87 protein-coding genes and 1 pseudogene (1 of these 88 cut by a window edge) are annotated in these 108,409 nt (G+C 42.0%); 69 read left to right on the top strand and 19 right to left on the bottom strand.

The genetic code is table 11. The features are described 5' to 3' along the window. The 4 genes from MHH60_RS13350 to MHH60_RS13365 all read left to right on the top strand — a co-directional run. On the top strand, positions 1–910 hold the 3' portion of the coding sequence (locus MHH60_RS13350; protein ID WP_076134392.1) for an LCP family protein. It extends 110 nt beyond the left edge of the window; the window shows 910 of its 1,020 coding nt (coding positions 111–1,020); the start codon falls outside the window, past its left edge; the stop codon is at positions 908–910. 179 nt (positions 911–1,089) lie between these two features. Beyond that, positions 1,090–2,265, top strand: a complete 1,176-nt coding sequence (locus MHH60_RS13355) for an MFS transporter (protein WP_076134393.1) — start codon at positions 1,090–1,092, stop codon at positions 2,263–2,265. 252 nt (positions 2,266–2,517) lie between these two features. Next, positions 2,518–5,688, top strand: coding sequence for a GNAT family N-acetyltransferase (locus tag MHH60_RS13360; protein WP_076134394.1), 3,171 nt, complete (start codon positions 2,518–2,520; stop codon positions 5,686–5,688). Next, positions 5,675–6,550, top strand: a complete 876-nt coding sequence (locus MHH60_RS13365; protein ID WP_076134395.1) for an amidohydrolase family protein — start codon at positions 5,675–5,677, stop codon at positions 6,548–6,550. Before MHH60_RS13360 ends, MHH60_RS13365 begins: the two co-directional genes overlap by 14 nt. 137 nt (positions 6,551–6,687) lie before the next feature. On the opposite strand, the gene MHH60_RS13370 is transcribed toward MHH60_RS13365, so the two are convergent. Beyond that, positions 6,688–7,077, bottom strand: coding sequence for a hypothetical protein (locus tag MHH60_RS13370; RefSeq protein WP_076134396.1), 390 nt, complete (start codon positions 7,075–7,077; stop codon positions 6,688–6,690). A 274-nt stretch (positions 7,078–7,351) separates the two neighbouring features. Here MHH60_RS13370 and MHH60_RS13375 point away from each other — a divergent pair, with 274 nt between their 5' ends. Further along, a complete protein-coding gene (locus MHH60_RS13375; protein ID WP_076134397.1) occupies positions 7,352–7,741 on the top strand; it encodes a BlaI/MecI/CopY family transcriptional regulator in 390 nt (129 codons plus the stop codon). Beyond that, positions 7,741–9,567: a M56 family metallopeptidase gene (locus MHH60_RS13380; RefSeq protein WP_076134398.1), complete on the top strand. Its 1,827-nt coding sequence runs from the start codon at positions 7,741–7,743 to the stop codon at positions 9,565–9,567. Before MHH60_RS13375 ends, MHH60_RS13380 begins: the two co-directional genes overlap by 1 nt. A gap of 622 nt (positions 9,568–10,189) precedes the next feature. Here MHH60_RS13380 and MHH60_RS13385 read toward each other — a convergent pair. Further along, positions 10,190–10,816 (bottom strand): glycoside hydrolase domain-containing protein, encoded by a 627-nt coding sequence (locus MHH60_RS13385; protein ID WP_036688810.1) that lies wholly within the window; start codon positions 10,814–10,816, stop codon positions 10,190–10,192. A 151-nt stretch (positions 10,817–10,967) separates the two neighbouring features. On the opposite strand from MHH60_RS13385, the gene MHH60_RS13390 reads away from it, so the two are divergent. Continuing rightward, entirely contained in the window at positions 10,968–11,537 is a 570-nt protein-coding gene (locus tag MHH60_RS13390) for a hypothetical protein (RefSeq protein WP_076134399.1), read from the top strand. Positions 11,538–11,554: 17 nt separating this feature from the next. Here MHH60_RS13390 and MHH60_RS13395 read toward each other — a convergent pair whose 3' ends face one another. Beyond that, positions 11,555–12,109: a helix-turn-helix domain-containing protein gene (locus MHH60_RS13395; RefSeq protein ID WP_076134400.1), complete on the bottom strand. Its 555-nt coding sequence runs from the start codon at positions 12,107–12,109 to the stop codon at positions 11,555–11,557. A 114-nt stretch (positions 12,110–12,223) separates the two neighbouring features. On the opposite strand from MHH60_RS13395, the gene MHH60_RS13400 reads away from it, so the two are divergent. Continuing rightward, entirely contained in the window at positions 12,224–12,805 is a 582-nt protein-coding gene (locus MHH60_RS13400) for a LysE family transporter (RefSeq protein ID WP_076134401.1), read from the top strand. Positions 12,806–12,818: 13 nt separating this feature from the next. On the opposite strand, the gene MHH60_RS13405 is transcribed toward MHH60_RS13400, so the two are convergent. Beyond that, complete coding sequence (locus MHH60_RS13405) at positions 12,819–13,808, bottom strand: 3-oxoacyl-[acyl-carrier-protein] synthase III C-terminal domain-containing protein (protein WP_076134402.1); 990 nt, start codon at positions 13,806–13,808, stop codon at positions 12,819–12,821. 297 nt (positions 13,809–14,105) lie between these two features. Here MHH60_RS13405 and MHH60_RS13410 point away from each other — a divergent pair, with 297 nt between their 5' ends. Next, positions 14,106–14,909, top strand: coding sequence for a CAP domain-containing protein (locus tag MHH60_RS13410; RefSeq protein ID WP_256715084.1), 804 nt, complete (start codon positions 14,106–14,108; stop codon positions 14,907–14,909). A gap of 299 nt (positions 14,910–15,208) precedes the next feature. On the opposite strand, the gene MHH60_RS13415 is transcribed toward MHH60_RS13410, so the two are convergent. From MHH60_RS13415 to MHH60_RS13425, 3 genes are all read right to left on the bottom strand, one after another. Beyond that, complete coding sequence (locus MHH60_RS13415) at positions 15,209–16,315, bottom strand: GerAB/ArcD/ProY family transporter (protein ID WP_076134403.1); 1,107 nt, start codon at positions 16,313–16,315, stop codon at positions 15,209–15,211. Positions 16,316–16,583: 268 nt separating this feature from the next. Continuing rightward, a complete protein-coding gene (locus MHH60_RS13420) occupies positions 16,584–17,753 on the bottom strand; it encodes a Ger(x)C family spore germination protein (RefSeq protein WP_076134405.1) in 1,170 nt (389 codons plus the stop codon). A 5-nt stretch (positions 17,754–17,758) separates the two neighbouring features. Continuing rightward, positions 17,759–19,339, bottom strand: a complete 1,581-nt coding sequence (locus MHH60_RS13425) for a spore germination protein (protein WP_256715085.1) — start codon at positions 19,337–19,339, stop codon at positions 17,759–17,761. Positions 19,340–19,644: 305 nt separating this feature from the next. Between MHH60_RS13425 and MHH60_RS13430 the strand changes: the two genes are divergently transcribed. The 7 genes from MHH60_RS13430 (at position 19,645) to hcp (ending at position 27,488) form a co-directional block, all read left to right on the top strand. Continuing rightward, a complete protein-coding gene (locus MHH60_RS13430; protein ID WP_076134469.1) occupies positions 19,645–20,859 on the top strand; it encodes an MFS transporter in 1,215 nt (404 codons plus the stop codon). Positions 20,860–20,987: 128 nt separating this feature from the next. Next, positions 20,988–21,713, top strand: a complete 726-nt coding sequence (locus tag MHH60_RS13435; RefSeq protein ID WP_076134406.1) for a LytR/AlgR family response regulator transcription factor — start codon at positions 20,988–20,990, stop codon at positions 21,711–21,713. Next, positions 21,714–23,036: a sensor histidine kinase gene (locus MHH60_RS13440; RefSeq protein ID WP_076134407.1), complete on the top strand. Its 1,323-nt coding sequence runs from the start codon at positions 21,714–21,716 to the stop codon at positions 23,034–23,036. Between the two features lie 110 nt (positions 23,037–23,146). Beyond that, the gene (locus MHH60_RS13445) at positions 23,147–23,755 is read left to right on the top strand and encodes a CPBP family intramembrane glutamic endopeptidase (RefSeq protein WP_036688777.1); all 609 of its coding nucleotides are present in this window, start codon (positions 23,147–23,149) and stop codon (positions 23,753–23,755) included. Between the two features lie 200 nt (positions 23,756–23,955). Further along, positions 23,956–24,513, top strand: a complete 558-nt coding sequence (locus MHH60_RS13450) for a cysteine hydrolase family protein (protein WP_076134408.1) — start codon at positions 23,956–23,958, stop codon at positions 24,511–24,513. Between the two features lie 188 nt (positions 24,514–24,701). Next, positions 24,702–26,102 (top strand): MFS transporter, encoded by a 1,401-nt coding sequence (locus MHH60_RS13455; protein WP_143766666.1) that lies wholly within the window; start codon positions 24,702–24,704, stop codon positions 26,100–26,102. A gap of 93 nt (positions 26,103–26,195) precedes the next feature. Beyond that, a complete protein-coding gene (gene hcp, locus MHH60_RS13460; RefSeq protein ID WP_076134409.1) occupies positions 26,196–27,488 on the top strand; it encodes a hydroxylamine reductase in 1,293 nt (430 codons plus the stop codon). Positions 27,489–27,625: 137 nt separating this feature from the next. Here the strand turns inward: hcp and MHH60_RS13465 are convergent, their stop codons facing one another. Continuing rightward, positions 27,626–28,384, bottom strand: a complete 759-nt coding sequence (locus MHH60_RS13465) for an SDR family NAD(P)-dependent oxidoreductase (RefSeq protein ID WP_076134410.1) — start codon at positions 28,382–28,384, stop codon at positions 27,626–27,628. A gap of 135 nt (positions 28,385–28,519) precedes the next feature. On the opposite strand from MHH60_RS13465, the gene MHH60_RS13470 reads away from it, so the two are divergent. From MHH60_RS13470 to MHH60_RS13510, 9 genes are all read left to right on the top strand, one after another. Continuing rightward, positions 28,520–28,876, top strand: a complete 357-nt coding sequence (locus MHH60_RS13470) for a MerR family transcriptional regulator (protein ID WP_076134411.1) — start codon at positions 28,520–28,522, stop codon at positions 28,874–28,876. A 304-nt stretch (positions 28,877–29,180) separates the two neighbouring features. Beyond that, on the top strand, positions 29,181–31,112 hold the full coding sequence (locus tag MHH60_RS13475; RefSeq protein WP_076134412.1) for an AraC family transcriptional regulator: 1,932 nt from the start codon (positions 29,181–29,183) through the stop codon (positions 31,110–31,112). A 417-nt stretch (positions 31,113–31,529) separates the two neighbouring features. Beyond that, positions 31,530–32,102: a hypothetical protein gene (locus MHH60_RS13480; protein ID WP_076134413.1), complete on the top strand. Its 573-nt coding sequence runs from the start codon at positions 31,530–31,532 to the stop codon at positions 32,100–32,102. A gap of 68 nt (positions 32,103–32,170) precedes the next feature. Next, complete coding sequence (locus MHH60_RS13485; RefSeq protein WP_076134471.1) at positions 32,171–32,788, top strand: hypothetical protein; 618 nt, start codon at positions 32,171–32,173, stop codon at positions 32,786–32,788. A gap of 181 nt (positions 32,789–32,969) precedes the next feature. Next, positions 32,970–33,719, top strand: coding sequence for a hypothetical protein (locus tag MHH60_RS13490; protein ID WP_076134414.1), 750 nt, complete (start codon positions 32,970–32,972; stop codon positions 33,717–33,719). 65 nt (positions 33,720–33,784) lie between these two features. After that, entirely contained in the window at positions 33,785–34,093 is a 309-nt protein-coding gene (locus MHH60_RS13495) for a hypothetical protein (protein ID WP_232061405.1), read from the top strand. Between the two features lie 63 nt (positions 34,094–34,156). After that, on the top strand, positions 34,157–34,708 hold the full coding sequence (locus MHH60_RS13500) for a DUF4303 domain-containing protein (RefSeq protein WP_076134415.1): 552 nt from the start codon (positions 34,157–34,159) through the stop codon (positions 34,706–34,708). Between the two features lie 124 nt (positions 34,709–34,832). Continuing rightward, on the top strand, positions 34,833–36,227 hold the full coding sequence (locus tag MHH60_RS13505; protein ID WP_076134416.1) for a hypothetical protein: 1,395 nt from the start codon (positions 34,833–34,835) through the stop codon (positions 36,225–36,227). 34 nt (positions 36,228–36,261) lie between these two features. Continuing rightward, complete coding sequence (locus tag MHH60_RS13510) at positions 36,262–37,470, top strand: hypothetical protein (protein WP_076134417.1); 1,209 nt, start codon at positions 36,262–36,264, stop codon at positions 37,468–37,470. Between the two features lie 101 nt (positions 37,471–37,571). Here MHH60_RS13510 and MHH60_RS13515 read toward each other — a convergent pair whose 3' ends face one another. Then, positions 37,572–38,045 carry a hypothetical protein gene (locus tag MHH60_RS13515; RefSeq protein WP_076134418.1) on the bottom strand — a complete coding sequence of 158 codons (474 nt, stop codon included), beginning with the start codon at positions 38,043–38,045 and terminating at the stop codon, positions 37,572–37,574. 269 nt (positions 38,046–38,314) lie between these two features. Between MHH60_RS13515 and MHH60_RS13520 the strand changes: the two genes are divergently transcribed. From MHH60_RS13520 to MHH60_RS13530, 3 genes are all read left to right on the top strand, one after another. Continuing rightward, the gene (locus MHH60_RS13520) at positions 38,315–39,583 is read left to right on the top strand and encodes a hypothetical protein (protein WP_076134419.1); all 1,269 of its coding nucleotides are present in this window, start codon (positions 38,315–38,317) and stop codon (positions 39,581–39,583) included. 239 nt (positions 39,584–39,822) lie between these two features. After that, complete coding sequence (locus tag MHH60_RS13525; protein WP_081388925.1) at positions 39,823–40,428, top strand: YkoP family protein; 606 nt, start codon at positions 39,823–39,825, stop codon at positions 40,426–40,428. 78 nt (positions 40,429–40,506) lie between these two features. Beyond that, positions 40,507–41,157 carry a polysaccharide deacetylase family protein gene (locus MHH60_RS13530; RefSeq protein WP_232061404.1) on the top strand — a complete coding sequence of 217 codons (651 nt, stop codon included), beginning with the start codon at positions 40,507–40,509 and terminating at the stop codon, positions 41,155–41,157. Positions 41,158–41,177: 20 nt separating this feature from the next. On the opposite strand, the gene MHH60_RS13535 is transcribed toward MHH60_RS13530, so the two are convergent. Continuing rightward, positions 41,178–42,017 (bottom strand): AraC family transcriptional regulator, encoded by an 840-nt coding sequence (locus MHH60_RS13535; protein WP_076134421.1) that lies wholly within the window; start codon positions 42,015–42,017, stop codon positions 41,178–41,180. A gap of 235 nt (positions 42,018–42,252) precedes the next feature. Between MHH60_RS13535 and MHH60_RS13540 the strand changes: the two genes are divergently transcribed. The 3 genes from MHH60_RS13540 to MHH60_RS13550 all read left to right on the top strand — a co-directional run bounded on the left by MHH60_RS13540 (position 42,253) and on the right by MHH60_RS13550 (position 48,608). After that, entirely contained in the window at positions 42,253–43,161 is a 909-nt protein-coding gene (locus MHH60_RS13540; protein WP_341041266.1) for a chitosanase, read from the top strand. 87 nt (positions 43,162–43,248) lie between these two features. Then, complete coding sequence (locus MHH60_RS13545; RefSeq protein WP_076134422.1) at positions 43,249–45,837, top strand: metallophosphoesterase; 2,589 nt, start codon at positions 43,249–43,251, stop codon at positions 45,835–45,837. A 1,130-nt stretch (positions 45,838–46,967) separates the two neighbouring features. Further along, positions 46,968–48,608, top strand: coding sequence for an alkaline phosphatase (locus MHH60_RS13550; RefSeq protein WP_076134424.1), 1,641 nt, complete (start codon positions 46,968–46,970; stop codon positions 48,606–48,608). 132 nt (positions 48,609–48,740) lie between these two features. Here the strand turns inward: MHH60_RS13550 and MHH60_RS13555 are convergent, their stop codons facing one another. Then, on the bottom strand, positions 48,741–49,787 hold the full coding sequence (locus MHH60_RS13555) for a DUF418 domain-containing protein (RefSeq protein WP_076134425.1): 1,047 nt from the start codon (positions 49,785–49,787) through the stop codon (positions 48,741–48,743). A 184-nt stretch (positions 49,788–49,971) separates the two neighbouring features. Here MHH60_RS13555 and MHH60_RS13560 point away from each other — a divergent pair, with 184 nt between their 5' ends. From MHH60_RS13560 to MHH60_RS13575, 4 genes are all read left to right on the top strand, one after another. Continuing rightward, positions 49,972–51,120, top strand: coding sequence for a VanZ family protein (locus tag MHH60_RS13560; protein ID WP_076134426.1), 1,149 nt, complete (start codon positions 49,972–49,974; stop codon positions 51,118–51,120). A 155-nt stretch (positions 51,121–51,275) separates the two neighbouring features. Next, the gene (locus tag MHH60_RS13565; RefSeq protein ID WP_076134427.1) at positions 51,276–52,043 is read left to right on the top strand and encodes an ABC transporter ATP-binding protein; all 768 of its coding nucleotides are present in this window, start codon (positions 51,276–51,278) and stop codon (positions 52,041–52,043) included. Further along, positions 52,030–53,949 carry an ABC transporter permease gene (locus MHH60_RS13570; protein ID WP_076134428.1) on the top strand — a complete coding sequence of 640 codons (1,920 nt, stop codon included), beginning with the start codon at positions 52,030–52,032 and terminating at the stop codon, positions 53,947–53,949. Before MHH60_RS13565 ends, MHH60_RS13570 begins: the two co-directional genes overlap by 14 nt. Before the next feature lie 5 nt (positions 53,950–53,954). Then, the gene (locus MHH60_RS13575) at positions 53,955–54,308 is read left to right on the top strand and encodes a YxeA family protein (RefSeq protein ID WP_036688737.1); all 354 of its coding nucleotides are present in this window, start codon (positions 53,955–53,957) and stop codon (positions 54,306–54,308) included. Positions 54,309–54,390: 82 nt separating this feature from the next. Here the strand turns inward: MHH60_RS13575 and MHH60_RS13580 are convergent, their stop codons facing one another. Both MHH60_RS13580 and MHH60_RS13585 read right to left on the bottom strand, forming a co-directional pair. Next, positions 54,391–55,785, bottom strand: coding sequence for a sensor histidine kinase (locus tag MHH60_RS13580; RefSeq protein ID WP_076134429.1), 1,395 nt, complete (start codon positions 55,783–55,785; stop codon positions 54,391–54,393). A gap of 6 nt (positions 55,786–55,791) precedes the next feature. Beyond that, a complete protein-coding gene (locus MHH60_RS13585) occupies positions 55,792–56,493 on the bottom strand; it encodes a response regulator transcription factor (protein WP_036688733.1) in 702 nt (233 codons plus the stop codon). A gap of 194 nt (positions 56,494–56,687) precedes the next feature. Here MHH60_RS13585 and MHH60_RS13590 point away from each other — a divergent pair. From MHH60_RS13590 to MHH60_RS13645, 12 genes and pseudogenes are all read left to right on the top strand, one after another. Beyond that, positions 56,688–57,218 (top strand): annotated as a pseudogene (locus MHH60_RS13590) (MMPL family transporter); the annotation flags it as partial. 305 nt (positions 57,219–57,523) lie between these two features. Further along, on the top strand, positions 57,524–58,387 hold the full coding sequence (locus MHH60_RS13595; RefSeq protein ID WP_042129113.1) for a MurR/RpiR family transcriptional regulator: 864 nt from the start codon (positions 57,524–57,526) through the stop codon (positions 58,385–58,387). Positions 58,388–58,960: 573 nt separating this feature from the next. After that, positions 58,961–59,866 (top strand): N-acetylmuramic acid 6-phosphate etherase, encoded by a 906-nt coding sequence (murQ, locus tag MHH60_RS13600; protein ID WP_076134431.1) that lies wholly within the window; start codon positions 58,961–58,963, stop codon positions 59,864–59,866. 57 nt (positions 59,867–59,923) lie between these two features. After that, entirely contained in the window at positions 59,924–61,378 is a 1,455-nt protein-coding gene (locus MHH60_RS13605; RefSeq protein ID WP_076134432.1) for an ABC transporter substrate-binding protein, read from the top strand. Between the two features lie 104 nt (positions 61,379–61,482). Next, positions 61,483–62,385, top strand: a complete 903-nt coding sequence (locus tag MHH60_RS13610) for a carbohydrate ABC transporter permease (protein ID WP_060622964.1) — start codon at positions 61,483–61,485, stop codon at positions 62,383–62,385. Between the two features lie 18 nt (positions 62,386–62,403). Continuing rightward, the gene (locus MHH60_RS13615) at positions 62,404–63,264 is read left to right on the top strand and encodes a carbohydrate ABC transporter permease (RefSeq protein WP_076134433.1); all 861 of its coding nucleotides are present in this window, start codon (positions 62,404–62,406) and stop codon (positions 63,262–63,264) included. Then, positions 63,264–64,484: an anhydro-N-acetylmuramic acid kinase gene (locus MHH60_RS13620; RefSeq protein WP_076134434.1), complete on the top strand. Its 1,221-nt coding sequence runs from the start codon at positions 63,264–63,266 to the stop codon at positions 64,482–64,484. Before MHH60_RS13615 ends, MHH60_RS13620 begins: the two co-directional genes overlap by 1 nt. After that, a complete protein-coding gene (locus MHH60_RS13625) occupies positions 64,485–65,456 on the top strand; it encodes a GNAT family N-acetyltransferase (protein ID WP_076134435.1) in 972 nt (323 codons plus the stop codon). A gap of 2 nt (positions 65,457–65,458) precedes the next feature. Then, positions 65,459–66,166 carry a PIG-L deacetylase family protein gene (locus MHH60_RS13630; RefSeq protein WP_076106428.1) on the top strand — a complete coding sequence of 236 codons (708 nt, stop codon included), beginning with the start codon at positions 65,459–65,461 and terminating at the stop codon, positions 66,164–66,166. Between the two features lie 98 nt (positions 66,167–66,264). Beyond that, a complete protein-coding gene (locus tag MHH60_RS13635; protein WP_076134436.1) occupies positions 66,265–67,407 on the top strand; it encodes an exo-beta-N-acetylmuramidase NamZ family protein in 1,143 nt (380 codons plus the stop codon). Between the two features lie 17 nt (positions 67,408–67,424). Then, positions 67,425–68,987, top strand: coding sequence for a glycoside hydrolase family 3 protein (locus MHH60_RS13640; protein WP_076134437.1), 1,563 nt, complete (start codon positions 67,425–67,427; stop codon positions 68,985–68,987). A gap of 128 nt (positions 68,988–69,115) precedes the next feature. Then, positions 69,116–70,033: an N-acetylglucosamine kinase gene (locus tag MHH60_RS13645; protein ID WP_076134438.1), complete on the top strand. Its 918-nt coding sequence runs from the start codon at positions 69,116–69,118 to the stop codon at positions 70,031–70,033. A 96-nt stretch (positions 70,034–70,129) separates the two neighbouring features. Here the strand turns inward: MHH60_RS13645 and MHH60_RS13650 are convergent, their stop codons facing one another. Next, positions 70,130–71,338 (bottom strand): GNAT family N-acetyltransferase, encoded by a 1,209-nt coding sequence (locus tag MHH60_RS13650; RefSeq protein ID WP_076134439.1) that lies wholly within the window; start codon positions 71,336–71,338, stop codon positions 70,130–70,132. 209 nt (positions 71,339–71,547) lie between these two features. Here MHH60_RS13650 and MHH60_RS13655 point away from each other — a divergent pair, with 209 nt between their 5' ends. The 3 genes from MHH60_RS13655 (at position 71,548) to MHH60_RS13665 (ending at position 74,546) form a co-directional block, all read left to right on the top strand. Next, positions 71,548–71,850, top strand: a complete 303-nt coding sequence (locus tag MHH60_RS13655; protein WP_076134440.1) for a MurR/RpiR family transcriptional regulator — start codon at positions 71,548–71,550, stop codon at positions 71,848–71,850. 407 nt (positions 71,851–72,257) lie between these two features. After that, positions 72,258–73,346, top strand: coding sequence for a DUF1648 domain-containing protein (locus MHH60_RS13660; protein WP_076134441.1), 1,089 nt, complete (start codon positions 72,258–72,260; stop codon positions 73,344–73,346). Between the two features lie 210 nt (positions 73,347–73,556). Next, complete coding sequence (locus MHH60_RS13665) at positions 73,557–74,546, top strand: aldo/keto reductase family protein (protein ID WP_076134442.1); 990 nt, start codon at positions 73,557–73,559, stop codon at positions 74,544–74,546. Positions 74,547–74,554: 8 nt separating this feature from the next. On the opposite strand, the gene MHH60_RS13670 is transcribed toward MHH60_RS13665, so the two are convergent. After that, positions 74,555–75,454: a LysR family transcriptional regulator gene (locus tag MHH60_RS13670; RefSeq protein WP_076134443.1), complete on the bottom strand. Its 900-nt coding sequence runs from the start codon at positions 75,452–75,454 to the stop codon at positions 74,555–74,557. Positions 75,455–75,629: 175 nt separating this feature from the next. On the opposite strand from MHH60_RS13670, the gene MHH60_RS13675 reads away from it, so the two are divergent. Together MHH60_RS13675 and MHH60_RS13680 are read left to right on the top strand one after the other, a co-directional pair. After that, positions 75,630–76,463: a sugar phosphate isomerase/epimerase family protein gene (locus MHH60_RS13675; protein ID WP_076134444.1), complete on the top strand. Its 834-nt coding sequence runs from the start codon at positions 75,630–75,632 to the stop codon at positions 76,461–76,463. Positions 76,464–76,696: 233 nt separating this feature from the next. After that, positions 76,697–79,777, top strand: a complete 3,081-nt coding sequence (locus tag MHH60_RS13680) for an ATP-binding response regulator (RefSeq protein ID WP_341161138.1) — start codon at positions 76,697–76,699, stop codon at positions 79,775–79,777. Here the strand turns inward: MHH60_RS13680 and MHH60_RS13685 are convergent. Further along, complete coding sequence (locus tag MHH60_RS13685) at positions 79,764–80,309, bottom strand: CDP-alcohol phosphatidyltransferase family protein (protein ID WP_076134446.1); 546 nt, start codon at positions 80,307–80,309, stop codon at positions 79,764–79,766. The genes MHH60_RS13680 and MHH60_RS13685 overlap by 14 nt on opposite strands. A 166-nt stretch (positions 80,310–80,475) precedes the next feature. Here MHH60_RS13685 and MHH60_RS13690 point away from each other — a divergent pair, with 166 nt between their 5' ends. Then, the gene (locus tag MHH60_RS13690) at positions 80,476–81,609 is read left to right on the top strand and encodes an SGNH/GDSL hydrolase family protein (RefSeq protein WP_076134447.1); all 1,134 of its coding nucleotides are present in this window, start codon (positions 80,476–80,478) and stop codon (positions 81,607–81,609) included. A 67-nt stretch (positions 81,610–81,676) separates the two neighbouring features. Here MHH60_RS13690 and MHH60_RS13695 read toward each other — a convergent pair whose 3' ends face one another. The 3 genes from MHH60_RS13695 to MHH60_RS13705 all read right to left on the bottom strand — a co-directional run bounded on the left by MHH60_RS13695 (position 81,677) and on the right by MHH60_RS13705 (position 86,894). Further along, positions 81,677–83,362, bottom strand: a complete 1,686-nt coding sequence (locus tag MHH60_RS13695) for an ABC transporter substrate-binding protein (protein ID WP_076134448.1) — start codon at positions 83,360–83,362, stop codon at positions 81,677–81,679. Positions 83,363–83,467: 105 nt separating this feature from the next. Beyond that, positions 83,468–85,078 carry a response regulator transcription factor gene (locus tag MHH60_RS13700; protein WP_036688687.1) on the bottom strand — a complete coding sequence of 537 codons (1,611 nt, stop codon included), beginning with the start codon at positions 85,076–85,078 and terminating at the stop codon, positions 83,468–83,470. Positions 85,079–85,082: 4 nt separating this feature from the next. Further along, the gene (locus tag MHH60_RS13705; protein WP_076134449.1) at positions 85,083–86,894 is read right to left on the bottom strand and encodes a sensor histidine kinase; all 1,812 of its coding nucleotides are present in this window, start codon (positions 86,892–86,894) and stop codon (positions 85,083–85,085) included. Positions 86,895–87,038: 144 nt separating this feature from the next. Between MHH60_RS13705 and MHH60_RS13710 the strand changes: the two genes are divergently transcribed. The 16 genes from MHH60_RS13710 to MHH60_RS13785 all read left to right on the top strand — a co-directional run bounded on the left by MHH60_RS13710 (position 87,039) and on the right by MHH60_RS13785 (position 108,378). Continuing rightward, the gene (locus MHH60_RS13710; protein WP_036688682.1) at positions 87,039–87,995 is read left to right on the top strand and encodes an ABC transporter permease; all 957 of its coding nucleotides are present in this window, start codon (positions 87,039–87,041) and stop codon (positions 87,993–87,995) included. A gap of 15 nt (positions 87,996–88,010) precedes the next feature. Next, positions 88,011–88,883: a carbohydrate ABC transporter permease gene (locus tag MHH60_RS13715; protein ID WP_036688680.1), complete on the top strand. Its 873-nt coding sequence runs from the start codon at positions 88,011–88,013 to the stop codon at positions 88,881–88,883. Positions 88,884–89,200: 317 nt separating this feature from the next. Continuing rightward, positions 89,201–89,848 carry a FusB/FusC family EF-G-binding protein gene (locus tag MHH60_RS13720; RefSeq protein ID WP_076134450.1) on the top strand — a complete coding sequence of 216 codons (648 nt, stop codon included), beginning with the start codon at positions 89,201–89,203 and terminating at the stop codon, positions 89,846–89,848. Positions 89,849–90,097: 249 nt separating this feature from the next. Further along, positions 90,098–91,450, top strand: coding sequence for a sodium-dependent transporter (locus tag MHH60_RS13725; protein WP_036688675.1), 1,353 nt, complete (start codon positions 90,098–90,100; stop codon positions 91,448–91,450). A gap of 261 nt (positions 91,451–91,711) precedes the next feature. Next, positions 91,712–92,383, top strand: coding sequence for a GntR family transcriptional regulator (locus tag MHH60_RS13730; protein WP_052097124.1), 672 nt, complete (start codon positions 91,712–91,714; stop codon positions 92,381–92,383). A gap of 21 nt (positions 92,384–92,404) precedes the next feature. Further along, a complete protein-coding gene (locus tag MHH60_RS13735; RefSeq protein ID WP_036688672.1) occupies positions 92,405–93,565 on the top strand; it encodes an amidohydrolase in 1,161 nt (386 codons plus the stop codon). A 27-nt stretch (positions 93,566–93,592) separates the two neighbouring features. Then, positions 93,593–94,636 (top strand): methionine ABC transporter ATP-binding protein, encoded by a 1,044-nt coding sequence (locus MHH60_RS13740; RefSeq protein ID WP_076134451.1) that lies wholly within the window; start codon positions 93,593–93,595, stop codon positions 94,634–94,636. Further along, positions 94,611–95,270, top strand: a complete 660-nt coding sequence (locus MHH60_RS13745; RefSeq protein ID WP_036688669.1) for a methionine ABC transporter permease — start codon at positions 94,611–94,613, stop codon at positions 95,268–95,270. The genes MHH60_RS13740 and MHH60_RS13745 overlap by 26 nt, the downstream gene beginning before the upstream one ends. Before the next feature lie 30 nt (positions 95,271–95,300). Next, positions 95,301–96,320, top strand: a complete 1,020-nt coding sequence (locus MHH60_RS13750) for a uroporphyrinogen decarboxylase family protein (RefSeq protein ID WP_076134452.1) — start codon at positions 95,301–95,303, stop codon at positions 96,318–96,320. A gap of 11 nt (positions 96,321–96,331) precedes the next feature. Further along, on the top strand, positions 96,332–97,159 hold the full coding sequence (locus tag MHH60_RS13755; protein ID WP_076134453.1) for a MetQ/NlpA family ABC transporter substrate-binding protein: 828 nt from the start codon (positions 96,332–96,334) through the stop codon (positions 97,157–97,159). Then, a complete protein-coding gene (gene proC / locus MHH60_RS13760) occupies positions 97,144–97,983 on the top strand; it encodes a pyrroline-5-carboxylate reductase (protein WP_256719406.1) in 840 nt (279 codons plus the stop codon). The genes MHH60_RS13755 and proC overlap by 16 nt, the downstream gene beginning before the upstream one ends. A 2-nt stretch (positions 97,984–97,985) precedes the next feature. Then, a complete protein-coding gene (locus MHH60_RS13765; protein ID WP_076134454.1) occupies positions 97,986–98,750 on the top strand; it encodes a VOC family protein in 765 nt (254 codons plus the stop codon). A 377-nt stretch (positions 98,751–99,127) separates the two neighbouring features. Then, positions 99,128–99,772 (top strand): Type 1 glutamine amidotransferase-like domain-containing protein, encoded by a 645-nt coding sequence (locus MHH60_RS13770; RefSeq protein ID WP_076134455.1) that lies wholly within the window; start codon positions 99,128–99,130, stop codon positions 99,770–99,772. A 251-nt stretch (positions 99,773–100,023) separates the two neighbouring features. Further along, positions 100,024–101,172, top strand: a complete 1,149-nt coding sequence (locus MHH60_RS13775; RefSeq protein WP_076134456.1) for a DUF3626 domain-containing protein — start codon at positions 100,024–100,026, stop codon at positions 101,170–101,172. A gap of 243 nt (positions 101,173–101,415) precedes the next feature. Next, positions 101,416–105,258 carry an AAA domain-containing protein gene (locus MHH60_RS13780; protein WP_076134457.1) on the top strand — a complete coding sequence of 1,281 codons (3,843 nt, stop codon included), beginning with the start codon at positions 101,416–101,418 and terminating at the stop codon, positions 105,256–105,258. Between the two features lie 543 nt (positions 105,259–105,801). Further along, a complete protein-coding gene (locus MHH60_RS13785; RefSeq protein ID WP_076134458.1) occupies positions 105,802–108,378 on the top strand; it encodes a glycosyl hydrolase in 2,577 nt (858 codons plus the stop codon). Positions 108,379–108,409: the final 31 nt, after the last annotated feature.

Genomic DNA, 108,409 nt, shown 5'->3' on the forward strand with positions numbered 1-108,409 from the left:
AAAGACGGATGCTGCGATACAGCGTATGGCAGCTCCAGTCACCGTCCAACCCACTGCTGCTCCAGAGGAAAAAAAGGAGACCGTATCGGTTGAACCTATGATTTTTCTGCTTGCCGGGGTAGATAGCCGGGACGGTGGCGGTGGGGTAATGAATACCGATGTTCTGATGCTTGTCAGCTTCAATCCGGACACGAAGTCGACGAGTTTCTTATCTTTACCCAGGGATTTGTTGCTAAAACCTAAATCGTTACCTTCCCGTAAAGCCAATTATTATTATGCTTATCATTACATAAAAGACAAAACAGAGGCTATTCCGAATACAAAAGAGTTTTTCAGCAATTTGCTCGGTCTGCCGATTGATCACATGGTTGTGGTGAATTTTGATGTGTTGCAGGAGACCGTGGATTTGCTTGGCGGACTGACTATAGATGTCGATATGGATATGAAATATACCGATACGGCAGATGGTACACACATCGATTTAAAGAAAGGCTTGCAAAAGCTGGATGGCCAACAAGTTCTTGATTTTGTGCGGTACCGTAAATCGAATCAAGGAACGGCTGAATCCTCCGATTTCCAGCGCAATGATCGGCAGCAGCAAGTAATCAAGCAGATTCTGGATAAGCTAGGAAATTTCCAAGGCGTGTCCCAATGGGGAAATATATTGGATATCATTGGTGAAAATGTGAAGACGGATATTCCTCAAGCAGATCTGCAGCAGTGGTTATTCAACTTCCCTAAACTTAAACCAGAGCATATTAATTCCTTACATGTGGAATCTCTTTGGAAGAGTCCGTATGTCTATGTGAATAAAGAGGATCTAAAACAAGCACTTACTACTCTGAGTACGGAAGCAGGTGTCAGCTCCGAAAGCTCATTACACTTGGAGAATGTTGGGACGGTGGATTAACATCTATAACCCTGCTCTTAAGAGCAGGGTTTTTTATTTGTTTTACTATAAATCCCGCTAACCAGTAAAGTAATCCGCCAAGAGGTAGAGGCCTGGCTTCCATGCATAGTACCATAAACACAGCGATTATGACGAATCGTATATTGTTTCTGGTTTACTTGAGAGGAGAAGGGGATTTTATGAAATACAGACGGGGGATTATGTTTCTAATCGTACTTACAGGGATGATCTCAATAGCTGCTTTTAATCCGATTATTGGTCCGCTTGCGCGAAATTTGGGGCTGAGTGATTTTCAATCAGGATGTTTAGTATCGGTGGCGGGGTTATGTTGGCTGCTCGGAGGATATTTCTGGGAAAAACAAACGTTTATGAGCCGAAAGTGGCTGCTTGCTTCGATTATGTTCGTCTATATGGCGACACTCATCATTTTTGCACTATTGGCTGATTATGCAGTAAATGCACAGAGTAAAGAGAGTCTGTTTTGGAGTTTCTTTTTTCTTCGCGCAATCGCTGGCTTTTTCTTTGGAGGAATTCCGGCATTAGCACAAGCTTATGTTATGGGCTGGAGTACAAAAGAAACCCGTACACAAGGAATGGCATTATTTGGTGCGGCCAACGGTCTTGGTTTCGTAGTAGGACCCGCAATGAGTGGAGGAATGGCTTCACTGGGCCTGACCTCACCAATGTACGCGGCAGCTATTTTATTGTTCACCTTGGCTATATTGTTTCTGGTGTTTATTCCTAAAGAAAAGAATATTGAGATTGAGCGGCAGGCGATTTCACTTTCCCCCAATGATCGACGTATACGCCTCTATTTATGGATTGGACTTTTGCTTTCGTTTGCTCTGAATATCGTGCAGGTTACTATCGGATTTTTTGTGCAGGATAGCTTGGATTACAGTACTCAGCAAGCCACTCAGTTAATTGGAATGGGGCTGGCGATCTCGGGAATAATGGTAGTGCTCTCGCAAATTGTAATCAGTAAGTATCTCAAATGGCATCCTAAAAAAGTGCTGCTTGTAGGACTCTTATTTGTTGCCTTAGGCTTGCTGGGATTGTTATTGTTCATCAGATTTGCGTATGTAGACTTTACATTCTTGGGTATTGGCATCGGCTTTACACTGCTCGGCTACAGTGCGGGGGCTTCAATGGCGGTTCAAGACCATGAGCAAAGAAGCGTTGCTTCCTTTATTGCTGCCCTGCAAGGTGGCGGGTCATTCATAGGGCCAGTTATAGGTACGGCCTTATACACCGTTAATATGGCGCTTCCTTATTCTATCTGCGTACTGTTGATATGTATTGTAGGTCTCGCTAATATGAAGAAAAGAGCGGCGGATCGTGTGGAGAGTTGTTAAAGAAGAAAGGCTGCTCCTAATAGCAGCTTCAGGCTGTCGAGGGTGACTCGACAGCTTTTTTTGTAGCTTTCTGCTGGCAGTGAGTTTATGTAGAAAATAAGGAGAAAGAGTTTTTTACCTCGTATTGAGCTTCCAGTTAATAGTATAATAAGAACTCGTAGGAGTTATTTCAATATGTTGTAGAGAGGTTATCCAGAATAACTGTATACGAATACATACTCATATTTTTTTGAGGAATAAGGAGATGAAAGCATGACTGTAAAAACTACAGCGGAACAAATCCGCATTATCGAATACGATTCTTCTTATGCTGGGGCGGTCGCAGAAATGTGGAACCGCAGCAACGAAAGCTGGGGCGGAGGCACCAATCAGAGAACTGAGGACAGTGTGCGCCGTGAGATGGAGATCTCGTCCAATCTTAATGCCTTTCTTGCCGTTGATGGCAAAGAGGTAGTCGGCTTCTGCAGCTTCGCCCACTACCGTCAAGATGAAGGGGCTTTATATGTCCCGCTATTGAATGTACGCCCCGATTATCACGGATACAAGGTCGGCCGCAATCTGATTCTGAACGCTGTTCGCCAAACAATAGAAGCGGGCTGGCCACGTCTTGATCTGTTTACCTGGGCAGGTAATACGAAAGCCGTACCGATGTATAAGAAATGCGGATTTTTTTGGGAGAAAAATGAAGATTACGTCCATCTGATGAACTTCATTCCAACAGTACTGCAAACGGAAGCACTTGCTCCTTATTTTGAGGAACTGGATTGGTATGCAGACAGTACCCGTGAACTCCCAATCCAGCCAGATGGCCGCCAGGAGCGTGGCTTTGATTTCTTTGATTACACTTGGCAAAAGGGAGAACTCTCCTTGCGGGCGGAATTCGAGAAGACTGGCCGTGGTCTGACCGCTCTTGATACACCAGACTATGAAATCTCTACAGAGATTGATGATCATGATCTAGTGTTTGGTTCGACCTACAAGATCCGCTATCGCATCAAGAATCGTTCGACGTCTGAGCTGGCCATTGAGATCGAAGGCCAGAACGATAAAAATATCCGGTTTGCTCTATCTGCTGCGCGAACATTAGCACCAGGTGAAACGGTTATCGTGGAAGGTGATTTTGAGCTTGATTCGGTTAGGGAAGAGCAGAACGATAAGAAGACACACCCCGTTGTTATGAGTAAGTGGATCATCGGTGGCAAGCGTGCTGAATTCCGCATTGGCGTTGCTCCTAAATTCCCACTCAAAATGAAGATAGCGCTGCCACACCGGGAACTGTATCTGGGCCTTCCTTCGGAACTGTACCTTAATGTGGAGAATAATTTTGCTGCAGAAGCAGAATTTTCTTTTGATTTGCCCGAAGACGAATTCCTGATGTGGGCGGATCGTACTGTAAGCTTTACTGTTCCAGCTAAGAGTAAGGCTTCTATTCAAGTACCCTTTACCCTAAATTCATACGGTCTTTATTCACAGGCTATTGAGGCAACGGCCGTTCCGGTTGGAGAGAAGGCAGTCACCTTTATCAGCAAGCTATCCGTTCTAATGAAGGGAACGCATGGCCGCTTTGGTGGGGAAAACGGGGATCAGTGGGTGGCTGTGAATGGCGCCTACTCTATTCATCTTAATAATACAGACAATGGAATGTGGATTGAATATCCCGGCTCGAGCCATAATTTCTGGTTGACCCATCCGAAGTTAGGTAAGCCGTTCGCAGAAGAATTCTCTAAGAAACAGGCCAAAGAAGTAAAGATCTATTCTGAAGGGGAGAGTCAGGTTCTCGAAGCTCTTTACGAGTCGGAAGAATTTCCGGGTCTTGAGATAAAAAGAGTGGCTAAGCTATTTGCTAACGGAATCGCTGAGTTTTATAGCGAGGTCTGCAATACCAATAGTGACATCCTGGAAGAAGACATGTATCTGTTGACGAATTTCGGCTTTTTCGGTAAACAGCTCATCTTGCCATATCAGGGCCAATACGTGGACATGGGCGATGCGTACTCAGGCGATCCAAGTCTTTGGGACAGTGCACAAATTACGGAGAACTGGTTGTTCTGCAAGGAAGAGAACGTCACATGCGGAATCTGCTGGGATCCTTCGCTAAAATTGCTTCGTCCGGAATACCCGCTTGGGCTGGAGCATAAGCTTGGCCGAATCTCCGCTGGAGATGTCGTACGGACAAAAACTATGGTTTTTGCTCTTAACACCTTCCTTAAGTGGTCGGAATTCCGCGCCTTTGCCCTAAAACAGCAGAATTCGGTCATACCGGTGTTGGATGACCATCTTGAGCTAACGCTTGGCGGTGGAAATCCGTTTGCGGCAGGGGCACTTCATGCCGAGCTAATCGAACGAAAGATGACACCGCTTGATGGAAGCCTTGAATTGTATGTACAGGCTGATGGAGAAGCGGAGCGAAGTGTCGCAGAGATGGAGTTGCAAAGAGGACAAAACTTGCACTCCGCGGGTTTTGAGCTCTCTACTGAGGATACAGAATCACCAGAACACAACGAATCTGGCCGTAAGGTCCGGGTCGTCTATCGCGGTGAGGACCGCATTCAAGAGCGAACAGGCCTCTGGTTTCCACAATCGGAAACAAGCGTTGTTTGTGAGATAGAAGAAGGACCTGCGGGTCCCATTTACACAGTGAGCAACGGTGTTCTATCTATTGCAGCTGCTCCTGATTTCGGCAGCGTTGTGCATTCCTTGAAGCACCAAGGAGAAGAGTGGCTGGACAGCACCTTTCCGAAAGCTGAACCACGTTCCTGGTGGAATCCTTGGCATGGTGGACTCGGTGTGGGAATTTCTGGCATAGGCGGATTTAGCCGGTTGCAGGAGCCAAGAAGCGCAGCTTGGACGGAGCAGATGGATGATCACGGTAACGTCTGGAAGGGACTGAGACTGACCACTTCGATGGAGAAGCAGGAAGCAAACCGGGGGATCACGATCAATCAGCATTACCTCATGCTGCCCGGAGTTCCTGTGCTCTGTGTGTTGATTTCAGTAACCAATGAAAGCGGAATGACGCTGCCGCATTATTCGCTATCCGAGGATAGTTACTTTAAGCCTTCACCAATCTATTCGGAAGGCTGGATGGAGCTCCCAGAGGAAGGCAACTTCCCTATCGGGAGGGTCGAAGCCCATCTGGAATCCAAGGGACTTATCCGAATCGGTGCAACTTCGCGTAAAGACATGCTGCATGTGGTGCATAGTTATCCTAATCAGAGAGCTATGTCTTACGTGAACAATAAGGTATTCACATATGGTGTGAATCACCATCTACTACTTCTGAACGGAGAAACCGCTTGGACACAGCCGACCTTCATGATCATGGGAGAGCTCGCTCTGGATCCAGAGATAGTTCGTAATCTTATGAAGGTGACCTTTGCTAGTGCTTCTGACAAAAAGGAGACTATAAATGCCAATCATTGATATTCACATTCATCTGTCGGACATCGATAGCTTTCATCGGACAGCACTGGACCTCTCCAAAGTTGATTACACAGCTGCTGGGCTCAAAGCGGAGTTTGACAAGAACGACGTTGTTCTCGGCATTGGTATGGGGGTCACGGAGCAGACGAAGGGAGCCTTTCCTGACTCTGCCTCTCCCAATCCGATGGGACTCGACTTGGAAGCCAGTGTGCCGCCATTCTTAATGGAATGCGTGGGCATTAATCCGAATATGCTCGGAGGAAAGGATGCTTTGGATGAGCTGGACCGAATTGAGGCAAGGCTGCAAGCTCCTGAGGTAGCTGGTATTAAGCTCTATGCCGGGTACTATCATCATTACGTTTATGACAAAATCTACTCGCCGATCTATGAGCTGGCGGCCAAGTACGGCATGCCTGTGGTTATTCATACCGGTGATACGTATTCGATGAATGGATTGCTTAAGTATGCGCATCCGCTTACCGTGGACGAACTAGCGTTCCAACGGCGCGACGTGAACTTTATGATCTGCCATCTAGGCGATCCATGGGTGATGGATGCTGCTGAAGTGGTCGCCAAGAATCCGAACGTCTATGCCGATTTGTCTGGTCTCGTTGTTGGTGATCGGCCTCATTTTGAGCGGTTCATGAATGAACCCCTGTTTATGGATCATTTTCGCCGGGCGTTGGTGTACTCTGATCACTATGAAAAAATGTTGTTCGGTACCGATTGGCCACTCGCGCCTATTGATCTCTATGCGGAGTTCGTTCGCCGACTTGTGCCTGAGCAGCACCACGAGAAAGTATTTTATGAGAATGCCTTTGCATTATTTCCACGCATCCAGCAGAGAATTGCAGCGCTCTGAGCGGAGCGGGACAGTATATCTGAAGCGCAGGAAAATAATATAATTACGAACAAGCCATCCTTAGTTAGTATTAAAGGATGGCTTGTTTTTACATTTGTATGATAACCATGCCTATTTTTAGATTGAGTTTCCAAATTTTAATCTTCCTTTTTTTTACTTAACAGATCAGCTAGCTCAACCGAATTCTTATTTCTTAAATCCAGCATCTTTTCGCTATTGCTAGCTTTAATCAGGAAACCATCTTTCGTTGTAAAATCCATATAAAGGCTGAATCCGACCACCTTTGAATTAGCGTAAGTAACAGTCATTCGATAAGTTGGTTCACCTACATCTACAGACCCGCGTACTTTTTTTACAGTTCTTATAGCATTTTCGAAGATTTGAAGGCTTTCACGGTCAGTATAAGTGATTTCTGTTGTTTCGGATACAAGATGGACACTTACGATCTTCTGCGTGGGTCTGACTAATACAAATAATAAAATCAGTAAAATTATCAGTGAAAATGATAGAATACTAAATTTTTTCATAACTGACCTCCTTACTTAAGAATAATGCAGACCCATCACTTAGTTTCCAAAATAGTTATAAATTTCAACTGAGTGTGCGTTGGTTATTTCATTGTTGGAATCTTATAAAAGTTCCTAGGGTTCTATTTATATTTGCTACTGGACTGGTGAAACCTTTATTAAAATAATAAACGTCTAAGAAGGTATACATATTTTAGAAATAATGTGCTTGCTTTTTAATTACACGTTTGTATAATGAATGTATTACACGAATGTATAACAAGGAGAAATAGGGATGAATAACAAAATCAAACGCTTGCCAGATGCTGAACTGGAAATTATGCTGGTGATTTGGCGAGCCGAGAGTTGGGTTAGCTCCACTTATATTTTGAATCAACTGGGGGATAAACGTAACTGGGCGCTTGCAACTTTGATGACAGTGCTGTCACGGCTGGTTGAAAAGGGTTTTCTATCTTGCGAAAAAGAAGGGCGGAGCAACCGTTATCTCGCTGCAATTTCTGAGACAGATTATAAAGAGAGCGAAGGGAAGTCTACGCTTGAAAAGCTGTTTGGCAACTCTGTGCAGGATATGGTAATGTCCTTATACAACGGGAAGGCGATTGATAAAAGCGATCTTGCTGAGTTGCGGGAAATGCTCGATAGAGTAGATAAGGAGGAATCCTGATGATAACAGGTCTTTTTACAGATTTTTTGGTTATTTCTGTGACCCTAAGTTTAGTTATTATCGGCTTGATCACATTAACTCCCTTGTTAAGAAAACATTATTCGGCTAAGCTGAGCTATTGGATATGGTTGATCCTAACCTTGCGATTATTGTTGCCATTCAACTTCTCCTTTACCAATCCTCCTGTGGCGATTCAGCTACCCGAAGGCCAGGCCATAGCAACAGTCTTTCAAGGATCAGCGTCCCAGAATTTGCAGGCGGATGCGCCAGTAATCTCTCAGCCGGTCCAGACAGGGGATGTAATCCATATCCCTTCTATAATTAATATTTTAGCTTACATCTGGGTTATTGGAGCTGTGCTTTTTTTAGGGTATCATTTGCTGAGTTATTTCTTTTTCAGAAAACAGGTATTACGTTGGAGCAGCCCTCTTCAGAGTGAGGATATGTTCTCCAAGCTCAAACAAGTCGCTAAAGAAATGCATGTAACACCCGCCATTCCGGTTCTGATAAGCAGTAAAGTTCCGAATCCGATGCTAATGGGTTTTTACAAGCCAACACTATTCTTGCCGCATGATCAATATAGTGACGAAGAGCTGGAGTTTATCTTAAAACATGAGCTGGTCCATTACAAAAGGCATGACATCATATATAAGCTACTGCTACTGATTGTGCAGGCACTGCATTGGTTTAATCCATTGGTCTGGTTCATGGCACGCGAAGCTGTCCGCGAAATTGAAATTTATTGTGATGACACCGTTGTACGTAAGCAAAATGCAGCATATCGAAAGAAATACTGCGAAGCTATTTTATCGGTTATGCAAAGTAATGCTACTCGGCATGTAGCTTTATCAACGAATTTTGCAGGAGGAAAATACTCGATGAAGCAGCGATTCGGCAGTATTTTAAATATGAAAGAAAAACGAAACGGAGTAGGTGCATTTCTTGCGGTCTTAATGGTGGTTGGTGTAACAGCAGTGCTTGCAGCCTGTACCAACCTAACCGGCCAATTTACAGATATCGCGCTCAAACCAGGTACTATCTATTCCTACAGCTCTAGTGGCGAACAAGTTGTTGTGCATGACGCTGGGAATGCGTATTCCATGGACGAGGATGGTAATGTCTCTGTCTCCTATCGGAAAGGGGAGATCCAAGCGCAAACGCCTTTAAAACTTGATACGACTGGAACTGAAATGGGGATGGGTCGAGCGGATACCGGATTTTATATCTCCGAGGACAAGACTGCAATTGTATATGGATTTGCAGATGGTAAAGAATCCCCTCTACATGTATTAATCAGCGATGACATGGGAAAATCATGGAATAACTACAACATTGAAGGTGCAAAGGGTTATGATGCCAAGTTCATCGGGTTTACTGACAAGCAAAATGGTTGGATCGTCTCCGGAGGTTCTGCAGGTGTGGGACGTTCGCTAAATTATGTATACCAGACCTCTGACGGCGGGAAGACATGGATGGAGCTTGGAAATCCTAACGATTTATACACGGAAAGTTTAGCCGGGGCAGGGTTTTCTAACAAGGATATCGGATTCTTAGGGTTCAGATATTATGAAGATAATGGGCCTGTTATTTATTGGACCAAAGATCAGGGACAGTCATGGGAAAAGCTCGTGGTAGCCCTTCCGGAAACCTTTAACGAATATCAAAAAACGCCGCTTTCTCCTATTTTTAATGAAAAAGAAGGATTGTATCCTATTCTGCTCAGCAAAGAGGGCAATACTGTAGGTACCATCTATCTGTTGAGTAAGGACAACGGCCTGAAGTGGACGTATGATCCAGCATATGATCAAATGGGCGATTCAAAATAGGGGCAAGTGGAGCAGGGGGGATCTACAAAGATCTCGCCCCTTTTTTATGTGGAGAGCCGTCGAATTTAATATGTATCGGCTTTTAATTGTATTTTGTACAGCTATTTTGGCTCGAAAAACTCGCTCATGAAGATAGTTGTATTTTGTACACCTATTTTTTAGTTTTTTGCCGCTAAAGCTGATAACGGTGATTTTTAATTGTATAGAATACAGTTAAAGTGAGAACTTAGCCTTTTACAGACGAAATAAGTGTATAAAGTGCAGTTATCTCATAGGTTGCATAAAGTTACAGCGATAAAAATATAGGGGGAGAGCATAGGGGAAGCAAGCTGCTGTCAGTGCGGAATGGATGCTCTATCGTAATCCGGCTGGGCATTTGAAAATTCTATGGATTAATCCCCGAGGATTGCCCAAAGAAGACCTTAAAGTCGGATAGCTACGATTTATCATTATCTGCTTAAACTTCCGCTACAAACCAAAAACACCAGGCAGAGCTTTTCCAATAATCGGATAATCAATGCCTGGTTGTCTTTTTACTATTTTTTTAAATAATGAGACTTTATTTGAATCTATCATCATCTGCATTAGTATAACGCCTCGTCACCGATAAAAGAGGAATACATTACTTTTTCCAGCCTCCACCGCTATGTGAGGAGGACTCTACATAGTCTACGTTGATTTTGCCAGTGCTCGTTCCTACCTCAGTGTTGAAATTATATTGTCGCAGGTTCCAATCATCGAAGGTTCCCTGCCAGTCATTATCTACGATGAAGGTGTAACGTGTTGTAGCGGAATTAGTGCCTCGAATATGAGAGCAGACTGCTCGTGATCCGTAGATACCCATTTTATAGCCTTTGGAATTTTTAGTACTGCTGTCTAGCACTGATTTTATGCCTTGAAAATAAGGCACTATATTGTTTGTGATTTCGGTAGAAGTCATATCGCGGTCTATGGCAAAATAAATCGGAGTGCTGCTGGTTTGTCCCAAATCACTTGCTAAGCCTACAGCCGTTTCAGCATCTTTAACACCATTGGCTTTTGTAAAATGATCGAGTGATTTGCTGATTTGATAAAGGGATATGATATATAATCCCCCATCTGAAATTCGTGTAATCTCAGCTGAGGTGAGACCATCCTGGTAACCTTCAACGCGATTCAAATATCGGCAAACGAATGTGAATTTATTATTTTTAAGTGTAGTTAATCTTGCTGCTGTTACATTTGTAGCTGTATCACAACCTAAAGCCATTGTAATTGCCTTCTTTCAATTATTTTGTTTAAGGTTTGGCGCCAACCTCCTTATCAATATATGAGAAAACTTTCACAGATTCTTGGGGGAACAACGAAATGAGAGAAAAAGAGGCAGATTGAGAGGATGAATAGAAGGAGAGACTTCGATTTTGGAATTTACTATTATTGTTAACTTATTGGAAACTCTGGGATTAAATTACGTCTATACTTCGCAATTATTCGATGCTGTTCAGTTCGATTTTCAGAAGACGCCAAAAGGTCTAATCTATCTAACCGTAACAGATGTTTACGGAGAACCACCTATCAATAATAAATGGTATACGATGATTATTAAGGATGGAATGGTCATTCGCCACGCAAGTGTAGGATACCATCTTCGTTATGGTGACAATGTGAAAATAGCTGGCGATCAGCTCCTGCTTACCGATGGGAAAATATTACGATTGATAAAAGATGGAACAGGGAAGGTAACGGAGACGATTAATCTGAACACTCTAGGTGGTAATTCGGATAATTATTTAGTGGAGGGAATGGACGAGGATTTTCTGCTGATTCGGTCCAATCAGCAAGGTTTCCTCATAATGATAGATCGTAAAACAGGTGCCAAAACATTGTTGTACAAGGCACTTTTTGACGTAGAGCAGCAAAAATATGCCGAAACAAACGACCTTCCTTTTTTTGGAGACAATATCATAGTAAGATTTGATCCCAAGGTTTAAAAACCTTGGTTTTATTGCTAACTAGAATAGTATAAGATCATGCTTAAACGGGTCAATGATTGTCCTGGATTATAATATACATGGGGTTTGTCTGCGTTAAAAGTGATAGAATCACCAGATTTTAATAGATATTCATTATCATTAACACGCAAAGACAATTCACCATCAAATACAGTGATTAATTCTTCAGTTCCTTCCATATGCGGATTGGCATCAAGGTATGCACCTTCGTCTATCTCGACTGTATACCCCTCAAATCGTTTGCTTTCATCAAATGGGAAAGATGGATACACCCGATATTTTCCGTTGTCTTCAAGCAGTGGTTGAATTTCATTTCTTAATATTAATCTTGTGTCTGGTTTTGGGTAATCTATCAGCGCAGAAAATGAAATTTTTAATCCATTCGCGATCTTCCAAATGGTTGTAATGGTAGGTGCCGATTCGCCTCTTTCGATTTGACCAATCATCGTTTTGCTTACCCCTGTTAATTCTGCGACCTTTTCCAGGCTTAAATCTTTACTTCTTCTAATCTTTTTTACATTCTCCGCAATGATTTGATTTATCTCTTCCACGGTAATCCTCCCATCCCTATTTACTTTATAACGATCAAGATATACAATAAAACGCACGTAAGGACGTTATAACGTCCAATAAATACATTATAACATACAACGAGGTGTAATTCAGTGATTGTTTCTTTGTTTTTATATGCATTTGTGGCTAGCTTTACTCCGGGACCTAATAACATTATGGCAATGACTTTTGCAAACCAGTTTGGTTTACGAAAAACAATGAGATTCAGTTTAGGAGTGGGCACAGGTTTTTTCGTGATTATATTATTATGTTGCTATTTTAATATACTTCTGATTAATTTTATCCCTAAGATTGAATCTAGTATGGCTGTGATAGGTGGAGTTTACATGTTTTATTTAGCATTTAAAATTATTACAAGTAGACATCAAGAAAGTGATGGAAGTGGCGATAAACACAACAGCTTTATTGCGGGTATGCTTTTACAATTTATTAATCCAAAAGGGATATTATATGGAATCACAGTTACATCTACATTTATTCTTACCTCTCATTCTTCCTATTTTAGCTTATTGAGTTACTCTATAGTCTTAGCTTTCATCGGTTTTATGGGCACTTTTAGTTGGTGTTTATGTGGTTCTCTTTTCAAAAAAATGATATCTAAATATAGAAGTCAATTTAATATACTGATGGGATTGTTGTTAGTGTATTGTGGAGTTTCGATAGTGATAGGATGAATGAAGCCTCATGTCAATAACGCCATAACATTGAACCGGCTTGATAACCTGATCCCAATGTCCAAAATAATAAGTTATCGCCACGTTTGATCAAACCATGTTCAATAGCACAATATAAGGCCAGAAAGGGACTGCTTGTGCCTGTATAGCCATATTCGTCGGCTACATAAATAATTTTATGTTGATCCAGGTTCAGCTTAGCTTGAAGTAATTTAATATTAGCCAATGTGAATTGTGAAAAACAATAAACTTGTATATCCTCGAATGTTAGGTGATGTTTGTTCAATAAATCAATAATAGACGCTTCCGCAAATCGTACACTGTCTATACCGCTGAATTTCCCCCAGTGTAAGTAGCGGTGTTCAGCCCCGTCACGCAAAGACTTAGCTAATCCTTGAGCGGGGTATACAATTTCCTCTGTAAAACGGCTGTCCGAAAGATACCTTACGTCAATTAACCCACTCTCTGAATGATCTTTTTCTAAAATCAGGGCTACGGCGGCATCGCCAAAAATTGAATATGTTATTGGATGTGAAGGATCAGCCCATAAATTTAAAAAATCCGAACCGATAACCAACGCTCTATCTCTATCAGGATCATCATATAAAGTACGAGCAGCCTGTTCAACCGCAATAAACATTCCTATACAATTTCCATTTAAGTCATAGCAAAGCGTATCATCTTTACCTTTGATAGCTTTGTGAATAAGCAAGGAATTCGTTGGTGATAAATATTCCGGAGTTGAGCTGGAAAAAAGTATCAGATCTATATCTGCAGATTTTAATGAAGCAGCATCAATGGCTTGTTGAGCGGCATTAATCGCCATCGTCAACGAGTTCTCCTTTGTTCCTTCAATTACATGGCGTTTTTTTCTGCCTGTCTTTTTAAGAATCCGCTTAATATCTATGCCTTGCTTTTGAAAATGGTCAATAAAATATTGGTTGTTAATCACGCTTTCAGGACAATAAATGGAGACTTGTTTTATCGAGATACCTTCTAACATAGCATGATCACTCCTTGTAATAATTTTGAAATCACATTACATTAAGTAATCTAAAAGTATCTGTTTACCTAACAACGCCCGCTCATTTCTATAAGCTTGTTTGTCCAAAACTTATTTGATGTTATCGTTTATTATCTTAGCAAAGCATAACACTAATTAGTAAAAAATTCTATAAATTACTAAAAATGTAACAAAATCAACGTATCTAAAATATCTACTAAGATTAAGTCCACAGCAACCATGTTGCGAGTGGACTTTTTTACTTTTTATATTTTTGTATTAAGGATGAATAAATCAGTGGCACTTTACAGAAACTTTATTCGATTAAGTCACTACTTTGCCAAATCAGGAGGGGTTCTTATTAAACCATTTATCGTAATAGTAGCGCTATTACTCGTTACTGCTTGTTCGGGTAATAATTCGGACAACAACCAAATGACTACTCAACAAACGAAGGTTGACAATCATGCTCGTAAAACTACCTCAACGTCAACTTTAACGCAAGCATCTTCCATTTCCACGGAGAATGCAGGGAATTCAACAATTAAGACTAAACAAGTTCCAGGCGATGTAACGAAATGGCTGGGTGGGTTCATTCGGACCAATCCACCTACAGGAAGCACAACAGATCAAACAACGTATCCGCAGCAGTCGGCCAAACCACAATATTCTGCAAATCCGCAACATTCTGCTGTCCCACAGAAATCTGCAAATCCACAACCATCTACCAATACATCTCAATCGGTACAGCAAGTATTGGATCTGGTGAATAAAGAAAGAACGAATGCAGGCTTAAAGCCCCTTAGTTTAAATAGCGAACTTTCGAAAATGGCTTTGGCTAAAGCGCAGGATATGTATGACAATAATTATTTTGACCATCAGTCTCCTACGTATGGATCTCCGTTCGATATGATGAAAGCATTCGGGATCTCATATAACTCAGCAGGGGAAAACATCGCCAAAGGTCAGTCGAGCGCAGAAGAAGTAATGAACCAATGGATGAACAGTCCGGGTCATCGTGCCAACATCCTGAATAGCAGCTTCACAGAAATTGGAATAGGTTACTATAACAGCGAGTGGGTTCAAGAATTTATTGGTTAGCGGCGAGTAACTTAATAACCTTAACAGGGGTGTCCTAATAAGCTAAAAGTGGCTGTTGGGCATCCCTTCTTTGCTTAGTTTGATCCAATAACACTTGAACATACCAAACCCATAGGACACAGCTGATCTTAATCGTGGCATTGGTCCATATTTTGCATCCTCGCGGACTGTATAGCAGCTATTCCCGCAAAAAAAGCAATTATGTAGAGTAATACTTTTGCTGGCGGACTGGATTCAAGAAAAGAAGAAGCCGAAGTCTGCGAAATGAGATAGGGGATATTGAATCCGTTTAGAACGGGTTATTTTTTGTGTTGATTTATATGATAACGAATGAAAGTGACCAACAGAATCAGAAGAAACGGCAGAATGTAAGCTAGGTTAGTGATCAAGGGCCATGTAGTATTCACGATTTCCTCAAGCTCAGACTCCTGTGTGTAAGTCGTTACAGATAACAGCAGGCAGACAAAAGCAAGAGGGAAAACAATTAAGCGTTCATCGTTCAATCTCAGAAGCTCCTTTAGTACTTTAATAAGAATAAGCAGCAGGATAGAAGCCTTGAAATAGAAGCCGATAATGAGTGAAAAACCAATCACGGATTCGATTCTTTCAATGGTTTCCTGAAAATAAATGAGTCTCGCCAACTGATATAATGAATATTTCAAGCTGCCGGACAGTGGTCCCAGTACCATAATACTGCTAACGACAGAAGCAATTAATGTCAGGGCATTGATGATGAGTGCAAGATACATCTGTTTTCCCAGTTTAGAATTGTCTTCTTTACGCACGAACGGTAAAATCATCGAAAAAACGATAAGCTCGGAATAGGGAAAGCCATAGACTACATATGTTGCACTTAGGATAGGCCTAAATCCATCAGGCATGATGGGCAGTAGGTACTCGGGATGATACAGCCCTGCTACGAGTATCCAGACTAAGATGATAAATCCGAACATTAGTGACATTAGGACGGCTGCCATGCGGGCAATCACTTCGATTCCAGCTAGAGCTGTCATCGCAATCGTTATAAAAAACATGGTATTTACCGCGTAAGTGGGCGTTTCTTTCAACATCGTACTTTTGAAAAAGGTTCCGATCTCAATTACAATTCCTGCCACATTCCAAAACAGCACACAAGTGAAAGGAATTAGGAGGACAAGGGTCAGTCCGTTTCCAAGTACGGAGCGGCTTTGTTCCACAAGCGAAAGATCTGGCGCTCGTCGGTTCAAATATAGAATGCCGGAAAGCAGAAGCATTCCTATGGCCGAGGCGATTAAGAGGGATATCCAGGCTCCGTTGCCGGCAAAGTTAGTTAATGATGCAGGGACGATGACGATTGAGGAACCGGTCATAAAGAAGAGAAACAGCATGGACATTTGGATCGAGCTAACACGTTCTTGCTTATTCATACGTTCCTCCTCATTCTTTAAGCTTATGAAATGGTTGGGTTGATCCAATGGACGATGTGCTCAGCTGGAGCCGTAAGTAAATTGAAGATGGAGTCTAAATTGGGCCATGGCTTAGCTGCAATAAAGATAAATCCGAGATAAAGTACGGGTAGTAATAATACACCGTAAACTACTCGATCGCGGATGGAGGCTTGCCTAAACCTTGGGAGGTCATGGGCTAACATAGCGGAAGCTAATAACAGGACGCAGATAATTTTTCCCACCATAGCTACTTCTCCTTTGTTCCGAATATTGTACCTGAGTTCATTCCAGTGCTTAATACTTTGACATCAACGTTGATATCGAACTGAGTCTGGGCGAAGGTTTCCTTCCATTGTGGCTCTAGTTGTTTCCACAGCTGCGGATTTTTCCGGTAAATCTGATTGCCAATTCCGAGTGCATCGATCTTTTTTGTTTTCAAAAACTTGGTTGCATGCTTTACCTGTTGCTCAACCTGAGTTATGATACGCTGCTCAAAAAGCTTCATGTCCTTATTGTTTTTTAAATGTGAGCAACGTAATTCTCCGATCATCCCTTCAATAGCAATTTTCACACTGACGGACACAGAACCATTTTTTACGATTGGAGTAAGCGTACTGTTGAAGGTAAGCACTTCAAGTGTTTCTTTTTTTCGCAGCGGTGCTTCGGTCTCATCCGGGCAAGGAAATTCTAGTACTCCATAGATATATCTATCAGTCAGCATCATGAATGCTTCTGTATCCTTCTCCTTTAGAATGTCGATCATTTTCCCGTCATGAATTACAGCCAGCCCAGATATCAATGGTTTATGATCCAAACTGCTCTTATGCAGGTAGGGGATGATAGAAGTATTGGAGGGGCTACACATTTGTATAGCCAGCTCATAAAGAGGAATCTTGGAAGTTTTTGCGGCATATAGAGCACCGCTCGTCTCCATTCTCTTATACTGTTGACCAATGGTCTGCTCGATAAACGGGCTGATATCTAAAAATGGTCCCGCAGATTGCTCAGCGATGAGAGGAAGAACGGTACCACGCGGTTCTTGATCCCTGGAGAAGAAATCAAGTACCTCCCGGATGTTCGAGGTTCTGGCTAGTTGCTCCCCGATTAATATGACGCGCATATGATCCCATTTGGCTTTTCGACCAAATTTTGCCGGGATCTCCCTGATGGCTTCAAAAAAGGTTTCTCCACTAGTAACAATATTAATTCCCTTGGACGCTGGATTCCCTGCTTGTCCCATTTCTATTTTGGTGGAAGGATTATAGAAATGTGTCGTAATCACAAAATGATTGTCTTCGCTTTGGTCAATGGCGACTGCCTGCACATACCCATACTCGTCCAATTCTTTATTATCCCAGCATCCGCTAGTTAGAGTGAGTACAAGAAGGGAAATTAGTATAATAGTAAGCCGCTTCACTAGATCTACTTCCTTCCTGAAGTCTTTTTATATAGGTGTCGATTTCGTGGTGAATGAAGCAGCAGTCTTCTCGGAAGTAGAAAAATAGAATCACGTACTCTTTTAAGATCTAGCGGAGCTAACGAATCTAAATACGGTTCTCCTAAAGAGCGCAAGGTAGCCAGATGGAGATAAATTAGAATAAAACCGACCATGATGCCAAGTCCTCCGAACGTTGCCGCGAGAATCATTAAAGGAAACCGTAAAATCCGCAGTGCAATTGCCATATTGTATTGAGGTAGTGCAAATGAGGCAATGCCCGTCAAAGCGACGACAATGACCATGACCGGAGAGGCAATCTGCGATTGAATAGCTGCTTGTCCAATGACCAATGCCCCGACGATACTGACGGCCGATCCAATCGGTCTGGGTAAGCGTATGCCCGCCTCTCTCAATAGCTCAAAGAAAAACTCCATGATCAAAGCTTCAACCATCGCCGGAAAGGGGATTCCTTCGCGTGTGTTTAGAATGGCAAGCAGCAGAACCGTGGGAATTAGTTCGGAATGGAAGTTGGATAAGGCAATATAGGTACTGGGTAACAGCAGGGCGATGATGAAGGCCGCGACCCTAATCATTCTTATCAATGATGAAAAAATGGTCCGGTAGTAATAATCTTCGCTATTCGTAAAAAACTCCATGAAATTCCCGGGACAGATCAGAATGGAAGGACTTCCGTTAACCATAGCAATAATCTTCCCGTCTAGCAGAGCTGTTATAGCTGTATCCGGTCGTTCTGTATAGCGGACTTGTGGAAATGGTGAGTAGAGCGAATCACCGATCCACTCTTCGAGATAGGAGACGTCAAGTATTTCTTCCTGATCAATACTTGCTATACGTTGTTTGAATTGATTTAATGTTTCTGGTTTGACTACTCCATCCAGATAACCATAGGACAACGTTCTTTGAACCTGCTTACCAGAGGTAAAGAACTCGAACTTAAGATTGGTAGATTTCAGCAAACTACGAATAACACCCACATTACGCTCCAAGCTTTCTATAAAGCTGATGTGGGGACCTTGAACAGTAGGCTCTGAAATGGGCTCAGAGGTTTGGCGCTGTTCTACATCGAAGGCATAATAGGCAACGGCCTTTTGCCAACCTGTAAAGAAAAGAACAACTTTCCCATCAAGAATCCCCTTAATGGCTTGACCGATATTGTCCATTAATTCAAGCAGCGGTGATGAAACACCATTTTTTTCAAAATAGGAGATTACATCTTCAACGGTCACGTCTAAGGTAGGACCCAGCTCATGCGGAACTAAATTCTGCAAGACATCTTTAAAATAATTTGTAGGGTCAGACTTAGTAAGTGTATTGAAATAGACGGATGAGGCTTCATACTTAAGATCCGGGCCATAATGCCATGGAATAACCTTTAGGTCCGAACAATTCGCAAAACAATTATTAATAATCTGTAAGTTGTCTTCGAGAGACGCAGAGATAGCATGGGAAAAAAGATCCTTCATTGAAAGCTCATTTTCGGCTTCCAATTGAGGGTGCACCTTAGGATTAGACGGAGGTGTCTTGGCGTTAAAAAATTTCCGCATGCAATTCTCCTTAAATAAATGAGATGTTAAGTGATTTTTATCTTCTCCCTTATTTAGGAATTTATTCGGAAGAACAATTGGAACTGGCTCATGGAAGAGATGCGATGTTATAATGAACATAATTTTTTCAGGAGGTGCTCCTTGTGACCCATTCCATTCGTTTATGGTAATCAGTGGTGCAAGACAAGTGGACTCATTCATTTTTTTGAGATAAGGAAATGAGTTTATTTGTGATGCGCCTGTTTCAGTATGCCTATGCTCATGGAATGAGTTTATTTGAGTTTTTAATCAAAGGAGATGACCTTATGCAAATACAATGGAAAAAAGCCTTCGCCCTTATTTTTAGCGGACAGATTTTCTCGATTCTCACGAGTTCGATGGTTCAATTCGCGGTGATCTGGCACTTGACGGAATCGACAGGGTCAGCGGCAGTTTTGATGATTGCTGGGTTGGCAGCGTTTTTGCCGCAAGCGGTCTTGGGTCCTTTTGTAGGGGTCTGGCTGGACCGTTGGAATCGTAAAACAACGATGATTATTGCTGATAGCGCAATTGCGCTCTTCAGTCTGATATTAGGTATTTATTTTATGTGGGGGGAACCGGGACTTGGCTTTGTGTATATCATTCTGAGCTTGCGTTCGGCGGCATCAGCCTTTCATGCTCCAGCTTTTCAGGCGGCTGTTCCGTTGATTGCACCTGAAGAAGAATTGACAAGAGTCGCGGGCTGGCAGCAGATGGTGTTCTCTTTCTCGAATGTAATGGGTCCTGCACTTGGGATAGCGGTTTACTCGGCAACTTCGCTCGGGGCAGTATTACTACTCGATGTGGCCGGGGCTTTGATTGCGAATCTGATGCTGTTCATGGTGAAGATCCATCAGCCTAAAGTGCAGGCTACAACTGCTCCGTCTTTCGTTCAAGAATTCCGTTTGGGTTGGAACGCACTCATTCAAGCGAAACCCATTGTGTTGATTACGGGGGCTACTGCGGTGTTTAGTATCGCATTTATGCCCTTAGCGACACTATTTCCTTATATGACATTGTCTCATTTTGGCCGTGGAGGATACAGTGCCAGCCTGGTGGAAGCGGTGTTCAGCATCGGGATGATTTTAGGCGGTCTGCTATTGTCGATGTTCTCATCTAAATGGAGCGACATTAGCTATATGAGCGTAGGTCTGCTAGTCATCGGTCTTACCTGTGTGATCAGTGGTTTGATTGGGCCAAACGCATTTGTGATCTTTGCCATTCTCTCGTTCTTGATGGGCAGTGCGGCACCCTTCTTCAATGGTCCCTTCATGGCGATGATCCAACGTTCTTTTGAACCCGAGATGCTTGGGCGTGTCATTTCACTCGTGACCAGCATTATGATGTTGTCTTCACCAATTGGGCTGCTATTGGCAGGACCTGTGGTGGATCGATACGGTGTGCAGCTGTGGTTCCTCGGTTCAGGAATTGTGGTGATGCTGACCGCTCTGTTTATTTTCATCCAGTTTCGGCGGCTGGCGTCCGCGATTCCGATGAATTGATTAGGGTAAAAACTTTCCTATGAAAAGAGTTTATTGGCCGGTCCGAGAGGATCGGCTTTTTGGCGTTTCTTCATATTTTTCCAAATTATAATATGATAGAATTACGTTCACTTGGAGGGATACATAATATGAATCTTAACATTGCTATCTGTGACGATCAGAGGCAAGATGCCTCGCGGTTGGAAGAATTACTCAAGAAGCAGATGACTAGCCTGCAAGGGATGACCGCCTCTATTGAGATTTATGAATCAGGCCAAACCCTGCTTCAGACAATGACGTCTACCGCATACGATATAGTTTATCTGGATATGGAGATGCCCGAGTATAACGGTATAGAAGTCGCAGAGAAGATCCGGCTCAAAGATGCCAGGGTATTAATTATTTATGTCACCAGCCATACAAGTTATATGAGAAGAAGCTTTGCGGTTCATCCCTTTCGCTATTTACTGAAACCTATTGATGAACATGAACTGCAGACCGCCACAGTCAAAGCCATTCAGCAATGCTTGCAAAGAAACAATGTGCTGACATTCTCAATCCATCATATGAGCTATAATTTAAGGGTAGATGATATTATGTATATCACGGTAGAACGAGGCAAAAAGTTGGTCCTTTATACTGAACAAGAGACTTACTCGTATTATGGCAAACTGGGAGAGTTGGAAGGACAGCTGGGATCACATGATTTCTGTCGCGTACATACGGGATTCTTGGTAAATTGGCTGCATGTTCGTTCTTTAAGCAAGGAACTTATTCAGCTGAAGAACGGGGTGGAACTTCCAGTCAGCCGCAGTAAAAGCTCTGATTCTTTAAGGTCTTACCATGCCTTTATAGAAAAGAGGCTCTTAAGATAAATGTCTTTCATCCGGGAGATTAGTCCTTATTTTTTTGGTGTATTTATGCTCGTCCTTATCTATGTCCCGCAAGGGGTCACATTTTATATTTTTCTCAAAAAATTCCTGATCCTGAGCAGGAGCAAAAAGTCATTTATAGGCTGTCTTATTATCTTTTATATAATTAAATCGCTAACCGCTGCCAGCTTACCTCTAGTTGATTCGGTCATCCTTCACCTGCTTGTGTATAGTCTGATTACTATTTTTTATTTCCGCGGCAGTGTGCTACAAAAGCTGTTCTTTAGCAGTTTCTATACAGTGTTTACGGTGGTTATTGAGATGCTGGTATGGTTTGGGATTCAGCATATCCCACTCAATGGAGAGGGAATAGATACAGTTAATTTCTGGTGGTTAACTTTTGCTTTCCTATTAGTTGTTTTGCTAAGCATCATGTTATGTCTGCTATTGCTGCGGTTATTCAAAGTGGACACCACTACGTTATTGTCGAATCAGGATTGGGCTGTGTTGAATCTTGTTTCGGCGGGTTCTTTGCTTATTATTATTGTGAATCTGAGACATTCCAGTGATAAACCTTTTAATATTCCGCTTGATTGTGTATTCATCCTGCTTGGGATTCTTGTAATTAATGTGGCTGTAATGTTTATATATCAAAAGTTAATGAAACGGATGCAGATCGAATTCCATAATCATGTGCTTCAGCAGCAAGTGAAGGATTACACGAGTAAACTGAAAGATAATCAGGAAGCACAGCGTTTGCGGCATGATCTGAATCATGTGCTGATCCTTATTCATTCTCTGCTGGATGAAGGCGCTTTAGAAGAAGCCAAGCGATATATTGCAGAGGTTGCTTCGACACAGGAGGCGGGAGAAAAGTTTATTTCTTCTGGAAATATTGCTATTGATGCCATTTATAATGAGAAATTCGCAAAAGCTGAGCTACATCAAGTTACAATGCAATCTCATTTTCGCATCCCGCAGGACCTGTCACTTGCAGGCAAAGAGGTTGAAATTGCAATTATTTTAGGTAATGCATTAGATAATGCAATCGAAGGGGTTCAGAGATTACCAGAGTCAGAGCAGAATGTTATTGAGCTGGAAGTAATTTATACCGAAGGGTTATTGGTGATTTCTTTAAAGAATCCTGCATCTCTGCTTACGGAGGACAGGCAGGGCTCTTTTTTGTCCAGCAAGCGGAACTTTGGGCGTAGAGGGTTGGGAATCGAAAGCATTGAGTATGCGGTTCAACAGCTTCAAGGAAGCGTCAGTTTCAGATATGAGAATGGGCAGTTCATGATGTTGGCGGTATTACCACTGCCTGAGTAGCAATCCGGAACCGACTACTCCACCTAACCTGCAAGTTACGGTCTCTTCCCGCTGGTAAGCAGCGGTCCATGATATATTGAGGCTGTTCTTATTAAAGGGAGGGTATTCCGTTGACATTGTCATTGCTCATCAGTGCAGTCCTTCAGCTCATCTTATTCAGCATCATTCCCTATACATACTGGTTTTTTACAAGCAGAACAACATCATCCTTTGCCATGTGGATTGGCTGGAAGAAACCCCAATTGATTTCTAGGAAGCAGTTCATACTATGTTTTATACTTACGATGACTATATTCACCAGTCTGGGAATGCTTACAGCAATCTACATGCTGGATAGGAATACTTTGGCCAGCTCACAGTTTTATGGTACAGGTCTGAAGGGTTTGATTCCGGCATTGATTTATTCTTGGTTGCAGACTAGCTTGTCCGAAGAGATTCTGTTCCGCGGCTTCATTGGAAAACGGTTAAGTTCGAAATTCGGATTCGGAATTGGAAACTGTGCTCAAGCTTTATTATTTGGTGTCGTACATGCTGTGCTGTTATACAGTAGTGCCGGATTTTTGAATTCTGCTGTTGTAATGCTTCTTACGGGTCTTGTGGGTTGGAGTATCGGAATATTGAATGAGAAGTTATCCGGCGGTTCGATCATTCCAGGTTGGGTCCTGCACGGGCTGACTAATCTGATTTCCTCCATTTTTATGATGTATCAATGGATGTAGCGATCAAAGTTTTTAGAGAGTACATTTTAAAAATATGGTAAACTAAAAAAGTCTTAAATTATAAGATTAAAGTTTATATACCATTTTTATTGGGAGGTAGATATTATGAAAAACAATGTCAGCTTGCAAAATGATATGGGGATAACGTTTAACTGATCAAGCGTGTTAGCGTTCCCCACCATTCGAAAGGGGAAAATCATTTGAATCAGGTATTATTAATCATCGATGCACAACAAGAATTAATGGATGGAAACGAAAAGGAAAGTGCGGTATTCAATAAAGAGCAGCTTATCCGGAATATTAATAAAGTGATTGAACAAGCAAAAGAAGCCAATGTCGAAGTTGTGTTTGTTAGGGATCTTGATGTCGCTGAAGGAACAGGTGCAGGCTTTCAAGTGCACAATAAAATCAATAGGTCTGTAAATGCCAAAATCTTTGATAAGCTGGCAACGAATTCTTTTCACGGAACTGAACTGCTACAATATCTGAAAGATCAGCAGATTGAGCATGTGGTCATTATGGGATGTAAAACTCAACACTGCATCGATACTGCGGTTCGGACGGCTACGGTTAGCGGCATGGATGTTACATTGGTCGGAGATGGTCATTCTACAACGGACAATGATGTTTTAAGTGCAGAGCAAATTATCAAGCATCACAATAAAACATTACATGGGCACTACAATGTCGAACACTTTTCTATGGTTAGAAGTTCCGAAGAAGACTTGTTTCGCCCAACGCATGACTCTTATAGATAATAATTCAGAGGCGGCACTTAAATGTGCCGCTTTTTGCTGTATTGCATTACCTCTGATTTTCCTCACCTATTCTGAAAGACATATTCGCCTAAACCATTTCCATCCCATCTTTATGGGATTGTTCTTGCAAGGGATCTACTTATAATTGTTAGTAATTCTTAAACAATATGAGTAGGGACGGGATCAACATGATAGCAGCAAAAGATATAGAGTTTAAAAGCAGACACGGGCAGCGGCTGGGGATGATGGCGGCTATTTGTATGGGGGCGTTTATTTCCCATTTTACAGCTGGAATTGTGAATGTTTCGCTTCCTTTTATTGTGAATTATTTTCAGACAGAGCTTGGGAAGGGATTATGGATCACAACAGGGTATCTGCTAGTGATTACGGCACTTCTTCCTGTTATGGGGAAACTGGGCGACCGTTATGGTTTTCGCCGGATCCACAATCTTGGATTTGTGATTTTTACTGTGGGTTCTATCCTGGTCGCTTTTTCACCAAATCTGCCAATATTGCTAACGCTCAGAGTTGTACAGGGAGTAGGAGCTGCGATGTTCCAAGCAACTAATATTGCACTCATCACCATTCATATGCCGAAAGAGCAAAGAGGTCGTGCACTCGGAATTTTAAGTACAGCTGTCGCGCTGGGCGGGATGACGGGACCTATAGCGGGAGGTTTGATTGCAGAGTGGCTGAGCTGGAAATGGTTATTTTTAATCCATGTTCCTATGGCGATTGTGGCTACAATTATGGCATATCGGTACATCCCGAACCGTGTGCAAGAGCGCAAGCCGGGTGCTATCAGCTTCGTGGGGGCCAGCTTGTTTATGTCATTCATCACCTTGGTTCTTCTCGTAATAACAAATGGGAGCAAATGGGGCTGGGTGTCCGTGCGGACAATGACAAGTTTGGTGGGAGTTTTCTTGTTGTTGATTACTTTTCTATTCTGGGAACGGAAGCAAAAAAATCCTTTTCTACCTTTACAAGCATTGAAAATTCCAACTGTAGCGGGAGGCTTGATCGTTAGCTGTGCCTCTTTTATTTTATCTAATACATTGCTTGTCCTCATTCCATTTTATTTGATGGGAGCGTCGGCTCCGTTCTCGTCATCTACGACAGGATATATTATGGCGGCTTATCCCATTGCCTTGGCGTTTGCAGGTCCTCTCGCAGGCTACTGCTCCGACCGTTATGGCTCTCATCGTCTGATGCTTATGGGACTGAGCTGTATGGGAAGCGGGTTTATCTTGTTGCTGGTGTATTTAGACCATATACCGATTTATGGAATCGCGGCGATTCTATCTCTTATTGGCCTTGGTATGGGGCTCATTGCCTCTCCTAATAATAGCTTCATTATGCAGCAGACACCCCGGGAACACGTGGGTTCGATTGGCGGATTAATTGCTTTAACAAGAAATGCGGGGATGGTCTTTGGCTCAGCACTTGGACTTGGTGTGATGAGTGGAGAGACAGGACAAGGGAGTCAGTTGCAGGGGTTCAAATTGGTTTTTGAGATTAATATTTTCATTTGTTTAAGCGTTATTGTATTAATGGTTGTTATAAATAGAAGGACATTTAAATCTGCTTGATCTAAAAAAATGTGTGTGTAATCACAACTCAAGCTTTGGTGTTCTGTTACGTTGGAAGTAACGAATGATTATCTAGATATGGAGGATAACGATATGTTTTGTTACCAATGTGAACAGACACCAAATGGCGGATGCACCGTTGTAGGGGTATGTGGCAAAAATGAAACCATTGCGAGTTTGCAGGATACGATGATTTTTGCATTAAAAGGAATTGCAGCTTATGCGACACATGCCCGGCAGCTAGGATATAGCGATCCCGAGGTGGATCGTATCACCCACGAAGCTTTGTATATGACGTTGACCAATTCCAACTTTAATACGCAGGAACATTTGGAGATGGCGATGAAGGTCGGGGATGCTGCGGTTCGCATCATGGATGTACTGGATCGTGCGCATACGGACCGCTTTGGCATTCCGCAACCGATCACAGTCAGTCAGAACAAAATTGAAGGTCAATGTATTGTTGTAACCGGACATAATTTATATGCGCTGGAGGAATTACTGCAGCAGACAGAGGGGAAAGGCATCAACATTTATACCCACTCAGAAATGTTGCCTGCGCATGGATACCCTGCACTCAAAAAGTATAAGCATCTGAAAGGCAACATCGGCAAAGCATGGTATGATCAGCGTAGATTGTTCGAGCAGTTTCCCGGTGCAATTCTTGCTACCACAAACTGTGTAATGCCGATTAAAGGCACGTATGCAGACCGCTTTTTCTCATATGAAGTAGCGGGGCTGGAAGGTGTAGAGAAAATAACGGGCGACGATTTCTCCCCATTAATTAATCGTGCGTTGTCCCTGCCTGCGGCTGATGTAGAGTCAGATCTGGTAATTACGACCGGATATCATCATGAAACTGTAATCGGGTTAGCACCAGAGATCATTCAAGCTGTCAAAGACGGGCATATCCGCCGGTTTTTCGTCATTGCTGGCTGTGATGCGCCAGGTACTGGCGGGAATTACTACCGTGAGTTGGCGACTTCCCTACCGAACGATACTGTCATTTTAACTACTTCTTGTGGAAAGTTCCGCTTTAATGACGTAGATTATGGCACCGTTGGAGACACCGGTATTCCGCGTTACATTGACCTTGGGCAATGTAATAATTCCGGTTCTACAGTGAAGATTGCCATGGCTCTGGCTGAGGCATTTGAGTGTACGGTGAACGAGCTGCCTGTCAGCATCGTGCTGTCTTGGTTTGAGCAAAAAGCAGTAGCTATTTTGCTAGGCTTGTTCAGTCTCGGCATTCAGGACATTCGCATCGGACCAAAGCCACCCGAGTTCATTTCCCCAGGTGTACTGGATGTTCTGGTAGAGCTTTTTGGATTGAAGCTAATTACTACTGCTGAGGAAGATATGAACGCGATGTTGGCATTGTCGTAGAGTAAAAATCAAAGGTTGCCGCCCGGAAGGGTTTGGCAGCCTTTTTTTGATAGGGGATTTAGGTGATACATCATAGTCGAAGCATGGCGATCCGTAATGGATGGTCAGGCTTCTTAACTTGCCATTATGAGATGAACTTATCGCGTGCTCGCCACATAATTATAGAGGGTATCTCTCAACTCGAACTCGTACGTCAAACCATTAACAATCCCCACAACATGATCGTTGTCATACAGATCAAGCATGAATCCAGCCATTTCCTTCGCGGTATGATATTTCGGCACAGTCCCCTGATATTCGAATTCGGGGACATCGAAAGAAAGCTTCGCGAATTCTGTTTCTGTTGCGGCAGGTGCTAGCACTTTAGCCTGCATAAGTGCACCTTGACTCTTCAACTCATGAGAGAGTCCTTCAGTAAAGGCACTCACATAGAACTTAGTCGCACAGTACGTAATAGCATTTCCCACAATCGTATAGCCGCCACCGGATGAAACGTTGATTAATTGTGTTCCTTCAACATTGGAGTAATCACGAACGAATAGAGAGGAAAGGATCGTCAATGATTCAATGTTCAGATGCAACATTGCAGAAATTTTATCTAAATCTTGCTTGGCCACTGAAGCGAAATTTCCAAATCCCGCATTGTTGATCCAAGTTTCGATTTCGAACTCTTGTAGATCCTCATAAAGCTTATAAGCATTACTAGAAACGGATAAGTCAGTCACTCGAATAACGACATCTACATCGGGGTAGTTATGATTGATTTCAGATTTTAGCTCCTCCAGTTGCTCCCTTCTGCGTGCTGTAACAATTAAGTTTTTACCACGAGCCGCAAAGGCAAGAGAGGTTTCATAACCTATACCTGAACTGGCGCCTGTAACTACAGTATATTTCATGTGAATTCCTCCGTTTTTACAAGAATATTTAGTGTTTCAGCAACGATGTAATCATAAATCTTAGAGTTTACTCTAAGTCAAATGTTTTTTATAATTATGGGGACTCTTAAAATCAACATAGATTCGGGGGCTTGTATGTATACGATCAGCGATGTAGCTAAATTACTAGGGATTACCGCATATACACTGAGATATTATGAAAAGGAAAAGATTATTGCTCCGATACGGAATGCGAATGGAGAAAGAATATATGATGACTCCAATCTTGCTTGGCTGCGATTTGTGATGAGGTTGAAACAAACCCAAATGCCGATCTCACAAATTAGAGAATATGCGCAGTTATATTTAGAAGGAGAGCATACGGCCCAAGCCCGCTTGAACCTTCTTGAGAATCATAGTAACTCTATACAGAGCCAAATCAGAAACTTAACAGCCACAGAGAAGATGTTGAAAGACAAAATTGCAGCCTACAAAAATTCCCTTGCGAAATAGACCGGCATTCACTAAGCAGGCGACATAAAAGTATGCTAATGATTAAGATAATTGTGAGATCAAAAAAAGGACTTTCACGTTTCATTGAAAGACGCTAGTTCCGCACGTATGTTTGCGGAACTAGCGTCTTTTGCTTTTGGGCTAGACTCCGGCAAAATAGCCGTATGCCTCGCTATTCGCATCCTCGTCTCATTCGGCAACACCTTATTGACAGCGCTAGACGTATTCGTTATTGTGTTTAGAAACATGATTCAATTGAGAATGATTATCTCTTGAGAATTTAAAGGGAGTTTGCGAATCAGCTATGGATGTTCTGAAACTTATACAAATATGGAACCAGGTGATTATGAGTGTGCTGGATGTACGGCTAAAGCAGGCCGGAACCGAGAACGATTTGAATCAATACCGTTTGCCGGCAAGCGCATTTTTATTCGCTTTCCAAGGACAAGGCGAGTTGTGGGTTGATGATGAGGTGTGGCTGTGCGATCGTTTTCATGTACTGCACGCCGGCAAAGGCTCTCTGGTGACGGTTCGGAGCCGAGAAGCGCTGAATGTATATATCGTACTCTACAAAGCGTCTCTCCCCGCTTCGGCCTCGCGCGAATTTCATATGATGTTGGAGGAATCCGACCCGTTTCTGGAAAGCTGGGGGTTCCCGCCTGGCGAACCGCTGGCCATGCTCGAGCTGCTTCAAACGATACGCGACGGTTGGCTTAATTCTGACGACGGATTGACCCGGCTGTCGGCCAAGGGAGACTTTATCCACTTCGTTCACGCTGTCCTGAGGGAGCGTCTGTTCGGAGCCGGTGAGCCATCTTTATCGGAGCAAGTTATTCGGCATTTGTCCAGGAATTACCGCCAGCCGATCTCGTTTGAGGAGCTTGCTCGGCAATTGAATTACAGCCAACAATACATTTCGCGAAAATTTAAAGAACAGACGGGACTCAGTCCGCTGGACTACGTCATTCGTTTCCGAATGGAAGATGCGAAGACTCTGCTGGCCGGCACGATAGCAACGCAACAGGAAATAGCATCACATGTCGGTTATCCGGACCTCATTTATTTCAGCCGCATGTTCAAAAAGTATGCCGGCATGACGCCAGGCCAATATCGTAAACGATACGGTCAGTTCGTTTCAGATTATGCAAGGAATAGGTCACAATCGTCCGTTGTTCTAAGCCGGTCATTAAGCTATCCTTTTTATGTGAGTGATATTGATTATCAATTTCAACAGGATGGGGCGAATAAAATGACTAGAGCAACCAGAAGTTTTTATACAGTGATGCTGTTATGTTTGACCGTGACGTTAACAGCTTGTGGTGGGTCGGTGAACAACGGAGGCGCAACGAACAGCCAGGTTGCCGTCAGCACTTCTCCAACCATGATCACCCAAGAGCCAGAGGTTTTGACATCTTCGGAGATGAAGGTAGTCAAGACTGCTTTCGGCGATGTCGAGGTTCCTGCACACCCTCAGCGCGTAGCGGCAATTTCTTATCTCGGTACCGTACTCGCGCTGGAAGTCCAGCCGATCGCAGCCGAATCGTTCTTGATGTCGAGTCCTTATCTTGAGGGAATGCTGGACGTCGTGACGGATGTAGGGGACTCATTAGAGAAGCTGCTGGAGCTCAATCCGGATTTAATCATAACGCATAATCCACAGCCTGAGGTAGTCGATAAATATCAGATGATCGCACCTACGATATCTGTTCCTTACAATCAGTTTGCATCCATTCAGGAGGAAATGCTGTATTTCGGCGACTTGCTGGATAAACGCGAGGAAGCGGAGAAATGGAACGAACAATTCGAGAAGGACATTGCAGACATTCGGGAGAAAGTCCAACAAGCCGTTCCCGAAGGAGAGACGCTTTCGATTATGCAAGAGTACGATGGAAACGTGAGCCTTTTTGGTCCGAAGTCGGGACGAGGCGGCCGGCTAATGTATGAAATAATGGGGCTGAAGCCGCCAACGACGGTTCCAGAATTTATGCTGAAGGAATCCTACTATGAATTTTCGCTGGAGAAACTTTCGGAGTACATGGGGGATTATTTGATTCTGACGACAGAAGACAGCTTGGAATCGCTGCAGGCTGATCCGATCTGGGGGACGCTCGAGCCGATTCGCAACAATCGGGTATTTTTATGGACGGAGAACCAATCCTGGTACCGCGACCCAATCGCCGTGAAAAGACAAATCAACGAATTGACCGACTGGATCATCGAGGCAGCGAGTCGGTAACTGCCCAAAGTATGGATTGATCGAACAACGGTAAGTTAAAATCAGAACTTGCCGTTACAGCCAGCGCGCTGAACCGTACCATTAGGGACGACAGGGGATTTTTGAGCGGAAAGTTGGAGAGTGCTGTAATAAGGATGTGGAATAGTTCGACAGAGGGTGTCCTAAACGTCATGAAATGGCGGAGGGATACCCTCCTTTTTTTAAGAGCGGAGTGGGGAAGGGAATAGAGATTGTGCTGAACGGTCAAGGTTAGATCTCTTTCTATGCAAAAGTTATTACCAAAATCCAGGTGAAAAGTAGGTAGACTCAGGACAAGCGATCACTATAATGGAAATATGAGACATTCATAGAACCGATCAATAGGATATAAATAAGAATCCGACTGAGTAAAAAAAAGCGATTTGAGGAGGCCATTACGTGGGAAGATCATTCGCAAATTTGCATATCAAGTCGAACAACCTTGAGAAGACTGTCGAAGCATTAAGAGAGCTTAGCGAAGGGCATGCCAAAGTATTAGGCCAGTCAAATCATGAGGCTCCAGAGAGCAAAGTTGTCATGTACGTAAGCAAAAGCAACGAGAACTGGATCAGCGTGCTCCACGATTACTTTGTATGGGGTACGGTGAAGGAGGCCGGCAAAACGTTGACCCAGCTTATCGGAGAGCCAGTGATGACCGCCGGATATATGAATGAGGAAATATTCGAGTTGTCGTTGTTCGAGAATGGAGACATTCAGGCCGAAAAGATCTTTTGTGAGCAGTGGACGAGGGATGAATATGAACAACTCCGGGAAGAGCGTCTCAATGATGACTACCTGCGAAAAGCGTTGGATATCCGTAATGAGGATTTTGACGGCTTCATTGGCATAACGAGTCCGGGACAAGCCGTAGATAAGCTGTCAGAACTCGTAAGTATGTCTTTATGGAGTGATTGGGAGTGGATCCCGTACGAAGAAACTCTCAGAAAACGATTTGTGAAATATGAATTTTGAAAATACACGAGCAAATGGCTAAGGACAGCTGAGATGACATTTTAGTGCATGGCGGTGAGCGAAAAGAAATGGATAGATTAATGAACAGCGGATTTTATAAGCTTAGATTCTTCATCAGGCCGGAAGAGTTTGAAAGTGTTTTGAAGCTTTTTGAACATAAGCAAGCGCAATTTCATCTAACCAATTATGCCCAGACAGAGCATGATCTGAATCAGGTGTATGAGGCGTATCAGACCTTTTATCATTATTTTACGGCAGAACAAAAAAGGGATGGGGGTTCCCCTTTCCTTGTTTTTTCCATTTCTGTTACGTCTGATAATGAAAGCTCTGGATTTTTTGCGAGAAATGAGAGTGTCTATTTTCCATATTATGGACAATGGGCAGAGGATGAACTGCCGTGTATCTTGCTATCATTTCCTAAAGGCTTTCAAATAGATTTGGAAGATGAAAAAGGGAAGTATTATATTTATGAGGATATTAGGAACCATAAGCCGTTGACATATACGTTTTTCGATGAAATAACGGGTGCTATTAAAAAAATGACAAAGCCGCTTCGTTTCTCGGCGCATGATGCAGATGCTATGAAGGAGCAAAAGCCTTCTGTGCGTATAAGCCATGGTGCGATGCAAGATTTGAGCAAATCGTGGATTTTCAATAAATATGGGCTTGTGATGGGTGGAAAATAGTTCAGGGCAAATTACACCGAGGCATTGGCCAAGCTGGAGAATTCAAAAATTGGGGTTTGATATGTTGCACTCTCTAAAATTTCAGTATTATCTTGGATAAAAAAGCTGCTCAACCTGCAATATTTTAAAGAATTCTCTTATCTGGAAGAGTTGCATGTTGGGGGCAGCAGGAGGAGTATTTATGTACATCGTATCTCGGCCAAAACCGCTGTCTGATGACCAAAACCAAGTACTTGCGAAGGAAGACGGCACTGTTTATCCACCGGGCTACCTCCGGTTTTTGCGGCGATTCGGCGAAGGGACTTACAGAGGGTGGCTGAATGTTCAGTTTCCGGATGTGGAGGTGCTTAAACCTTTTGCAGAGTACGGATTATGGGAGCATGACGAGAATAGCCCCATTACTGAGCAACAGATCGGTGAGTGTATCGTTATAGGTACAACGGTTGACGGAGATTTTCTGGCAGTACATTCCCAGACAGCTGGGCTGCTCTGGCTACCTCGGCATGCGGAGCACGTGAAGGCGATTTTCCTGCAGGTACGGGAGCAGGAAGACGAGGGGATGTACGCTTTGGTGCTGGACGAAATATATCGTCAGGTGTATGGAATCAGTCAAGGGGAGAGTGTCTATTATGAACCGTGGACAGGCACTCGAAGCCATCGCTTTTTGCGCTTGCCACAAGGGAAGGACCAGCTTACACTACCCGAACTGGCCGAATTGTGCCAACATGAATTTCCGCCGGATTTGTCCATTGAGAATGCCTATGTTTGTTTCCTGTTCTACCGGCAGCTGGGAGGCTATGTACGATTGAATTATGCCTACCAGCAAGAGGTGGCGGTCTTCTATGAACAGGATACGGGGCAGGCGTTTGCCGTAATGGAGCGGTGGTTCTTGTCGAAAGGCTGCGAAGCGATTTCAGAAAATAACAGCTGATCTGGGTGCTCCGTAAGTCTGGGAGAGGGAGGTATGCATGAAACTATTTTTTACTTTGGATACACATGGAACGTGTGTGGGTCAATTTGTCAGAGTCAGTTGCTAAATATAATAAGCATGCAGATAAGGAAACCCAAAATCAACTACTGGACCTAGTGAAAAAATGGATGCTCGAAAACAATTGGCTAAATGGAAAGTTAAATCAAGCACGGAAACTACTTTCGCAAGACATGGAGCTTTATGAAGTCAGCCAGAAATTGCAGATACCATTGGAAGAGATTGAGTATATCCTTCTCCGTATGAATGACTATGAGCCAACTGATGTTCATCCTGATAACCTTGTAGTAGAAAAAGCACCGCCATATCATTTCTAGAAGACTGGAGCAAATAGAAGACATCCTGCCTGAGCAGATCCACTAACGGAAAGGAGGAAGCCGATGCAAGAAATGGAGAGGCTGGCGATAGAGATCGCCGATGCTGCTAGAACGTCTTTTCGCACTCTTTTTGAAAATGGCGAACGTTACTATTACTGTACTCTATACACTACTGGCGAGGGACATGCGCCAAGTATCTCCGCCTGGTCGTGGGAAGCTTTGGAGGTAGAAGCAGCCAGGCAAGGATTCGAAAGTGACACACCGGCATCGACTATTGCGGAACTTATCCAATGGTCTTATGCGGATTCGCCCTATTGTTGTTTCGGCGATGAGAACTTTGATAATGTTAAACAACGATTTACCGAGCGTTCTTTCATTGCGGATCTTGAGGGTGACGAAGGGAATCGCGAGTTTGATTTGAGGCTGAAGGCCATGGAGCTGGCGATGAAAATACTCGATGATGAAGGTATGTTTGCCTTGAATCAACTGCGAGAGTCAGTATGCGTCCTTGTCGAAGTCATGCCGCCGGATGAGATCAATACTGAAATTGCCCTCCGTTTGAATCGGGCGGAATCTCCAGCTATGCAAGTATGGTTGGCGGAAGCGGCGGAGTAGAAGCCTCCTCTTTCGGAAACCGTCTACTATATTCGGATTTAAAATGGTCGAGATTACGCAGGGGGTAAGCCTTGCGGTATGTGAGAAAATAATAGAAATTTTAAAATGAAGGGAAAAATAATTTATGAGCAATCTTTTCCGATTCATTCCTATTAGCCAACTAGCAGATAAATTTCCCGAAGGATCTTGGTGGGCGAAGTTTTACCAAGATTTTAGTGACGAGCAACTTGCCGCTTACTATGAAGGGGATTTGACGCTGCCTTCTCTTAATTTAGATTGGGAGCAACCTTTCCCGCAACAAAAAGAGGTAATCATCATTTTTATAGAAGGAAATTTTACTGTAGACAATCTTTATAATAAAGAAACGGATGGCGCCATAGGGCTTTTGGTGACCGGTAATATGAGTGCAAAAAATATAGCTGTAGGCGGTCAGGAAATTTATGTTTCGGGCAACCTGATGATTGAGGAAATATTATGCGGCTCCTACAATCATGGGGAAACGATTGTTAAAGGTGATCTCAGCGCTGCGGTTTTAGTTCAGGATGACGAGTACAGTTTCAATGTGGACGGACATAAATCGATCGCCTGCTTAGTAAATGTGTGGGAGGGGGACGGCGTATTTCAGGAGCTTCCTGTGGACATACATGAAGTGTTGATCGATGAAGTTTTTTTAGATATAGAAGAGGATGAGGAGGACTTTTCCTTTGGCACACTGGTGAACGTAATTAAAGAAGGCCGTTCTGCTCTTAAAAAAATAAATGAATCCCCCACTAGCAAGAAAGCTGTTCATTTATATTTCACCCATAACACGATCAATGAAGAAAATATATTGAAGTTGACGCAGTGTATTTTAATGCCAAATGATAAACCTTCTTTTAATTTTCGGGAGCAAGACGTTTTTTTTAAAGTTCAACTGGAGCATATTGATGCTGACGGGGATGAGCGGGATCTTAGCGTTTATATGAATGATAACCGGCATCACTATTATATTTGGCTGGAGCAAGATCATTCTGTCGGTTTGTTGAAAAGAACCATAGAGGAAGGGTCTGAGTGGGAGGACATTACAGAAGAGTCTCAGGAACAACTAGCAGAGATTAGCGATTGCTGGACGATGTTGTTGACCTGCGTTAATATGGCTGAGCTTTATTTACGAAACATTGAGGTACAGTATGTGGAAGACATTTTGCAACACAATGTAATTCAGGAATTATATTCGGAAGTGGAGGAGAATGGCGGGTTCTGGGACGGCTCCAAATGTTACAGCTTCCGTCAAACGCATACGGACGAGGACGGAGACCTTCTACATGGTCGGATTGAAATCAGGACTCCAGATGAAGCGTTTTATTTTTACACAGTGGACAATGGAACTTATGTTTCCCGGCATTATCAGCCGCCCGATCAATATGGCAAGCAGGACATGTCCTATTTGGATCTTAGGCGCTGGGAAGCATCAGAGCGGTATTTTACAAGATTCAAACAATTTATTACTGAGAAGATAGAGTCAGGTGTGAATAGTTAGATCTTGAAATGCATTAGAGGAAAGGATGATAGAAATGCCAAATGATAGCCAAGCTGGTCCTTCAGCTGGTTCTGTTAGAGAAGTTGGTAGTTATCCTATCAATCTGACAGGTCCACTTAGTCATACTCTTGTCCTTAAGCCCGGTGTGGGCAGTCTATCCATGGGTCCGTCGCAATTGGGGAAAAAGGTTGACCTTCATGTCGCGTCTGATGCGCCAATCGATTGGACCGTATTCGATGTCTTTGCCACACCGGCTGGCTCTCCCTGGCCGCGATTTCTGCATTATACAGGCAGTGATTCAGGCTTTTTTGACTGGGCACAGAAACGTCCCATAGAAGAGATGACATGGACTCCGATCCTGTCTGCAGACACGGTGGCGGATGCCAGTCAGTCCAATTTGCATGGCTTGCATGTCGAGTTGGAACCAGCCGGGAGGTCCCTCAGCCTAATACTTCCGAAGCAGCCTTTCCGCCTGAGTGTGTCCGGCGATCTATCGCGCTTCTCGGCCACAGGCGATATGCCATCTTCTCTTACACTTGCACCGCGCACCGGCCGACGTAAGAATGATCCCCCTTTTTTGCTGCCCGATATGGGGGAGCTGCACCAGGTAACGAGTTTGACGCTACATAACGCACCGCTGGGACAGCCTATCTCGCTAGAGTGTCTAAACCGGTACCCAAACCTTAAATCACTGAGTTTGTGGGGAAACTTCTGCGATTTGAATCTATTGGCTCATCATACCGAGTTAACGAATCTGGAGCTGCGCTTTATGCCTGATCTGGGGGACTTGCCGACCTTGAACGCGTGGCCGTTACTTGACAGATTTATCGCCTACAATGTCGAAGAAAGCGCTGGCAAGCGTCTAAAAAAGCAAATGAAAACTCGTGCTGAAACCCGTCCTTGGACCGACCATGCTTCAGTGAGCCAATTACGAAAGCCAGAGTGGTGGACGACCGAGTTTGGCCGTCCATTCTCCTCCTGGGCTAAACGTCTAGCCAAGCTGGCTAATGAAGCTTACAACGTTGCACAGGTAACCTTGTCCGAGGCCCGTAGCTTTGCTGAGGCCGAGACCGCCATTACCGCTTTCACCGTGCGCTTCAACAATCTTAAGGGCATCGAAACCACCGAACGAGAAGATCTTGGTGAAGCGGTATGGCAACTTAGCCAGTCTGACCACCTGATTGGCCAGCCTATCACAGAGGAGATGGCTCAACGCTGGTTCGATGCAGCGCGCGATTACTAAATGAATTGAAAGTCACACCTCTAGAATAGAAATCGGATTGACCAGAGGATTATCCAATGTCTATTCTAAGGGGTGCACTTCACTATACTGGCGGGGTTTTGTTATACGATCATCCCCATTTCTCGGAGTCTATCTTTAATTTTCTTTAAACGAGCTTCTTTTTCGCTGTCTTCAGTTAATACCTCTACAGATGTTTCGTTATACTTCTTAATGATCCTCTTTAAAGTTAATTCTTTCATTTCCTTTTTACTGTGGATGGGAACATGAGGGAAAGCTGTATAGTTTTCTATGGTCTTGGGATCTGCAGAAATTCGTTCGAGTAAACTAAGTAGAAGCACTAGTCTTTGCTGGCCCAACCTCGGAACTTGGTATAGTTTTTTCCATGTGGAATTTAATAGATGATCAAGGTCTGTATATCCCTTTGAGTATAAAGCATTTATGAGGCCTGTTAAATTTGGACCCCGTTCTTCTGCATGAGCTACAGCAACAATACAAGCAATATTCTTAGAATAAAGATGCGCCGGAAGTGGGAAAAAATGTATTAATGCCGCATTTCCGTCGATGATGTCAATCATGATGATATACCTCCATTAAAATATGTGTTCACTATACACGTTTAGAATTCTGATAAGGTTGTGAGTCAGCAGGGTGAATTTTCCTGACTTGTACAATCGATTGATACCCTCTGCCTTATTAAACCCCAGGCTACTGATCATTTTCTGAACACCAGCAAAACCCATTACATAAGCTCGTAGAATATATAGCAGATATGAGTTCGCTGCGCTTCATAATCATTGCTAAGTAATGATATGATATAGGCATCAATTTTGTGGGGTGCACTGATATGGATTTCCGAATCAAAGAACTAGTTAATGCTACACAGCAAACCTATGGATTGGACAACTACTACTTACATACAAATGAAATTTATCGCGAAGTTACGATGCTGGGAGAAACCGACTATTTGCTTAGTATGGAATGGTTTCCTTCTCACATTAAGGAATGGAAGGAAGATTATAATCCGGAAGGAACTGCAGTCATTACGCTTGACTTGCTATCCAATAACTATAAAAGTGTTATTTTTGTTGGAGGGAAATCTTATGCAAATCGAACACCATTCCAAAACATTGAATTAAACAGCGTTATTCAGTGGATGGAAGCTGAAGTAGGGCTTGAATATGGTAAACAATTCTATCTAGTGAAGGTAGAAAGAGGAGAATATCATTTTGCCGAATGTATAGACGGTATACCCATCTCTCTTGGCGGGCGAATGGAGTTACGCTTCGATACGGAGGGTAGAATTATTTTTTATAGTGTATATGGCCAGTTTCCTTCCAGCTCCCTTGTGCAAAAAGAGTATTATTCTCTCACGCTTCAAGCTGTAGAGCCACTGGCGAAAAATCAACTACAGCTTATAGAATATCCAGTGTACGAGATGAAGCATCTCTTGCCGATCTATGGGATAGAAGAAATCTACATTACAAATGATGGAACAACCACAATCCCATTTGAGATGATATCAGGTACGAGAGCACGACTGAATATTGATCAAGTAATGCAATGGGAGCACGCGGACACGAAACAGTTCGCAAGGACGGAGATTCGTCTGCAAGAGGTGGTTACAATCGAACAGGCAATAGCACGTGAGCCGCACCCAGATTCATTTTCAATCACAGACATAGAACAAGCCCAATGTATAACCGCAGTCGAAGTTGGTTTAAGCCAGCTCTATCCGGATGAGTCCGGACAATGGATATTGAAGACTTTACATCGGGAAAGAGGACATATTCAAGCGACATTGAGGATGAATGCGCCAAGTAATCGTATTTTTCAGCGTAAGCTTTTCCTGTTCATCGATACGAACAATTATAAGGTTATAAATTATATGGATAACAAGCTAATGCTCGATACGTTTGATGAATTCAAGAGCGAAGGGGAAATTGCTGTGAGCCATGACGAAGCTTATGATAAGCTCAAGGGATGGTTCGAATTAACACCCGTCTATGTGTATAATCCTGGGCAGACGAAGTATGTGCTGTGCGGGAAGCTGGATTGTAATTATGCCGTGAAGGCTACTAGCGGAGATGTGGTAGAGTTGGGTAGCTTGGAATGATAGTGAAACCAGATTGATTTAGTCAAAAAGATAACATCCGAAACTCATGTCCAAGAGACATGGGTTTTTCTTTATGTAGTTGGATGCCAAAAATTTAGACTTATGAAAATAATTGTATGGAAATTTGATTTACACGCAGAGAAACTTCGGTGTACAGCGTCAAATAAAAGTAGACGTTAAGAAAAAAGAAAGCTCCGATAGGTAAATTGTATAAATGTGAGACTATAACCGTTTTAAGGATGGTGAATGAGTTGGGTTTCAAAATACGTAAAACCACGGTGCAGTCCGTCTGGATGATGTGGGAAAAAGCTTTTGCGTTGCTTTCACATTTTCGCGGATCGCATAAGTCACGCTTTGGTATATGTACCGTGATGCTAAAAAAGCACCGGGGACAGCCTATTGTATGCCAAGACGCCACGGTCATCAATCAAGGAGAGTGGGTGGGAGAACTCCACCTCGACAATGAAAGAATCCTGAAGTTGATCCGGTCCGAAGGATCGGATCGTGCCGCACTGCAAACGGCTCGCATGCTGCGCAAATCAATGCAGCAAATCAACGAAGCCTTCGAATCGCAGTCCGAGTTCAGGCAGGTCAAGGCTTTATTGGGGATTACACTGCTCCATCGGGGATTAACACACGGTCTTGGTTTTGAACAACAAAACATAAAGTCCGGCGTTTTCGAACGCATCACCACCATCTATCTTCGATTGCTGCTGTCTGCCATGCATCCAGAAGGGAGACAACGAATCAATCGGCGAACAGAGCAACTGGTCCCGATGTTACTGATCCATTCACGCGCCTCACTGAAAAATCGATTCTCACCCGGACAGAACTACTCTGGATAGGACTTAAGCTTGTTATAAGGAGGTGTAATCATACTTACTTATCTGATAGTAGGAATACTATGTGCCGCTACTCTTTACATGTTTATTCCAAGTTTGATTACGCGAGTGAGCGGCTTAGGTGTCTTTCGTAAAGGAACGGTAGAAAAACAGGTGGCATTCACTTTTGACGATGGGCCACATCCAAAATATACACCGGAATTGCTGGATTTATTGAAGTTACATCAAGTGAAGGCTACTTTTTTCGTGCTTGGATCGCGAGCGGAGCAGTATCCAGATCTGATCAGAAGAATGGATCGGGAAGGCCATCAGATTGGCATCCATAATTACTGCCATACCTCTAATTGGCTGATGCTGCCCAGTACTATTAGGCGAGAACACCTGGAACGCTCCGCTGATATTATAGAGTCTATTGTCGGAATCAGACCCAATCATTACCGTCCACCCTGGGGATTAATTAATCTATTTGATTTCTTTCGGCACAAGCAGTATCGAATTGTTTTATGGTCGCTGAAGGCGAGTGACTGGAACGTCCGGGCCTGTCAAACCCGGATGCAGGCCATTCTATTAGGTGGAATCACCGATGGCTCCGTTGTTTTACTTCACGATAGTGGAGAGACTGCGGGCGCGGACCGGCATGCTCCTTATTTTATGCTGCAAGCTTTAGAAGAAGTGCTAAACCAACTGCAGACAAGAAACCTGCAATTTGTTCGGCTTGATGAAATGTCTTAACGTATTCCAGTGATTTGTTATTAAGACTTAAATTGTTTGCGGAAGCAGAGCGGCGAGATGCCCATTATTAATTTGAAGGTTCGTCCAAAGTGGGAGGTGTTATCGAACCCAACCATTCCTGCAATTTCTGTAACATTAAAAGAAGAGCCAACCAGCAAATCACGCGCTTTTTTAATGCGGATGTTATTGATATATTCAATGAAGCTGAACCCGGTGGATTCTTTAAAAGTGCGGCAAAGGTAGGAAGAGCTTATGTCGAATTGCCGTGAAATCTCACAGAGCTTAAGCGGTTCCATATAATGTTGATTTACATAATTAACGATATCCAGGACTTTCTTATGTGTACGATTGGATTCTACAAATGAAGCTACGCGGCTGTCAAATAGTTTGCGATTAAGATAGAGAAGCAGCTCCACCAATAAGATTTGTTGGTACTGTTCATATCCGCGGGCTTGCTTCTTCCCCTCCTGGATCATTTTCTGAAAAAGCTGTTCGATGAAATATTGATCCATCCCGGTCATCTTCAAAGCGCGGTAATCACTTTTGAACAATTCGAGCAGTTCCTCACATTGACTGCCGGTGCAGAAATGCTGCAGGAATTCTTTTTTAAACAGGAGTGTAACCCGTTCATACATATTGCAGCCGGAATTGACCAGTTTGTGCATTTCGTGAACATCCATAAATAACAGTGTTCCGCCCGCAACCTGGTAAGTTCTGTCCCCTATAAAATAATAAAAATCCCCGGATATTAAATACAGAATCTCATATGCATCATGATAGTGTCTTGAAGGCATGCTGGTGTATACCTGTTTCTTGCGGCTGATGTCAAAAAGAGTAGACTCATAAAATACCGGTTTCATTCAGCACCTCCTAAGAGGATTGTAGACTTAATCTAGGGTTTGTAGCAACATATGTATAAAAATTAATATTTACAAGAAAATACGTGCTGTTTGGACAAAGTTTTTGAGATAAGCTTGAATTGAATTACCAAGTGTTGGTAAAAGGAGGACTGTCATGCTCAGATAGGTTAGGGATAAGGTTCACTGCCACTAAAAGTTAAAGCGCTTAAACTATTCAATTAAAGGAGAGATTGCGGTGCTAAATTCAACGAAGAGTAAGGTTTTCAAGAAGATGAAATTTTCATTGATGATTCTGCTCAGTTTTTCAATGATTTTTTCTTATGCCAGTCTGTCCATTTCATCTCAACAGAAAAGTTATGCGGCAGGGAACCCTGATTCTAATTTCTCACCGGCTACACTTCAATTCTTGCGTGACAATACAGGTCTGGATGGTGAGCAGTGGAACAATATTATGATGCTTGTCAACAAACCGGAGCAGGACGATCTGAACTGGATCGATTTTTACGGATATTGTGAAGATATTGATGATGACCGCGGGTATACGATTGGAATATTCGGTGCGACTACAGGCGGCTCAAATGATACTGGTCCCGACGGTCCGGATCTGTTCAAGGCATATGACGCTGCCAAAGGCGCGAGTAATCCTTCGGTTAAAGGCGCATTGGCCCGGATCGGTGTTAAGGGTTCGATGAAAGGGAAGATCCTCGAAATCAATGAAAGCGAAGAGAGCTTCTGCAGAAAAATCGGCAATTTGCAAAATGATCCCGAGTGGAGAGAGGCTATGTGGAAAACGTTCTACAATATCTATATTAAATACAGTGTGGAGCAGGCCCGCAAACGCGGCTTTAACTCGGCATTAACTATTGGTTCCTTCGTGGATGCAGCGCTGAACCATGGAGCTACCGGCGGCTCCGAGACCCTTCAAGGACTTTTGGGTAAATCCGGAAGCAGCACAGATGAGAAGACTTTTATGACCAAATTTTATAAAGAACGGACCAAGATTGTGGATACTAATGAGTACAACTCTCCACCTAACGGCAAGAACCGTGTGAAGCAGTGGAGCAATTTGCTGAACATGGGAGAGACAGACCTAAAGGGTGCAGATTCGGCAATTCTTCAAGTCACCGACTGGGAACTCCAATAACAGTAGGTAAAGGTAGCAGAATCGCCGTTCTTCTCGGAGACGGCGGTTCGATGATAAGTGAGATTAAGGAAGAGGGAGATGGGCTAAATGGATAACAACCAATCTTATCTCAAAAATAGATTTTACAAGGTAATCAGTCTAATGGTTATAGGTTTGCTGCTTGCCATGGAGTTGACCGGTTTTGTCTCAGCAGGAAGGGAAGAAATTGAGGGAAACCTTGTAAGTGAAGCAACTGCAGTTCAGGAAACGATTGCCCAGTGGATTTTTAAAGACAAAGGCGAAAACGGTGTATTTCCAGCTACAGGCGGGGTATATCAGACGTCTTCATCCATTCGTGATGTAGGAACTAATACGGATGCGTACACCTATGAGTCAAGTGAGAACAGCGTACGTAACCAGGGCTGGCATGAAGGAACGGGCCTAAAATACTGGCTTGCCACGCTTTCGACCAAAGGCTTCGAAGGTATCTTCCTCTCTTCACAGCAAACCTCTTCAAGTACAGGGCCCAGGGATTTTAAGGTGCAATACAGTATAGATCAACAGGAATGGACAGATGTTACGGGCGGCAACCTTGTTCTAGCCCAGAACAATTTTAATTGTTCCAATAATTCCTGCAAATTAACTAACCTCGCTTTACCTGCCGGAACAAACAATCAAGATGTACTCTATATCCGCTGGGTGGTAAACTCTGCGAAAAGCGTAAGCGGGGGAACGGTGTCCAGCTCAGGCTCAAGCAGAATCAAAGATGTGATAATTAAAGGAACACGCAGCAGCGGCGAACCTGGGGACACTCCTACACTTGAGGTAAGCAAAGCTCCCGCTTCAGGGGCTGCAGATGTTTCCCTTAATGCAGAGATCACAGTGAAGTTTAACAAAGCCGTCAGCCTCGACAGTAGTTATCAAGTTGTAATCACAGAAAACAATCTTCCTCTTACCAACATTTCTGCTTCACTCCTCGGTCAAGACACAGTCAAAGTCAGCCACCCTAATTTCACTGCCGGCAAAACTTACAACGTGACCGTCCCTAAAGAGCTTGTTAAGGGGACTACGGATGGCCGGACACCTGAGAACGATATTACCTGGAGTTTTAAGACGAAGTCTCCGGATACCGGGATCAAAACACCAACGCTGCTGAATATGACTTTTAATGGAGATCCAAAGACAAGTATTGCCTTTGACTGGTATACAGCCGAAACCGTCAGAGGTACAGTAGTGCAAGTAGTGGAGGCCTCCAATGCGGGAGGAAGCGAGTTCCCGGAACAACTGGCAGCTTCTTATGAGGGCAGCGCAAGAGTTATTGAAACCTTAATGACATCAGGAGACAGAAGCTCCAAAAAGTATAAAAAGTTCGCCAGCCACAAGGTTATTGCAAGCGGTCTTAAGCCTGGAACCAAGTATATCTACCGGGCCGGTAACGGTGATGCGGACGGCTGGAGTGAGGCGGGTTCTTTTACCACGGACAAGGCGGATAATCAGGATTTCCATTTCCTCTATGTAACCGACACCCAAGGCTCAAGTAAATCGAATTTCGATCTTTGGCAGGATACTTTTAAGAGAGCTATTGAGAAAACGGTAGATCCCAAGTTTGTTCTTCTTACAGGGGATCTAACGGATGACGGTGATCTGGAGCAGCTATGGCAGTGGTTCTTAGGTGTGCCAAAAAAAGAATTTGCCAATGTGCCATTTGCACCGATTATCGGCAACCATGAGATAGAGGATTATCCGAATAACAACTTCTATAACCATTTTAATCTTCCAAAAGATGTCGGAACGGGTGCTCACGACGGTTCGGTATATGCTTTCGAATACGGTGATGCCCTGTTTATGCAAATCAATTCCCAGTACGAAGGGGAGGTCAAGCCGTATAAAGCGGATATTCAGTTCACGAAGCAATTGGAATGGATGCGGAATCAAGTGGCAAAGACCGACAAGAAGTGGAAATTCGTCTCGATGCATAAGGGAGCGTATTCTTCAGGGGATAATGCTTCGGCAGAAAGCGACCGGGTAGAATTTTACCGGAAATATCTAATTCCTGTATTTGATGAGCTGGGTGTGGATATGGTGTTTGAGGGACATGACCATATGTATATGAGGTCTTTTCAAATGCTGAACAACGTTCCGATTAAGAATGTTATTACCGATGAGCAAGGAAATGTGCTGAATCCCAAAGGGACCGTGTATCTGATGGGCAACTCGGCCGCTTCGAAATTTTATGCCATTAATCCAGATGCAGACACTTTTTTTGCAGCAAAAAACGATCAGCCCAATAAGAAAATGTTCGTAGATGTTTCCATTACAAGCGACGTGCTGAAATTCACATCCTACACAGCAGTTAAAGATAAACCTCTTGCCGTCTATGATGCTTACAGTATTAAACGGACTGACGTCAAACCCGGCATTGTCGAAAATCCAAGTGCAGTAAGACAGTCAGGGAACCGTGCAGTTCTTTCGTGGAAAGCGCCAGTAAATAGCTCTGAGCCTGTGCGAGGTTATCGGATTTACGAGAAAAATGATAAAGTCAGCACAAATTGGAGCGTGTATGTGCCGACGGTAAGCGGTCAGACGAGTTACAGCTATACATTAAATGGTGTAGATTCTAATAAAGTCTACAATTTCGTTATTAAAGCAGTGGGGATAAGAAATAACTCGCTTCCAGTAGAGGCAGAAATGAAATGAATGATAGAGGAGACGTTGACGGAGCTTGGGCATCCGTTAACGTCTTTTTTTCATAGTTGTTGAAGCTGTCCATTCTTCCTCCGGTAACTCCTCGGAAAGATAACTTCACTTTTTACCAGATCATGATTCTTGCGCATTGGCGTGACTTTTGTCCCTTCAAAGTATAACGGCAGACCTTCGGCCAGAATCGGCAAGAGGGTTTGGGATGGGGCCTACGAAACCTAGAATTGGGATGATAAATTTAAGTGCTATCCATGCATAGACACCAAGTAAGCCGTGAATCAAAAATACGCAGATCCATGAAAGTATAGCTGCAGCTAACATTGTACTACCTAAATACCCGAATGCATGAATTATTCTTTTCATATTCGCTCCTAACATATAAGAAAGTGCCTAATAGTTAGACGAATATAACTGGAAAATTACTTCGACTGCTAACATATCCATGGTTCGACTCGGTGAGTTGGATAATACCACTGTAGGGAAATCTGAAAAACAAACATTTGTGCAACTATATTTGTCTTGTACCGTTCTTTGAAGTTGTTAATAGACTATATCAATCTCAGAGAAGGAGTTGATTTAGTTGGCTAACAGTGATATACGTCTTACTCTTTGGTCGGGTACTAATTTTACCAATCGCCGGATTCGATTCAGACGTGGAGGAGTTGCGGTTCGTGATCTTGGAGCGTTTCGGTTTAACAACGTTCTCTCGAGTTTCCGTCTGAGAAATGTTGTGGAAAGCTCTCAAGTAACGCTTGTACTATTTTCGCGAATTAACTTTCAGGGATCGTTCCGTGTGTTCCGTGGCAGCCAAAACGTAGCGAACTTGAATAATTTTAACTTTAATAATGTCACATCTTCGTTGATATTGGTAGGCCGTATCCTTACAAGCTCCGAAATTTCCCAAATTCAAAGCACGGGTAGAGCACCTCGAGATGTCCTCGTAATAAGACAATAATAATGCAAGGGGGGCCCCCTAGGGCCCCCTTTTTTACAAATATCAGTAGCACAGTTCAAGACAAAATATGCATAGAATTTAATATAAAATAAGAGAATAGGTGCTGCTCCCGCAAACAATCCTCCTTTAAACTAGTTACGTACTTAACAAAATCTGCTAGAGGAGGATTCAAATGCGCAAAAAGGTTATCGGGAGAATTTGCAGTACAGTTATGGTTTGCAGTCTGCTTGCAGCAGGCAACGGAACGACCTACGCCGATGGAGTCAATAACTCTGATGCTGCTACCAACAAATCGGTCAAAAACGTAATCCTGTTTATTACGGATGGGATGAGCTTATCCGATGTGAACTTGGCCAGATGGTATCAGGGAGGTCAGGCGCTTGCGATGGATAAATATTTTAGCGGGCTGGTGAGAACTTATTCTACGGATTCACTGACCACAGATTCCGCTGCGGGAGCTACGGCTTATGCCACAGGACATAAGGTTAAGAGTGAGACGGTATCCATACTTCCAGACCGAATAACGATGCCTTTCGTAAGCGCAGTTAAACCAGAGGACATGAACAAACCTCTGCCTACCCTTATGGATGCAGCGAGAATGGCTGGGAAAAGTACAGGAACGGTATTCACTTGTGAATTAACGGATGCGACGCCGGCTACATTTTTAAGTCATGCATATACGCGTGACAATGCGCAGTCTATTGCAGAACAGATGGTGTATAGTGGTGTAGATGTTCTACTTGGGGGCGGTTCGGGGTATTTGGTACCCGGCAAAGAAGACATTAACCGCAAGGACGGAGAAGATTTAACCAAAATCCTGAAATCAAATGGATATGAATACGTAACGGATAAAGCAGGTTTAATGACTTCTAAAACCAATAAAATCTGGGGTCTATTCAACCCCGAAGCACTGGATGCTGATTTTGACCTGAACCCGCAAAAGCAGCCGAGCCTTGCTGAAATGACCAATGTAGCGATAGAGAAGTTGTCACAGAACGAGAATGGTTTTATTCTGATGGTCGAAGCAAGCCAGATTGACTGGTATGGTCATGATAACGATCCAGTGGGGATTATGAGTGAGACCTTAGCGTTTGATAAAGCCTTCAAAGCCGCTGTTGACTTTGCAGAAAAAGACGGGAATACAGCAGTCTTATCGGTTTCGGATCATGCTACCGGCGGGCTCAATATGACGAACTATGATTCTACCAAAGACCTAATCTCCGTGCTGAAGAAAGCGAAGCATACCAGTTATTACATTGAAGGCAGTATTAATGAGAGCAATTTCAAAAAGGTCCTTGCGGATAATTATGGACTTAGTGATCTAACCAAAGAAGAAGCGGATCAAGTCAGATTGGGAATGCAGGATAACCTTTCGCCGGTCATCGGTAAAATTTTGGGGGATAAAATAGGTGTAACCTTCTCTACGGATGATCACACATCGGAGGAAGTTGGATTGTTCGCCTACCATCCGGCTAATTTTAAACCGACCGATTTCATGAACAGCGGTGTAATCCAGAATACGGATGTGAATAAGTATATTCAAGAAGTGACCGGACTCAATCTGGCGCAGCTTCAGGATACACTGTACGTATCCAGTGATAAATTCAAGGCCAAAGGAGCTACGATTACCCTAGATAAGACCGATAAGAATAATCCGGTGGTTGTAGTGAAAAAAGCAGGCCAAGTTCTCAAGCTGCCTATAGATAAAAATATTGCCATACAGGATGGCAAAACAACGAAACTAAATGTGCTGACGGTAATGATTAAAGATAAAGTGTGGATTTCGCAGGATGCTTTAGACTTAATTCTCTAATTCTTAAAGTTCATGTTGTGATCTGTTGCGTAAAAGTTAAAGCGCTTAAACTTGAAAACCCCTTTTTAAAAGGGGTTTTTGGGTTGAGATAAGAAATTTCGACTTGAATTGAGATGAGGTAAGCGAAGCTTTTTATCGTTTTATTGCAGGCTTTGTTCCATAGGTCATCAAGCGCCAAACCTTTTCTAAAGGGCCCATGGAGAAAAACTTGAACCAGATGTTACTAAAAATGATTTGAATAAAATAAATCAGAACTGCGATGTAGAGAATATCTTTTGGTGAAACGACTTCTAGACCTATCATTGAAATGATTGCCGTCCCTATAATGCTTTGTGCCACATAATTTGTAAACGCCATTTGACCCACCCGTGATATGGGCTTCAGGAATTTCACCATTTGTTTATTTTCTAATAGTAGAAACAATGTTGTTAAGTAGAACAAAGTGGTTGGGAGAGATCCTAAGCCCGTAACTGAATCTACATTGCTGTTCCCATTTTGAGAAGCGTTCCAAATCCATAGTGAAAAACCAATGAACAACAGAAATGATACCATTTGAATCCATCGAATTGGTCTTGATAATTCTTGTATGTGTGTCAGCCAACCTGACTTTGCGGTTAAAAAACCAGCTAAAAACATAATAAAGATTTGTATAGCGTCATTAGAAAAAATATCAAGAATAGATGAGATTGCCCCTTGAGAAGGTAGGCATATTTTTACCACTAAGGAAATGATGTAAATGGATGTCATACCCACAAGCCACTTTTTAAGTGTAGAAACCGTTGTGTGATAAAAAGGGATCAGAAACAATCCGATAATGGCGTATGCGGGCAGAATGGTTCCCCAAAAGATAAATACATGAATGATTCCCAGCAGCAAAAGGATTAGTAAACGTCTAGCCATACGCCATCTGGGTTTATCTCCCCGGCTTTCGGCTCTTGAGGCGAAAATGTATAGACCTACACCAAATAGGAATGAAAAAATAGAAAAGAACTTTTTTTGTACGAAGATGATTATCAAGCTATGGATGATTCCATTAATGCCACTATAGTCTGGTAAGGGATCTCCTTCCATAATAACTTTAAAGGCTCCTACATTTATAAGCAGAATGCCGAAAAGAGCAAGTCCGCGAATGATGTCGAGTGAAATGATTCTTTCTTTTTGCGAGATGGAGGGATTCATGAATAGTGCTCCTTTGAAAATATAATTATTTGCCTAGGATTCAGTATAAGTTGCGAACCTTACATTAAATTGATGCCAACATTACAGGATCCTTAAATTTGATAAAATGTTCCAACTCCAGTTGAATTAGAATCATTTTTATGGTTAATATGAATACTAAATCATTTTGGGGTGTGAACTAGAAATGTCAGCATATACTCAACCGATCTTTGTGGCAGCGATCTTTTTTGTGGTTTTAGCATTTGCCCTTTTTATCCCATGGCTCATTTATACCTATAGAAAATATAATTACCTTCCCTTTTCTACCACGTTAATTTCGTTTTCGTTTATCTTTTACTTTTTAGCAGCGTTATTTTTAGTATTGTTGCCGTTGCCGGAAATACGTAACACTTGTTCGCTACAAAAACCGGGCACACAACATTATTCACTTATGCCATTTCAATTTATAGTGGGCACCTTTGGGAATAGTGGCATCGTGTTATCACAGCCAGCTACGTATAGACTGTTATTTAGCCAACCCTCATTCTATCAAGCATTTTTTAATTTCTTGCTATTATTACCTTTTGGTGTTTATCTGCGATACTTTTTTCAAGATAAAAAATATTGGAAGAAAGCTTTAGGCTTCACCTTCCTATTAACTTTATTTTATGAGATAACACAGGTAACCGGCATTTACGGGATTTATAATTGCCCTTATCGTATTTTTGATGTGGATGATTTATTGTTAAATACTTCTGGCGGAGTACTGGGGTTCTTTATTGCTCCAGCCGTGTTGGCGTTATTCCCATCAAAAAAGAAAATTAAGGAGAAAGCGGAAAGATTATTAGCTCTTGATGAAGTAAGAGGGATGTCTGTGTTACTGGCTGTTATTATTGATCTATTTATCAGCAACCTGGTAGTTAAAGTTGTGTTGAGTATGACCAATGTTAATACGGTTAGTGAATTTATTGCGAGCACCATTACACTTTCTGTAACCTTTTTTATTATTCCGATGATTTGGAATGGATCGACAATCGGTACGAAAATAATGCGTTATCGCTACGACAGTAAAATAAGTCGAGTGGAAACGAACAAGCGGTTATTTAAACGCTTTGGTGCCATTTACGCGATGTACTTCATTACAGTCATTGCGAAAACGTTGAATAATGTGGAACTATCAATGGATTCTCCATTTTATAAGGCATCTATATTCTTAACGTTAGGTGCAGCATTGACCTCTATCATTTTAACGATCGTGTTGTTCATTCATGTTATATTAGTCGTGTTTGGCAAACAAAAACGCCGCTTTTACTTTGATGAAGCTTCTGATTTATATACAACGAGAAAAAAATGAATGCTATTCATTAGCAAAGGGATACTCCGTAGTCTTAACTGGCTACAGGGTATCCTTTTTTTTGTAGATTTAAGCTTGTTGTAAGGTTGGCATGAATTTGCTGTAAGGTTCGGTGCCTATAGTATAAGTATCAGCAAATTTATGAGGTGAAATGAATGGAACCATTATTAAAAGTAGAAAACGTAAAAAAAGTGTACGGGAAGTTAAGTGCTGCTTACACAGCGTTGGAAAACGTGTCTTTTGACATTCATGCAGGTGAGTTTGTAGGGATTATGGGACCTTCCGGAGCGGGAAAATCAACCTTGCTAAATTTGTTAGCAACCATAGATTCTCCAACAGAAGGAAAGATATATATGAAGAACAAGAGTATTCATGATCTGAAGGAAGCAGCTTTGTCAGACTTCCGGCGTGAACATCTCGGGTTCATCTTTCAAGATTACAATTTACTCGATTCCTTGACGGTAAAGGAGAACATATTGCTTCCCCTGGCGATTGCCAAAATTCCAGCGAAGAAAATTAATCACCTCGTGACTCAGATCTCTAAAGTATTTGGGATTGAAGATTTACTGGGGAAATATCCTTACCAAATCTCTGGGGGTCAAAAGCAAAGAACCGCGGCGGCTAGAGCGCTCGTGACAGAGCCAGCACTGATTTTGGCTGATGAACCAACAGGTGCACTTGACTCCAAATCAGCAACAGATTTATTGGAAAGCTTAAGTACTTTAAATGAAAATAACAATTCGACCATTATGATGGTGACCCATGATGCCTTTGCCGCAAGCTTCTGCCGCCGGATTATTTTCATCAAGGATGGTTCATTTTCAACAGAAATCTATCGTCGTGATCAGACACGCAAAGCCTTCTTCCAAGAGATCTTAGATGTTCATGCGGCCATTGGGGGTGAGGTAGATGACGTTATTTAGTCTAGCAAGAAAAAATATAGCCCGAAACTTTTCGCAATATTTTTTATACATTGCATCGATGGTGTTTAGTATCATCATTTACTTTACTTTTGTGACCTTAAAATATAGTGATACGATAGCAGAACAGACGGCTTCATCCCAAAAACTGGGTTCCCTAATGAGTGGAGCGGCAGTCATTCTTATCTTTTTCGTGTTCATATTTATAGCTTATTCCAATTCTTTTTTTATGAAAAAACGTAAAAAAGAAGTCGCACTGTATGCGTTACTGGGGGTACGTAATCGTCAAATCGGTTTTATGCTCTTTTTTGAAAATTTATTATTAGGATTATTCTCATTAATAGTAGGGATTGTATTTGGCTTCCTTTGTTCAAAAGGATTTATGACGATTTTGATTCATTTAATGGGTTATGACGTTGTAGCACCCTTTACATTTTCAATGGCGGCAGCGATGAACACGGCTATCGTATTTCTGGTTATATTCTTAGTGACATCGTTTCAAGGCTACCGTTTGATCTATCAATTTAAGCTGATTGATTTATTTCATGCTTCCAAAAAGGGAGAAGTGGCGCCTAAACCATCTATGATAGTAGCTGTTCTTGGAGTGTTACTTATTGTCTTGGGCTATTGGCTTGCAATGCAGGACCTGTTCACTTCTAAGGTATGGGCAAAAATCGGATTTCTCATGACCGTATTAATTATTTTAACAACGGTAATTGTGGGTACATTTTTATTGTTCCACAGTGTGACTGGCTTTGTGTTAGCAATGATTAAGAAAAATGAAAAGTGGCTGTGGAAAGACCTTCATGTAATAACCATATCTCAGCTGCTCTATCGTATCCGTGGGAATGCACGTACATTAACTGTGATTGCTGTGTTGAGTGCTACAACAGTAACTGCCGGTGGAGCGGTCTATAGCCTGTATTACAATACGAATGACTCGGCAAAAACGATTAATCCGAATACCTTTATGTATCAATCCACAGATGCAGAAATGGATAAACAAGTAAGTGCTGTACTGCCAGCTACAAAATACGATGAAAATATCGAAGCGCTATCCATTACGTTTCATACGAAAGAATTAAACGCGCCATCCTCGTTCGATAGCTCTGATAAAAGAGGGTATACAGTTATCGATGAAAAAACATATAACAACTTAGCCAATGTACAGCATAAAGAAAAATTAAATGTAAAGGATGGCTACGCGGTTATTTTAGATATCGGATATGACAAAAGGTTCTCACCTATGTATACAGGAAAAACTATAACAACAGGCAACGGCCACGCACTCACATTCCAAAGCTTTAAAACACAAACCGTATTAAATGCAGGAACAGCAGGTATAACAGTTGTAATCTCGGATGAACAGTATAAAGGATTACGGAATGATGGAGAAGTGATACGCTATCGTGTTCTTGGGATAGAGGATGCCTCTGTGGATGTATCTGCAAAAATTGCAAACCATTTGCCTGAAGAAGCGCTATTTTCAAGTAGGCCTCAAGATTACCAAACAAGCTTGGAAAGTGTGGGTTCTCTACTGTTTATAGGAAGTTTCCTTGGTCTCGTATTTCTGGCTGCAACAGGCAGTATCATTTACTTTAAAGTTTTAACTGAGGCAGAAGAAGATAAAGCACAGTACAATATGCTGCATAAAATGGGTGTCAGTGCAAAAGAAATGCGGAAATCCATTGCGTCACAGGTATTCGTTATCTTTGTTGTACCGCTTATAGTAGGGTTATTGCATAGTGTAGTGGCTTTAAAAGCATTCTCTAGTCTACTGATGATAGATTTAGCAAAACCTGTGTTGCTCTGGATGATTGCTTATACCGTAATTTATGGGTTGTATTATTTCTTAACCGTGGCTTCATACAATCGTATTATCAAACTAAATAATAGAACAGAAGGATGATTGAGATGAAAAAATTTCTAATTACAATGGGTATTTTGTTTGTTATTGGGGTTGTAGGTGTCTTTGCTCTAGCAAAGATTGATTTCAATCGCATGAATGCCGAAAATTACTATTTACAAATTACAGAGGATGGGGAACCCCATGAATATAAACTGAGTGATGGTACAGTGATGACTTCCTATTCGTATACACTAGAGGCTACAAATGCTAAAGGTAATACAATTCCACTGGAATTTAATGCACAAAAAAATCTTCGTAAAGGCGCCTACTTAAAAATGTATGTAAAAAAAGGTGATCAAGTCTCCTCATATGATGAAGTAAAAGTAGAGGATATTCCGCTAAAAGCAATAAAAAACTAATAAATTGAAGAAGGGCTGTCTCCAATAATGGTAATGGAGCACAGCCCTTTTCTCTGCCTAATGAGTAAGTAAGGCATTTGTATTATAAAAGTATAGTAATGGTTGTTCCAATATTTTCAGCGCTCGTCAAATCGAGTTTCCCCTCATGAGCCCAAATAATGTCTCTTGCGATGGCCATTCCTAACCCAGTACCATGCTTGCTGGCTGTATTTGTACCCCGATAGTAGCGTTCGAAAATCTGTTCCAGATCTTTAGCCGAAATACCCTGGCCATTATCAGAAATCGAAATTTGGGTATGAGATTCGGGACTTGTATCCACTCGAATCTTCACCACGACATTTTCATCGTTATGCACCAGCGCGTTGTAGATCAAGTTAAGGATCGCTCGTTTTAGTAACTTCTTATCTACTTTATACATTGCTTTAGCCACATTCGCCTCAAACTCAATCTGCCGTTCACCAAAGGTCGGGTCATTTAAAAGTTCAATCGTCATTTCTCGTAGAAACTGAACGAGATTCACCTCTTCAAATTGCAGGGATAGCTGGTGATTACGCAAACGTGTCGTTAGATTGAGGTCATCTAACAGATCTTTCATATACATCGATTTACTTTTGATAATTGACGTGTATTCCTGTAATTCTTGGGCTGTTAAATCTGTGGCACTGTCGTTAATAAATTCTGCATAACCTTGAATAGAAGCAAGTGGTGTTTTCATGTCATGTGAAACATTGCTAATCCATTCCTCACGCATTTTATCGAGATGTTTACGTTCCTCTTCATGCCGATCGAGCTTTTCAGATAGCTCATTCATATTACGAAAAACATCTTCATAAACACCTTTGGGAGTAGGCATTTTCTTAAAACGTCGTTCCCTGAGCTGTTGAATACCCTCTATTAATGTATGAAGGGGTGCAGTTAACTTTTTCCCGAATATAAATCCAATGAGGATTACAATAAGCACATCAACGATTAAAAAAATGGAAAGAAATACATTAACATCTTTGAAAATTTTAGCGTAGTCATAGGTCATTACGTACCGGCCTATTTTAGGATTATTAACCCCTAAAAAGTAACTGAAATTTTGGGCTTCGCTGACAAAAACCGTCGTGCGTGCATCTAATTCTTTATATTTATACATTTGGACAATTTCAATAGGAGAATACTCTGTTTTCAATTCTTCAGGGGTATAAAAGGCTGCTACTTGCTCCCCTTGGTCATTCAAGAATTGTACCCAGGCGCTCATTTCTTGCAGTTTTTTGAGACCTTCTTCGTTCACAACAGGTTTGCCAGCCTGTAATTCTACGTATTGTGAAAAGGTTCGGCTAAAGGTTTCTGCAGATGCTTCTTCAGTGCCAAAGTTATTATTGTTTACCTTTATAAAGAATAAGGAAAGGAACAAAATCGCGTTTACAATACCAACGATCACAACAATAGTCATAACCGATCTTAAAAAGCGGAGTGTCAATTTCCATTTCAACTAGTCTCACTCCTTGGTATGTAATTTATAACCTAACCCTTTAACCGTCAAAATAAAGGAAGGATTTGAAGGGTCGGCCTCAATTTTTTCGCGTAAGCGCCGAATATGTACCATCACTGTATTATCGGAACCAAAAAAGTCCTCACCCCACACCTGTCCAAACAAGGTTTCTTTGCTTAGAATCTGATTGGGATGATGCATAAAACAGCTCATTAAACCGACTTCTTTGGCGGTTAGCACGAGGACCTCGCCATTCTTTTTTAATTCTGTCTCATTGGCACTAAGCTCAAAGGGGCCAGCTTGCAAACTTTTCGGAGCCTTTTTTTCTTCTGTAAAGCCAGCTCTTCTCAGTTGTGCCTTTACCCGATAAGCGACTTCTTTCGGACTGAACGGTTTAGTAATATAATCATCGCCACCTATCGCCAGTCCTAACAGCTTATTAATTTCCTCGTCTTTTGCAGACATAAATAAAATGGGTGCATTTGATGTTTCCCGAATTTTTCTGCATAAGTCATATCCTTCTCCATCTGGGAGCATAATATCTAGCAATATAAGCTCAGGATTATACTCCTGAAACTTGTCCCAACCCTCTGCAACGGTCCCGGCAGTTACAACGTCTGGAACACCTTCTTTATGTAAAACAGCCTTCATCAGACGCGCTAAATCATCTTCATCGTCTATGATTAATACCCATTTACGACTTGCCATTTATTTCCCTCCAAATCCGTCTTTATGTACATTATTACATTATAAAGGACTCTTTATTTCTTGCGCAAAAATTGCAAAAGAAAGGCTTGCATGAAGATGGGTATTACTTAGACGAACATAGCAAAGCAATATTTGGTGATTTATTAAAATTCATTCTAGATAGATCCAAATCAGGTAAGGAGTTTGGAATGCCGTTAGATGACAGCGACTTGCAAGGAGTGCAAGCAGCCTTAACAGGAACAACTGCAACCAATGCTGATTTGCAGAATATTTCACAGGATGACTTTGTACGTACAGCCGTGATTATGCTGGTCGGAATCATAATTGTGCTAATAGTCATTACGCGCTCTGTGTCCAGCTCTCTGTTTATTATTGCTTCCTTGTTGCTAGAGTACTTACTTCTCTTGCAGTGAAATCTTGAGCTGGATCGTTCCATTTTTCAGCTTCATTATGATTGCAGCCCTGGGCGTTGATTACAGCATATTCCTGATGATGCGGTATAACGAACTTGAAGGGGATGTTGGATCACCTGCGCAGCGTTGATTCCTTCGGGCGTAATGACACTTTTACAGGTAGCATTCGTAATAATCATTGCACTATGATTACTAAGTGTAGCGGCCATGCCGGTGTTCTTGACTGCATTAAAGCAGCTTGCTAGCCAATTAAATGGTTCAAGCAACGGTGCTACATCAAAGAATGTAGTTGACAAATTGAGTCATATTTAGGCGGCAGTAAAATTTAAAAATACATGCGTATTACGTATGCTGAGAACAATAGAAAGAATCTTTGGGGACCTTTGTGGTCCCTTGTTTCACCATATCAGAAAGTATATAATTATCGACTATACCTTACAACTTTATTACGCTATAATCAACGTAAAGTCATCATATGACCTAAGAGTAGGATGATTTTAATAGATTAATTAATATTAGCTTTTGATATGCCGAAACGTATTTTGTTATTGAAATAGGTTGTTTATATTGTTTATGATATTATTAAAGGTGTTAATTAAATCTAGAGTAGGTAGATTATGAGTCTAAATGACAACGTATTAATTAAAATTCGTGATATGCGAGAGAGTTTTACACCAGTTGAACGATTGGTCGGAGATTACATTTTAGAAAATACGGAAGAGATCCCTCATTTGTCGATAAAGGAATTGGCTCAATCGAGTAAGACAAGCGATGCATCTGTCCTTCGCTTCTGTAAGACGATGGGTTACAGCGGATACCGCAATTTTATTGTCAGTATATCGGCATCTTTGGGTTCTCGTGATGAGGATTCAAAGGCTCAATATACAGATATTCAGCCGGGTGATGATCTCTCGACAATTATATCAAATATTTCATTGAATAATTGCAAGTCCATTGAGGATACGCTTAGTGTTATTGATCGAAAAGAAATTACAAGAGCTGTAGAATTACTATGTCATAGTAAGCGAATTGTTTTTTTTGGAATAGGTGCTTCGGGACTCGTTTGTATGGACGGGGAACAGAAGTTCTCGCGAATTAATAAGATGTGTCATGCCTATACAGATGGTCATAGTCAGCTCACGGCAGCAACTTTACTTGAGAAAGATGATGTTGCCATTTTCATTTCTAACTCTGGAGCAACTAGTGATATTATTGATGCACTGGAAATTGCCCAAAAGAATAGAGCGAAATGTATTGCGATTACGAAGTACAATAAAAGTGAGCTTGCGGAGCGGGCGGATATTGTACTGAGCATATCCACACCTGAAATAACAATCCGCAGTGGGGCTATGGGCTCGCGTATTGCGATGCTTACGATCATCGACATATTATTTGCTGGTGTCGCAAGTGCAGAATATGAAGAAGTAAAAACCTACTTAACAAAAACGCATAATATATTAAAGAAAAAACTTAGAAATTAGGTTCTGATAGAATGAATGTGGAGGAAAGCATTGATCATGGATCAATGCTTTCTTTTTTTTGTATTTCATTCACTTATTCGTGTACTAAAATGTACTACTTATCAATCCATGTCAGATTATCTACATGATGAATACGTTAATCTAATGAATATAATAAGTAGTTTAATTCAATAATTAATAGCTTGGCACACAATTATGAGGAAGAAAATGAATGGAATCGAAGACGAAACATCATCCGGTTGAACACGGATGATGTAACTTTATGTTTCGTTTGGAGCGATAATCAGCAAATAATACATTTTTTTAAATCGCTTTAACCTTAGAGCCATAGCGATCAAAGCATTTGGTAAAAATTTAAATTGTATCTTGTAAGCGCTTTATAAATGTGGTATAACATAGTATGTAAGGGATGAAATAAAACATCAGAATTTAATTTCTTCATGAAATTATATTTCAAAATCTATTGACGAAGCGATGGTGTTGTATTAGTATAAGAACATAATAATTGTAAGTTAATATAACATGTTTTGTTAATTCTATGACAGATTAAGGCTGGGAAGAAGGAGGATGGCTATGAATGACTACCTTGCGGGATTGACAACAGAGGCTGTGAATCCAGACACATTAATGATTGATGAATGTACTACGGAAGAAATGATCCAGTTAATGAATCAACAAGATGCACTGGTCCCCAGAGCTATAGCTGAGGAGATTCCGCAGATTGCAAAGGCGGTAGATATTCTACATCATAGGTTGTCTAATGGTGGAAGAATGTTTTACATAGGAGCTGGCTCATCAGGAAGATTAGGTGTTCTGGATGCTTCCGAATGTCCCCCTACCTTTGGTACAGATCCTACCTTGGTGCAGGGCTATATTGCTGGTGGTGATATTGCTTTGCGTACTGCGGTTGAAGGCTGTGAAGACGATACGGATGAAGGGATCGCATTAATCGAAAGCATTGGTGTAACAAACAAAGATGTACTTATTGGGATTTCGGCAAGCGGTAGTGCAAACTACGTTATTGCAGCTTTAGCGAAAGCAAAGGAACTTGGAGCAGCCACTATCGGTGTTTGTAATAACAGAGGCTCAAAGTTCGAACCCATTGTAGATGTTTGTATAACACCTGTTGTAGGACCTGAGGTCATTAGCGGTTCGACTCGATTAAAGGCAGGAACTGCTCAGAAGTTGGTGCTTAATATGCTGACAACATGCACAATGGTCAAGTTAGGAAAAACGTACAACAACTTGATGGTTGATCTGAAGGCTAGTAATTTTAAGCTCGTAGATCGCTCGATTCGTATCATCATGAACACGACTGGTGTAGATACATCAACCGCCGCAGAAACACTTGAAAAAGCATCTATGAACTGTAAGCTGGCAATTATGATGATTAAATCGGGGTTAGATGCAAAAGAAGCAGAACAAGTACTTAACGCAAACGGAGGACGCTTGAAACAGGCAATCGCATCATTGGTTTAGGTGAGAAAAGTGGAATAACAGGATGGATGCTATTAATAATTGAGGAGGCTGTTTTCGATGAAAAAAAGATCACGTGGATTAACTCTGTTTTTGTCAGGAATCATGATGGTATCACTATTATCGGCTTGCGGAGGAAACGGAAATAACGCTCCAGCTTCTACAGATTCCGGTAACACAGGATCTAGTAACGGTGGTTCTGAGCCTAAAAAGGATACGATTACAGCACTTTTACCTCCGATATCAGCGAACTATCAAACACGTTTTGCTGATATGGAAAAAGAATTTAATACACTACATCCTAACTTGACTTTGAAAATCGAGCCAGCGAGCTGGGAAGATATGACACAAAAACTTGATACTCAAGTAAATGCAGGTTCTCCTCCAGATATTGCTTTTATCGGTGCTTCAGGAATTTCGAAATATGCAGCACTTAATGTACTAATCGACCTTAACGGTGCCCTTTCTGATGAAGCCAAGGCAGATTATGACGAAGTTCCATTGAAATATTTCCAACTAGGTGACGCTCAATACGGCCTACCAGCGTATATGGAAATCCACACTATCGGTGGTAATAAACAATTCCTTGAAGAAGCCGGAATTGATTGGAAAAGCATTCAACAAAACGGTTGGACTTATGAAGAGTTCCGTAATGCAATTTCTAAAGGCGTAGTGAAAAATGATAAAGGTGAAACTACTCGTTATGGTTTCGTGTTCGCAACATCTGGTGTAGCATCTAAAGACTATCTAGCTATTCTTGCTAAAACTGCTGGTTTACCAGATTACTTCGATAAAGATCTTAAATATACGTATACAAGCAAAAACTTCTTGGGGCTACTTACATCTATTCGCGAAATGATCAACGATGGTTCTATGCCTAAAGAGCTAAGCTCTATCGATGCAGGTAAACGGTGGAACATGTTCCTAACGGGTCAAACGATGATCACAGGTAAAGGTTTATCTGCATTTGAAAACTCTGCTCGTCTAAACAATGAGAAGATTAAAGCGAACGATGGTTCAGCTGTTGCAGATTCTATTGAAGTTGATTATATTTCACTTCCAGTCCCAACATTCAACGGTGCCGATTATGTCCCTACTTCAATCGTTGATGGTTATATCGCACTTCGTGGTAAAAAAGCTCCATCTGAAGAGCACATCAAAAATATTGCCCTAGCAACGAATTTCTTGTCTTCTGGTTCAATTGCTGCTAACTACAGTAATGAGCTGTTCTTATCACCAATTACTGAATCTGCACGTAATGCGGAAGTACTTGAAAAATTCCCTCGTAACGAAGATAACGTTGCTGCAGGTAAAGCTATGATGGCAAAAGCGCTTCCGGCTCGTACAGATATTCCTACTGATCTGGCTGCTGAAGCATTGAAAATTGAAACAGAAGTTATTATTCCTAAACTACAAGCCTTACTTGCAAATGAGATTGCTCCACAAGAAATGTATGATGCAGTTAAAGCAGCTGCAATTAAATCTTTCGGTAAAGATGGTATTGTAGTTGACTAGTCTGTCGTAGGCTGACATGTGAAAGCTGTGCGTAGCTAGAACGTACAGCTTTCCTTCTAAATTAGCTAGAGTTTGTACTGTTTTTAGAAGAGAGGTGCGACCCAATGAATCAAACGTTGACTAAAAGAAAAAAATTGAAACTCGAAAGTGACTCAGGTTGGGGATACGCGTTTATCGCAGTAGCACTTATTGCGTTTTCTTTATTTACCGCATATCCAGTCATCAATGCCTTTATTATCAGCTTACAAAAATATGGTCCATTAGGATCCACTTTTGTCGGCATGGATAACTTCGTTAACTCGTTTTCAGATGAACTTTTCTGGAAAGCGCTGAAAAACACGTTAGTATATACGCTATTAACTGTTCCGTTTAATATTCTTCTATCATTTTTAATTTCAATTTTGATTATTCCTTTCAAGAAAAAAACACAAACGATCTTTAAGGCACTATATTACTTGCCAGCCGTAGCATCTGGTGTAGCGCTTTCTGTTGTGTGGCTGTGGATCTTCGATCCGTTAAAATCAGGTATTGCCAATAAGCTCGTAAGTTTTTTAGGTATTGAAAATCAAAACTGGCTTGGTTCCAGCGCAACTGCAATGTTCTCACTTGTGTTAATGTCATGGTTATCAAGTCATGGTACAGCAATTATTATTTATATAGCCGCATTACTCGCTATTGATAACAGCTATTATGAAGCAGCTGAAATTGATGGCGCGTCTTTCCTGCAAAAGCTTTGGTTTATCGTTGTCCCTTTCCTTAAGCCAACAACGCTATTCCTACTTGTTACTGGTGTTATCGGTTCCTTCCAAGTATTCCAAAACGCTTATCTTATGACAGGCGGTGGACCAGACCATGCAACAACAATGGTAGGTTTGTTAATCTTTAACAATGCGTTCACATATTTTGAGTTTGGTGAGGCAGCGGCACAATCATTAGTTCTAGCAGCGATTATCGGATTTATCTCATTCCTTCAATTCAAGTTTATAGGTAAAGATGTAGAATACTAGGAAAAGGAGCAGAATACTATGGGTTTGTACAACAATAGCTTAAGAAGCAAAGGGTATCTGTTTATGCGTAATGGTGCAAACATTACGTTCCTTATCCTATTTGCCGCAGCTACCATATTCCCGATATACTTTATGGTCATCTCCTCGTTCGGTGATCCGGTAGAAGCTGGTGCAATGAGCTATTCTATCCTACCAACGAAGATTTCATTTGAATCTTATAAATTCTTCTTTAACTTCAGCCCACATACATGGGACTGGTTATTGAACTCCTTTATAGTGGCAGCGTGTATCACGGTATCTAACGTATTTTTTGCTACACTTGCTGGATATGCGTTTTCAAAAATGAAATTTAAAGGGAAAAACATTTTGTTCGCTATTTTGCTGGGATCTATGATGATTCCTGTTCAAGTTACTCAGGTTCCACTATATATTTTGATCGTAAATATTTTTGAATTACAAAATACGTACACAGCGTTGATTATGCCGAGCATAGTAACGGTATACAATATCTTCTTGGTTAAGCAGTTCATGTCCTCCATTCCAGGTGAAATTATTGAATCTGCTAAAATCGAAGGTTGTTCCCAGCCTAAAATCTTCTGGTATATCATTATGCCTCTGTCTAAAACAATTATGGCAGTACTAGCAATCCTAACGTTCATGGCGGCATGGAATGACTTTTTCTGGCCGTTCCTAGTAACGAATACGATGGATATGCAAACCATTCAGGTCGGCTTGAAAAACTTTCGCTTTGCGAATACAACTTACTTTGCACCGATGATGGCGGGGGCAACCATTTCAGCAGTTCCAATGTTTATTTTGTTCTTCAGTTTACAAAAATACTTCCTTGAAGGGGTAACAGTTGGAGCGGTGAAAGGTTAATGGACAAACAATCAAAAGTTGATGCAACATACTTAGTTGGCTTGATGTCAGGTACATCAGTAGATGGTATTGATGCAGCAGTAGTTAAGCTTTTCCCATCAGCCGAAAAAGAGCATGGAGTAGAGATTGAATTACTGGCTTTTGAAAACACACCTTTTGAGGTGCAAGTTAGAAACTCCATATTTGAGCTTTTTGATCCCGCTAGCGCTACGATTGATAAGGTTGGCGCAATGAATATGTGGCTTGGCGAATTATACGCCCAAGCCACATTATCCGTTATAGGGAAATGCGGCCTTTCGCCTTCGCAAATATTCGCAGTAGGATCGCATGGTCAAACAATCTATCATGCTCCGGATGAGAATGTTATGGGCGGTTATAATCTGCATTGTACCGTTCAGATTGGGGATGGTGCAGTTATCGCCAATCGCACAGGAATTCCTTGCGTATCAGACTTTCGAGTTGCTGACATGGCAATGGGTGGACAAGGAGCTCCGTTAGTACCATTTACCGAATACTTATTGTTTAACAATCCAAAGAAAACACTTCTGATGCAAAATATTGGCGGAATAGGCAATGTGACTGTTTTGCCTGTAAATGCCTCACCGGATGAGGTATTTGCTTTTGATACGGGTCCTGGAAATATGATTATCGATGGCCTTGTATCGCAATTATTTGCACCAATGACAATGGATGTTAATGGCGAAATTGGTGCGGGCGGTCAAGTGATTGATGAGCTAATGAAATGGATGCAGCAGGATAATTATTATACGATGCCGTTACCAAAATCGACAGGCAGAGAACGGTTTGGCCAACAATACGTGGCACAAATTATTGAAATGATGAAGGTTAATCACTGGAAAGCAGAAGATGTTGTTGCAACAGCTACGTACTTAACTGCCTGGAGCATCGTCGATAGCTATGAACGGTATATTGCACCGCAGCACCAGGCTGAGCAATTGTTAATTGGCGGCGGTGGAAGCTATAACAAGACGCTTTTGCGTGATTTACAGCACTTATTTGCACCGCATAACGTGCAGGTGCTGACGCAGGAGGATATCGGTGGTAATAGTGATGCTAAGGAAGCAATTGCTTTTGCTCTGCTAGCGTGTTACACGATGGAGCGCTTACCAAACAATATCCCGCTAGTAACTGGAGCTTCACAGCCAGTAGTAATGGGCAAAATTTCCTGGCCCTATATTGGACGTTCACAGGAGGCTTAAATGTTGCAAATCAGACCCTTTTCAATTGAAGATCACTCTGCAGTTGTAGAGCTTTGGAATCGTGAGGCTACAAAATATGATTATAAGCCATTTACAGAGCGAGAGTTTCAAGATACATTCATCGACCATCCTTATTTTGACGCTGACTGTATATGGGTAGGCTGTGACGAAAAAGGGATTGTTGGTTTTGCAGCTGGCTGCTGCGGTGACGATCTCCCTCTTGGAGATGTGGCCGGTTATATTACGAGTGTTATTATAGATACCCATGTGGCTTCTCTGGAGCTTTACGATGCTTTTCTATTGCGTTTAGAAAAAAGATTCCAAGAACTTGGGAAAAGACAAGCTGATGTATTGTTTTTCAACCCTGTTAAGCTGAAGTGGAGTATACCAAGTGCACCTCAGCATGAGCATAATAATGCCCCGGGCATCAGTAAGGACCAGCCATTATATGAAGCTTTAATGGCTAGAGGCTACGAAGATCGAGCGACGCAATGCGGCATGTATTTAAAACTCGGAAGCTTTATTGTTCCCGAAGATATTTTAGACAAGGAAACCAAAGCAAATAGCAAGGACTATAACATTGGGCGCTATGTCCCTGATTTACATACAGGGCTTGAAGCAACGCTTGCTGCCCTGCAAAATCCGCAGTGGAAGAAGGATATTGTTACTTATGTGAAGGTTGGCGCACCCCTTGTAGTAGCTGTGTACGGCAACGAGGTTGTGGGCTTTGCAGGTCCAATTATTTCGCAGCCTGATGGAAGAGCATTTTTTTGCGGTATCGGAGTGCACCCAGAGCATGAGGGTCATGGCCTTGGCAGTGTATTATTTTTCAGAATGGTTGAAGCTTTTCAAAATGTGGGCTGTCAATATATCTCTCTATTCACTGGAAATAATAATCCGGCTCTTCGAATCTATCAAAAAGCGGGCTTTACTATTGAAAAACAATTTTCTATATTGCGGAGGGAACTTTAAAGATGAGCGAAAAATTCACAGTATTAGCAATTGGAGCGCATGTTGGTGATGTGGAGCTAGCTTCTGGTGGTGTGCTCGCTAGTCATAGTTTAAAGGGAGATCGCATTGTGACACTAGCGTTAACTGCGGGTGAACGAGGGGTCCCGGCAGGACAGGATATGAAGGAATATCGTCAGCAAAAAGTGAAAGAGGCACAGGTTTTTGCGGATATGCTAGGCGGTGAAGCCATTGTATTCGATGATTATTGTGACGGAGAGTTGCCTGACAATCAAGAAATTCGTATGGAGGTTTGTGATGTAATTCGTCGCGTGAAGCCTAACATTATAATTACACACTGGAAAAACAGTATGCATAAGGACCATGCGCTAACGCATCATATCGTAAATGATGCCCGTTTCTTCGCAAGTCTATCATCCTTTGAACGAGCGCTCCCCGCGCACTTTGCAGCAAGATTATATTACTCCGAAAACTGGGAGGATGCGGTTGATTATGTCCCTTACGTATATGTGGATTTCGATCAAGCGGCATTTGATCTATGGATAGATGCTTTAAGTAAGCATTGGTTTGTGACGAATAGCAAATCTTTCAAATACATGGATTACTATAAAGCACTAGCAGTTGTTCGCGGCTGTGAAGCAAGAAAGACATATGCAGAAGCATTTATGGTGCCAGCTGAAACGGTGAAGGTAAGGCAGTCTAGTCTTTGGTAACTATTCAACTAGCTAAGAGGGAGTGTTTCTATGTATAGCAGGAAACATTCCCTTGTTCTATCCATTTATGCGAAAAAGCAGCTAGGAGGCAGCTTCATATGGTGTTAAATGGGATTGATTCTATAACGAATTATCGTTATTTGTTCGAAGGTAAGCGCGTAGGATTGATTACAGCGCCGACAGGTCTTACGAAGGATTTTGCATCAACGATTACTATATTACATGAAAATTTTAATCTTGCTGCGATGTTTTCACCAGAGCATGGCGTGCGCGGAGATTTGGATGCAGGGGCAGTAGTAGACACTTACATAGATCCTTTTACGAATGTTCCAGTCTATAGCTTGTACCGTAAAGACTCCAAGCGTTTAACAAAAGAAATGCTGAATGAAGTAGACATCATTGTATACGATATTCAAGATGTTGGTGTACGCTATTACACATTTATTTATACGATGCTGTATGCACTTGAAGATTGTGCAAATGCAGGTGTAGATTTTGTTGTTCTTGATCGTGTTAATCCGCTTAACGGGGTAACGGTAGAAGGGAATGTCTTGAAGCCCGGCTTCAAATCATTTGTTGGAAATTACGAGCTAGCCGTGCGATACGGCTTAACAGCAGGTGAGGTAGCAACGATGGCAAATGATCAAATGAATTGGAATGCATCGCTGCATGTCGTTCGTTTGGAAGGCTGGGAACGGAGCATGTCCTTCCCGGATACAGGATTAACTTGGGTTCATCCTTCACTTGGAATGCCACGATATGAAACAGCGTTATTATATACAGGAACATGTTTATTTGAAGGCACGAACTGCTCGGAAGGACGAGGCACAACGTTCCCATTTGAAATGATTGGTGCTCCGTTCATTCAAGCGCAGCAATTGGCAGATGAGATGAATGCAAAAGGTATCCCGGGTGTGCTTTTTCGTCCAGTTCATTTCAAGCCAACGTCATCTAAACATTGTGGCGAGCTATGCGGCGGGGTACAAATTTACATTACAGATCTCCAAGTGCTGAGGCCTTTAGAAGTTGGGGTAACCTTATTATTTACGATAAGAGATTTGTACGAGCAATTTTCCTTCCTGCCTCCTGTGAAGGAGGGCTCTCGTCCATTTATCGATTTGCTGGGGGGAGACAACATGTATCGTACGGAAAATATGCAAGCCAAGCAGCTGCTTGAACAGTTTGCAGCGGAAAGCAAGCAATTTGCAGAAATAACACAGCAGTATCATTTATATCGCTAGAGGAAGGTGAATAATTGATGAGAACAATAGAACATATGAGCTTACGCGAAAAGATTGGACAAATGTTCGTAACAGGCTTCCCTTCAACCGAGATCACTCCTGAGCTGAAGGAAGTTATTGAGCATTATAAAGTTGGCAATATTATTTTATTCTCACATAATATCGACAATAAATATCAATTAGGCGAGCTTGTTACTGAGCTGCAGCAATGGTACACGACACATACTGGTATCCCGGGTTTTATTACGATCGACCAAGAAGGCGGTCGAGTCACTCGTATGCCTAAAGACGCGACCAATGTTGCTGGAGCCATGGCAATTGCTTCTTCAGGACGACCTGAAAATGCGTATGCAGCAGGCAGAATGACTGCCAGAGAATTGAAAGCATTAGGTATTAATTTTAATCTAGCTCCAGTTATGGACGTTAACAATAATGCATTGAATCCAGTCATAAATGTTCGTTCCTATGGTGATTCTGTTGCAACAGTATCCCAGTATGGAATTCAAATGATGAAAGGATTGCTCGATGGAGGCGTCATGTCCTCACTTAAGCATTTTCCAGGTCATGGTGATACAAATGTCGATTCACATATTGGCTTGCCTACCATTGAAAAAACTCTTGAGGAATTAGAGCAGCTTGAGCTGCTGCCGTTTAAGGCCGCAATTGAGCAAGGCGCTCAAGCGATTATGAGTGCACATATTTTATTTCCGATAATTGAAAAATCCGGTGTGCCCGGAACTATGTCTCATACCATTATTACAGAGATATTAAAAGGAAAATTAGGATATAAAGGGTTAGTTGTATCGGATTGTTTAGAAATGGACGCGATCAAACGATACTATGGTACGGCAAAAGGAGCGTTAGGAGCTGTTAAAGCAGGTATTGATTTGGTATTCATTAGTCATACTCCTGAGACAGTGAAGGAAGCGATTCATTTGATCGAAGAAGCTGTAGCCACCGGTGATTTGGATGAAGCGCTAATTGATGCAGCTGTTACAAAAATTTTAGCTTATAAAGCACAATATGCGACGATTGAGGAGCTAGATTATGAACTAGTTGGCTGCGATGTACATCGCCGAGCAAATGAGCTAATGCGTACGGAAACGATCTGCCTCATTAAAGGTGAGCTCCAGTCCATTCATACCGGTGACGAGCAAGTGTTATTTATGGGTTCCTATTCATACCGCACCGATCTTGCGTCCAGCAGCTTGAATCAAGCTCTTAGCTTTCCGCAATATATGGGGGAGCATTTTAATACAGCTTATGAGATTATCGACATTGACCCGAGCGAGGAGCAAATCAACGCTGCGCTGCCAAAGGTACAAGGCTACAAGCATATTGTTATCGGCTTGTTCAATGCGCGTGAAAACAAAGGTCAGCTTGCGCTTGTTCAGAAGCTGCTGGCAGCAGGCTGCAAAGTAACGGCCATTACATTAGGTCGCCCGTATGATTTACCGTTAATCGAAGGCGAGTTCTGCGGAATTGCGGCATTTGAGTATACACTTGATGCATTCAAATCACTCCTTCCAATCCTAAATGGTGAGGTTGTACCCACCGCCAAGATTACGATACAGATGTAGACAAGCATAAAAGCCTTCGGCGTCCTTTCAAGGACGGCAAGCGTTTCTGCGAGAAAAATAAGGATAATATATCGCGTTAAACATATAAATTCTTATCTTTGAAAAAAGTACAACAAGGGGACATAGGTATGGCATTTATCGTTGGAATTGATGGGGGGGGCACGAAAACAGCTGTCACCATTACGCATGACCAGGAAGACGCTTTATTCACCTTTACTGTAGGGCCTATTAATTATAACGGTGGTGATACTGATGCTATTGCCGCCTCCTTTGAGGAAATTTTTAGTCAAACGAAGCTCTACTGCGGTAATTTACAAGAAGTTGCTCATATATGTATAGGTGCGGCAGGAATAAGTAATCCGCTGGTCATCAATTTTTTGGAGCAGCATGTGAGAAATAACGGTTATATCGGGCCATTAACGATTACTGGCGATCAAGAAACCGCATTATACGGGGCACAGAATGCAATGCAAGGCATCATTCTCATTGCTGGTACAGGATCGATTTGCTTTGGGGTCAATGATAAAGGAGAGCAGCATCGCACAGGAGGCTTTGGTCATCTGATTGATGACGAGGGAAGCGGTTATAGCATTGGGCGCGATCTATTATCCGTATTAGTTCAAGTGGAGGACGGAAGAATAACCGATACGGTCATCCCAGCGATGGTGTATGAGCAGCTTGGATTAAGCACTGTGAAAGAGATTATTGGCTTTGTTTATGATAAAAATACGACGAAAAAAGATATTGCGCAGCTCGCACCGATTATGACGATCGCATACGAGAAGGGCGATGCACATGCAATAGCGTTAGCGGAGAAATGTGCAGCCAATCTATATGAGCTTGTTGTGCCTGTTATTGAACGGCTTAAGCTATATGAAAGTCCGATTGCGATTGCAGGAAGTGTGCTGCAAAAGTCTCGCTTTGTGAAAGAAGCCTTGGAGCGAAAACTTGCACAGAGCTACCCGCAAACAAAGCTGATTTTGCCGATTAAGGATGCAGCCTACGGTGCTGTCCTGTTAGGAAGATCAAAAATGAACAACGAATAGTTTTTGTCGCTATGGAAAAATAAGGGTGTGTCATAAGTCCGAGCAGTTGGACTTGCGACGCACCCTTATTTTAAAATGGTAGGAATCAAAAATGGCTTAAAATTTATCGGTCAAATAAAACACGGCTTGTTGTTTCGGAAATAGAGCTTGAAGGATGTTAGCGTGCTCAGTACTGTCCTTTGCTGCGCCTGCTTCATTATAGCCGAACATGATATAAGTCATTAGCTCGCGTTCATCTACTTCTATTGAAGTATAGGGATTGGTATGATTACTAGCATCGGAAACAGAAAGCCGCTTTTGCTTATAATCCAAGTAGATACAGTCCTCATTGCTGCGAAGTGCAATATGCAGCTCCTGGTCTGCAATTATGTTGCTACGGTTTAGGCGATCTTCTAATTCAGGCTGAAGCTTATGGAAAGTTGAACTGAGATTGATCATTTTCCACATCGCCATATTGATTTGAATTGAATTTGCTTGATGCTGTTGGTAATAGGAATATAGCATATGGTCCTCTGGGAGCATCGCTAATATTTGCTTTGCATTTTGGCGCAGCTGACATAAGGCATGAAATAAAGCTTCAACGCCGTTTTCGGCTTCGTTCAAATATAATAATTCATTAATAAATACTTGTTCAGTATCTTTCTTTTCAATGATGCCATAAGCGACGATTTTTCCATTTCTGCGAAGGAGCAAGCAGTCGACTTTCTTCCATTCCGGCCAGGTCAATAAATCATTCCAATACGTTCTACTTCGGATCACGGTGTAGGTACGATTCTTATTGAATTGTTCATAGATGAAACGGATATCATCGAGATAACAGGCTTCAAAAGGGATGATTTCATCACTGTTTTGCTGCTGCTCCAAACTTGCTGGTTTTTCAATTGCGAAAGCAGTCTCCGGAATAAGTCTCCAGCCAGCCTTTTCATAAAACGCATGCTTGCTAGCCAAAAGCAAGCTTATATCATAATCGGTTTCTTTCATATAGTTGGTCTGCGCATGAAGAATTTTGTGTGCAAGCCCCAGCCCGCGGTAATTTAGATCTGTACCGACACTCCCCATTGCACCCGTTTTCAAGATCGCTTGACCGACTCTAATATGAAACGGAAAAATTTGTACATTGGATGCAATCTTACCGTCTACCATCGCAAACCAGGTTGTATCTGGATCATATGTGGTGTCGAGGTCTAATCTTTCTTGGAAAAAAGCTCGGCCTACGGAAAAGCATTCATCTAAAATATCGTAAATCTTTTCAAGCTGCTCTCTAGTTGGATGGTTCATTACGATGATGTTTGGTGTCGTCGTCATCTTTCATTTCCTCCTGCGCCGTAATGTTGGGATAAATTTAATAAATGAAAAAAACGGTTTTTTGGAATTTAATTTCTTATTTATAGTTTAATATTGAAAAAAAAATTCGTCAATAATGGAACGTGTGGAATCATAGATAAACCGTTCAAGAACTTTTTGCGAAAATCGGAAATATTTTCATACTCCTGCATTTGTTGGAGCGGGTTTAATTGCGGGGAAGTTTGATTTCGCAAATTGAGCTAGACTTAAATGAATTGCCAGAATCAGAGAAAAAAGTAGCGGAGTACATTCTTGCAAATGCTAAAGAAGTGCTGCATATGACCATACATGATTTAGCAACGAAAGCGGAGGCAAGCAGTGCGGCGGTTGTTCGTTTTTGCAGGTCGCTAGGAATAGGTGATTTCCCTGCACTGAAAATCCGATTATCAGCGGAAGTAGAAAATACGCCGTATGTTGGCTATTTTGATGTTGAATCGAATGAAACGGTGCATTCTATCATTGATAGTGGATGAAATGAAGCGTCCGATTTATCGAGCGATTGTAGAGAAATATCTTAATGGAACAAACCTGAGCAAGTACTATTTTAATCATGGAAGGACTTATTTATACTCTGACGCAGTAATCCGCACCAATGCAGATACGAGGCGAGTCCTTTACCTTCACAGAATTTCAAACAGATGTACTTGCCATAATTCAGTTGTCAGTTGAGTAGCTCTGCGTAGCAAAAAAACTGGATAAATTGTTAATTTCACCCCTATAGTCACTAAAATCGATTATAATAAAATTTATGTTCAAGTCGATTACCTATCCTAAGTTAATAGGATAATCATACGCAAAAAGGCATAGTGATGAATCGCCTATGCTATAAGGGTTATAGAGTTTTCAAATACACACTTATGTATAAGAGGAGGCGAATGATATGACGATAATGCCTGTTATAGTAATGATCTTAGTATTTGTACCTGCCATTGTACTCATGGTAAGCATGCCTTATTTAACAAGAGAGACGATTAGTTTTGGGGTCACCGTCAGCCCTGTACAATTCCATAGTGAGCCTCTGCGCCAGATGCGGAAGTCATATGCTAGGATTAGTGCTACCTTACATACCATCCTATTCATTGTTTGTATCCTCTGTCTAATATACGGTGATGAACATTCCAAGCAACCAAGTTGGATCATTGTCACTTATTCACTCGCCATGGTCGTAATCTCCCTAGTCATAAACATTAGCTATCATTTCAAAATGAAAAGTTTACTACCTATGCTGCCTATTGCTCTGGAACCATCGATCATGGCAGTGGACACTGGATTTCGGAAAAGAAACATTGGCTTGTCTAATAAATGGTTCCTCATTCATGTTTTAATTATTGTTGTTACTATTGTAAATGTGCTACGCAACTACGATCTGATTCCTGATCAGATTCCGATCCATTACAACAGCAGTTGGAACGTAGACGGCTATGCGGCTAAATCTTATAGTTCTGTGTTTATGCCTACGATCATGCAAGTGTTCATAACACTTTTGTTCATATTTGAGAATTGGAGTATTCGCAGAGTAAAGCAGCAGGTTCAACCCAATGATCCTAACCGTTCCATCAGACAAGACGCAACTTACCGCCGTACTTGGTCATATTTTATGCTTACAGCAAGCTTCTTAATAGTTATCCTGTTTTCTGTTGTGCAACTAAACATGATATCTCTGCTTAACATGAGTTTCGCTATCCCTATTATCCTAATCATAATAGCCCTTATCATCCTATACGCCTTGGCCTTAACGTTCTGGGCTGGTCAGGGCGAAAGCCGCTTGGAGCGATCTGCCGATAGCTCCAATGCCAGACCTGTCCATGATGATGATAAATGGCTATTAGGTATGATTTATTTCAATCGCAAAGATCCAAACCTAATCGTCAAGAAAAGGCTCGGAGTCGGCTGGGGATTAAATTTCGGTCACCCAGTAAGCTGGCTGTTCTGGCTCGGAATTATTGTACTGTTAGTTGTGGTGCGGTAACAAGGCTTGGAGGTTAATACTCGCCGGAGTATTGGCGAAGTTAGAGTTTCGAAACAGAATATTTACCGAGAAAAACGCCTAAAGGGCGTTTTTTATTATCTTTAAGGTTCTCAGTAATATCTTTTTTGAATTAAATCGCATATTAAAGAGTATTTCTCGTATTAATAACCCTTTGTTACAATCAGATTGTTATCTAAAGGAGGGTATAAAATGAACTATCGCAAATTAGGAACGAGTGGCTTACATCTAAGTGAAATTGCTTATGGTAATTGGATTACACATGGTGCTCAAGTGGACAATGATACTGCCCATGCTTGTGTTCGCGCTGCATTGGATGTAGGGATCACAACATTTGATACTGCGGATGTATATTCCGATACGAAAGCTGAGATGGTGCTGGGTCAAGCATTAAAAGGAGTGCACAGAGCTGATATCGAATTGTGTACCAAGGTGTGCCATCCCACAGGGACGGGACGTAACGCAAGAGGTCTGTCTCGCAAGCATATTATGGATGCGTGCCATGCTTCACTGAACAGATTACAGACGGATTATATTGATATCTACTATGCGCATCGCTTTGACGCAACAGTATCCCTTGAAGAGACCTTTTTGGCCTTTTCGGATCTGGTGCGTCAAGGTAAGGTTCTCTATGTCGGGATAAGTGAGTGGACGGCGGATCAGATAGCAGAAGGTGCTATTTTGGCGAGGGAATTGAAGGTGCCATTGGTGGCTAGTCAACCTCAATATTCGATGTTATGGCGTGTGATGGAGACGGAGGTGGTTCAAGCTTGTGAGCGGGAAGGGATTGGACAGGTGGTCTGGTCACCGCTTGCTCAAGGGATTCTTTCAGGTAAATATATGCCAGGGCAACCATTGCCAGAGGGTTCTCGTGCTTCAACCGCTTCGGGCTCACCATTTATGAATAAATTGGCGGGTCAGTGGCTTCGGACTGAGGTGCTTGAGGCGGTCTCGAATCTCTCTTCCATCGCCAGTGAAGTTGGGTTGACGCTTCCACAGTTGGCTATAGCATGGGTGTTGCAAAATCCACAAGTCTCCTCTGCAATTATTGGGGCATCCAAGCCTGAGCAGGTTATAGAAAATGCCAAAGCTGCAGGAGTTCGTCTGGATAGGGAAGTGATGTTGGAAATCGATAGGGTGCTAGAAGGACTCATTGAACGTGATCCTAGAAAAACGGGCTGAATATTATATTATTCACCATTAATAGCTTCTGAACTCATTTGTCCTATGATCTCTAGTAACGCGGATAAGGAGGCACGTTCGCAATCGGTTCTCCAAGCGGCATAAAGGGGAATCGATGGTGTGCTTTCTTCAAAGGGACGAAATGCGATACCTTCACGCTGGAAAATAGCAACTGAAGAGGGCACAATGGAAACTCCAAGATTTGCAGCTACCAAATTTACAATGGTGTACATCTGAATAGCTTCCTGTACAACATTCGGATACATGTCGTGTTGGGCGCAGAAGCTCATAATGAGGTCATGAAAAGGAGCTCCTAAATGACGTGGGAACGATATAAACGGCTCTAAAGCTAAAGAGCGAATGGATAACACCGGTAATTGAGCTAGGTGATGCTGCTCTGGCAAAACGGCAATAAGCGATTCATTGACTAAGGGACGATGGTCGATATGCTTACCCGACTCTGTATAACGTACAAATCCAATGTGAATCGTTCCTTCATGTAAAGCCTGCCACTGCTGAGCAGACGTCATCTCATGTAATGAGAGTTGTACTTGTGGATAACGTTCCCGAAACATTTTTAACATATTAACCAATACTCCACCAGCTGCAGAATCTATAAATCCAATGTTCAAATGTCCGATAATTCCTTGATCGACTAATTGTGTTGTTTTAATAGAGCGTTCCAGTTGAGATAAAATGGATTTAGCTTCCTCTAGAAATACCGCCCCCGCTGGCGTTAGACGAACTTGTCTTTTGTTCCGTTCTAATAGTTTCACACCAATCTCATTCTCCAGAGCTTGAATTTGCTGGCTTAAAGGAGGCTGCGTCATATTCAGCTTCTCTGCTGCACGGTTAAAATGCAGTTCCTCTGCTACTGCGATAAAGTATTGTAACTTTTTTATGTCCATACTGTTCAATCTCCCTTGAAATGTTTCTCCAAGCAAGTATAAGGATCTTTAAAGAAAAATGAAAGGAATGACATGTCCTCTGAGGTGTTTTATTCGAGTGCCAAATGCGCTAGACTTGGAATGGGTACCCAGAACAATGATGTACTGTTTGATTGGTCAAAGGGGGAGAACGACGATGATAAGAGGATTAACAACAGCAGGTTTGGGTGAGATTAGTTCCAATGAAGAATACATCAGACTTGCGAGCCAATTCGGGTTTAGGTCCATAGACGTCAATCCATTAGAGTTGGTACAGCAGCATGGCAAGGGTGGGGCAGTTCAATTGTTGGAAAGTCATGGCGTCATGCTAGGATCTTTTGGTTTAGAGGTAGATTGGCGCACGACAGAGGATAGCTTTAGGGAGAGCCTGAAATCGCTTACCCAGATGGCAGAGGCCGCTGCTGACTTAAAGTGCACCACATGCTGCACATATATTTTACCTTCGACAGATCTTCCGGTCGCACCGTTTATGATTGCAGCCACTAGACGTTTAAGACTATGTGCAGAAATATTAGGCGCTTATGGTATTTCGCTAGCCTTAGAGTTCGTTGGCCCTCATCACTTACGTACACAATGGGCAAATCCGCTGATCTGGACGATGCAAGATACGTTGAACTGGATGGACACCATTCAAGTGAGAAATATCGGCTTGTTGCTGGATTCCTATCATTGGCATACAAATGGATTAACAAGCGAGGATCTGCTGAAATTACAACCGCATCAAATCGCGTATGTCCATATCAATGATGCTAAACCTCTGCCCATAGAAGAATTGCTTGATTTTGATCGATTGTATCCAGGGGAAGGGGCTATTGATCTAACAGGCTTCCTGGGAAGCCTTACAAAGATCGGGTATACCGGCGTTATCGCCCAAGAAGTGCTGGCACCAGCCTCCGCACACAGTTCATCTGAATTACTTTCCCGTTCCAAAGCAGGTTTCGATAAAGTATTCTCATTGCTAGAAATCTAAACACATCGAACCCTACATTAGAAGAAGCGTTAAGGAAGGAATCAACTATCTGCTCTATGGGATAGTTGATTTTTTTCCTCTAAACATAGGATTACATACGTCTATAGGCCTCTTAATATAGTATAATCATACTGTATTGCTCAAAGTTGAAGATAGGGATATAGCACTATTAAATACTATTGGCGAATGAGGAGTCTATGAGAACTTCGGAGAATAAAATTAAGTTAAGTCATATGTTGTACATAGTAGTATTCATCTGCCTGCTGATTGCAATACGCTGGAGCTGGTACAATCATTTTACTCTGTCTAATCCTCCTGTAGTGGAGCAAGGTGTGCTCGATTTGCGGGGAGTAGACCTTGAATCACTAAGCTCCTTTCCACTGGATGGAGAATGGGAGTTTTATCCTGAACAATGGGTGAATGCCGCCAATATGGATCGTATTTTAAAAGGTCGGATGCTTCAGGTGCCGGGTAATTGGAGTACCGCATTTAATCCTTCAGAGCAAAAGAAGGCATATGGATACGGAACTTATCATTTGCGGATTCTGCTAGATCGCCCCTTGTCTGAGCCGCTTAGCTTTTGGTTCCAATCCATCTATACTTCTTCTGAAGTGGAGATTAATGGAACAATTCTCTCACGGTTTGGAGTGTTATCTGACGAGAAGGAAGAGCATGTTTATGTGACGAAAGCATTCTTAATCAGTTATACACCTACAGATCAGAAGCATCTGGATCTGTTTGTCCGGACGTCAAACTATGAGTCTCCACTAAAAGGGGGCATAATTCGGTCCGTGGAGTTTGGCATTCAACATGAAGTAGACACTATATACTGGAATTCCATTGGCTTGCAGCTAGTCGTAGGGGTCATGCTTCTTCTACATGGGTTGTATTTATTGATTATCTATCTGATGGATGTACGAAAAACAGAGCTGATTATTTTTTTCCTAATGATGGTCGCTGCGGCTGTATCCATTGGGGTTGAACATAATGGACTAATGTTCCGGTTTCTTCATGTTGATTTTGCCTGGATGTTGAGGTTAAAGGTTCTTTCGTATATAGGGTTTTGTCTGTTCCTTTTATTGATGGGAAGAGAACTATTGGGGAATCGACGGAAAGGCAAGGCGTTTTATAGTTACATCCTGTCAGTTCTCATTTTTACTTTATTTATTATTGTAGGTCCTGAAGAGGCAGTGTTATATATCATCGGAAAAGGGTATTACATGATCCTGTATTACGTTCCAGTGTGTTGGACGGTATATTATTTTTGGAAGATGGTATCCTTACGAGCTGAAGGTGCTCTATTTTTATTGTTTTCAGTGTTAGCAGTACTAAATAATATGTTGTGGGGGGCTGTCTACTATGCCGGTAGCTCACAATTTATGTTTTATCCCGTAGATTTAATAGCTGCCCTTGCCGCATTTTCCGCTTATTGGTTTAGGAGATATTTTCATCAATCCCATCAAAATGTGTTACTGAACGCTCAATTGGCGGAATCCAATAAATTAAAGGACCGTTTTCTAGCCAATACATCACATGAGCTGCGCACTCCACTGCATGGGATTATGAATATTGCCCAAAGTGTGTTAACAAGAAAAAAACATGTGCTGGATGAAGAGAGCCAGCGTGACATGGAATTGCTAATTATGGTCAGTCGCCGGATGTCGCTTATGCTGAATGACTTGCTTGATGTTGTGCGATTGCAGGATAAGCGGATTGTGATGAATATAAAGGTCTTGCAAGTGAGGTCATTGGCTGAAGGTGTACTGGATATGTTACGCTTCTTAACCGGTGGGACGAAGGTAGAGCTTCGAATGTCTATAGATGAGAAACTGCCTCGTGTTTATGCGGATGAGGAGCGATTGGTGCAGATTCTGATTAATTTAGTTCATAACGCACTAAAGTACACCGAACAGGGAAGTGTTGAACTGGCCGCAGAACAAGTGGGTGGGGATGTATGGATACATGTTACGGATACAGGAGTAGGTATGGATGAAGCTTTGAAAAAGCGTGTTTTTATGCGCTATGAACAAGGGGCTTACGGTCAAGGCGGCATTGGGCTGGGACTTAGCATCTGTAAGGAGCTGGTCGAACTGCATGGCAGTGAATTATTGCTGCAATCGCAGCCGGGTCAGGGAAGTAAGTTCAGCTTCAAATTACCTGTAGCCAAAGGGGGCCGGCAGTCATCTATTCCAGATGTTCATACAGAAAAAGATTCGGATCCATTGTCACCATTCAGCACGTGGATAACTGCTGAGAAATCAGCTATGGTGGCTCCCACCTATAATACAAAGGAAGTAGAGGCACTCTCGAAGCTCGATACAGACGCTGACATCATACATGTGCTGGCGGTTGATGATGATTCGGTCAATTTAAAAGTTCTGCAAAATATTTTATCAGATGGAGCTTATCGGATTGATACAACGACTTCAGCCCGTGAGGCGCTGGATATGTTGCATCATGAGCAGTTTGATTTGGTTATCGCTGATGTGATGATGCCTGGCATGTCTGGTTATGAATTGACAAGATTGATACGCGAGCGGTTTACGATGTATGAACTTCCTATTATTCTATTGACCGCCCGCAGTGAACAGGAGGATGTCTACGCAGGTTTCTTGGCTGGCGCTAATGACTATGTAACTAAGCCAGTAGATGCCATAGAATTGAAGTATCGTGCTTCGTCGCTCACGTCAATGAAGCAAGCAGTCAATGATCGTTTGAGAATGGAGGCTGCTTATTTACAAGCGCAGATCCATCCACATTTTCTCTTTAATACATTAAATTCGATTATGTCCTTGAGTGATTTTGACACTGTCAAAATGAAAGATCTTTCAGATGCGTTCACTACTTATTTGCGGATCAGCTTTGACTTCTTAAATGCAGGCAAACTTGTTTCGCTGTCGCAAGAGCTGGAGCTGGTCGAGAATTATGTATATATCCAGCAGCAACGTTTTGAGGAGAGGCTGCAAGTTGAATGGGAGGTAGACGCGAATCTCCAGCTTCTAATTCCTCCGCTGACGATTCAGCCACTGGTCGAGAACGCCGTCCGGCATGGGATCTTAAGTCGGGCAAAAGGTGGAACCTTGCGCATTCACATCGAGACACATGCGGAGGCTGTTCATTTTATCATTGCAGATACGGGGATTGGAATGGATGAAGCTCAAGTCAGTAAGTTATTGCAGCCAAAAAGCCTTAAGGATCAAGGAATTGGGCTCCTTAATACAGATCGGAGATTAACACAATTATATGGACAAGGCTTGAAGATTCAAAGTATTCCTGGGGTGGGAACTACAGTGTCTTTCATTATTCCTGATTAGGATGGTTGTAAAACCATCCTTTTCTGTCCAGCTGTAATTGAGTGGATGTGATTTGGATGATCAATTCTTCCACGGCGGATAAGGTTGCAATTATACAGACAATGGTTGTCCAAATGGTGTGGGTACTATGGGAAAGCCATAAAGGAGTTATAAATAAGAGGAGCCCGGTGAGTTTATTACCGTAGGTATGGATGCTTGCGTAAGTTTTGAATTTCCGGAGGGCGATCCCTATCGATGTTATGCGGATGACCGCGATCAAGAAGATCCATAAGATAAATTCGAGTGTAAGACCCAGAAACGGATACAAAGTAAATAAGCAGATCCCGATTAGTATCGTGTCGGCAGCAGAATCCAGCTTTGCTCCGAGATGACTTGTTGTGCCTGATTTTCGGGCAATTGGACCATCTATCAGATCGGTGACTCCGCAAAGGATATAAATTACAAGAAAGGCCGAACTTAGGGGCTCGAAGAATAACAGCATGATTGCCAAAATAATTCTGCCAAGTGTAATACAATTAGGTATAACTTTCAACTTCAATCCCACCTTTGTTCATGACCTCATTTAATTTTATTGTACCAGAGGCAGAGTATATGCTATATGCTATATGCTATTTGGAAAAGGATTATAAGATAGTATTGAAGAAGTAGTGAAGTAGAAGTGTAGATTAGGATTCTAGTGGTAATTTAGGAGGGATTTTATGAAGCAGAATACAAACTTAAAGGTACATACATTAGCTGATATCGAACATCTGAAAATTCACGGCAGAACAACAGGTTTACTTTCTCCACTAACGTTATTTTGGACAGGCAGTGCGGTCGAATTAAATGTTAAAAGTTCTGAGCTATGGCTTGAAGTAGAAGCAGATTATGATGTTTATGAACCTTGGATTAGCATCCTGATCAACTCTGTTCCTGTTAGCAGACAAATGTTAGTAGCAGGCCGGTATTGGATTTGTGTATTTAGAGGCATGAATGAACGTGTTGTGAAAAATGTACGTATTGTAAAAGATGTACAGGCAATGAGTGGAGACCCTGGCTGCTCTTTGCAGATACATGCGGTGAAGATGGATGGGAAATTTCTGCCGGTTGCGGACAAACCCCACAAGATAGAGTTCATAGGTGACAGTATAACATCCGGTGAAGGAAGTATAGGTGCCAAGGCTGAAGAAGACTGGATTCCAATGTGGTTTAGTGCCATTAACAACTATACTAGCATGACGGCAGATGCTTTAAATGCAGAATATAGAGTTATTTCTCAAAGTGGCTGGGGCGTCCTTACTAGCTGGGATAATAATCCGCACGGTAATATCCCTGATGGTTATGAACAGGTTTGTGGTCTTCTAACTGGAGCAAAAAACGAAGCTTTAGGAGCTTTTCAAGCACATTCTTTTGAATCCTGGCAGCCAGATGTTGTGGTAGTTAATCTAGGAACAAATGATGGGGGCGCTTTTCATTCGCCAGAATGGAAAGATGAGGTAACAGGGGAAAGCCATAAACAACGCTTAAATGAAGACGGGACCTATCATGAGGATGATATACAAGCTTTTGTCGATGCCGCCGAGAAATTTCTGATGAAGCTTAGAAAAAATAATCAACATGCACATCTCGTATGGGCATACGGGATGCTTGGTATCCCCATGATGCCGGCGATCTACCGAGCGGTCGATGCTTATAGCAAGAAAACAGGGGACAAGCAGGTTTCTGTGTTGCAGCTTCCGAATATGACAGATGAGACCATAGGGGCAAGAAGTCATCCGGGAGCATTAGCTCATGAACAAGCGGCAAAAGAGTTGACGGGGTATTTGAAACGGATTCTAGCGGGCGAAAGTTAATGAGGAATTCATAAAAAACAAGCCGGAGCGAAAGGAACACGCTCCGGCTTGTTTTATTTACTTTAGTCTATTTGGTGGATACAGACTTGAACCATTCGTTAACTTCTTTGGTGATTTGATCCCCACCATTTGCTTTCCAGTTGGAAACAAAGGAGTCAAAGGCATCTACTGGAAGCTTGCCGTAAATGATTTTGTTGAAGGTTTCCATTTCGGATTGACGAAGCAGATTCCATTTGGATACCATCGTTGGTGTCGCAGCACCAGTGAAATAGTTCTGTCTACGAATGTCTATTTGCGACATAACAACTTTTGCAGCGGCCCAGTTTTCCGGTTTACGGAACTCAGCCATTTGTTTTTCATAAGGAGTTACAGGGGTTTCACCATCAGCAAGTTTAACCAATGTCTTCATGAACAGATCAGGAATACGAGCCGGTCCAGTTAAGAAAGGAAACTCATTGGAGAAGTCTTTAATCTTCTCTTTATCACTAGTAGGCTTTCCATCAATCATGTCCCAATCGTAGCCTTTAGCAAAGCCGTATTCAAATTCACTACCAGCTGCAGGATTAGCTAGGTTATCAAGCAAGTAGTTGTAGTATAAGAAAATTGCTTCAGGGTGCTTCGCATCTTTGTTAATCATGATACTAGCGTTTACCCCAGAGTTCTGCCATTTGGTACCGATGAGTCCGTCTGGACCTGCTGGAACCGGATAAGCTTTGATCTTCGCTCCAGGTACATTTTTCATAAGATCGGGAGCCGGCCAGTCTGGAACCCAGTTTGCCCCTGGTAGAATACCTGCGGCGCCTTTTGTCCAGCTTTCAGCAGATTTACCTTCATCCCAAAGTGCGGAGTCTGTGTGAATATAACCTTTTTCCATCCATTCACTAAGCTTAGCAAGGGCTTGTTTAGCTCCTGGATTAATGGAACCGTATTCTAGATTGCCGTCGGCATCTTTATTCCATTGTTCCTCAATCGTACCGTAAGCACCGAATAACCAGTCGAGTTGGCCCATCCAGGTGTTGGTATTATTTTTTAAAGAAATCGCAAGTGGGAAAACATCTTTAGGTGCTAGACCGTCAGGGTTTTCGTTCTTAAATTTGTCCATGATATTCTCAAGATCGGCGATTGTTTTTGGAGCCTGAAGGTTCAGCTTTTCCATCCAATCTTCACGTAACCAGAGAAGGGTATCGTCATTATCAGTATATTCAAGGATCGGCATATTGTATTTCTTACCGTCTTTTGTGAATGGATACCAAAGTTCTGGGTGTGCTGCAGCATGATCTTTTAGAATTTTATTAGCATATTTGTCGAACAACTCATCAATAGCAATGAACTGACCGGAATCAATCAGTTGATTGGTCAATACTGCATTGGTTGGTACAGAAACGAAGTCAGGCAGCTTTTCGCCAGAAGCAATGGCAAGCTGAAGCTTTTGTCTGTATTGATCGTCATTGGCAGGATACCAAGTATCTTTATGCTTCATACCCAGTGTTTCCAGCATCCAGCGATCGTGAACATTGTTTTCTTTGGTATCGCCTTGAACATATTTCTTCGGCATCAATACCGAACTGAACTCGATGGGTGGATCGTATTTACCTTTTTCAAAAGCAGCATCTGCTTCAGATAAACTAGTCTCAGACGATGTGGTATTGTTTTGTTTGGCGTTTTCATTATTTCCGCCGCCACTGCCACAGGCTGTGAGTGTGATAAGTGCTGTGACCGTTAACAACGACCACATTTTTTTGAACTTGATCATTCTTTAATTCCCCCTACTGTGTATGATCTTTACAAGTGTAACTTTAACAACTAGTCGGGGATGGCATCTATATGAGATTTTTAGTTTCGATAGGACTCTATCATGCTATTTATTATTGTCTCGATATTCCTGCGGTGTTACTCCGAACTGTCGTTTGAATACTTTTATAAAATAAGCAGGGTCCATATAGCCAATCTCCATGCTGATTTCATAGACTTTTTTAGAGGTAGTCTTCAGCTTATGACAGGCGCGATCCATGCGCAGGCGCGAGATATAATCGCTTATTCCTTCCCCCGTTTCAATCTTATAAATTTTTGATAAATGAGTCGGATGGAGGTTTACATGGTCAGCCAGAACCCGTAATGAAACATCTAAATGCAGGTTTTTGTCTGTGAAATCTTGAATCTTTTTCACATATTCAGATCTGATGTCTTTAATTTCGTTGGACGTTCCTTCTTTCAATTTGCTCAGGATGCTGAGGGACCATTTTCTAAGTTTACCGATGGTCGAGAACGCTTCACCGCTTTGCAACCAACCGAGATCGTCTCCCACTAAGTTAGCTAGAGTATGCCCATTTCGGTGTGCGAGATTCGTGAAGGATGCAGTGATTAAAAAACCGGCCTCCATGCAATGCTCCCACGATTCAGACCATTTCTCATCCAGCTCCGCGCAGACAGCAAGTAGTTTCTCTTCCGCAGCATCCCAATGCCCACTTTCAAGCAGGTGAATTAGTGTCGGCGGGGTGTAAAGGGCATCCAAAGGACCTTGGGTAGTGGAAGGCTCAAATTCGCTGACCCGCATTACGAATTCGCGCTCGTCTCCCACGATCTGCCGGAAATAAGCTGTAGCCTGACGGAAACGGCTCGACACCTTCTCGGGAAACTGGAACCACTCGGTAATTACTATGGACAGGGAACCTTTCAGAAATTGCTTAACCTTATACTGAAGCTGTAAGGAAAGCTTTTCTAGGATGGTTTCTTTGCCGATGTCGGATCCTTTCTCTTTAAGCTGAAGCAGAAACACAAGATATCCATGTTCTTCTTTAACGCCCCAGACCTGCATAAATTCACCCATAATCTCTTCAGCCATATTGATGATGGCATATTCAATTAAGGTTTGATCATTATTGTTATAATGGCTAAATTCTTCTTCCATGCGTACAAGCATCAAAGCGCAATCGCCAGAATGGAAGGGCAAGTCATAATTTACGAGCTTCCGTTCCCATTCGCCAGCTTGAAATTGATGACCTTGCAAGGCATCAAGCAGCAGTTGACCACGTAAAAGCGGAAGATTTTCCCGTAGGGTAAACTGGGTTCGTTTAAGCGAACTGATAAGTTCCCATTCTGTGTTCAATTGCTCGATGGCAGTTTTGACTGCACCAATGATTTCATCATCAGTAGGTGGCTTAAGCAAGTAATCGACGGCATTATGCTGAAGTGCTTTTTTGGCGTAATCGAACTCCGAATGGCCTGATAAAATAATACATTTAATCTTTTTATCACGTTTTCTTATCCGCTCTATTAATTCAATTCCCGTCATTTCGGGCATTTGGATATCCGAGATCACAATATCAATAGGGTTGGTATCGATAATTTGTAGCGCTTCACGTGCTGAATACGCTTTATGCACCTGTTCAATGCCTAGCGTATGCCAGGGTTTAGTCATGGCAAGATTATCTACCCAGTGTGCTTCATCGTCTACTATAATCATTTGCATGTTGTTATTCTCCTTGATGATTCTTAAATTTAGAATATTCATCCTCCGTAGGGATTTCCCAGATAATCTCAGTTCGGAAACCTCCAAGAGGGGATGGTTTAAAGGTTAGACAGGATTGATTACCGAACAGGTGCATGATCCGCTGATTCGTATTCCAGAGCCCACAGCCCATTTCTTCCTGTAATGGCTCCTGCATTTTACGATTCAAAGCTTCTAGCTGCTCCGGATTCAAGCCAGGTCCGTCGTCATCAATGTAGATCTTGCAGAAGCCGTTTGAAATCTCACCACTAATGCTGATTTCACCTGATGAATACGATTTTGCCACTCCGTGAATGACTGAATTCTCCACAATAGGTTGTAGCATTAGACGTGGCACAGACTGGCTTAACATGTTCTCAGGGATTTCGATATGATAATCAATTCTGGCATTGCGCAGTTTTTGAATATCCAAGTAGTTGACGAGCAGCTTGATTTCTTCATCCAGTGACGCGGTTTCCCGTTCCATTCGGGTAGTATAACGATAGTAAGCACTTAAATTATAAGCCATTGAGACGACAGCGTCCTCATCCTTCATTTGGGCCATATTGATAATATAACCAAGGCAGTTATAGAGAAAATGCGGATTGATTTGCGCCTGCAATTGCTTAAGTGTAGCTTCGCGGGCACGGATTTTCTCATTGAACACATTCTCTATCAGGTCTTGAATTTGATGGGACATATCATTAAAGCGATGGAATAGAAACGAAAACTCGTTCCGGCCCTCGTTATGAAGACGTACAGAATAATCTCCACGCTGCACGCGCCGTAAGCCTTTAATTAGCTTTTTGATAGGGTATTGAACATTTCTGTATAGTAAAATGGAAGCGGAAATCCCCATAACAAACAGCAAAATCATCGAGATATAGAACAAATCCTGACTGAGCGAAATGGGTTTTAGGATTTGATATAGAGGGACAACATCTATTAAATTCCAATCCAAATAAGAGGACTTCACAGAGCTGACCAGGTAATTCTTGCCATTGAGTTTGACTACATCCTGGGTAGTATTCTCAGGTGAATGTTTATCCAGGTAACGAATGAGTTCTTCAGATAACTGCTTGTCCGCACTGCGATTCAGAATTGGAGAGTTCCCTTTATGATAGAGAAAAGGATCACCTTGCCCACCTTCTTTGTACGTATCCAGCATGTTCTGAATATTCTCATAACTGAAGCTGGCTTCAATCACCAAGTTGCTTCCCGTCAACATCCCCGGCTGAGCTAAGGAATCCGTATAGAACCAGTAAAAGGATTTTAGCTCGTCTTTAGATTCCAAGCTATGATCGCCATACGTCCATTTTCCACTCATATTTCTTTTTAAGTAATCCTCATCATACCCAAATGCTCGATTGTAGTTGGAGATGACATCTTTATTTTGCTGTGAATGTACGGCATATCTGGCAGGCCAAATATCTGCAACCCCGGATTGAAGCACCATCTTTTCCTGAATGACATACCGGGTCTGCATCTGATCATATCGATCCGCCCAAATGTTTAATCCGTTGAAGGCTCTGACATTGGGATCTCTAGAAAGGATAAGGGTGAAGTCCATCATCTGATTAATACGCGAATCAATTTGACTGGACAGAAAAGTGAGCTGCTTCGTATTGGACACCTGCAGCTCTTTGCTTACAACATCGTATGTGACGTTATTTGAAAAGGTATACATGATAATAATGGGGATGAACAAGAGTATGATCAGGCAGTTTATTTTGGCAAACAAACTAAACCGGGATTGTATTAATTCTCTCAGGGATGTAAAGCGCTTCCATATATTCATAAATGTACCCTCCAGATGATGTCCTAATAAAACCATATCAAGCCTAACAATGTTATATAGTCAAACCTGAGAAACGCCTGATACTATTTATAGCAGAGATCCCCATCACACACAAAATATTTTTTTTGGGAACAGGAGAGAGCTATGGAGGCTAATTCAATACAGCAGGTAGGCCTGGAAAATAAACCAAGTATAAAAAGAAAAAGAAAAAAAGGCTATAAACAACCATGGGTGCTCCACTTCATGGTATTACCGGCGGCAATTATGGTTTTTATTTTTTCTTATATCCCCATGTCAGGAATACTCATGGCATTTCAGGATTATAAGCCTGCATTAGGATTTTTTGATTCCGAATGGGTCGGACTTAAGCATTTTAGGTACATGTGGGAGAACGATTATTTCCTGCAAATTACCTGGAATACACTGTTTTTTGCTTGCTCCAAAATTGTTTTGAACCTGATTATTCCTTTTATATTCGCCTTGTTGCTCAATGAGGTAAGGAATATGGGTCTTAAAAGATCTATTCAAACACTCGTCTATCTACCGCATTTCTTGTCTTGGGTTACCCTTTCAGGAATTCTGATCGATATCCTAGCACAAACAGGGATCGTCAATCAGTTTATTTCGTCCGTTTTCGGCATAAAACCGATCTTTTTTCTAGGGGACGGCAACTGGTTCCGATTTACCATCATAGCCAGTGATGTTTGGAAAGAATTTGGTTTCAACACGATCATTTTCCTAGCTGCGCTATCCGGCATTAATCCATCACTTTATGAAGCTGCTGAAGTGGATGGGGCAGGTCGCTGGAAGCAAACGATGTATATTACCATACCAGCACTTATTCCAATTGCTATTGTAATTGCGACCTTGGCACTGGGCAATGTATTGAACGCCAACTTTGACCAGGTATTTAATCTATATAGTCCTTTGATCTATCAACAAGGGGATATCATTGATACCTTTGTGTACAGAGAAGGTCTTCTCAGCGGACAATTCAGCTTTGCGACCGCAGTTAATCTTTTTAAATCGGCAATTAGTTTAATTCTAATCGTTATTTCATACCGACTTGCCTATAGATTTGCAGGGTACAGAATTTTCTAGAAAGGATGACAACAAATGTACCATAAAACCCTTCCATATCGAATATTTAGCATATTCAACAATGTGCTCCTAACTATCCTTTCGGTGCTCTGCTTGCTGCCATTGTATCACTTACTCATGGTATCTCTTAGTGCGTCCGCCCCAGCCAATGCTGGATTGGTCACCTTTTGGCCAATTGGCTTCACTTTGGAGGCCTATGCAAAAACTTTTAACAACACTAATTTTCTTACATCCCTGTGGGTGTCGGTAGAGCGGACGATCCTAGGAACAGCACTTGCACTGGTTGTAAATACGGTTGCAGCCTATGCTCTTTCTAAGGAAACTAGAGTTTTCCGGGCGCGTAATATCTATCTTTGGTATTTTGTCGTAACCATGCTGTTCAGTGGGGGTCTGATTCCGGGATATATCCTGATTCTAAAGCTCGGGCTGATGAATTCTTTGATGGCACTTATCCTACCTGGATTGGTAGCCGTATTTAACATCATTTTGCTGCTGAACTTCTTCCGTGGTGTACCTAAGGACCTTGAAGAAGCAGCCTTTATTGATGGAGCGGGACATTTTAAGACCTTTTTGAAAATATATTTACCAGTCTCCTTACCAGTCATTGCAACGGTATCCCTATTCATGATGGTGGGTCATTGGAACTCTTATTTTGACGGTATAATCTATATCAGAGATTCGGATAAGCTGCCGCTGGCGACGTTTATGCAGACCATTATCGTTCAGGCAGATATGTCCAAGCTTGATCCGTCAGCTGTAGCTAACTTGTCTCAACGGACCATACGGGCTTCACAGATTTTCATAAGTGCACTACCGATATTGTTGGTTTATCCATTCCTGCAACGTTATTTTGTGACAGGGATCGTAGTCGGCGCTGTAAAAGAATAGTCAAAAAAGAGGGAGTTACTGGACTAGTCCATGTAGCTCCCTTTTTTTGTAGGTATGGCATGCAAATAAGCATCCCGAGATGAATTGCGCCTTCTAAAATACGGTGCTATACTTTTGGCATGAAATATGCTCGGAGGTGGTACAGTGCTAATGTTGAAATGCCCATTAGCTAGAAGTTCCTCACGCAAAGCCTAATATAGGGCGATACTTTGCGTGAGGTGCGATGGATGGATATATCGCCCAACTTAATTTTATCGTTTCTATAAATGGGCTTTGCACCTTATGAACTTTTAATATAAATAAGGGGCTGAAAAGCGATGTGTACACCATTTATTAGAAACCATCAATATAACTTAATTAAGAAACAAACGAAATTTGTTCTGCATACCCTGCGAACCGTTGCGGATCGCAGAGTCTTGGAGACTGTAAGATATAGTGCTGCTACGAACATTATTGAGGCATTTCCTTTTCTTACGGAGAATCACAAGCAGATGCTGGAACAAATATCGACCTTCGAAACTGCAGAAGATTTCCAGAGATATCTTAGTGAATTAGAACCATACCTAGAGTCATATCCGACGATTACGCTGAAGCAGATTCAGAAGCTATTCCCTAAGAATAAGAAACTGAAAGTACCTGATCTACAACTCATCGACTATCGCAACATAACGTATTTGAGTTGGATAGATATTGCCAGTAATAAATTATTCATTATCTATCCGTACGAAGGACAGTTCATAGGTATTGAGGGTAGAATCACACCAACGCACAAAAAAGGGTACTGCATGTTCTGCAATCGGCATCAAGAGCTTGCATTCTTTTATGTTAAGACCAAGAATGTGAACGTTTCGCCGGATAATATTTCTGCTGTGGGTCAATACGTATGTCTGGATAATCAGGAATGTAATCGGAGCATAACCGATACAGCTAAGCTTGAGAGGTTCATTCTCTCTGTCCGCAAATAATGTTTAGAAAAGGCTCCCTTAGTGGGAGCCTTTTTGTTAAAAATATCGTCAGGATATAGACAATTCGTTTTATTGAAGCAATGGGGCGGGACATTTGTGGATATAATGAGATTCAAGAGCTGAATGAATAATATAAGCGTTTACAAACAGAAAATTTGAGTAGTTATAAGAATAGTCAGAAAATTTCCATATGACGTGCTTTGTTACTTAAGCTATAATGAGGTCTAAAAAAGAAAACGGGGCGTTATAATGAATCAAATTAAGGGTAACAAAAATCTTCTCTCGGAGAAGGAGGAACGCTTCTCTTCCGCGGGCTTTATTTTTGCCGCCATCGGCAGCTCGGTTGGACTAGGAAATATGTGGAAGTTTCCTTATATTACAGGGGAAAATGGGGGGGCAGCTTTTTTCCTTCTTTTCATCGTCTGTTTGGTGCTGATAGGGTTACCGGTGCTGTTGGCAGAACTGGCTATCGGACGCAGCGGGCGTGGTAGCGCGGCGACCTCTTTTATGCGGGCTGGAGGCGGGAAGAGTTGGTTTGCAGCTGGAATGTTGCAGGTACTTGCGCCGTTTCTAATTCTCTCCTTTTATATTATTGTTGCTGGCTGGACGCTGAACTATTCGATGATTGCTTTTAATGGACAACTATTCAGCACTACTGATTATGCAGGCGAATTCAATTCGTTTGTCTCCGGATATATGCCGATCGTTTGGCAGGGGATAGCCATTCTGATTACGGCGGGTGTAGTCATCCTTGGTGTATCAGGCGGGATTGAGAAATTTAACAAAGTATTAATTCCTGGTATGGTCGTACTCCTTGTAGTGTTAATGATTCGCGCGGTAACCTTACCGGGTGCATCCGCAGGGGTTTCCTTTTTCCTAAAACCGGACTTTTCAGTGTTGACAGCGGAATCTGCGCTAGTTGCATTGGGACATGCCTTCTTTTCATTATCGCTCGGGATGGGGATTCTCCTGACATACGGATCTTATGTTGATAAAAAACAATCGCTGGGTACCGCTGCCATCGCAATCGGTGCGGGAGATTTGTTATATGCTTTTATCGCAGGCTTGATTATTTTTCCGACGACGTTCTCATTTGGTATTGCTCCTGATCAGGGGCCTTCGCTGATTTTTATCGCTTTGCCAGCCGCTTTCTCGGCTATGCCTTTTGGTGCGCTCTTCGGCGGTTTGTTCTTTATCTTGCTGGCGATTGCTGCTCTAACCTCAGCTGTATCGCTGCTTGAAGTGCCTGTATCCTTCACAATGGAGCGCTGGAATTGGAGCCGGAAACGTTCGGTTTGGATTTTGACGCTGATCTGTTTCCTTCTTAGTATTCCTTTAGCGATGTCACTGGGAATGTTCCCGGAGCTAACGATTGGTGGCAAATCTCTATTTGACGGGCTGGATTTTATCACCTCTAACATTATGCTGCCGCTTGGAGGTCTGCTGATTACCATCTTCGCCGGTTATTTCTGGAAAGGTGCAGCGGAAGCCGCTGGACTACAGGCGCGCTGGTTCCGTGTTTGGCTGTTTATGCTCCGTTATGTGGCGCCGATCCTAGTGTTCCTAGTGCTGCTCCATACCTCGGGGATTATTTCCTTCTAATTCTGAAATTTATTTATCCAAAAATAGCTCTACGACCCTTGCTGGTTGTAGGGTTTTTTTGTGTTGAAAAGAGGGGATTAAATTGAATTTTAATTCCTACTTGACTAGGTGGAATAATTGGAATATAGTATAAAAAAGCTTGAACGGTATGGAAGGGAATGTAACTAACTAATCCATTCTTAACTAATAATTGTATACAATTATACAAATATATTATTGGGGTTCGGACCCCACAGATTAACGATGAGGAGCAGTATAGAAATGGCGATACGATCACGAAGGTTATCCAAGGATAATACCTACTATGAATTAAAACAAAAAATTATTGATAGCGAGTTTGAACCGAATCAACCTGTAAATGAAGAAAATTTGGCGGCCTTGCTCGGAGTCAGCCGCACACCTCTAAGAGAGGCGATACAGAGATTGGAGAACGAGGATTTTCTGGTTCGACAGCCAAATGGAAGACTGCGGGTAGCTTCAGTAACCCTTAAAGAGGTTGAAGAAATATTTCTTATTCGCAGCATGCTTGAAGGCTATATTGCAAGAAGTGCAGCTAAGCATGCCACAGAGAAAGATATTGTGAATTTAACGACGATGATTACAAAAATGAAACACTCGTTCCAGCTTGGTGATAATCAGAATTTTGTTACATATGGATTTGAGTTCCATGATTATTTATCAGAAATCAGCGAACTAAAAACCTTCGAGAAGGTTCTGAATCAATTAAGAGATCATTCGCTTCGTTATTGTCGATTCGTCTCTATGCATGGGGATTGGAACACACAAGCGGATGAAGAACATGATCTTATTTTACAAATGATCGCTGCTAAAAATGAAGATGGTGCTGAAAAAGCCATGCAAGATCATATTTTAAGCAGTCTATCGACTGCGCTTGATCGCATCAAAGGGATTGAAGAAAAGCTGGAAGCATAACGAAAGGGGAGTACGTCACCTATGAAACCACTAAATGAGGTTGAGCAAGCTTTAGCTAATCAATTAATAGAGGTTCGCAGAAACCTTCATCGTGAGCCTGAATTAGCGTATGAAGAGTTTAAAACCACAACAAAATTACGGGAATGGCTGACCCAAGCCAATATTCACATCCTTGACTTGCCTCTACAAACCGGACTCATCGCAGAGATTGGGCAGGGTCACGGACCCATAGTGGCCATTCGTTGTGATATTGATGCACTTCCCATAGAGGAACAAACTGAATTGTCCTTTGCCTCAGAGATCCCAGGAAAAATGCATGCCTGTGGTCACGATTTTCACACGGCTACTATTTTAGGTGCTGCATTATTATTAAAGGCTCGTGAAAGTGAATTACCTGGAAAGGTTAGAGTATTGTTTCAACCCGCGGAAGAAACAGGGCATGGGGCGGAAAGTGTCTTAGCCTCGGGAGGACTCCAGGATGTGGCGGCTATATTTGGTCTCCATAATTCACCTGACTTACCTACGGGAGCTTTTGGAACAAGAACAGGAGCTTTAACAGCCGGTGTTGACCGGTTTGAAATTACAATAAAAGGTGTCGGCGCTCATGCTGCTTATCCTGAAAAAGGTGTGGATACGATTGTAACTGCGGCTCAAATCATTACCGCACTACAAACCATCGTAAGTCGTCAAAACAGCACCACGGAACCAGTTGTGCTAAGTGTTACCCGAATTAATGGAGGCTTCACATGGAATGTATTGCCGGAAAAAGTCGAATTAGAAGGTACAGTAAGAACTTATAATGAAGAGATTCGCCGCAATATTCCGATACAAATGACTCGTCTTATCGAAGGAATTGCGGCGGGAGCTGGGGCAGAGGCACAGTTACATTGGTATCCAGGTCCACCCGCAACGATAAATCATGGGGAATGGGCGGACTTTACCAAAAAGATCGCCTCAGATTTCGGCTATGAAGTACATGATATTCCTCCACAGATGGGTGGAGAAGATTTCTCTTTTTATTTACAACAGATACCGGGTGCTTTTGTGAATATAGGATCAGGTCCAGCCTATCCCTTACATCACCCTCGTTTCGATGTTGATGAAGCTGCGATATTACCAGCTGCTAAGTATTTCGCTTTATTGGCAGAACAAGCGCTGGTGAAGCTGCAAGAGGAAGCTTAATCCTATATATGATTGAGGGGAATGGAAATGATTGAATTAAAGAATGTTTACAAATCGTTCACTCGGAAAGGGATCACTATTGATGCTCTTAAAGGAATCGATTTAAAGGTCGAAAAAGGCGATATATTCGGGGTTATCGGCTATAGCGGTGCTGGGAAAAGTACATTAATTCGTTTAGTCAATTATTTGGAAAGACCGACCAAAGGACAAGTTATGGTCGATGGACGTGATTTGGGAACATACAACGATAAAGAGTTGCGTACCGCTAAGAAAAATATCGGAATGATATTTCAACATTTTAATCTACTAGAATCTAAAAAAGTATTTGATAATGTGGCGATCCCTCTAGTTCTCCTAAAAAAGAATAAAAATGAAATCCGCCAGCGGGTAATGGAGCTGCTAGAGTTTGTTGGATTAAGTGACAAAGCGGGGAGTTACCCGAGTGAGTTATCAGGTGGTCAGAAGCAACGTGTCGGGATTGCCAGAGCGCTTGCCTCGAATCCGTCTATCCTTTTATGTGACGAAGCGACCTCTGCCTTAGATCCACAGACCACACATTCTATCTTACAGCTATTAAAAAAAATCAATGCTGAATACAACATTACCGTGATGATCATTACACATGAAATGTCCGTGATTCAAGAGATTTGTAACAAGGTAGCGGTCATGGAAGAAGGCCGGATTATTGAGCAAGGAAGTGTTCTAGATGTATTCGGAAGTCCAAAACATCTGACCACGCAAAATTTCGTGAAGACGGTTATTCAAAATAGCATGACCTCTAGCGTGCGGAAATCTATCAAAACAGAACCCGGAAGTCAGCTGTACAAGCTTAATTTTGTGGGAGCAAGTGCCTCTGAGCCTATCTTATTTGAAATGATTCGCTCCTGCGATATAAAGGTCAATATTTTATTTGCGAATACGACGGAGATTCAAGAAACAACACTGGGAACAGTGATCATTCAATTCGATGGTGAGGCAGCAGAGATTAACAATGCATTATCTTTCTTAACAAGAAATGGAGTCGGTATAGAGGAGGTAGAATCTAATGTTTTCGACCACAGTAACAGGTGATCAATTTCTGCAGGCGATTATAGAAACCATTCAAATGGTAGGGTTCTCCTTGTTTGTTGGCTCCCTGATTGGGATCCCATTTGGGATATTGCTTGTCATCACTCGTCCGGGTGGGGTTTTGGAGAACAAAGCGCTTTACGCCGTACTAAATCCGATTATCAACATCATTCGCTCATTGCCTTTTATTATTTTACTGGTTGCGATTGTGCCTTTCACACGATTGATTGTTCATACTTCAATTGGGACAAGCGCAGCGATCGTACCCTTGATTATCTATATCGCACCTTATATAGGGCGGTTGGTAGAGAACTCACTGCTTGAAGTGAATCCGGGAATTCTTGAAGCCGCTGAGGCGATGGGAGCCACTCCTTTTCAAGTCATTTGGTACTTTTTATTGCCAGAGGCGGTTGGATCCTTAATCCTGTCTCTTACAACAGCGACGATTGGTCTGATAGGTGCAACTGCAATGGCTGGAACGGTAGGGGGAGGCGGCGTGGGAGACTTGGCGATCGTATATGGATACCAACGCTTTGACACTGTTGTCGTAGTAGCCACCGTTATTATCCTCATTATTTTAGTGCAAGGGATTCAATCTTTAGGCAACACGCTAGCAAGAAAAATTCGCCGTTACTAGTTACTACATATTCTGGGAGGGACTCGACAGATGAGTGAATGGAGTAAGCAAGATCGTTTTAACGCATTATTATCTGGAGAACGGGCGGATCGTCCAATCGGAAGTGGTTGGCGCCATTTTATCGACAAAGAACAAACTGCAGATGATTTAGCAGAAACTACGATTTCTTTTACGAAAAAATATGATTGGGATTGGGTCAAGATTAATCCAAGAGCGACTTATCTGGCGGAAGCTTGGGGGAATCAATACGATTTTACGGATTATCAGACCGTATTTCCGAGACAGCAAACGACGGCAATTCCAACAGCGGCTAGTCTGTGGGACATCGATGTCAAAAAGGCAGTCCAGTCAGCCCCTTTGGCAGAGCATTTAGATGCGGTTAGAAAAATTCGTCAAGGGTTACCAGACACCCCGTTAATCCAAACGGTATTTTCACCATTAACAGTGTTGCTATTTATTGTAGGGCGTTCTGCTTACGTTACTAAAACGGTGTTTGGTATCGAGCACCCGGTAACTTTGGAATCCTTGTTTAAAGAACATCGAGCGGCAGCACATCATGCGCTACATGCGATTTCCTTAACCTTAGCCGATTATGTACAAGAGTTACAGCAAGCGGGCTCTGACGGTTTGTTCTACGCAGTGACGGGCACAGCTCACCCAGGATTATTTGATGAAGCTATGTTTGACGAACTGTCCAGACCTTATGATTCTATTGTTTTAGAAGCAGCAAGCTATGGAAAAAACATTCTTCATACTTGTGGAGCTTACGCTCAGCCTGAGAAGTTCAACGATTATCGGATTGACGGGATCAGTTGGGATACGATAGCCGATGGGAATCCAGGGTTAGAGGCAAATCTCAAAGCTACTAAAGTGGGTGGAGTCGATCATGGGTTGTTTGCGGTAAACGATATTGCCCAAATCAAGCAGCAGGCTGAAGATGCATTAAAGTTAATGAAAGACCAGCCGTTTATTCTATCTCCAAATTGCGCAATCCCACTCAATGTGACGGATGAGGCGTTGGCACAATTTAAAAAATCTATATTGGAATAGGGGAAGTAAGTATGAAAAAGTTAATGTTAGTGATGATGATAGGTGTTCTTGCAGTGTTGACGGCTTGTAGCAATAAAGAGGCGGGGGATTCTGGAGATAAGAAAAAGCTTACCGTTGGATTTGGTGTTGGAACCTATGAGGAACAATTCCGCCAATCGATCCTACCGATTCTAGAGAAACAAGGGTATTCCGTTGACATTAAAACCTTCTCGCAAAACATGCAGGTCAATCCAGCAATGAAGGAAGGCTCCATTGACGCAAGCATATTCCAAAGTACAGCTTATATGGAGGCTATTAACGAAGAAATCAATGCAGATATGGTCGGAATTGCTTATGTTCCAGGTGCTCCACAAGGTCTTTATTCTGTAAATCATACCACGCTAGACGATGTTAAAGACGGTACAACCGTAGCTGTTCCGAACGATCCGGTAAACCAAGAGCGTGCACTACGTATTCTGGAAGAATTGGGCTGGGTCAAAATTAAAGAAGGGGCGGGCGTAGCGGATTTTAATATTAATAGTATGGAACCGGATAAATATAATATTGATATTAAAATATTGGACCCCGCTCAAATCCTTGTCTCCCTTCAAGATGTTGATTATGGCGTTGTAAATGGTAATTATATTGCCAATTCGGACAGAAAGATTACGGATGCTTTGAAAATAGAAAACACACCTATGGAACACAGAATTATCGTATCGGTTAATAAAAAGGATGAAAATTCTCAGTGGGCTAAAGATTTGAAAGCTGCTTATGAATCCAAAGAGTTTGAAGAATATATTCTTGGATTAGAAAAATATGATGGTTTCATTCTACCTGAAGCTTGGGACAACAATTAATTAAGGAAGTGAACGGAGTGACCAAAGAAAAGATTCATTTTATTGGTGGCGGACAGATGGCGGAAGCGATCATCCGCGCATGTATAGCGAATAACACCTTGTCTGTAAATCAAATTAGTGTATCGGATATTAATGAAGCGCGTCTGCAGTTTTTGAATACCAAATACGGTGTAGATACGGAGAGTCCGCAAGAGCATAACCTGTCTACAGCAGATGTGATTGTAGTGGCAGTTCGCCCACAGGATGATTTAACTACACTTGGTCAAGATGTACAACAATTCGCTACAGCTTCTGCCGCAATCGTATCGATTGTAGCAGGTGTGACGAATGATCAATTAGCTGGGTATTTTGGAGCTGAACGGTCCATTATCCGGGTTATCCCCAATACTTTAACCGATACAGGATATGGCTATAGTGGTGTAGCGTTAAATGCATATGCTACTCGTGATCAAGTGGAGTATTTCTTACTCGGCTTTGGAAAAGTACAATATCTGGATGAGGCGTTAATGGATGTTTTCACTGGATTTGGTGTGGCGGGTCCTAACTATATCTATTATTTCATTGAATCTCTCGTGGATGCAGGTGTACTCGCCGGACTGCCGCGTGAGCAAGCCTGGAAGGTTGCACTGGAGAATCTGATGGGCTCGGTAGCAATGCTGCAACAGACAGGGCTGCATCCACGACAGCTGCTGGATATTAATAATTCACCTGGCGGTGTCGGCATGCATGGCTTGTACGAATTAAACAACAGTGATTTCGCAGCGGGCCTGCAAAGAAGTGTTCTGGCAGCCGTAAAACGTACTACTGAGCTGGGAGTGAAGTAATCATGGCAACGATGAAATGGGATCATTTAGTTCACTATGTCAATGATTTGGCCAAACCGGTTGAGATCTTTGGAGCTCATGGATTGCTTGCTTTTAAAGGAGGATCTCATAAAGATTGGGGAACCTATAATGCCTTAAGTTACTTTGGGCTAACCTATCTCGAGTTTCTGGGCATTGAGAATCTTGAGCTGGCAAAGGCAACTGAACATAATCTAGTGGTGAAAGATGCAGTTGAACTTTTACCAGAACATGAAGTTCTAAGTAGAGTAGTTATCCGGACGGATGATATTGAAGAAGTAGCGGCTTCCCTGAAAGCAGCAGGCTTATCATTATCTCCAATTATCGATGGTAAGCGTCTAGATAACGAGGGCAGATTAATAGAGTGGCGGATGATGACCATTGCTGGTGACTTTGGGGGACTGGTCTATCCGTTCATCATTCAATGGAGCGGAACGGATACAGAGCGAGTGGAAAGATTAACATCATCTGGAGTCATTAAGCCTCATCCTGCGGGAGAAGTCGAAATCGTCCGTGCTGTATTTCATGTCTCCGATCCTGAAGCTGCAGCCAACCATTGGGGAACCATATTCGGACTGCCTGTTACGAAGCCAGAGGATGATACCTTCAGCCTTAAGATTGGCGATAGATCATTTGTTTTCGTGCAAGGAGACGAAAACCAATTCAAGCAGGTGGTTTTTGAAACGGATTCGTTAGAGCTGAAAGGGAAGACGATTCGGATTGGTGATGGGGAGTATGTTTTCGTTTAAGGGACTAGTAACGTTATAACTTTAGAAATAAAGACTTACTTGAAGGGATCGATACCTCGAGTAAGTCTTTTTGCTGTTCACCGAAGGAACTAATGATGCTTGAATTTTTTTGTTTTAATTAATTTGTAAGATTTATTGAATTCCATTATATGGTACGATGTCCATGATATAAAAGGAGGTGATGATAATCGGTGCAGAACAAAAATACGTGGCCCATTTCCTCGCCGGATAAGCTTAATGTGGATCTAGCACAGATAGAGAACCTTGATTATGCCTCTAAATTTATATTACTATAGACATTTTTATCTTGCCTGGCACTATGGATTTTGATAAACATAATGGATAAATATAAATATTACATATGGAGGTAATTACGGATGAAAACTCACTATTACTTAGATTGGTTTTATGATAAGGGTTTTTCTGAGAAGCTAGTCAATGTGTTGCATGAGGATATAACAGACAGAAAATCGCTCGTTATGATTAGCGCTGAATCGTCTGATTTTAGTGATGAACAAGTTAATATTGATAGTGTTTTTGAAAGGACATGGTTTAATCAGGCTAACATTTATTTTGATGAATATCATTTCATTGATGACCGCACGCAGAAGGAAGATGCCCAGCGGTTAATTCAAAACGCCTCTGTCGTTTTTTTATGTGGTGGAACCGCTCGCGACCAAAAGTACCTTTTGACGGAATATGAATTATCGGATTTGATTAAAAAAAGCAATGCTGTTGTAATGGGAACAAGTGCTGGTGGGATGAACATGTCTGATGAATATGTGGATGAATGCACTGTTTGTGAAGGTATGGCTCTTAATCACTTTTCTTTTGAAGCTCATTTTGATCATGATAACACCGCGATGATTGAGGAGCGTTTCCCTTTATCGAATAAAATGGATATTTATGTGGCGGCAGACAAAGATGGTACTGTACGTGTGAAGGGCAGCAAAATCGACATTATAGGCAATGTATATTTAATTTCCCACTCAAAGATTCAGAAATTGGCTGAGACGCTCTAATAATGGTTGAGTGGTTGTGACACTGACGGTTAACTGAATGGCATTTGTTTTGAGTCCCTATTTGACAGCACTTTACGAGCTAATCGAGTTGATTACTATTTTGAATTAATATCATTCCAGATCCACGTAAAGTTATCGGATTCCGCGATGGTAAGGATATGAAGTTTTAAGTGAAGAAGCGTTTGATACACTGAGAGGAGAAATCAAGTCTCTTTTCTTATATACGGGGTCTAGAAAGGAGTGAATAAGCAATGGAGTGGAAAGGCTATGCAAATGCCAATAAAATAAGAGAGTCTCAGTTCACTGAGGAACTATCGGAGTCACAATTATCGGCTTTAGAATATGTTACGAATTACGCGCGAACTAGAAAAAGTGAAGCAGTTCAGACCATCCATGAAATTCTTCAAATGTCTAATGTGGATCGGGAAGAGTTTGAAGATGCTATGGTCAAAATAATGTCACATGCGAAGATTGCTCTTCATTTCCATCCAGATCGACTAGATCCGGTAAAGAAAAGTGTTGCAGAGGCGCTATTGGAGCAAGGCGTGTACAAGAGCCAATTTGAGACCTTGTTATCCAGTGGTAGTGTATCAGCCTATTCTGGCGGTCCACGTGATTTGTGGGAGGAAAGACTATTTGGAGGGGCATACCAACAAGAGGGTGCTTCGAATAGCGAACGCCCTAAATATGGCGCTCTTGATTTGATGCGTCATTCGGATGGGCCAGCTCCGCGCTTTGGCTCCTGCTATTTCCTCCTATCCCCTGAGGTTTCTTATCGCAGTACATACACCTATATGGATTCGCATCAAAACCCTGTACAGAAAGGGACATATGCAGAATTTGATGATATGATGGCGGCATTACTAGAGGAGATTTTCTTAAGAGATTCCGCTCTAGGGGAAAAAGATCTTCAATCACAAAAATTAGTCGACCATCTTCGGGTCAACCTCACAATGCCGTTTTCAGACCCTTCAAAGTGTGAAGCTAAACGTAATCTTAACCACTATATTGAAGCGCAAGTTCATGGAAACATCCGTCTAAAGGAAGATGTGGAAATTTTAGTTGCCGATCCTTCATTCAAGGGTACTCCAACAGGGCGAGTCCTGGAGCAAATATGTTTACAGTATGCCATCCAACTCTATTGGCACATGGGATTCGCGATGTGGGTAGACGAAGTGCCTTCAGATTTTAGAGGTCCTACGATGCCCTCCTTGGCTAAGCGTATTGCTCATCACGGTTATATCGATACGAGCATGATTGGATCTGCTGCTATGCACTTAAAGCATGATCCTTCAGCATGGCGGGACCGAGGAACCGAAAAAGATGTACTTCAAGAATTAAAACTCTTATGGCATGTTTTGGTACGGTACGGAAAGCCGCTCCGAAACTTTAAGTTGTAAGAAGAGTTGGTACGCTTGAAGTGAGGGGGATTTAGGTAAAAGAAACAAAAAAACCGAATTTCCCTCCGTATGGGATATTCGACCTGTCATTGATGAGATGTTCGTGTGAATCAATTATTATTAGAGCTTCTGCTGAAAAAACGGCAGAAGCCTTTTTATCGGTAACTAACTTTATACAACATCCTTAAATGTTCTATAATAAGACTATCTTATAGAAATATGGTTTTTATGGAGGTTAGTTCCTTGTTGGATGCTAGAACCGTACTTAGGTATTTTATTGAATATGAGAAAAAGACAGCGTTAATGGAAAATTCGCTTTCTAAGGTGGAAGGTGAACTCTTTAGTGATGATCATTTGAGTAATACCAGTACTTTAAAAGAACATTCTTTCGATAAGAAAGTTTTCACTATATTCAAAAAGCTTACGGATTACAAGGATATAAAAGATCAGCTTAAGAAAGGAAAGTACAACGACGATGAGCTTAGATCAAGTATTAAACTTGTTGTCTCAGGAGAAATGGAGGTAGCCGATTTTTTATCCTGGATATCCTTCGTATATACGGATAATAGAGCAAATACTGAAGAATTTATAAAAAGTTTACTAGTAGATACCACAACAATTTGCTATCCACTTTTAAAGAAAAAAACGAAACAAGAGACAACGATAAAGCCCTTGATTACTTTTATGTGCAGATTTGAGGATCAAAACCTTAAGGTAGATAGTTTTTTTATCAATCGGGAAAGCTTAGAGATCATTATCGCTAAGCTCACAAATTGTGCAACATCTGAGATTGCTGAGCTTGAAAAAAATAATTTACAGGAATTGCTAAGTGCAAATGACTATGCACAACAAACGAATATGTTTGAAATCATAAATATTCTGAATAGAGAGTTATCGTCAAGATACGGGAAAACCCTTGAACACTTTAAATCTTATGAAGGCTGGCAGAAACTCAATCAGGCGTTTATTACATTCGAAACATTGGAGGAGATGACAAGACCGATTTTTCAAAAGGAGATTCAACGTATTATTGAATTAGTTTCAGAGAAAGTAAAGTTTCCGGAGTTGTTGTCGACTTATTTAATAGGGGGACAGTCCACTGTAGAGTATAACAACTCAGAAGATGGCAAGTTATTTCATTATGGAAGTTATACTGGTTCTTATCCGATCAATGAGAAGCAATGGCATACGCTTGATGCAGCTCAAAACTACACTCTTCTATCGGTAAACGGTCCCCCAGGTACAGGGAAAAGTACACTGCTCAAAGAAATTTTTGCCGATAATATGGTGAAAAAAGCAAGGGGCCTGATTGAGGTATGGGAGCAGCCATGGGAGCGGTTTAAGGAAAGAAGTAGCGAACTATATCGTTATCCGATCACTGGTAGTGGACGAACTTACTCGATGGTTCTAACTAGCACCAACAATAAAGCCGTGGATAATATTGGGTTAGAGCTGCTTAAAGAAGTGGCATACTTTTCTCGATTTGTAACAAACGAAGAAGAAAATGAGCAAATTAACGGCTTCTTTTGCGCAAGATTAGGAAATGCCACTAATAAAGAGTCATTCATGAAGAAATTTGTTCCAATGTTTCTTAAAGGGCTGGAAACTGAGTACAACCAATATCCCCTGCCTGAAGTGAGAACTCAATTTAATGATACATATAACAAACTTGAAAATATCTATGGTGATATAGAGCGATTCATTGAAGTAAGAGAGGAGACAGTTCGTTTCTATACTGACAATAAAATAACATCTATAAGCACCGCTGAAGATAGATCGAGATTTATAAGCGAAAGGGAGGAGTCCGAAAAAAGGGTTGTTGAACTCGAAATTTTAATGAATGCTTTGAAGGATAGACATACAGACTCCGAACAGAAAATCAGAAATTTGGAAAAGAAAGTGGAAGAAACCAAGTTGCGATTGCGAGTCATACCCGAAGAGATCAAGGAAGGCTACAGCATTTTAGAGAAATATCTAAGGTGGAAGAAGAGTAGTTGGTTTGGTTGGCTTATTCCAAAAAGAAAAAAATTTTTTAAGGTATATCCCTCTGAAACTTATATTGAAAATCGTTTGATCAAGAATAAAGAAGCCGAGGAACAAGAATTACTAGATAAGCGATTACCATCCTGCATAAACGATCTTAATGTTCAGAAATCGATTGTATTAGAGATTCAGGAACAACTTGCTGATCAAAAAAAAGAACAACTGGCTTTGAACCGGAAATTGCAATTTCTTTATAAGGTGATTGAATTGTTGGAATTACAGATGTTAAAGGAACAGGAACTCTGTGATAAGTGGGAGTTTGAAGAAATCTCATTAAACAGCAGATTTGACTTTTCGTGCAATCCTATTATTCTAAAAAACCGTCACGAGCTGTATTTACTCTCCTTGAGAGTGACAGAACAGTACATTTTACAACATGCAGAAGAAATAATACATAACTTGAATTTGATATGTGAAGGCAGCTGGTTCAATCCTTTTTTCAATGAAGGAAACAAAAGAGACATTCAATATGCAAAAGGGATTCAGAGTCTCTGGGACACAATGTTTCTTTGTTTTCCAGTCGCCACTTCTACCTTACATTCCCTCGGGGAGAGAACCTTTCATTTGTTGCCGCAACTAATTGACACCTTACTTGTTGATGAAGCAGGGCAGATTATGCCGCATTATTTGAGCAGTCCTTTGTTTCGATCCAGAAGAGCTATAATAGTGGGGGACATTGAGCAATTGGAGCCTATAAGGCTCTTAAAAAGCAATGTGATTGAGCAATTTCAGCCTATACCGGAGACATATCATGATACGCTCTGTGTGCAGCGCAATAGTGCACAAAGTTACGTTGATCTTAATTCTAATATATACGAATACGATTACCAAGGAAAAAGAAAAGGAATGATCTTAACCGAGCATCGCCGATGCGAGGAAAGTATAATGTTATTTTCGAATCAATATGTTTATGGAAACATACTTTCTATCATTAATAAAGACAACCATGACAAATTGTTTAAACGAAATTTGGTAGCAATAGACGTGCGAGGTTTAAAGGATCGCAGAGCCCACTTTAACCTTTCAGAGGTGCAGGTGTGTAAGAATTTAGTAGATGCTTATGTGAAGGAGTACGGCGAAGATGCTAAAGAACAAATCGGAATTATAACTCCATTCAGTAAACAAAAGGAAAAGTTGCAAGCAGCTATTGCTGGAGTAGATATCGGTACTGTACATACCTTTCAAGGGCAGGAAAAGAAGTATATAATTTTCAGCTCAGTCATCGATAGTAATATTTCTAAAAAACAAGGACTTACTGCATTTATTGGTGGTCGGTCTAATATGCTAAATGTAGCTTTATCCCGTGCCAAAGAACAGTTTGTGTTGGTTGGGAACCTTGATATTATTTCCAATCTCGAACATAATTATTTGCATCATGTTCTTAGGATTATTATGGAAAAGGGCGTAGGCATTAGCCCCTATGACGAACAATTTCATACTGTAAGTCCAGATATGAAAGCTATTTCTTTTGCGTTGTTTACTACTCCAACTGATAAGATGGAGAATGAAAATGATGTATTTTCAGCATATATTCGTGAGCATATACCGCAACATCTAATTATAACACCAGAAGAGCACTATCAGGTATTAATAGAAGCAATGCGTTATGCCACGAAGTCAATAGTAATCTTCTCCCCTTGGATCATGCCGTACGTGGTTAATGAAGAGTTTATTGACATTGTTGAGGCGGCGATAGCTAAAAGCGTGGAGATCCGAATTGGTTTTGGATATAGAGGGGGGAAAGGGATCGATATCCATGATATTAATAGTATTGTTATGAAGGATTATGCATTTGGAAGAAAATCAGATATTGAACTATCAATTTCAAAGCTGAAAGAGGTAATGGGGGAAGCACTTCAATATATTCCTCCTATTCATTCTAAAATTTTGTTAGTTGATGATAAGTATTTGTTTATAGGTTCTCATAACTGGTTATCCAAGATTGGGAAAGTTAGCAAACGTGATGAAGTAAGTTGTTTGATCGTTGAAGATAGTATGATTCAGTATTTAAAAGAAAGATATATTCATATTAAATTGAAATAAGAATGTATTCTGAATTTCACTGAAGTATTTGAAAAAAGCGGACCGGGAATTCATTCAAAATAACTTGAAATAAAAACAAGCCGGAGTATAAGTGGTCATGCGCTCCGGCTTATTTTATTGTGTTAAGTTTCCGGCCTGTCTTGTGTGGAATGGAAGAGGTATGTCCATTTTGGACTTCGGCTTGGGCGTTTTTGCGGATGATTTCGGCAACATGCTTATGAAAATGAAACTGTCTTAACACTTTGCCGGATGGCTGATTAATTTCTTAAACTACATACTCATATTTCTTCATGGGACTCCTTCAAAATTTTACAGTTCTCATTTTCGATAATGTGTCATCAAAAAATGCTCAACATTCTACTTGGAAGGCGGCAAAATCCTCCTAATAAATATTGGTGGGAGTTTTTTTGCATGTGGAAATTTTCTCGATTTGATAGATTTACAAAATATGGAATATATGCTATCTTATCTATGAAAGCGCATCCAAGAGATGGTATATTGAACTTTTATTTACCATATTTAACATAGGGAGGAAAGGTGGAAATGAAAAATTTGCTCAAGAAGGCAATCACAATGATGCTGGCATTTACTCTGCTGCTTGGATTGATGACAGCGCCGCCCGTTCATGCAGACAACGCACTTTTCACAATTGAAAGCGAAAACGCTCAGCTCACCTCCGATCTTCAAGTGACGACCCAAATTTACGGACAGCCCAAACCCGGATACTCTGGAAGTGGATTTGTCTGGATGCAGAATTCCGGTACAATTTCCTTCACAGTGACTGTCCCAGAAACCGGCATGTATACGATCTCCACACGTTATATGCAGGAGCTCAGTGCTGACGGCAGGCTTCAATCTTTAGCCGTTAACGGCGTTACGAAGGGGTCGTATATGCTGCCCTATACGACCACATGGTCGAATTTCGATTTTGGCTATCACAAGCTGAATCAAGGCAGCAACACTATTCAACTGAAGGCTGGCTGGGGTTTCGCTTATTTTGATACCTTCACTGTGGATTATGCCGATCTTGATCCCCTGGATGTGCAACCTGTCCTTAGCGATACTCGATCGACTCCGGAAACTCAGCTTCTGATGAATTATTTAACGGAGGTTTACGGCAATCATATGATCTCCGGCCAGCAGGAGATTTACGGAGGCGGAAATGACGGCAATTCCGAGCTGGAGTTTGATTGGATTCACAATTTAACGGGAAAGTATCCAGCGATCCGCGGATTTGATCTGATGAACTACAATCCGCTTTACGGCTGGGAGGATGGTACGACCGCCCGTATGATCGATTGGGTGAATAACCGGGGCGGGATTGCGACAAACAGCTGGCATATCACTGTGCCCCGAGATTTCACCGCCTATCAGCTCGGGGAATTTGTGGATTGGAAGAAAGCCACCTACAAGCCGACAGAAACCAATTTTAATACAGCTAATGCGGTAGTTCCAGGTACGAAAGAATACCAATATGTACAACTGGCCATTGGGGATTTGGCGGAGCAACTGCAGATTCTGCAAAATAACAATGTGCCGGTTATCTTCAGACCCTTCCATGAGGCGGAGGGCAACGGCGGATTGAATGGAGAAGGTGCATGGTTCTGGTGGGCTTCGGCAGGCTCGGAGGTATACAAGCAGTTGTGGGATCTGCTCTATACTGAACTTACAGAAACGTACGGTCTGCATAATTTGATCTGGACCTACAACAGCTATGTCTACAGCACTTCTCCCGCATGGTATCCCGGCGATGATCAGGTGGATATTGTAGGCTATGATAAATACAACACGATCTATAACCGCTATGACGGTTTGTCTGGTGTTCCCAATGAGGACGCGATTACCTCGATTTTCTATCAGCTTGTTGATTTAACGGGCGGTAAGAAAATGGTAGCCATGACGGAGAACGACACCGTTCCAAGCGTTCAGAATCTGACAGAGGAAAAATCGGGCTGGCTCTATTTCTTACCGTGGTATGGTGAGCATCTCATGAGTTCCGCCTTTAATTATCCGGCCACCTTAACAACGCTGTACCAAAGCAATTATGTAATCACGCTCGATGAGCTGCCTGATTTGAAGGTTAACAATCCAATTCCAAGTGCGTCTATCACACCTGCAAACATCGAATTTGATAAAAATGCCTCCAATCAGAGTGACAAAGCCATCACCGTGAATTCAAACGGCAATACGCTAACCGCTCTCCGGGCAGGCGCAAATACATTAATAGAGACTCAGGATTATACCTTGAGTGGAAATACGCTGCTGCTCAAAAAAGCATTTCTGGCGACACTGCCGGTTGGTGAGCATTCGATCATCTTTGATTTTAATAAAGGACAAGATCCCGTATTAAAAGTGAAAATTATCGATTCCACGCCAAGCGCATCCATTGCACCCGTGAGTGCTGCATTTGATAAAGCGGCGAATCTAGCCCAGGATATTTCCGTAGCCCTTACCTTAAATGGACACCAGCTTGCAAGTATCACAAATGGAAATTCCACACTTTTAGCGAGTCAGGATTATACGGCATCAAGCGCTGCTGTTGTTCTGAAAAAATCCTATCTTTCCACGCTGCCGCTGGGACAGAATACGATAACCTTTCATTTTAATGGGGGAAATAATGCTGTTCTTACAGTGAACGTAACGGATAGCAGTGTTCCAGTACCCACTGGAGATTTGACGGTCCAAGCTTTTAATGGCAACACAAGTGCCTCCACCAACGGGATTTCACCCAAAATCAAAGTAGTCAATACCGGTGATTCAGCGATTCAACTAAGTGATGTGAAGGTCCGGTATTACTATACGATTGATGGCGAGAAAGATCAGAGTTTCTGGATCGACTGGGCCAGCATCGGAAATGCGAATGTAACCGGCAATTTCGTTAAGCTGGCGACTCCTGTTGCCAGTGCAGATTATGTTTTGGAAATTGGTTTCACGAGTTCGGCTGGAACACTTAATCCAGGTCAGAGCGCAGAAATTCAAACCCGTTTCTCCAAAACCGACTGGTCCAATTACAACCAGGCTAATGATTATTCGTTCAAGGCATCCAGCAGTCAGTTCATCAACAATGAACAGGTCACCGGGTATATGAATGGTCAGCTTGTGTGGGGGATTGAGCCGTAAGCTTTTAATGAAAAAAGGTATCTTTGTGTAA

This window comes from Paenibacillus sp. FSL H7-0716, assembly GCF_038002705.1.
GTDB classification, from domain to species: domain Bacteria; phylum Bacillota; class Bacilli; order Paenibacillales; family Paenibacillaceae; genus Paenibacillus_AQ; species Paenibacillus_AQ odorifer.

Coding starts and splice junctions, on each gene's coding strand:
- MHH60_RS13645 (WP_076134438.1), top strand. CDS start 69,116: ATGGCATTTATCGTTGGAATTGATGGGGGGGGCACGAAAACAGCTGTC.
- MHH60_RS13485 (WP_076134471.1), top strand. CDS start 32,171: ATGGATAGATTAATGAACAGCGGATTTTATAAGCTTAGATTCTTCATC.
- MHH60_RS13495 (WP_232061405.1), top strand. CDS start 33,785: ATGGAACGTGTGTGGGTCAATTTGTCAGAGTCAGTTGCTAAATATAAT.
- MHH60_RS13385 (WP_036688810.1), bottom strand. CDS start 10,816: ATGGCTTTAGGTTGTGATACAGCTACAAATGTAACAGCAGCAAGATTA.
- MHH60_RS13735 (WP_036688672.1), top strand. CDS start 92,405: ATGAAACCACTAAATGAGGTTGAGCAAGCTTTAGCTAATCAATTAATA.
- MHH60_RS13415 (WP_076134403.1), bottom strand. CDS start 16,315: ATGAATAAGCAAGAACGTGTTAGCTCGATCCAAATGTCCATGCTGTTT.
- MHH60_RS13620 (WP_076134434.1), top strand. CDS start 63,264: ATGGACAAACAATCAAAAGTTGATGCAACATACTTAGTTGGCTTGATG.
- MHH60_RS13770 (WP_076134455.1), top strand. CDS start 99,128: ATGAAAACTCACTATTACTTAGATTGGTTTTATGATAAGGGTTTTTCT.
- MHH60_RS13710 (WP_036688682.1), top strand. CDS start 87,039: ATGGAGGCTAATTCAATACAGCAGGTAGGCCTGGAAAATAAACCAAGT.
- murQ (WP_076134431.1), top strand. CDS start 58,961: ATGAATGACTACCTTGCGGGATTGACAACAGAGGCTGTGAATCCAGAC.
- MHH60_RS13515 (WP_076134418.1), bottom strand. CDS start 38,045: ATGATTGACATCATCGACGGAAATGCGGCATTAATACATTTTTTCCCA.
- MHH60_RS13665 (WP_076134442.1), top strand. CDS start 73,557: ATGAACTATCGCAAATTAGGAACGAGTGGCTTACATCTAAGTGAAATT.
- MHH60_RS13585 (WP_036688733.1), bottom strand. CDS start 56,493: ATGGCAAGTCGTAAATGGGTATTAATCATAGACGATGAAGATGATTTA.
- MHH60_RS13505 (WP_076134416.1), top strand. CDS start 34,833: ATGAGCAATCTTTTCCGATTCATTCCTATTAGCCAACTAGCAGATAAA.
- MHH60_RS13745 (WP_036688669.1), top strand. CDS start 94,611: ATGTTTTCGACCACAGTAACAGGTGATCAATTTCTGCAGGCGATTATA.
- MHH60_RS13380 (WP_076134398.1), top strand. CDS start 7,741: ATGATAACAGGTCTTTTTACAGATTTTTTGGTTATTTCTGTGACCCTA.
- MHH60_RS13520 (WP_076134419.1), top strand. CDS start 38,315: ATGGATTTCCGAATCAAAGAACTAGTTAATGCTACACAGCAAACCTAT.
- MHH60_RS13675 (WP_076134444.1), top strand. CDS start 75,630: ATGATAAGAGGATTAACAACAGCAGGTTTGGGTGAGATTAGTTCCAAT.
- MHH60_RS13775 (WP_076134456.1), top strand. CDS start 100,024: ATGGAGTGGAAAGGCTATGCAAATGCCAATAAAATAAGAGAGTCTCAG.
- MHH60_RS13720 (WP_076134450.1), top strand. CDS start 89,201: ATGTGTACACCATTTATTAGAAACCATCAATATAACTTAATTAAGAAA.
- MHH60_RS13635 (WP_076134436.1), top strand. CDS start 66,265: ATGGTGTTAAATGGGATTGATTCTATAACGAATTATCGTTATTTGTTC.
- MHH60_RS13455 (WP_143766666.1), top strand. CDS start 24,702: ATGATAGCAGCAAAAGATATAGAGTTTAAAAGCAGACACGGGCAGCGG.
- MHH60_RS13740 (WP_076134451.1), top strand. CDS start 93,593: ATGATTGAATTAAAGAATGTTTACAAATCGTTCACTCGGAAAGGGATC.
- MHH60_RS13595 (WP_042129113.1), top strand. CDS start 57,524: ATGAGTCTAAATGACAACGTATTAATTAAAATTCGTGATATGCGAGAG.
- MHH60_RS13405 (WP_076134402.1), bottom strand. CDS start 13,808: ATGTTAGAAGGTATCTCGATAAAACAAGTCTCCATTTATTGTCCTGAA.
- MHH60_RS13715 (WP_036688680.1), top strand. CDS start 88,011: ATGTACCATAAAACCCTTCCATATCGAATATTTAGCATATTCAACAAT.
- MHH60_RS13680 (WP_341161138.1), top strand. CDS start 76,697: ATGTTGTACATAGTAGTATTCATCTGCCTGCTGATTGCAATACGCTGG.
- MHH60_RS13570 (WP_076134428.1), top strand. CDS start 52,030: ATGACGTTATTTAGTCTAGCAAGAAAAAATATAGCCCGAAACTTTTCG.
- MHH60_RS13640 (WP_076134437.1), top strand. CDS start 67,425: ATGAGAACAATAGAACATATGAGCTTACGCGAAAAGATTGGACAAATG.
- MHH60_RS13500 (WP_076134415.1), top strand. CDS start 34,157: ATGCAAGAAATGGAGAGGCTGGCGATAGAGATCGCCGATGCTGCTAGA.
- MHH60_RS13550 (WP_076134424.1), top strand. CDS start 46,968: ATGCGCAAAAAGGTTATCGGGAGAATTTGCAGTACAGTTATGGTTTGC.
- MHH60_RS13725 (WP_036688675.1), top strand. CDS start 90,098: ATGAATCAAATTAAGGGTAACAAAAATCTTCTCTCGGAGAAGGAGGAA.
- MHH60_RS13370 (WP_076134396.1), bottom strand. CDS start 7,077: ATGAAAAAATTTAGTATTCTATCATTTTCACTGATAATTTTACTGATT.
- MHH60_RS13660 (WP_076134441.1), top strand. CDS start 72,258: ATGACGATAATGCCTGTTATAGTAATGATCTTAGTATTTGTACCTGCC.
- MHH60_RS13555 (WP_076134425.1), bottom strand. CDS start 49,787: ATGAATCCCTCCATCTCGCAAAAAGAAAGAATCATTTCACTCGACATC.
- MHH60_RS13375 (WP_076134397.1), top strand. CDS start 7,352: ATGAATAACAAAATCAAACGCTTGCCAGATGCTGAACTGGAAATTATG.
- MHH60_RS13525 (WP_081388925.1), top strand. CDS start 39,823: ATGGTGAATGAGTTGGGTTTCAAAATACGTAAAACCACGGTGCAGTCC.
- MHH60_RS13750 (WP_076134452.1), top strand. CDS start 95,301: ATGAGTGAATGGAGTAAGCAAGATCGTTTTAACGCATTATTATCTGGA.
- MHH60_RS13755 (WP_076134453.1), top strand. CDS start 96,332: ATGAAAAAGTTAATGTTAGTGATGATGATAGGTGTTCTTGCAGTGTTG.
- MHH60_RS13565 (WP_076134427.1), top strand. CDS start 51,276: ATGGAACCATTATTAAAAGTAGAAAACGTAAAAAAAGTGTACGGGAAG.
- MHH60_RS13365 (WP_076134395.1), top strand. CDS start 5,675: ATGCCAATCATTGATATTCACATTCATCTGTCGGACATCGATAGCTTT.
- MHH60_RS13510 (WP_076134417.1), top strand. CDS start 36,262: ATGCCAAATGATAGCCAAGCTGGTCCTTCAGCTGGTTCTGTTAGAGAA.
- MHH60_RS13670 (WP_076134443.1), bottom strand. CDS start 75,454: ATGGACATAAAAAAGTTACAATACTTTATCGCAGTAGCAGAGGAACTG.
- MHH60_RS13470 (WP_076134411.1), top strand. CDS start 28,520: ATGTATACGATCAGCGATGTAGCTAAATTACTAGGGATTACCGCATAT.
- MHH60_RS13690 (WP_076134447.1), top strand. CDS start 80,476: ATGAAGCAGAATACAAACTTAAAGGTACATACATTAGCTGATATCGAA.
- MHH60_RS13535 (WP_076134421.1), bottom strand. CDS start 42,017: ATGAAACCGGTATTTTATGAGTCTACTCTTTTTGACATCAGCCGCAAG.
- MHH60_RS13630 (WP_076106428.1), top strand. CDS start 65,459: ATGAGCGAAAAATTCACAGTATTAGCAATTGGAGCGCATGTTGGTGAT.
- MHH60_RS13730 (WP_052097124.1), top strand. CDS start 91,712: ATGGCGATACGATCACGAAGGTTATCCAAGGATAATACCTACTATGAA.
- MHH60_RS13700 (WP_036688687.1), bottom strand. CDS start 85,078: ATGCAAATGATTATAGTAGACGATGAAGCACACTGGGTAGATAATCTT.
- MHH60_RS13475 (WP_076134412.1), top strand. CDS start 29,181: ATGGATGTTCTGAAACTTATACAAATATGGAACCAGGTGATTATGAGT.
- MHH60_RS13625 (WP_076134435.1), top strand. CDS start 64,485: ATGTTGCAAATCAGACCCTTTTCAATTGAAGATCACTCTGCAGTTGTA.
- MHH60_RS13435 (WP_076134406.1), top strand. CDS start 20,988: ATGAATCTTAACATTGCTATCTGTGACGATCAGAGGCAAGATGCCTCG.
- MHH60_RS13465 (WP_076134410.1), bottom strand. CDS start 28,384: ATGAAATATACTGTAGTTACAGGCGCCAGTTCAGGTATAGGTTATGAA.
- hcp (WP_076134409.1), top strand. CDS start 26,196: ATGTTTTGTTACCAATGTGAACAGACACCAAATGGCGGATGCACCGTT.
- MHH60_RS13575 (WP_036688737.1), top strand. CDS start 53,955: ATGAAAAAATTTCTAATTACAATGGGTATTTTGTTTGTTATTGGGGTT.
- MHH60_RS13430 (WP_076134469.1), top strand. CDS start 19,645: ATGCAAATACAATGGAAAAAAGCCTTCGCCCTTATTTTTAGCGGACAG.
- MHH60_RS13440 (WP_076134407.1), top strand. CDS start 21,714: ATGTCTTTCATCCGGGAGATTAGTCCTTATTTTTTTGGTGTATTTATG.
- MHH60_RS13705 (WP_076134449.1), bottom strand. CDS start 86,894: ATGAATATATGGAAGCGCTTTACATCCCTGAGAGAATTAATACAATCC.
- MHH60_RS13785 (WP_076134458.1), top strand. CDS start 105,802: ATGAAAAATTTGCTCAAGAAGGCAATCACAATGATGCTGGCATTTACT.
- MHH60_RS13360 (WP_076134394.1), top strand. CDS start 2,518: ATGACTGTAAAAACTACAGCGGAACAAATCCGCATTATCGAATACGAT.
- MHH60_RS13605 (WP_076134432.1), top strand. CDS start 59,924: ATGAAAAAAAGATCACGTGGATTAACTCTGTTTTTGTCAGGAATCATG.
- MHH60_RS13695 (WP_076134448.1), bottom strand. CDS start 83,362: ATGATCAAGTTCAAAAAAATGTGGTCGTTGTTAACGGTCACAGCACTT.
- MHH60_RS13650 (WP_076134439.1), bottom strand. CDS start 71,338: ATGACGACGACACCAAACATCATCGTAATGAACCATCCAACTAGAGAG.
- MHH60_RS13545 (WP_076134422.1), top strand. CDS start 43,249: ATGGATAACAACCAATCTTATCTCAAAAATAGATTTTACAAGGTAATC.
- MHH60_RS13530 (WP_232061404.1), top strand. CDS start 40,507: ATGTTTATTCCAAGTTTGATTACGCGAGTGAGCGGCTTAGGTGTCTTT.
- MHH60_RS13615 (WP_076134433.1), top strand. CDS start 62,404: ATGGGTTTGTACAACAATAGCTTAAGAAGCAAAGGGTATCTGTTTATG.
- MHH60_RS13425 (WP_256715085.1), bottom strand. CDS start 19,339: ATGCGGAAATTTTTTAACGCCAAGACACCTCCGTCTAATCCTAAGGTG.
- MHH60_RS13610 (WP_060622964.1), top strand. CDS start 61,483: ATGAATCAAACGTTGACTAAAAGAAAAAAATTGAAACTCGAAAGTGAC.
- MHH60_RS13560 (WP_076134426.1), top strand. CDS start 49,972: ATGTCAGCATATACTCAACCGATCTTTGTGGCAGCGATCTTTTTTGTG.
- MHH60_RS13765 (WP_076134454.1), top strand. CDS start 97,986: ATGGCAACGATGAAATGGGATCATTTAGTTCACTATGTCAATGATTTG.
- MHH60_RS13490 (WP_076134414.1), top strand. CDS start 32,970: ATGTACATCGTATCTCGGCCAAAACCGCTGTCTGATGACCAAAACCAA.
- MHH60_RS13355 (WP_076134393.1), top strand. CDS start 1,090: ATGAAATACAGACGGGGGATTATGTTTCTAATCGTACTTACAGGGATG.